Origin of the sequence: Blautia sp. HCN-1074, from assembly GCF_037890165.1 — a bacterium.
Lineage (GTDB): Bacteria > Bacillota > Clostridia > Lachnospirales > Lachnospiraceae > Blautia_A.
Map to the genome: position 1 here is coordinate 115344 of NZ_JBBKBP010000004.1, position 97967 is coordinate 213310.

Here is a 97967-nt window from a genome sequence, read left to right on the forward strand (position 1 = left end):
CTGATTACGAAGCACAATATAATTAAAATCATCCAGAATCTTCTTCTCGCCAAAGCTCTTGCTGATATGATGAAGCTCTATCGTCTTCTTACCCATACGTGTCTCAACAGAATCCAGCTCTACGTTCGCATCCCTCACAGGCGCCTTCCCATTCTTCAACGCTTCCAGACGCTCCAGACGCGCACGCTGCTTCGTACTTCTCGCACGACAACCCCTCTTCGCCCATTCCAGTTCCATGCGAAGGACACTCTGCCTCTTCCTCTCACTCGCAAGCTCCATCTCCTCGCGCTCCGCCTTCAGCTCCAGAAACTTCGAATAATTCGCCTCATACGCATAAAGATTCCCATGAGAAATCTCCAGAATCTTATTCGTAACCCTGTCAAGAAAATATCTGTCATGCGTAACCATGATCACAACGCCTTTAAAACCTCTCAGAAAATCCTCAAGCCAGGTAACCATCTCATTATCCAGATGGTTCGTCGGCTCATCCAGAAGAAGCACATCACAAGGATTCACCAAAGTCCTCGCCAAAGCCACCCTCTTCTTCTGCCCGCCAGACAAATGATCAATCTTCTCCTCATGATTCACAATCCCCAGCTTATTCAGCACATTCCTGGCCTCGCTCTCCGTACTCCAGTCCTTCTGCCATTTCCCCTCTGCCACATAATCCAGAATCGAAGCCCCCTCCGGAAACTGGGGCATCTGCGGCAGATACGTAATCCGCAGCCCATTCTGCGTAATAACCTGTCCCTCATCCGGCTCCTCCAGCCCACCGATAATCTTCAAAATCGTAGACTTCCCAGTACCATTGATCCCGATAATCCCAATCTTATCCCCCTGATGCACCCCATAAGAAACATCATCCAAAACCACCTTCTCGCCAAACACCTTAGAAACATGCTCTATATTCAAAATATTCATAAATCAAAACCTCTCTCATAATTTTCGTCCCCCTGACCCGGGAACAAATCTGTCTACCATTATACCATTTTTCTCCCTTTTCTAAAACCCCCCAGTTATCCAGAACATCTCCCTCCCAAAACAAACTATTTGTTACTGTTCACTCCGTTCACAGCAACACGCTTCGCGATGCACAGAATTTATGCTAATCGCATAAATTCGCGCGGTATGTCTCGGGTTTTCTGTGACCTTCGCTCACAAAAAACACCTCGCGGGATATTACCAGTGAACAGTAACAACTATTTTTCTGTGCGTCCCTTTTCAAAGATACAAAAAAACGCTCCCCTCCAGGCAAACCCGAAGGGGAGCATCCCAAACACTATTTATTTTCAAGAAGAGAGCGTTAGTTCATCTCAGTTCCATTTTCAACTGCATATTTCAGCCCCTGAACCGCAACCGCAATCGTAGCTTCCTCTACAGTTGCACTTCCAAGATCGCCCATATCCAGTGTCATAGTATCATCATCATTTACAGCAACGCCAAAAGTAAGTGACATTTCAGATATTTCATCAGTAATCGTTACCGTACCATTCTCTTCATCAAAAGTACCCTCACCGATAAAGCTTACATACTCATCATTGTCATTGATCACGATCACAGAGCAAAAAGTTCCGTCATCATTGTCACCATAAATAAAAGTTTCTCCTGCTTCTGTAACACCAGAATAGCATTCTGTCAGAGCATTTCCCATCTGCTGATAAATCTCGTTATAATCAGCTTCATCACCAGAAGCTTCATAAGGCTCCAGAGTTGCTGTCATCTCCAGGCTGTCCGGATCATAGAGTTCCAGAACATTCTCTTCTTCATTTGCCTGTAACAGATAAGTTACCATATTTTCATCATCATACGTGCCGTCATCATTTGCAAACTGCATTGCAAGAGCTGTGTATTCCCCGTCTGAAGCCAGACTGTAAACACCTAAAATATCCTGTTCCTCGTCCTTCCACTGACCAAAGAATGAATTATCTTTGTAGAATCCATAAATATCTCCTGCGCTGTCCTGCCAGATACCGATCAGTGCTTCTGATATATCAGCAACATCTCCGTCATCTGCAGTCTCTTCTTCTGCCGCATCATCCGCAGCCCACACCGGAACTACCATAGAACTTACCATCGCTGCTGTGCAAAGACCTGCCATTAATTTTCTCCAGTTTTTCATATTTCTTACCATTCCTTTCTTAAAATGTGTTTCGTTTCTTACTGAATTTCTATGAGCTTACTATAAAAAATTTTGATAACATTTTCAATATACATGGGATTAAACGACATTTTCTGTGAAATAATGCACATATCTCACAACAATTTGTATCTTTCATAACCACAATCTGTTTCATTCCAGTTACTGTTCACTGGTAATATCCCGCGAGGTGTTTTGTGTGAGCGAAGGTCACCTACAGAACCTGCCACTGGCAGCTTCTTACGGATGCTTGGCAACAGAAAACCCGAGACATACCGCGCGAATTTATGCGATTAGCATAAATTCTGTGCATCGCGAAGCGTGTTGCTGTGAACGGAGTGAACAGTAACCCATTCCAGACTATCAGTCATAAACTATATTTTTCCTTGAATATCTCCTGCAAATACGTTAAAATGGAAAGCATATTGCAGATAATTTTCTGGTTACACCAGAGTTTTATCTGATTCTGTTATCCGTGGAGGTGTTCCCTTGAACATTGCAATTCTTGACGATTCCAAGGAGGATCTTAAACAGATACGTTCTGTAATCTCTTCCTATTATAAATCACAAAATACAGACGCAGACATTCATCTATATTCCAGTGCAGAATCCTTTTTCCAGAAATATTCCCCCGGCATTTATGATCTGATCATCATGGATATTTATATGGGTAATATGACCGGTATGGACGCCGCAAAAAAATTACGTGAAGCAAAAGATTCTGCTGCTTTAATTTTCATTACAAGCAGTGATTCTTATGCGGTGGAAAGCTACGATGTCAATGCATCCTATTATCTTCTGAAACCATTTCAGCCGGAAAAACTGTGCAGGATTCTTTCTACCATACAGGTTAAACAATCACAGAATTCCAGATATATCGAACTGGTTTCTGACCGCACCCCTGTAAAGATTCCGGTCCGGAGTATTCTTTATGTAGATACATACCGAAATGCGATCCAGGTACATACAACTGACGCCGGAGTTATCCGCTCCTACATCACATTTCAGAAATTCGAAGAACTCCTTGCCGGCATGAAATGCTTTCTTTCCTGCTACAGAGGATGTATCGTAAACATGGATCATATCGAGCAGTCCACCGATGAAGGATTTATCATGGATAATCAGGAACTTGTCACTATACGCAAACGCGGTTCCAACGCAATAAAAAAAGCATATCTGGAGTATCTGTTTTCCTCAGATTCTGAGTAAACAGATACTCTGGTATGTCGACAAATTGATTTCTAAAACAATCCGACTTGTTGATACACAAAGATATGCCTGTATCCTATATTTCTTCCATTGCTTTCAACGGTATAAAAATATTAACTTTGAAAATCCCGTTTTCCGTACAAAAAACTGCATAGCCGCCTGCTTTCTGCACCACTTCCGTTACCGATGCCGTTCCAATTCCAAGACCTTCATGCTTGGTTGAATAAAATTCATTTTCTTTTCTCTGTATCTCATTTGAATACGGATTTGAAATCTCTATGAGAAGTTTCTTATTTCGTATCCTGGTAAAAATTTTTACATATGGTTTTACATCTGGCGGCAGAATTTTTACCGCCTCTACTGCATTCTCCAGAAGATTTCCATAAATCTTACATAAATCTGTATCAGAAATGCTGAGATTCTGTGGCAGCATCATATCATATTCAAACGAAATCCCTCGCTGTTTTAACTCTCCCGCATAAAAATGAATCACCGCATCCACTGCCATATTTCTGCAATAACAGATCACCGTCTCTTCCTTCGTCATGGCAGCCGAATATTCCCCAAGATAATCCATCATCTCCTGATACTTTTCCTGCTGGGCATAGGACATGATCACGCGCAGATGATGCCTCATATCATGCCTCATCTTGCTGATCTCATCCATCTTTTCTGTCAGTTCTTCATAATGCTGTTTTTGCATCTGAAGTTTCTGCTCCATCTGGCGGCTGTACGCTCCATATGTAAGCTGAAATCTGTAAGCATTTGCAAGTTCTATCCACAGAGTCAGTCCCACACTTAAAACCAGCACTGCCGCCCCTAATTCCGTAAACCAGCCGCCTATGACCGGCTCATATACTTTCCATATTCTGTCTGCTGCCAGCGAAGCCGCATAGACAATAATTCCTGTCAGTAAAATATTGCTGTATTTTCGCTGAATCTCTTTGATACTCTTAAAAATCAGGTACCCTGCTGTCAGCCATTTCATAACTTCTGTAACCGCTGATATAAAATACAAGCCTCTCGCCGACTGCACTTTACTGCAAAATAATTCCGTCAAAAATACCAGCACACCTACCGCCAGAAGAATGACCGCCAGAATTTCCGGCAGACGTCTCTCATCTTCCAGAATTTTCTGTTGCACAACCACAACACATGCAAACATCAAATAATAAAACAGCGCTTCCATTCCATAACATGGCTGCACCTTTACAGCCATAAACGCATGCAAAACAGGATAAGAGCTATACCCCAGCACGCAGATACACAGAAGACTAAAAAATCCAATTTCCGCTTTTCTGGTTCGGATAAACATATACAAAGCAAAAAGTAAAATACAGAAAGTAAACGCCATATAAACGGAATAAGTCATCACTGATAAGCCTCTGATCAGATTTACCTTAAACGGAGATCCCAGAATCGGAACAAACTGAATTCCCGAGGACACCGAATGTCTGTCTGTCACAGCGATCATAATCTCTGCTGTTCCTTTTCCTTCAAATGTGAATACTCTGTTCTGTATCTGTTCTTCATAATTTTCCGGATCCGGATTTCCAACCTGTCCCACCAGATTGCCGTCTATATACAGATTATAGGAAGAAAAAACCTCTGCCAGACCTATGGCATATCTCTTTTCCTTCTCCGGAAGCACAAGTGTCATCCGGTATGTCCCACTTCCGAAAGGAGATCTGTCTTTGTCGCCAAGATCCATTCCTCCGTATTCCCCGATTGAAATATAACGGCTGTAATACTTACCTTTATTCTCCTTTAATTCCTGCGGAGCCAGCAGTACATCCGGATAATATTCCCACTCTCTGGCCAGATAATGAACCGAATCATCATCCGGAACATAGAGAATTCCCTGGATTGGCTGATCTCCTTTTGCTGTATATTTATTATCAAAACGATAGAGCAAAAAGAATACTCCCATAGATACAGTTAACACTGTCACTATGAGCATCAATGAATATTTCCAGTTTTTCTTCATTGTGCACCCCCTTTGCTCCATTGCGCTGCGGGACAGTTTTTTATCCGCCCATGTGTTATTGAATTGTTATCTTTTTTACTTCCTGTGTTTTTTTCTCAGAATCAAAAATCCAGTCAGAAGCACCGCTCCTGCTATTATCAAACCCAGAGAATTTTTTACAGATTGTTTCAAATCTTTCCCTGTCAACAAACTTTCCCTGTGTTCTGATTCTTCTGATTCCTGAACTGCACCGGTATCATTCATGTCAGAAAGAATCTCTCCATCTTCCTGCATAATTTCGTCTGTTACTGCCACTTCTGTCTCAGAATCTTTCACCGAAAATCCCGTCTGATCTGCTCCTGCCTCTCCTTGATTTTCCTGGACGCTGTTTGATGACTGTCCATCTGTAATAAAATAATCTCCGGTTTTATCAAGTGTCACCTGGAGAACCTTCTGTTCCTCCTGATAGCTCTTTGCATACTGATTTCCCTGCGTATCTTCAATGACCACCGTTTCAGGTGACTGAATTCCTTTTAACACTGAGATTGGTATCTTCACTACAGTCCCCGGAATCTCCGTCACTTCCTCTCCTCTGACAAAAATCCTCAGAGAAAATGCCAACTCTGCTGTTTTTTCAATGCGAACCTGCACCTCATCATTTTCATTCACCTTCCATGCATTTACCGTTTCCGAAGAAACCGTGACAGAAATCCCCTGCTTTTCAAATTTTGCACTGCCATTCTGCTGTATCATCAAAAGTAATCTACGCCCGCTGACAGCAGTGATCACGTCTGTGCTCAGCTCTGTCACTGAATCGTTGGTCGTATCGGTTTCTGCTGTCACCTTCGTTCCTGATTCTTTATTGCCTGTATTCCTGTTATCCTGTCCATTACCAGCATTTGCAGAATTATAATTATAAGATCCATTTTCATAACCTGCTTCTTCTGATTCCTGATTCTGGGCATTGTCAGCTTCTGCCCCATCAGGAACAGGAGTTATTGTAAGTTTTATTTCCGGCGCTTTCTGCACAATATCCGGAAGATTCTTCTCATCTCTGTCCGAAAAATTTCTCTCATGCCAGTATTCATTTACAATAAATTCATCATTGTAGGAAAAAGAATAGATTCCGGTGCTGCCCTTTTCATGGACAACACAAATATCATAAGTATTTCCCTTCTTTAACACTTCCCGGCAGTAGAGCAGCACTCCCCGGGACGTGATCTCCACAAGTTCTTTATCTGCTTTCTGATAGCTTCCTTTGTTTTCACGAATATAAACCTGCATATTCTGAAGATCTGCTTTTGAAAATCCGTCCATTAACATAGGAAATTCAATCATATCTACCGCAGGCATACTGTAAGTGTCAATCTGTGGATTTCCTTTTTTCTGCACTGAAATATATGCACATGCCTCAGGAAGTGTCAGATCATCTGACAGCTCATACCCCTGAGGAATCACGAAAGTTCCCGTCAGTTTATATACCCCTGACTTTGAAGTATTTACCCGACTTACATCCCACGATGACTCCAGCATGATCTCCGGATTCTCTGCTGTATTTTCAAACTTTTGAGCTGTACTGACACGAAGTTTTATATCCTCTGTCAGTTCCTCCTTTATTTTTTTCAGATTTGCGCCCGTTTTTACAGCATACGCGGCACATCTGCTTAAGTATTTCTCATCGCTGGTATCGTAAGACCGAATACAATTTCCAGGTTTCTGGATATCTCCAATCTGGCTATATTGATAACTGTAAATATTCAGACTTCCATCTTTAAGATACCGAAAACGCAAAGTGCCAGTCTGCTTTTCACCATTGTCATATGTCACCAGTATAGAATATGTATTTCCGGCAGTCATACTCTGGTTGGAAACATACAAACCCTCCTCATCACAAAAAGCAAAGCCTTCTTCTGTCAGATTCAGCCACTGTCCGTTGTCTTTTTTCAGATATGCTTCCATAGAATCCGGATTTTCCTGCTGTATCCATGGGAAAATATATAAACCAGCGGCAGTCAGCCTGTAATAGGTATTGATGTCCGGTTTATCCTGATACTGGACAGAAACTGTTGTCTGTACCTGCGGACTCGAAATCCCACCCAGATCATATTCCTCCGGCAGTTTCAGCACACCTTTTATTGTATAAACGCCAGCCAGTTTCATATTTACAGAAGAAACATTCCAGACTACCGGAATATGCAATGTCTCCGTATCCGTATAAACCGTATAGGATACCTCTGCCAATTTCTCAACGATCTCATCACTGTCCTTATTCAATTCAACAGCCACTGCAGGGATATCCCTGGGCTCGATCACATCATGAACAGTAATCGCCTGTGCCCAAATCCCTGTCGGACTTTTTAACAGACAGAGCCCCAGCGCACAAAAAGCCAACACTGCTAATACAATTACACCTTTTTCTTTTTTTATTTTCTTCTCTGTTACCATAATAACGCCCTTTTCATTCACGCATAGCCAAAAAGAATCCCGCAAGCAGGATTCTCCGCCTGCGCTGGTTCTCTTTAACGATATAATTCTCTCCGCTGCAGTACAATCCAGCCCAGAGGCCTTTTCATATCACAGGAATATTATGGAGTATAATTTCCAATAATATAAAAACAGCAACTTATTTTTCATGTATATCTTCAGATTACCCTATCTGAGAACTTTTAGCAACAGATATAGGATAAATCGCATTTTTTCATGAAAAATGAGTTACTGTTTATATGTTTATTCTACTTTTTCTTTTTTTCCCGGGAATTTCATAAAATAATATACAATGAATAAGACCGCTGTAATACTCCATGAAACCGGATAGCTGAGCATGATCGTGTTAATTCCAGGATACATCTGTCCTGCTGTAAAGAGCCAGAGGATTCGCAGGGAACATACCCCGCCGCATGTAAGGATCATTGGCACCAGAACTTTTCCGGTTCCACGTAGTGCACCGGAAAGAATTCCAATGATTACATAAACAAAATAGGATGGCAGTAAAAAACGGCTCATATGCACACCATGAGTAATTACTGCACTGTCTGTCGTAAATAAGCGGTAAATCCATGGTGCACCTCCATACATCAGCAGGATCATCACTGCCGAACTTATCATACTCATGATCATACAGACTCTTACACTCTTTCGCATTCTGTGATATTTGCCTGCCCCGAAGTTCTGCCCTACAAAGGTAGTAATGGAAATCGCAAACGCATTAATCACCATCCAGAATATAGCATCGATTTTTCCCAGTGTTCCCCAGGCTGCCACTGTATCTGTTCCAAGATTATTTACAAATACCTGTATCACAATATTCGATATATTATACATTACAGATTCCAGCCCGGCCGGAATGCCGATGCAAAGTACCGATAACAGCATCCTCTTGTCAAACCGAATCCGGCTGATTTTCAGTGCATAGATTTCCCTGGTCTTTAATAACATTCCTGTTACGATCAGCGCACTGACCACCTGGGAAGTGACTGTCGCAACTGCCACTCCGACAATTCCCATGTGAAATGCCACAACGAAAAACAAGTCTAACACAATGTTTAAAATACATGTCACGATCAGAACATACAATGGTCTTTTGGAATCTCCCACCGCACGCAGGATCGAAGCTCCCATATTGTAGATCAGGTTGAAAATGATCCCGCCAAAATATATCTGAAGATAAATAGCAGAATCATCTACCACATCCGCCGGTGTCTTCATGAGTAACAACGCCGGTCTGGCAAAAAAGATTCCCACAATTGTAAGAATCACACCTGCTGCAAGCGAAAATGCAAACGCCGTATGTAATGCCTTGCTTAGACCCTTCTTATCTTTCGCCCCATAAAACTGGGAGATTACAACCGCAGCCCCCGAGGACAATCCAACAAAAAAGCCTACGATCAGATTGGCAATCTGACTGGCCGAACCACCTACTGCCGCAAGCGCCTGTTTACCTACAAATCTTCCCACAACGATCGTATCTGCCGTATTATAGATCTGCTGAAAAAACGTTCCAAATACAATAGGAAAGAAAAATAACAGCAGCTGTTTCCAGATCACACCTTCCGTGATCTGGTTTACCTTCCCCTTTTCATTCATTTCCTTTATTCCTCATCCATTTTATTTTATAGTCCCCACCCACTGCTTATTGTTCTTCGCAACCTCCGCAGGGGGCTTACCTGATTCAGTTAAAAACAATTTTTAATCCCTATTTGATACTACTGTGCCGACAAATTTTCACATACAAAAAAGCAGGCACCCCAGTAGATGGGACAACCTGCCATGCTTTGTAATCATTAAGAATTAGTCTTCAACTTTAATGATTTCCTTTTTGTTGTAGCTTCCGCAAGCTTTGCATACTCTGTGCGGCATCATCAGTTCGCCACATTTGCTGCATTTTACAAGGTTCGGAGCGCTCATTTTCCAGTTTGCTCTTCTCTTATCGCGTCTTGCTTTGGAAGATTTATTCTTCGGACAGATGGACATTATGTTACACCTCCTTAAATTTACTAAATATATCACTGATAGCTGCCATACGGGGATCCTTAGGTTCCTCGACGCATCCACAAGGACCGTCATTGAGGTTTTTCCCGCACTGGCTACAGATTCCTTTGCAGTCTTCTCTACATAAAACCTTCAAAGGCCAGCTCATCAGTACCTCAAGATAGACCAGCTGGTCCACATCCAGGTCCATACCTGTGAGATAAGAACTCTCGTCCAGATCATTCACACGGTCTTCATCCGTAAGCTTCATATCAAGTTTTCGCTCGATTTCTAAAGGAATCTCTGTTGAAACCTCCTCAAGACATCTGTCACAGGGAATACCTACGGTAATCTTACCTGTTCCTTTAATCTCAAGATTTCTGTCACCTGTATTCGTAATAGTAAGCTCTACCGGCTCTTTTGCAAGCACCGGAAAACTTCCTGACTGAAAGGTGATCGTATCCATTCCAAACTCCACTGTTTTCTGAATACGCATTCCCTCACTGGATGAAATATCTGATAAATGTATCTGCATACTTTTCTCCTATCCACACTTGTTTTATTATACATACCGTCTTTGCTTTTGTCAACGATAAATTAGAAAAATTTCACATTTTGTCAAGTAATATTCCTTTACGGGATATCTTCTTAAAAACACCGCAAGGTGCAAAGAAGGGTGCCCCTGACAGGATACACCCTTCTCTTCTATATAAATATAGTTTTATACGAACTATATTTCTCTCGTCCGGACACATTACAGGCACTTTATTGCCTGATCTGATTAAACCAGTGCTACAGTCTCTCTGCAGATTGCAAGCTCTTCGTTTGTAGGAATTACAGCAACTTTAACTTTGGAATCCGGTGTGGAAATTACGATTTCTTCTCCACGAACACCGTTAGCTTCTTTGTCAAGTGTAACTCCGAGGTATCCAAGATAGCTTACAACTTTCTCACGTACAGGAATAGCATTCTCACCGATACCTGCTGTAAATACGATCGCATCTACACCATTCATAGCTGCAACATATCCGCCAACGAATTTAGCGATACCATAGCAGAGAACGTCGATTGCGTTAGCTGCATCTTCGTTTCCGCTCTGAGCTGCATCGTTCAGGTCACGGAAGTCACTGGATAATCCGCCGGATAATCCAAGAAGACCAGATTTCTTATTAAGAACGTTCATCATACCTGCGATATCAAGGTTTTCTTTCTTAGCGATGAATTCCATGATAGCCGGGTCGATGTTACCGGAACGTGTTCCCATAACAACACCTTCAAGTGGAGTAAGACCCATTGTTGTGTCTACACACTCACCGTTTACAACAGCACTGATGGAAGAACCGTTTCCAAGGTGGCAGACGATAACTTTGGAGTTATCTTTGTCAAGACCAAGGAATTCAACAGCACGTTTGGAAACAAAGCTGTGAGATGTTCCGTGGAAACCATATCTTCTTACTTTGTAGTTCTTGTAATATTCGATCGGAAGACCATAGAGATATGCTTTTGCAGGCATTGTCTGATGGAAAGCTGTATCAAATACTGCTACCTGAGGTACACCCGGCATAAGTTCGGAGCATACACGAATGCCGATCAGGTTTGCAGGATTATGAAGTGGTGCAAGGTCATTGCATTCTTCTACTGCTGCGATTACTTCGTCTGTGATCACTACAGATTTGGCAAATTTCTCACCGCCATGTACAACACGATGTCCAACAGCGTTTACTTCTTTCAGGCTTCCGATTGCACCTGTTTTGTCATTTGTGAGGGCATCCAGTACCATCTGGATTGCTTCTTTATGTGTAGGCATTGCAGCTTCTGTGATTTCTTTGTCACAGCCTGTTTTCTGATATACTAATCTTCCGTCGATACCGATTCTCTCGCAGAGACCTTTTGCAAGAACTGCTTCTGAATCAGAGTTGATCAGCTGATATTTAAGGGATGAACTTCCACAGTTGATTACTAATACGTTCATTTTCATATTCTGCCGGCAACAAATTTCGAATACTGTCAATAATCCTGACACAAGTCTTCGAATATTTCTGTCAGCTTTTCCTTTCATATTATAATATTAATATTCTCATCATTTCCAGGGAAATATGAGTAATGATATCAAAGGCATCAGAATCAGAAATATCTCCTCCGATGCCTTTAACATTATGTAGTCGATAAAACAATTCTCAGTCCGCTTTACTGTCTGACTGAAATCTTATTTGTTGTCGTCAGCCTGGCACTGTACTGCTGTGATAGCTACTACACCAACGATATCGTCTGCAGAGCATCCGCGGGACAGGTCGTTTACAGGTTTAGCGATACCCTGTGTTACAGGTCCATAAGCTTCTGCTTTTGCAAGACGCTGTACAAGTTTGTATCCGATGTTACCTGCATCAAGGTCTGGGAATACAAGTACGTTAGCTTTACCTGCAACTTCGCTTCCAGGAGCTTTAGAAGCACCTACGCTTGGAACGATAGCTGCATCAAGCTGGAATTCTCCGTCAAGTGCAAGTTCCGGATTCTGCTCTTTTGCGATTCTTGTAGCTTCTACAACTTTGTCTACATCAGCATGTTTTGCACTGCCTTTCGTGGAGTGTGAAAGCATTGCAACGATTGGTTTCTCCTGAACAAGAAGTTCGAAGGATTCTGCAGAAGATGCTGCGATTGCTGCAAGCTCTTCTGAAGTCGGGTTCTGGTTCAGACCGGAATCAGCAAATACAAATGCGCCGTTTGCGCCGTATTCGCAGTTTGGAACTACCATTAAGAAGAATGCGGATACAAGTTTTGTACCTGGTTTTGTCTTCAGAATCTGAAGACATGGTCTTAATGTATCAGCTGTAGAGTGACATGCACCGGATACCATACCGTCTGCATCGCCCATTTTTACCATCATTACACCATAGTACAGATACTGGTTAAGAAGAATCTCTTTAGCCTGATCCGGTGTCATGCCTTTTTTCTGTCTTAATTCTACTAACTTGTCAATGTATCCCTGTGTTTTCTCTGATGTAGCAGGATCTACGATCTGTGCGCCGGAAATATCATATCCGTCTTCAGCTGCACTCTTTTTAACAGCTTCTTCGTTACCAACAAGGATAACCTTTGCAATTCCTTCTTTTAAAATTTTCTCTGTAGCTGCCAGAGTTCTCTTATCTTCTGTCTCCGGAAGTACGATTGTTTTTACGTTTGCTTTTGCTCTCTCTTTGAGTGTGTCAATAAATCCCATGATTAAAATGGCTCCTTTCATATAGCAGTTCTGATATCACAATGTCTGTGTACCAGATATCATTACCATTCACCGGATATATTCCGTGAACTGTAATCTGTTTTCTGCGCTGTTTTCATTATAACTCCTGAAGCCTTGTATTTCAAGCATCTGAATGGTAGAATATGACATAAAAAAGTTTTTTTTAAGATGCAATATGGTAAAAAAAGAGAACTCTACAGAATTTCAGAAAGGAGCATCTGTGTAAATTTATGAAAACAGCAGGAATTATTGCAGAATATAATCCTTTTCACAAAGGACATGAATATCAGATCCTGTATGCAAAGGAAAAGTTAAAGGCAGATTATGTTATCGTTGCCATGAGTGGAGATTACGTACAGCGCGGCACCCCTGCTCTCATCTCCAAACATGCGCGGGCGGAAATGGCTCTGCGGTGCGGTGCAGACCTTGTGCTCGAAATGCCGGTATCTGTCTCTACGGCAAGTGCGGAAGCCTTTGCAATGGGCGGTGTTTCCCTGTTGGACAGCCTTGGTGTTGTTGATATGCTATGTTTCGGAAGTGAGTCAGGGGAGATCAGCGCACTGAAAGAACTGGCTGAGATCCTTGTAGAAGAACCGGAAGAATATAAGAAGCTGCTGAAAAGCTTTTTAAGCGAGGGTCTGACTTTTCCCGCTGCCAGAAGCCAGGCGCTGACAGAATATTTTAAGAATCCACGCAACTTCAGCGGTGACGATTTTGACGGAGTCCTTACTCCTCTGTTAAATGAAGTGACACAGATTCTGAGCACTCCCAATAATATTCTGGGAATCGAATACTGTAAGGCACTTCTCCGCCTGAACAGCCGGATCCGCCCTGTCACCCTCCGCAGGGAAGGGATGGGGTATCATGAAACCACTGTCCCTGAAGGAGATTCAGCAAGCCCCTCCCCTGATTTACAGTCATCCACTGATTTTTTTGCATCTGCAACTGCTATACGCAGTCTTATTCAAGATTCGGGAAGCAGCCATCCAGAGGCAATCTCAGACATAAATAATCCAGGCAGAAATTCGGATAACAAAATTGTCAATATACTGTCATCCCAGATTCCGCCAGATGCTTTTTACGTTTTCAAAAAGGCGCTGGACTCCGGTGAATTTCTCACAGAAAATTCTCTGGACTCTATTCTTTCTTACTGCCTTATGAAGGAAAATGTAGAAAGCCTTTCTTCCTATATGGATGTTTCCGAGGATCTTGCACGAAGAATCATAAATCAGCAAAACCTTCTGACGTCCTTCTCCCAGTCTGTTGCTGTTTTAAAAACCAGAGAGCTTACTCAGACAAGGATACAGAGGGCATTGCTTCATATTATATTAAATATCCATACTGTGCCGACACAGATTCCCTTTGCCAGAGTTCTTGGTTTTTGCAGGGAAAGCAGTGAACTGCTAAGCCAGATCAAGCAGCACAGCCGAATTCCTCTTATCACAAAACTTTCCGATGTGCAGAAACTGCAGGATAAAGAAGCAGAACATATTTTAGCTGAAAACATCTTCTCCTCTAATTTATACGAAAAACTCCTGTGTCTGAAAAACGACAGGAAATTTTACCATGAAACTCAGAAGCAGATTATTATCATCTAAAACAAATTCAGAGGGTATACGGTCCAGATAAAGTTTCCAGACTGTATACCCTCTGGCTATATCATCTAATTTTCAACTATACAATCTATATCTGATATTCTCAGAGAAAGCATGGTAATATCATCAAACTGTGGCGAATCCCCCACAAATCCATCAATTTCTTTATGAACTGCCTGCAGCAGATCTTTACAGTCTTCATATGTAGCCGAATTTAAGCCCTCCAGCATCCGCTCTGTGCCAAATAACTCATTTTCTGCATTTGTAGCCTCTGCAACTCCATCTGTATATACAAAAATCATATCACCTGGTTCAAGTGTAATTTCATATTCTGTATATTTCATATCTTCCATGCCTGCCAGCACAAATCCATGTCTGTCTTTAAGCAATTCAAACTGTCCATTTTTTCTTCGGATAGCAGGATACTCATGTCCTGCATTTGCACAGATCATTTTTCCTGTTGAAATTTCAAGCAGACCAATCCATACTGTTACAAACATTCCTGCTTCATTATTTTCACACAGCTGATTATTTACTTTTTCCAGAATATATTTAGGAGACATCCCTGTCTGTGCCGCACTTTTTATTAATGTTTTTGAAATCATCATAAACAGCGCTGCCGGAACTCCTTTTCCAGATACATCTGCCATAACAATTGCCAGATGATTATTATCCACCAGAAAGAAATCATAAAAATCTCCACCAACTTCTTTTGCCGGAGTCATAGAAGCAAAAATATCGAACTCTTTTCTTTCCGGAAAAGCCGGAAAAATACATGGAAGCATATCTGCCTGAATTTTTGCTGCAACATCAAGTTCTGCTCCGATTCTTTCCTTTTCAGCGGTTACCTTTTGCAGATTATCCAGATATTCATCCAGTTTTTCCAACATATAATTAAATGAATTCCCCAATTCTTCTATTTCATCACCAGTATTGATAGAAATACTTTTTTTATGAAATTCACTGGAAAGTGTAATATCCTGTGTAAATTGCGCCAGTTTTCCCAATGGATTTGTGACCGCTTTCCGCACAAACAAAATATAAAAAACTATACCAACAGCTATGATACCGAAAGAAATACCAAACATCATATACAAAATACTGTTAAGATGCTGTCTTACCTGCTTCATATCCAGAATATACTGAATTTCAGCTATCGCCTTTCCGTTTTCATCCAGAATCGGGCACACTGCAGTATAATTGTATCCATAACTGTTATCTGTAACAAGAGGCATAGGTGGTGCCTCATTTTTTGAATAATAATCCCAGATCACATGATAATTTTGCAGATCATCATCTCCATTTGCCGCATCTGTATACAGAATGTCTGATGCATAAGGAATCTGATTCTCAGGAAGATCCCCCATGCTTTCCACACAGGTATCAATATAAAATGTTACACTGTCTTCATCCGGAACAACAAGTGATAAATAAGTAACTTCATTATCTTCCTTTAATTTATTCATCAACTCGTACATTTCACGATAAGTTTCTGTCTGGTCACCATCTGCTGCAATAATAGTTTTTACGTCTTCTTCCGAAAGCATTTCAGCAATGGTTTTACTCCCGATCAGTACACGTTCTGCATAGGCATTTTCATAATATTTTTTTGAACTGGTGTAACTGAACAGTGAAATTGAAAGAGTAAGCACTACCCCAAGAGTTACTAATGATATCACAAATTTGGGCAACAGCTTTATCTTCATTGCATCTCCTCCTTTAGCTCTTTTATGTATATCTCTGCTGAACAGGTACATCGTCCCTTACAGACAGGACATATTAATTTTTCATTTTCATACCACATATTTTTTACAGTCAGTAAATGTTCAAATTTAAATTTACGCAAATTACTTTCCATAGGAATTTCATCATATTTTTTCCAGAAGGCTCCCAGCATATAATCTGCTTTTAATATTTTCTGCGAATACTCTATAGCAAAAGAAAACAAAATTTCTGATAAGCCCTTATTCCTCATTTTCGGTTCGATTCCTATAGAGCGGAAATTAACAAGCGTATTTTTTTCAGAGCCCATCAGATTTTTTAATACTGCCTGATCTATTTTCAGAAAATCTGCCATTTCATTCTGACTTGTTTTTTGAAAATATACGTAACCACAGAGCATGTTTTCCTGATTTTTTAAAAGAAAAATAAAGCTGTCAGGATTTACTGCCGCATCTCTTATCTCACTTTCGGAATAAAGTTTTTCTCCTACACATTGATCACACATTCTGACAACTGCCGAAATATCCGTTATTCCCATTTTTTCAATTCTGATATTTTTTTCTTTATTCTCCTGTACAAATGTCATATACTTCTCTCCCAGCTATCTGCAACATGTAAAAATCATGACTCCGCATGCAACGTAAACAGACTTTTCTACAAATTCTTTTCGAAATATTGCATAATGCTGTTTTACTTTCCTTTTAATTCCAAAATAATCAGAATCTTCCGGTTCTGTTTCACAAAGATATGCATAATCCAATGGAAGATATGAAAAAAATGTATCAAAAATAAGTTCCTTTTTTTCTTTCTCCTTTTCTTTGGCATTCACACATTTACTATGAACTACAATCTTATGATATCCGCTTTTTTTCAGGTATCTTTTTATCTTCTCTCCAGAGTGCCGATTGCCGGAAAGCGGATCTCTCTGGCATATATCAAGAAAAAGTTTCATCCTTTTTTGTTCATCCGGAACCATTGTGCTAAAGCGGTCTTCTGCATCAATAATCATCATCGTTCCATTTTTTTTCAGATATTTTTTTAATCGGCATAACAGTTTCTCAGGTTCTTTTAAATGCATTAAGACAAATGAAATATTAATTACATCATATCCTGTTATTTTTTTCTCTTTCATATCTTTCTTCAAGACCATTTCCAGTCCACTGTCTTCTAAATCTGCCTGATAAAATACAAATTTTTCTCCTTTATATCTGGTATTTGCGAATGCAACCAGTTCTTTATGGTATTCTATACCTGTTACACTTTCGATTTCTTTTCTATCGAATCGCTCTACTGTTTTCATACCATTATTGCAACCAATATCAAGGACAGCCTGCCCTCTTTTCTTTCGGAATATATGATTATAAACCGGTCCTTCATATTCTTCCAGCAACTGATTCTGATTCTTTAAACGTTTTATTTCATCATCCAGCACATATACATCTTTTATCTGATCCATCATTTTTTCCTTATTATTTTGTCCTTCGCACTCTGCCGAACTGTCTTAAATGCATTATTTACGAGGATTGCTATAGTTATTTATAAAATTCCCATGAAATATATTTCGTAACTGTTCCGTTCCTTCACAGTTACGAGATCGTAGACTACTGAATAGTTAATATATTTCATAATTCATAAAATCAGGTAGAGATAATTGAAAATCAGTTTTCTCTGATAATCGCAGTATTTTGTTTTTTTCTGAATCATCTTCAAGACTGCATGATCAATTTCATCTCCATCCGATTCAAACGGATTATAATCTGCCACATCATCTCGGATACGCATGATATATTCTCCCTGATCATCTACCAGTCGTATTGCAATCGAACATTCCTTTTTTTCTTTATCTACCGCAAATTTAATGATATTCAATATTACTTCTTCTACTACAAAATTAATCATAAATGCCTGTTTAAAATCAATTTCCCATTCCTCACTGATTTTTTCAAGATCCGATGAAATTTCCGCAATACTGTCTTTATTAATTACATAAGCTTTTTCATAAGAGCGCAAAACTGTAGAACAGTCTTTTTTCAGCATTTCTTCTGTGTTAGACCTGATATGGACATACAATAAAAAAAGAATACCTGTTCCTTCACAGCATAAATATGTAATTCCCAATCCATTTGTGCCGAAACGGGGAATAAAAATATTTCCCAAAATCAGCATCATCATAAAATTTCTCAAAACAGACATAATACCTGCCGGTTTTGCTCTGGAAAGACTTTGCCAGAAAGAAGTCATCACTGCATTAATTCCTGTGAGTGTAATACTTAATGCGAAAATCCGAAAGCCTTTTGCAAACAACTGTATCTGCCCGGAATCTGTGACTCCAAATAATTGAATAATCTGCGAAGCAAATATCATATACAGACCGGATATCGCTATGCCTGCACACATAACCACTTTTAACGCTGTATAAACCACTTTCATAATACTGTCAACATCTTTTTCTCCCTTAAAAATAGTAACCACGGGAGTAAGCGCAGATGAGGCATCATCTGAAACAGCATATGCAAATGTAGACATCGTATAAAGAATACTGTAAAACGCCACCAGCGAAACTCCATCGCTTTGTTTCACAAGCAGCCTGTTAAATACACTTATTACAACTGCCTGAAAAAGAAAAGCAGAACCTGTCCCAAATCCATTTTTAACAAACTCAATCAAAATATCTTTCTCAGGAACTGCCAGGCCCAAATGAAGAAGTGTATGCTTTCTCATAAAATGTGTCAGCAAAACCAGAACACCGCAAAAAGTAGCAATGCACAATGCAAGCGATGCACCCTTAATGCCAAAATTCATAATTCCCATGAACAGAATATCCAAAACAATGTTGAGCACAATCAGAACAACCGATGCCGCTGCTGCCGTCTTCGGATCTCCATCACTGCGCACTGAATAAGAAAGAATATAATAAAAAATAAATGCACCTGCGCATAAGAAAACTATAAAAATATAAGACTCTGCCAGATTTATGATCGTATCTGTAGCTCCAATTGCATATAAAAGTTTTCTGCCACCCAAAATTCCTGTCACCATACACACGACTGTTTCCACCAGACCTGCCGTAAGCTGTATATGAAATAATTTATTTGCTTCTTCGGTTTCAGATTTTCCAAGAGCCTGTCCGATCAGAACGTTAGCCCCAACAGCCGTTGTCACTGACAGTAAAGCAAAAAGCAAAAAAACAGGAGTTGCTATATTGGTCACTGCCAGGCCATCACTCCCTATATAATTTCCTATTAAAACAGCATCCACAAGTGTAGATACAGCAGTTCCCAAAGCAGAAAATATTCCCCATATCAAAAACATTCTGTATGCATTTACAGCAAATTTCTTCTCCACAGCAATTCTCCTTTTTATTTTTTAGTGCTCCTGATTTCCATCACTTGCATACATTTTAATAATTATACCTTGCATACCTGCATTTTGTCCAGCGATTCCGGAGATGGCAGCTCTCTTTTCTTAACAATAACTATCCTTAATATTTGTTACTGTTCACTCCGTTCACAGTAACTTTGCCAAAATTCATTCCAGATTGCCTGCGGCAATGGAATTTTGGCTTGTATGTCTCGGGATTTTGGCATATTCATGCCAAAACACCTCGCGGGATAGTGGTATGTGAACAGTAACTAATATTTTTCTTTTCATCTTTTTACTTCTTGTCAAGCGGATATTCGCAATCCGCTTTGCCACTTGCTCATAACCGAACAGGAGACTAATCATTAGTTGATTAGCCTCCTGCTCGATTGATATCATTATTTCTCACCAGAAAGAAGAATGCGGTCATTATCCAGCATCTTTCCGGCACCCGTCTTAAATTTCTCCAGAAGTCCTTCTACCGTCAGGCCCTTCTTCTCTTCTTCGTGAATATCCAGCACAATATTTCCGGAATCCATCATCAGGATACGGTTTCCAAGATCCAGCGCAGACTGCATATTGTGAGTGATCATCAGACAAGTCAGCTGATGTTCCTCCACGATTCTCTTCGTAAGATTCAATACTTTCTCTGCTGTTCCCGGATCAAGGGCTGCTGTATGCTCATCCAGTAACAACAATTTCGGTGGATTCATAGTTGCCATCAAAAGTGTCAGCGCCTGTCTCTGTCCACCGGAGAGAAGTCCTACCGGCTGAGTCATACGCTTCTCAAGTCCGATATCCAGAAGTTTCAGTTCTTCATGGAATCGCTCTTTCTCCTGCCTGGACACATGGGAAAGCCATCCGCCTTTTCCTGCCGCAAGCGCCAGATTCTCTTCTATCGTCATTCCCGGCGCTGTTCCTCTCATCGGATCCTGATACAGACGTCCGATCGTTTTTGCACGCACATGCTGTGGCATAAAAGTAATATCCTGTCCATCCAGCATGATCACTCCGGAATCTGTAAGGAAATCTCCGCAGATTGCATTAAAAAGCGTTGATTTTCCTGCTCCGTTAGAACCGATGATCGTTGCAAAATCACCTTTTTCCAGTTCAAGTGAAAGATCTTTGATTGCCTGTTTTTCATTTACCGTACCCGGATTAAAAGTCTTGGAAATATGTTCAATCTTCAGCATAAATCACTGTACTCCCTTCCTGTGAGTCATTCTTCTCTTAATCTGCGGCCACTGTTTCTTCAGATACGGACCTGAAATAGCCAGCACAACAATCACAGAAGATACCAGTTTCAGCATAAATGCCGGCATATTAAATCTCAGCGCGACGGTATATACCAGGCGGAAGATAAATGAACCAAGCACCATACCGACCGCTCTTACAAAGATACCGCCTCTGCCAAGAATCGTGCCACCAATCAGCAGGGAGGCAAGTGCGATTGTAACCATTCCCTGCCCAATATTAATGTCTACAGATTTCTGTGACTGAGACAGAAGACATCCGGAAAGTGCTGTAAATGAGTTTGCCACACAAAGGCCTACGATTGTAGTAAATACCGGGTTAATAGAGGAAGATTTAACCATATCTGCATTATTTCCGGTTGCCCTGATTGCCAGACCAAGTCTTGTTCTAAGGAAAAATACAAGAAAGACAACCACTATGGCTACTGCGATAAAAGCAACTACAATATCTCCTCTCCCTTTCAGTGGTGTATTTTTCAGCGCCTCTTTCATCATGGAAAACACAGTATCTGTTCTGTTCATATTGATCAGAGAAGAACCTCCCATCACTGCAATATTCACAGAATACAAACCTGTATTTACGATAATTCCGGCCAGAAGACTGTCAACGCCAAGTTTCGTCTGAAGTATAGCCGTCACAAATCCCGAGCACACGCCTGCAGCCATAGCTGCAAAAATTGATAAAAAAGGATGTCCGCTGACTGCCACTGCCGCTCCAACAGCTGCTCCCAGAGTAAAGCAGCCATCAGTGGAAAGGTCACAGACATTCAGCATAGAATAACTGAGAAACAAAGCAAGAACTGTCAGTGAACAGATCAGACCAAGTTTCAGTGCGGTCTCTCCAAGAGAGAGTATAGTCGCAATAGTCACGATAATTTCCTCCTACTCCTCTACTTCATCAAAGCTCTCTGCTGTAACGATTTCATTTACCTGTGTGCACAGTGGCTCGAAATCTTTCTTGATTGTTTCTAAATCAAGTCCAAGTCCCTTGCAGGTTTCTGTGTTAATAGTTGCTGTACCATTATCAAATGTCTCTACAGGAGTTGTTGCAGGATCTGCATCGTTCATAAGGATATCTGCGATCATATCTGCTGTCTTCTGCCCAAGGTTTGCGTAATCAACACCATATCCGACAAATGCGCCATTTAATGCAAAAGAATCAGCTCCTGTGTACTGCGGGATACCTGCATCAATGAATTTCTCATAGATAGAAAGCTCTGCTGTCATAATTGTATTGTCGGTCGGGGTAAATACCGCATCCACACCATCTGCTACCAGTGCATCAGCCGCGAGCTGTACTTCATCTGTTGTAGTACCGGTACGCTCTACATATTCGATTCCTTCTTTATCCAGATAATCCTTTGCTTCCTGAATTGCTGTTGTAGAAGAATCCTGTCCGATATCATACAAAAGACCGATTTTCTTTACATCAGGGTTTACTGCCTGAATCAGTTTCATAATTGATGCTGTATCCAGATAATCACTTGTACCTGTGATATTTGCCCCAGGGGCATCTAAATCTTCTACAAGTCCACTGCCTACCGGATCAGATACTGCGGAGAATACAACCGGTGTATCTGTTCCTTCTGTTGCGGACTGCATACGCATTGCTACCGGTGTCGCAACACCTACCATTAAATCTACATTATCAGCCTGAAAATCAGAAATGATCTGTTCCATGACGTTGGCATCTGCATTGCAGTTATCATAGGATACATCAAAAGTAACATCTTTGTCCTCGCCGATTTCTTTCAGACGGGACTGGATATTATCTACAATCTGATTTAAGGAAGCGTCATCTACATAGTTGCAGATACCGATTTTGAAATCCTGTGCCATAACCGGTGATGCCATCATCATAGTTGCCATTGCTGTTGCTGCGATTGCTAATACTCTTTTTTTCATAGTCTTTTTCCTCTCTCTACATCTTATTTAGCAGTTCATTTTTGGCTGCCATAGTCTCAGGGATATTTGCCACCCCCTTGTTACTGTCTGTGAGAAAGAACTCCCCGGATTCCTTTTCCCGGATGTGTCAATTACTCTGAAGAACCACTCAGATCAAAAAGAATTCCTGCCCTGTCATTTTTTATCTGTCGGGCTTTTATATATAATAGCAGAAATTTTAATAAGGTTTCTTTATATATAAAAAATCCGCCACAAGCTATCTCCTGCTTGAGACGGTAATAAGAATCTTATTATCGCGGTACCACTCAAATTGACGAATCGTCCACTTTCTCATGTACAAACATACACTCCTGATTTATAACGGGTTCGGTTCCCGTCGGTGCCTACTCTCACGCTTATTAAGATTTCGGACCGCCCTCGAAAGGCCATTCAACAATCAGTTTCATACGGCTTCCCACCAATGACCGCTCTCTGGAATGATTCTTAATTGCTTACTCTTCTTTCTCATCGGTTTTGATGTGTTTACTTTACCACGCTAACGTGCATATGTCAAGAGGTTTATTTTTTTCTTTTCCTTTTTTCATTAAGGGACGCGGGGAATATAAAAAGATTTCGGGCTTAGTTTCGGAACCATGCAATTCTAAGGCATTCGGGAAGCTGCGTTATTAACTTTGTAACATAGCTACTGGCTATCAATAATAGCTTGTGGTAATATATCAGATAGAAAATAGGTGTCAATACGCTAATAAACAGCGATAAATTTTATACAGAAATGAGGAATGTTATATGTCAACTACTAAAATGGTTTTTCACGGAAGTGATATCGAAAAAATATGCGAGATTTACCACCTCAAACAGGAAAATATTGTAAAATTCGGAGCTAATGTAAATCCACTTGGACTTTCTGAGAATGTGAAAAAACAGCTCGCCAGCCACCTGGACATCCTGTCTTCTTACCCGGACAGAGACTACACCTCTCTTCGCAATACAATCTCAGACTACTGCAACGTCCCTGCCAATTTCATCCTTCCCGGAAACGGATCCAGCGAGCTGATCGCACTTCTGATCCAGGAAAGAAATCCGAAACACACCCTGATCCTCGGACCTACCTACTCTGAATACTCCAGAGAACTTTCCTTCTCCGGAAGCACTCAGGAATACTACCACCTTCGCGAAGAGGATAACTTTATTCTGGATATAGATGACCTCTGCCAGACTCTGGATGGCAAATATGACTTTCTCATCATCTGCAACCCAAACAACCCAACCTCTTCCGCCATTTCTACAGAAGATTTACGAAAACTCCTCGCATTCTGCTCCGAGAAAAACATCTTCGTAATGATCGACGAAACCTACGTAGAATTCGCCCCCGACATCCAGGCAATCACTGCTGTAACCCTCACCAGAGAATTCACTAACCTCATGGTACTTCGCGGCGTATCCAAATTCTACGCCGCCCCGGGAATGCGTCTCGGCTACGGAATCACCGGAAACCTCGAATTCCTCAAAAAAATGAAAGAGAAACAAGTCCCATGGTCCCTCAACAGCCTCGGAGCCCTCGCCGGTGAACTCATGCTCAAAGACCAGGAATACATCAGCCAGACCCGGACTCTGATCCTCTCCGAACGTGACCGCCTCCTTCACGCCCTGAGCCAGATTCCAACATACAAAACCTACCCAGCCTACGCAAACTTCATCCTCCTGAAAATCCAGAAACCAGGCCTGACCTCTTACGACGTCTTCGACGCCTGCATCCGCCAGAACCTCATGATCCGCGACTGTTCCTCTTTCGAATGCCTCGACGGAGAATACATCCGCTTCTGCATCATGATCCCCGAAGACAACGCCAAACTCCTCCATATATTAAAATCATTATAAATCATCCAATATTGCCCCACCCACACCAACAACCAGCGTGGCAGAAAATACTTTGTCTGCCACGCGTCCCTCCTGATAAAAAAAGAAAGGCCAGACCCCCCCCTCTCCCGAAGTTCCTGGCCATTCCTCTTTCTGACAATATTAATTTTTAAAACTATGAATCGGCGCCGGAATTCTTCCCCCACGCTGCACAAACGCATCACAAGAAAACTGATTCACCGGCATAATCGGCGCATAACCCAACAATCCGCCAAACTCAACAACCTCGCCAACTTCCTTACCAATAACCGGAATCAGACGCACAGCCGTAGTCTTCTGATTAATCATACCAATCGCAGACTCATCCGCAATAATACCCGCAATCGTAGAAGCCTTCGTATCTCCCGGAATTGCGATCATATCAAGACCTACAGAACATACACAAGTCATCGCTTCCAGCTTCTCAATCGTCAGCGCACCTGCATTAACCGCATCAATCATACCCTGATCCTCACTGACCGGAATAAATGCGCCACTCAGACCACCAACTGCTGTGGAAGCCATAACGCCGCCCTTCTTAACCTGGTCATTTAACAACGCAAGAGCAGCTGTTGTTCCCGGTGCACCTGCATGCTCAAGACCAATCTCCTCCAGAATCTCAGCAACACTGTCGCCAATCGCCGGAGTCGGAGCAAGAGACAGATCCACGATTCCAAATTTCACACCCAGACGTCTGGAAGCCTCCTGTGCAACCAGCTGTCCCACACGTGTAACCTTAAACGCAGTACGCTTGATCATCTCACAAAGAGTTTCAAAATCCTTACCTCTTACCTGTTCCAGAGCTGTCTTTACAACGCCAGGTCCGCTGACACCCACATTAATAATGGTATCTGCCTCTGTCACACCATGGAACGCACCTGCCATAAACGGGTTATCATCCGGTGCATTACAGAATACAACCAGTTTCGCACATCCAAGAGAATCCTGCTCTTTCGTAGCCTGAGCTGTCTCCAGAACAATCTCTCCCATCAGCTTGACAGCATCCATATTGATACCGGTACGTGTAGAACCTACATTCACAGAACTGCACACACGCTCCGTCTTTGCGAGTGCCTGAGGAATAGATTCGATCAGAAGCTTCTCTGCCGGAGTCATTCCCTTGCTTACCAGTGCAGAATATCCACCGATAAAGTTTACGCCAACTGTCTTGGCAGCTTTATCCAGAGTCTCTGCGATCGTAACAAAATCTTCTTTTGTCTTACATGCAGCTCCGCCTACCAATGCGATCGGAGTTACAGAAATTCTTTTATTCACGATCGGAATTCCATATTCACTGGAAATTGCCTCACCTGTAGATACCAGATCCCTTGCGCAGGTTGTGATCTTGTCGTAAATCTTTTTATTTAATGTTTCAAGGTCACTGTCAATGCAGTCAAGAAGACTGATACCCATTGTAATGGTACGCACATCCAGGTTTTCCTGTTCGATCATTTTATTCGTTTCATTTACTTCAAAAATATTGATCATGTCTAATTTCTCCCTTGTATGTTTTTTCAGCGTTTTGAATCAAGTAAAATTCGCAATCCGCTTCGCTACTTGCCTTCCTCTATTAGATTCTGTGCATTACATTGAAGATGTCTTCATGCTGGCAGCGGATTACTACGCCGATCTGATCTCCAAGGGCTTCCAGTTCTTTTGCAAGAACCCCGTTATCTTTCTCACATTTGCTGGCATCAGTTACCATCATCATGTTGAAGTATCCCTGTACGATGGTCTGGGAGATATCAAGAATGTTTACATTGTTGTCTGCAAGATATGTACAAACTTTTGCAATAATTCCTACGGTGTCGTTTCCTACTACTGTGATGATTGTCTTTTTCATAAGTTCTTTGTCCTTTCTACACTGTAATTGCTTCTGATATGCAATCCCTTTTCGCCACCTGAATCTTAAAATCACGGGACTTATAAGGGTTGTCACCTAAGGTTACCTCTGAACAGACGGTTTCATATGCCAGTTCTTCATAATTGTTTTCCCTGCTTAAATGCCCAAGGAATATGGCTTTCATATTGTCATGCAATAACCTGCACAAAAGTCTTCCCGCATTTTCATTGGAAAGATGGCCTCTGTCTCCCAGAATTCTCTGTTTCAGATAATAAGGATACTTTCCAACCTGAAGCATGCGGATATCATGATTTGCCTCCAGAAGAAGCGCGTCAAGATTCTGCAGATTACTGATTATGTATTCATTATATTTTCCAAGGTCTGTAGCAATTCCCACAGAATGTTCTCCACATTCCACGCGATACCCGACCGGCTGTGCTGCATCATGCGGAATCGTAAAGGGATTTACTGTCAGATCTTTTATTTCAAAAGGTTCATCCTCATAAATTTCATGAAAAATCCCTTCCGGCATTTTTCCAAGATTCATCCGGGATAAAGCATCCACAGTTCCGCCGGTCGCATAGATCGGAATCTGATGTTTCCTTGCAATCACGCCCAGACCTTTGATATGGTCGGAATGTTCATGTGTAATCAAAATACCATCAATATCTTTTCCTGTCAATTCCAAAGAATTTAATCCTTGCTCCACCCGCTTTCCGCTGATGCCTACATCCACCAGAAGATGGGTATTGTCAGAGCCAACATAAATACAGTTTCCACTGCTTCCGCTGGCAATGCTACAAATTCTCATATTTCCTGATTCCTTCCTCAATCTGCTGCCTGGTCTGTGCAAAATTGCCATTATTTACAACAACATAATCTGCATTTTCCCGAAAAAAGCTCTCCGGAGCCTGACTCGCAATGATACTGGCTGATTTCTCTCTGGTATAACCACGATTCTCCATCAGCCGCTGAATACGGATTTCTTCATCCGTATGGATATACCATATGGTATCACAAAATTCCTGATAATGATCCTCCAAAAGAAGTGCAGCCTCCACCACACATACCTTCTGTCCCTGCTGTTTTTTTATCTCCAGCTGCTCTTTGATATACTGCTTCACAGCCGGATGAATGATCTGATTTAACTTCTCCAACAGTTCGGGATGTGAAAATACTACATCCGAAATCTGCCTGCGGTCAATAGTTTTATCATTTTTTATTACTTGTTTTCCAAATAATGCAATCACAGGTTCATAGCAGACCTGCCCCGGCTCCATCACCAGATGGCCGATCTCATCCGCTTTCATCACATATGCCTGATATTTTTCTTCGAGAAAATCAAGCACTGTACTCTTTCCGGCACCCACTCCGCCGGTAATTCCTATTGTAATCATTTCTGCCTCTTATCTATTCTCACATCTGCTGCTGAAAGTCAAACAGATATTTGCAAACCGTTTTTACTTCGCCTCGTACCAATTATTTCCCTGATGCATATCTACTTCCAGTTCTACTGCAAGCTTCGCCGCACCTTTCATCTCTTCTTCCAGAATCGCAGATACCTGCGGAATTTCCGCTTTATAAGTCTCTATCAGAAGCTCATCATGCACCTGAAGCACCAGACGGGACTTCAGATGTTCTTCCTTTAATCGTCTGTATACGCGGTTCATTGCAATCTTGATGATATCCGCCGCAGTTCCCTGAATCGGAGAGTTCATCGCAACCCTCTCGCCAAAAGATCTCTGCATAAAATTGCTGGATTTCAGTTCCGGAATCGGCCTGCGCCTGCCAAACATGGTCGTCACATACCCTTTTTCCTTTCCTTCTTCCACCAGCCCGTCAAGAAATCCCTTAATCTTTGGATAGGATTTAAAATATCTCTCAATATATTCTGCAGCTTCTTTTCTAGTAATACTTAAGTCCTGACTCAGTCCGAATGAACTGATTCCATAAACGATCCCAAAGTTTACCGCTTTTGCATTTCTTCGCTGCAGATCCGTCACCTCATCAAACGGTACATGGAATACTTCTGATGCCGTATGTCTGTGGATATCCTGTGCCTCCCGGTATGCCTGAATCAGCTTTTCATCCCCGGACATATGTGCCAGAACACGAAGCTCGATCTGTGAATAATCCGCATCCAGAAATACGTATCCTTCTTCTGGCACGAAAACTTTTCGAATCAGTCGTCCCAGTTCCATTCTTATCGGAATATTCTGCAGGTTTGGCTCCGTACTGCTGATTCTTCCTGTAGCCGTGATTGTCTGATTAAAGGTAGAATGAATCCTGCCATCCTCTGCAATCACATTTGCCAGACCATCCGCATAAGTTGATTTCAGTTTTGTAAGCTGACGGTATTCCAGGATATCCTTTACAATCGGGTATTCCGGTGCAAGCTTCTCCAGAATATCTGCCGCTGTAGAATAGCCCGTCTTTGTTTTCTTTCCACCTTTAAGACCAAGCTTTTCAAAAAGAATCACGCCCATCTGTTTCGGTGAATTGATATTAAACTCTTCCCCTGCCTGCTGCCAGATCAGTTTCTCCAGCTCCTCAATGCGGACATTCAGTTTCTCCCCGTAGCTTTTGAGTTCTTCTCCTTTTACGCTGATTCCCCACTTCTCCATGGAATCCAGAGTAAAGATCAGAGGAAGCTCAATCTGTGTATATACATTCCACATACCAGTCTCTCTCAGCGTCTCACACATCGGCATCTGGCAGGCAAACGCCGTATATGCCATATAGCAGGCCCAGAAGGTAAGTCCCTCTACGCTTTCTTCCCATGCTTTCTCTGCCGTTTTCTTTCCAAGAAGTTCTTCTCTTGTCGGCAGAATTCGTCCATTCAGGTATTCCTTCGCCATATCATCATACGTGTAGGATGATTTTAACGGATTTAACAGATATGCTGCCACGCCTGCATCAAACACTGCTGACGGATCATCAAATGTCACATGTTTCAATATCGCTTTTATATCTAGCGCGCAGACTACATGACGCTCTGTACCGGCGTCAGTGTTGTTTGCCGCCGCACTGTCTTTCATATTACTTTTTACATTATGCTCAGATGCTTTCTTAAAAAGTGTTTCCAGCTTTCCGCAAAGATACGCCTCTGTAACCATTCCCTCTACCGGAATATAATAAATCTCTTCTTCGCTCAGTGCAATTCCTGCACCGTACACATGGCCATTTTCACTTATAAGAGAGACACCGGTTCTGGAACCTGCTTCTGCTTTTTCAAACAATGCTTCGCATCCCGACAGATCTGCGCAGGTAAAAAACTCCTGTTCCAGTGCATCTTCCTGCACTGCCTCAGAATCAAAACGGCTCAGCAGATTCTTAAATTCCAGCTGTCGGCACAGAATAAACGCTTCTTTCGTATAAAGATTTCCCAGTTTCGCCTTCTCATAGGAGAAATCGATCGGACTGTCTGTACAGATCGTTGCCAGTGCCTTGCTCATCTGTGCCATATCATAGTGCTCTCTCATGGATTCTCTGGCTCTGTTTGGTTTCAGTTCCTCCAGATGCTCATGAGCATTTTCAATGCTTCCGTATTCCACTATGATCTTCGTGGCAGTCTTTTCACCCACGCCCGGAATTCCCGGGATATTATCAGCGCTGTCACCCATCAGTGCTTTTAACTCTATGATCTGTGGAGGTGTCACCTGATATTTCTCAATTACCTGCTGCGCATGATAATCCTCTATCGTAGTTTTCCCTCTTACTGTCTTGGGCAGGCGGATCATGATCTTATCCGTCGCAAGCTGAAGCAAATCCCTGTCCCCGGAAAGGATTGTCGCGTCCATCCCCTCTGCCTCGCTCTTCTTTGCCAGAGTTCCCAGAATATCATCTGCCTCATATCCTTCTTTTGTCACAATGTTAACGCCCATTGCCGTAAGGACTTCCTTGATCAACGGCACCTGTTCTCTCAGTTCCTCAGGCATCGGCTTACGCGTTCCCTTATATGCCTCAAACATCTTGTGACGGAAAGTCGGCGCCTTCAGGTCAAATGCCACCGTCAGATACTGGGGCTTTTCCTCCTCAATCGTACGAAAAAGAATATTCAGGAATCCATATACTGCTCCTGTATGTTTTCCCTCTGAATTTGTAAGATCCGGCAGGCCATAAAAAGCTCTGTTCAGAATGCTGTGCCCGTCAATCAGTAATATTTTCTCACTCATAAAATCCTCCAGTATCTCATATGATATGAATTGTTTCCATCATTACATAAACCAATATTGCCGCAAGTGCAGCGATCAGAAGACAAATCCCCGCCCCGACCAAAAACCAGCTTAATTTCTTCTTGCGGATATATCTTCTGGATTTCCGGATGTCCTGCTCAAGCAGCCCTTTAAAATCCAGAACAGAATTACTGCTGTTATCGTCAAGCTGCTGCGTCACCTCATGGACAATAAAATATGTTTCCAGTTCATCATAGCAGGATGAACAATCCTGTACATGGTCAAGAAATTCCTCCAGCTCATTTACCGGGAGCTTATGCTCAATATAGCTGCTCACCATTCCCTCTGCTGTCTGGCAATCCATACCTGTTCCCTTCTTTCTCTTGCAGTGTTACTATCTGTGCTGTACCCGGCAGCATGCTTTGCGATGCATAAATCTGTACTGCACGTCTCGTGCTCACTATTACGAATTATAACCGAACCGGCGTTAATTGGCAAGAAAAAGCGCAAGAGAGCAACAGAAGCCTTTATTGCCCCTGCTACTCTCTTTTGTAAAAACTGCATCTGTATTTAATCTTTAGTTTTCAGTATTCTCACTGTTCTCTTCTGATTTTGTCTGAGATTTTTCCAGAACAACTGCTTTCGGAGTTTCCAGAGGAGCATTCAGAATCTTCATAAATTCCTCACCTGTGATTGTCTCATGTTCATAGAGATATTTGGCAAGTTCATGAAGTTTACCGATATTGTCCTGAAGAATCTTCAATGCTTTCTGATGTTCTGTTCTTACAAGTTCTACAACCTTCTTATCCAGAAGTGTCTGTGTCTCAAAAGAACAGCTTAAGCTGGAGTCTCCGCCCAGGTACTGGTTGGTCACGTTCTCCATGGCTACCATGTCGAAGTCTTCACTCATACCATATCTGGAGATCATCGCTCTCGCAAGCTTGGTTGCCTGCTCAATATCATTGGATGCTCCGGTTGTAATTGAATGGAAAATCAATTCCTCTGCGGCACGTCCACCTGTAAAGGTTGCAATCTTATTTGCAAGCTCTTCCTTCGTCATCAGATAATGATCCCCATCATCTACCTGCATGGTATAACCCAGGGCTCCTGATGTACGCGGAATAATCGTAATCTTATGAACCGGCGCAGATTCTGTCTGCTTTGCAGCAACCAGCGCATGTCCGATCTCATGGTAAGCAACGATCAGTTTTTCCTTATTGGAAAGAACTCTGTTCTTCTTCTGATATCCGGCGATAACTACCTCAATGCTCTCTTCAAAGTCAGCCTGTGTGGCAAATTTTCTGCCATCACGTACGGCGCGAAGAGCAGCCTCATTGACAATATTTGCAAGTTCAGCACCGGAAGCTCCTGCAGCTGCTTTCGCAATATCGTCAAAACGTACAGAATCCGCGATCTTAATCTTCTTTGCATGAACTTTAAGGATTTCTTCACGTCCTTTTAAATCAGGAAGCTCAACAGGAATACGTCTGTCAAAACGTCCCGGACGGAGAAGTGCAGGGTCAAGGGAATCCGGTCTGTTCGTTGCAGCCAGGATTACAACACCCTTGGAACCGTCAAAACCATCCATCTCTGTAAGCAGCTGGTTCAGAGTCTGCTCACGTTCATCATTGCCGCCTGTAAATCCGGCACCATCACGTTTCTTACCAATTGTATCAATCTCATCGATAAATACGATACATGGAGCTTTCTCATTTGCCTGTTTGAAGAGGTCACGCACTTTGGCAGCACCCATACCAACAAACATTTCTACGAATTCAGAACCGGAAATAGAGAAGAACGGAACTTCTGCTTCGCCGGCTACTGCCTTCGCAAGAAGTGTCTTACCTGTTCCAGGAGGGCCTACAAGAAGCGCTCCTTTCGGCATGGATGCACCGATTTCTCTGTATTTCTGAGGATTGTGAAGATAGTCTACGATCTCAGTCAGAAGATCTTTCGCTTCATCCTCTCCTGCTACATCTGAAAATTTAATTCCTGTAGATGATTTCACATATACTTTGGCATTACTTTTACCAAATGACATTGCTCCGCCAGGGCCACCACCCATAGAGCTCATCATCTTCTTACTGAGCCATCTTCCAAGAAGGATAAAGATAGCAATCGGCAAGATATATCCTGCCAGCAGACTGATCCAGATAGATGTCTGCTGAGGTGCTGCCGCATCAAATTTCACATTTGCATCATGTAAACGGTCTACAAGGTCAGGATCATTTACCTTAACGGTTCTGAAATAACCCTCCTGATTATCGCTGACATCTGCTACATAATAAATATAATCATCCTGAATCTCTACTGTCTTGACATAACCCTTCTCTACTCCTGTCAGGAAGACACTGTACTCTGTTGTCTGTACCTTTCGTCCCTCAATCGCAGGAAGTAACAGCACATTCAGAAGAATGATAATAATTGCCGCAATGATATAATATACATAAAGCGGTTTTCTGCCTGGTTTTTTATTATCAAGGTTCATCGGCTTTTCCTCCATTCGTTATTGTTATGATGTACCATATCACTTATTTCTTCATTTTTCAAGAAAGGTCGGTTAAATTTCATAAACATTTTAGAAATATCCTGATTTTTTTATCATTATTCTTTCACTATTTGAATTTTTTATCTTAATCAGTAAGTTCTTATCTCTTCTTGCCTTTTCTATATTTTTGCAACCCCAAAATGCCAAAAAATTTTCCAAAAAATCCAAAAACTCTCTTGCCATCTGATTGAAATCGTGTTATTATATTAAACGTTCAAACGCCGGCATGTCGGAATGGCAGACGAGGCAGACTCAAAATCTGTTGTGGGCAACCACGTGTGGGTTCAAGTCCCACTGCCGGCAGTTAAAAAACTGGATTTCTGAGAATCCAGTTTTTTTTATGCCAATATAGGTAAAATCATATCTTTCTCTTGTTTCTGTAAATATACCGGATTCAAGCAACCTCCGCAGGGGACTTACTTGATTTGGTTAAGCATTTGTCTCTGCCCGTCCTTATATTTGCTTTTTATTACACTATTATAGCCAAAAGCTGCAGCTTTGTACATAGCTGCTGCTTCGGATAAAATGTTTAAGATTTTATAAATTTTGTCTTCGGATATACGCTGCTTGCCTTGATCATTTTCTGATATTTAGTAAATAACTTCTTTGGAAGTTTCATCGTGACTGTTTTATTAACAGCGAGGCCTTTCTTTCCAACGTATTCAAGTGCTGTGCTGTTGATCTTAACTGTTTTAACAGCCGGGCACTGATAAAAGGCTTTGGTGTCAATGCGTTTCACGCTTGCGGGAAGTGTGAAATTTTTCAGTTTTGCACATTCTGCAAATGCATTACTTCCGATTTTGGTTACTTTTGTACCAAATCTTATGGTCCTGAGATTTGGACATTGATAGAAAGCCTGTTTTTCAATGGTAGTTACATTATTTCCGAAAATGACGTCTGTAATCTCTTTGTCCGCACTGAATGCACTCTGATCAATCGTCGTTACTTTGTAGGTCTTATCATTGATCGCAACGGTGGACGGAATCTGCACGACATTAAGTGCTGCGCCAAGTCCTGTCACGCTTACTTCTTTTTCATTTAAAATTTTATATCCGAGTCCGCCTATCAGATAGTTGTAGCTTTTTCCCTGATCTGTTAATGGTGCTGCGTTGAACTGGTATCTTACTGGCTGGATAATGTCATTTTTTACCCATGCGTTTTCAATATATTCTTCCCTCTGGAAAAATACATACATATTATATGCGCGTTCTACTTTTGTATAAATTCCTTTTGCAGAACCGATTTCCCATTTTCTGTTGATATTACTTTCCTGAGGTTTAATGGACAAACTCCAGTATAGTGGTATCCATCTGACATCTCCGTTGACAGGATTCATATTCTGTGTACCGGCTCCGATCACATTAAATTTGTAATATGTATTTGGGTAAAAGACGAGTGGTTTCTCAAATCCTTCTACAATACTGTCGTTCGCGCTTACGCTCTTCGTTTCCTCTGTATCGTTTGTCGCATCCTCTCCGGCAGACCACAAATAGTCATAATTATCATCAAAATATTCTTCTCTTTCTGTATCCGTTCCATCTGAAAATTCTGCTGCATTTACTGTAGTAAATGCTCCTGCTGTCAGTACACCTGCCAGGATAATAGCTGCTAGTTTCTTCATCAGGTACTCCTCCTTTTCATACATACTTAGATTACATTTTTCATTTTACTTTCTTTTCCAGCAAATGTCCACTTAGATTTTCTGCGAACTTTGTCGTATTTACCGTTACTGTTCACACGCCACTATCCCGCGAGGTGTTTTGGCATGAGAATGCCAAAATCCCGAGACATACCGCGCGAATTTATGCGAATAGCATAAATTAAGTTTGCGAAGCAAACGATACTCCTTGGGCTTTGCACAAGGAGGTTCATATTTCCTGCATCGCGAAGCGTGTTACTGAGAACGGAGTGAACAGTAACGTATTTACCTATATCTCATCCCTCATATGCCATTCCTGGTCTGCTTCTTTTATGTCTGGTATATTTTTAAATACTTCGCAGTCCTGGTCACATCCATCTTTTATGCATGGACAGACCATCTTTACTTTCTTAAAATGGCCGGGAACTCCCTCATACTGCACAGTCCATAAACCATTATAATGTAACTGCTTACACATTCCTGCTTCATATTCATATTTAATCATAAATTTTTCTTCTCTTTTCCTGCTATTTAAAGGTTACTGTTCACTCCGTGCCCAGTAACCTTTAAAGCTCAAACTTTTTCTATCCAGATGCAAAACGAAAGGCACTGACCATTTTTTCTTACAGATCAGCACCTTTCACTTTATACGCCTTAATTATACGTCTTACTTTATATTATTTGATTTGTACTTCTTCAGTTGAAATAAATATCCGGATTTATTTCATATCTTCCAGAAGTTTCTCATAAATCGGGAAGCAGTCAAATGTTGCAAAGTAATCCTTCGGTGTCTCAGCACGACGAATCATCTCGAATCTTCCATCCTCATGAAGAAGAATCTCAGAAGATTTCAGTTTACCATTATAGTTGTATCCCATTGCAAAACCATGAGCACCTGTGTCATGGATTACAAGCAGATCTCCCATGTCAACCTTCGGCAGGTAACGGTCGATTGCAAATTTATCATTGTTCTCGCAAAGAGAACCTGTTACATCATACATGTGGTCACATGGCTGATCTTCTTTTCCCATAACAGTAATATGATGATAAGCTCCATACATTGCAGGACGCATAAGGTTTACGGCACACGCATCAACACCGATATACTCTTTGTGAGTATGTTTCTCATGGATTGCCTTTGTTACCAGGCAGCCATAAGGTCCCATCATGAAACGTCCCATCTCTGTATAGATTGCGACGTCACCCATTCCGGCCGGAACGAGAACTTCTTCGTATACTTTACGAACGCCTTCACCAATCTCTCTGATATCGTTTGGAGTCTGATCTGGTTTGTAAGCGATTCCGACACCACCGGAAAGGTTGATGAACTTCACATGAGCGCCTGTCTCTTTCTGAAGCTTCACAGCCAGTTCAAACATCTCTTTTGCTAACATCGGATAATACTCATTTGTCACTGTGTTACTTGCAAGGAATGCATGGATACCGAATTCCTCAGCACCTTTTTCTTTCAGAATCTTGAATGCCTCAAAGATCTGCTCAGTAGTCATACCATATTTCGCGTCTCCAGGATTATCCATGATATCGTTGCTGATCTTGAATACTCCGCCCGGATTGTAACGACAGCTGATCACTTTCGGAATATATCCTACCGCTTTCTCTACGCTCTCGATATGTGTGATATCATCAAGGTTGATGATTCCACCGATCTCATTTGCATATTTAAACTCTTCTTCCGGTGTATCATTTGAAGAGAACATGATGTCTCCTTCTTTGCATCCGATTGCTTTGGACATCATCAGCTCTGTCATGGAAGAACAGTCACATCCACATCCATACTCCTGAAGAATTTTGATCAGAAATGGGTTTGGAGTTGCTTTTACAGCGAAGAACTCTTTGAAACCTTTGTTCCATGCAAATGCTTCTTTTACTGCTTTTGCGTTGTCACGAATACCTTTTTCATCATAAAGATGGAAAGGGGTTGGAAACTGTGCTGTGATTTCCTGGAGTTTATCCAGGGTGACAAATGGTACTTTTTTCATAATAATCTTCTCTCCTCTTACTTCTTGTGTATATGTGTATATAAGTGATCCTGACAGTACTCATAATTTCCATTACATTTAGAACAGAAACGGAATTCCAGATTTGGATCATCTTTCTCTGTACGTCCACAGACTGCACATTTATGCTTCGTCACTCCCTGTGTATTACCAGGGAAAGGAACAGTCTTACTTTCTCCCATCGCTCTCTTAAACTGATTTCTCCGGTGGATTTCCTTCGGATTATATCGGTTAAGATTTCTTGTTCCCAGGAAGAAAATAATAAAGTTCAGTAAGGATGCAACGATTGGCAGAGCCATAAACCATGCTCCGTTCATAACATAGCTTACAACGTTCCATCCAACAATCAGGACATAAAAAAGTGCCATCCATTTCATTTTTATAGGAATCACAAAATATAACAAGATCTTCATCTCCGGATATGTCATCGCATATGCCAAAAAAACGGATAAACTAATATAATAAGTTGTAAATGGCTGACCATTTAAAACATCCGAAACTCCTCCTGTAATAAAATACAATATAAATGCCGAAATTACAGTAAATAGTATTCCCGATAAAATATATAATGTAAATTTAAAAGAGCCCCATGTATGTTCCAAAGAACTACTTACAGGATAATAGAAGCACACAATTACTATAATAAATAAAAATAAATTCGTTGTTGTTGGCGGATAAATTACCCACGTTATCAATCTCCATATCTGTCCATGTAAAATTTGAGTCACATTCAAAGTAAGCATAGACAACAATTCTGGATTCAAAAACATCAGCGCATATCCCAGCACATAACTTACAATAATATATATCGTAAGATTCTCAATCCCGCGATTTCCAAATTTGCGTTCCAGTTTGTCAATAAATTTCATAAGTCTCCTTTACTAAATGAAGCGAAGCTCTCCTTCGCTTTACTCTGTCCATGACCAGTCTGCCGCTTAAGCCAAACCAATCATGTGTTACCGACACCTTTATTCTCAGTGGCAATAAAGTTTCTACAGTATACAGTAAAATCAGAAAAACTTCTTCTTGGAAAGAAATGCCCCTGCAATGATGCTCACCACAACAGAAAGGATGATAATAAGTAAAAATCCCCATGGTGTCTTGGAAAGCGGCATTCCCGCTGCACTTACGTTCATTCCATAGGCACTGAAAACAATAGTCGGTATACTCATAACGATTGTAATCAAAGCCAGTGCTTTCATAACGATGTTCAGATTATTTGAGATTACAGAAGCAAAGGTTCCCATCATACTGCTTAGAATCCCGCTGTAAATGTTCGCCATCTCAATCGCCTGCTTATTCTCAACGATAACATCCTCCAGAAGTTCTGTATCCTCCGGATATTTCTTGATACTCTCCACTTTCAGGAGTTTCTCAAGCACCATTTCATTTGATTTTAGAGAGGTTGTAAAATATACCAGTGATTTCTCCAGTTCCAGAAGTTCCATTAACTCCTGATTTCTCGTAGACAGATGAAGTTTCTCCTCGATCTGCTCGCTCTTCTTATCTATAATACGCAGATATCTCAGATACATACTGGCATTACGGTACAAAATCTGCAGGATAAATCTTGTCTTCATATAAGTAAAGAAATTTCTGACCCTGCCTTCCATAAATCTGGTAAGCACCTGTGTATCTTCCAGACATATAGTAAAAATCATCTTCTGCGTTACTATAATACCAAGAGGGATGGTCACATACCAGTCCTTCTCATTACGCTCTTCAATAGTAGGTACATCTGCAAGGATAAGGGTGTAATTGTCCTCCACTTCAATACGGGAACGTTCCTCCTCATCCAAAGGCGCGCGCAAATCGTCTACCTCTATCCCAAACTGCTCGGAAATTTCAAAAATCTCTGTTGCTGTAGGATTCGTCAGTGCAATCCAGCATCCCTCCTGTGATTCCTGTATTTCATGGATTGAGCCATCGATTGTCTTAAAAATCCTTACCACGATCCACACTTCCCTTCTTCTCTCGATTTCCCCTCATCATATAAGCTGCTCCTCATCCTGTATACGGCAGCCTATATAAACTCTCTGTTTTGTACAAAGATTCAACATCCATTATAATTTGAACATGAATTTTTGTCAATTCCAATGCTTTCGGTTTACAAAACTTTTACACTTCGCTATAATAAAGTCATATGTGTACTTCAAACATGTACACACTATATAAAAAGTGATAGCAAGAAAGGACTTAAAACATATGAGCCAGTCATCATTTGGAAATAAATTCAAGGTAACTACCTGGGGAGAATCACATGGAAAAGCCCTCGGCGCTGTTGTAGACGGATGCCCTGCCGGACTGTCCCTCTGTGAAGAGGATATCCAGGTCTTCCTCGACAGAAGAAAGCCAGGACAGAGTAAGTACACCACTGCCCGCAAAGAGGGAGACCTCGTAGAGATCCTCTCCGGCGTTTTCGAGGGCAAAACAACCGGTACTCCTATCTCTTTGATGGTAAGAAACACAGACCAGCGTTCCAGAGATTATGGTAATATCGCTTACTCCTACCGTCCGGGACACGCTGACTATACTTTCGATCAGAAATACGGATTCCGCGATTACAGAGGTGGCGGTCGTTCTTCCGGACGTGAAACTATCGGAAGAGTCGCAGCAGGTGCTATCGCTTCCAAAATTTTATGCGAACTTGGCATCTCCATCTGCACCTACACCAAATCCATCGGACCTGTAGAAATCACAACATTTGATAAAGAAGAGATAAATAACAACGCATTCTATATGCCGGATGCCCTGGCAGCTGCCAAAGCAGGTGAATATCTGGAAGAATGTATGAAAAATCAGGACAGCGCCGGCGGTGTGATCGAATGCCGCATCAGCGGTACTCCTGCCGGACTCGGCGACCCTGTCTTTGACAAACTCAATGCCGTACTTGCACATGCTTTAATGTCTATCGGAGCTGTCAAAGCCGTAGAAGTCGGTGATGGCATTGCCGTAACCTCCCTGAAAGGCTCTACTGATAATGATGGTTTCACAGTCAAAGATGGAGAAATCGTCAAAACTTCCAACCATGCCGGTGGCATCATGGGCGGTATCAGCGACGGAAGCGAAATCATTCTCCGTGTTCACATTAAACCAACTCCGTCCATCAGCCAGCCACAGCAGACTGTCACCAAAGACAAAGAGCCACTTTCCATGGAAATCCACGGTCGCCACGATCCCGTTATTGTTCCAAGAGCCGTTGTTGTCGTAGAATCCATGGCTGCAATCACACTTGCAGACGCACTCTTCGCCAACATGAGTTCACAGATGGATAAAGTGCGCGACTTTTACCTGTAAATATTGGCAGCTGTTCAATAAGCAGCCATCCCTCAAAATGTTCAAACATAAAATTACAGAGCATATAAAATCCCCTGCGTTAATTACTTATCACCTTTTGTAATTAATGCAGGGGATTTTTCATACTCTAAGTCAATCGGATATTCGCAATCCGCTTTCGCTACTTGCTCATAAGTTCTATTTATTCTTCCGGTACCGGCCAGATACGGATACTGTTCGGTTCTGAAACTTTTAAAGGTTTTCCGTTCATTACAATAATATTCTTCTCATAATCCACTGTAAAAATAGTAATAGTATTACTTACATGATTTATAGCAGCCAGATGCTTATCATCCGGGAAGAGTACCAGGTCTTTCGGATACTCACCACTAATCGGAAGTGTAAACTTTCTGGTAAGCAGTCCTGTCTCTTCATCTCTCTCAAACATAGATACGGTATCCTCACCTGCTGTTGTGCAGAACAGATGCTTTCCATCATTTGCAAGGGACAGACCTGATGCAGCATTATGTGTATCGTGAGAATCCTTCTTTATACTTGTCTCAATACTCTGAATCAGTTCAAACTCCGGTGACTTACCGCTTCCATCATATTTATAAGTCTTGATCTCATTTGTAAGTTCAAAAAGAATATAAGCAAACTTGCCATCATCACTGAAACGGATGATACGCGGACCACTCTCTCTCGGACATCTTAAGATATCCACCAGTTCAAGCTTATCACGCATTTTATTGATACGATAAATCTTCACCTGATCAATTCCGTTATCAACTGCGCACAGATATTTATTATCCGGTGTCGGACGCACACAGTTTACATGCGGACGGAAGTTACGCTCTGCAACACTTCCAAGTCCCTTATGAAATACACCATCCATCAGGCTTCCAAGTCTTCCGTCCTTATGAGTATGTACAACGGTCACCTTACCGTCATGGTATCCGGCAACATAAAGATATCTGCCATCCACATCAGTGGAAAGGAAACATCCTCTCATTCCATCAATATTCACACTGTTGATACGTGACAGATCACCATTCTTATCACGTTCAAACACTGCAACACCCTCATCCTCGATAGAATAGAGATACTTGCCATTCTTTGAAACAGCCGTGTGGGATGCGTTACTTACTTCAACACTGCTGCGCTCTGTAAGAGTACCATTCTCCACATCAACATCATATACATGAATCCCCTGTCTGGAAGAGCCATGTGTATAAGAACCCACATAAGCTACATATTTTTTCTCACTCATAATGTTCGTCCTCCTGCTGTCCTTCTAATACATCAAAAATCAGTCAACTATTCACGATGTACTCATCTATTGCCCGTTACTCTGGCCGGCACTGCCATATGATGTCGATATTATAGCACATTTTGCCAATACTCACAAGACAACCCACCCCATTTTTATGTATTTTTCCAAATCCAAAGAAAAAAGGCCGTCATCTCCCCTTCGAAAGATAGCAGCCATTTAATCCCATTATTTAAAATAATTCTTAACCGCTTCCAGCGTCTTATCAATAATCTCATCTGTATGAGCCGTAGAAAGGAACATAGCCTCAAACTGAGACGGTGCCAGATGAATCCCCTGTGCCAGCATTCCCTTGAAATATTCAGAAAACGCCTTCGTATCCGCACTCTTCGCAGAAGTATAATCCACAACCTCCTGCTCAGTAAAGAACAGACTACCCAGAGAAGAAACATGGTTCACATGATAAGGAAGATCTTTCTCTGCCAGGATCTTCTCCATACCGCTGTAAAGTCTCTCACCCTTCTTTTCCAGTTCCTTATAAACTTCCTGATGCTCATAGAGATATTTCAGCTGAGTCAGTCCCGCAGCCATGGCGATCGGATTACCACTTAAAGTACCGGCCTGGTAAACCTTACCAACAGGAGAAACCAGTTCCATGATTTCTCTTCTTCCACCATAAGCGCCAACAGGCATACCTGCTCCGATGATCTTACCATAAGTAACCAGATCCGGTGTCACCCCGAAATACTCTGCCGCTCCGCCAAAAGCCAGACGGAAACCAGTGATAACTTCATCAAAGATCAGAAGTGCGCCATACTCATCACAGAGCTTTCTCAGTCCCTCCAGGAAACCTTTCTTCGGAGGAACCACACCCATGTTAGCGCCAACAGCCTCAACAATAACAGCTGCTGTCTGGCCATCAGCCTGTTCCATCAGTGCACGAACGCTGTCCAGATCATTATAAACTGCTGTCATGGTATCCTCTGTGCAACCTTTCGGTACACCTGCGCTGTCAGGAACACCACTTGTCATCACACCTGAACCTGCACTTACCAGCATTGCGTCACTATGTCCATGATAACATCCTGCAAATTTGATGATCTTATTCTTTCCCGTAAAGCCTCTCGCAACACGAACAGCACTCATAACAGCTTCTGTTCCGGAGTTAACCATACGTACCATGTCCACATGCGGAATATGATCACAGATAAATTCTGCCATCTCCACTTCAATAGCAGTCGCACATCCAAAGCTTAAGCCCTTCTCGCAGGCCTTCAGCACACTTTCCTTTACTGCCGGAAAGTTATGTCCAAGGATCATCGGTCCCCAGGAATCAATATAGTCCACATATTCATTGCCTTCTACATCATAAATATAGCAGCCATCTGCGCGGTCAATAAATCTTGGTGCCATACCGATTGCACCGTAGGCACGAACCGGGCTGTTTACTCCTCCCGGAATCACCTTCACCGCTCTGTCAAATAATTCTTCTGAAGTTCCCATTAGCCGATTCTCCCTTCATCCATACACTTGGCAAGTTCTTTTGCATAATAAGTCAGATAAATCTGCGCACCTGCACGATAAGCACTTACAGCCATCTCGCACATGATACGTTCCTCATCGATCCAGTCCATCTTTGCAGCGGCTTTTACCATTGCATATTCACCACTTACACTGTACGCTGCAACCGGCACGTTCACTGCCTTGGATACTTCTGAAACCATATCCAGATAAGACATTGCAGGTTTTACCATAATGATATCTGCGCCTTCTTCTACGTCAGTCAGAGCCTCTTTCATTCCCTCTCTTCTGTTGTGGAAATCCATCTGATAGCTCTTTCTGTCACCAAAGGATGGGGCTGATCCTGCTGCATCACGAAATGGTCCGTAGAAAGCAGACGCATATTTTACTGCATAAGACATGATCGGTGCTTCATAATGTCCGTTTGCATCAAGAGCTTCGCGGATTGCGCGAACACGTCCGTCCATCATGTCAGACGGTGCTATCATGTCTGCACCGGCCTCTATATGAGAAACGGCAGTCTTGGCAAGTAATTCCAATGTTGCATCATTGTCTACATCATGACCGCAGAGTACTCCGCAGTGACCATGGGAAGTATACTCGCACATACATACATCAGTGATATAGTACATATCCGGGAACTGTTTTTTTGCTTCTCTTAAAGCTTTCTGTACGATTCCGTTCGGATCATATGCACCGCTTCCCACTTCATCTTTGTGATCTGGAATTCCAAACAGCATAACACTGTTTACACCAGCCTTCTGCAAGCGTTCCAGTTCAAAAGGAAGACGGTCTATGCTGTAACGGAACTGTCCTTCCATAGATGGAATTTCTTCTTCAATTCCTGTTCCTTCTTTTACAAACAACGGATAGATAAGGGAAGACTTGTCCATTCTTGTTTCTCTTACCATTTTTCTTAAGTTTTCACTGCCTCTTAATCTTCTTGGTCTCTGAATTAAATCCATGTCTTTTTGCTCCTTTTTACATCTAAATCCATAAATTGGAATTTCTACTTATCAGCAAATTTCCAGTTTCATTTGCTCTACTAATTCAATCAGACTCTCAATCGTCGCCTTTTCAGCCATTCGGGTCTGCATGCCATATGCATCTGCCGCAGCTTTCGTCTGTTTTCCGATACATGCAGCTTTTACTTTTGTATAATCAAGACCAGGAGTGCCTTCCACAAAACCTTTTACGGTAGAAGCACTGGTAAATACCACACAGTCCACACTTCCGGTCTCAAATTCTTTCTTCTCATCGATCAGTCTGCTCTTCTCATAGCGGGTCGTATAAGTAGCAATATCATCTACTTTTGCGCCGGTTTCTTCCAGCAGACTGGTCAGTTTCTTATTTCCGGCTTCTGCCCTTGGAATCAGAATATTCTCATTCCCCTGCAGTTCCTTCGCAAGTTCTGCTCCAAGCGTATCCCCATCGTATACGCTCGGCACAAAGTCCGCCATCAGATGGTGTTCTTTAAGCTTTTTCTTCGTTCCTTCACCGATCACTGCGATCTTCGCCTGACCAATACTTCGCACATCCACCTCTTTTTTATCCATCTCATCAAAAAAGATTTCCACACCGGCCGGACTTGTGAAGATGATCCACTGATACGTCTGGATTTTCTCAAATGTCTCGTATAATCTGCTGTTATCTTCTACCGGTACTGTACAGATTGACGGCAGTTCCAGCACCTCCGCGCCCCTTTTGCGAAGAAGATCAGCGGTCTTTGAGATATGCTGTCTTGGTCTTGTCACCAGGACTTTCCAGCCTGCCAGCGGAAGTTTCTCATACCAGGCAAATTTATCTGCCAGAGAGCATACCTTTCCGACAACAATAATCGCAGGTGTCTCAATTCCCTGTCTGTCCACTTCTGCTTTCAGAGTACCGACTGTAGCTACCACACGTTTCTGTCCTGCCGTAGTTCCTTTCTGAAGGACTGCTGCCGGCATATCCGGATCCATACCCCCTGCAAGAAGTCCGCTGCAGATATCTTCCAGTGCGGCAATTCCCATCAGGAAAACCAGCGTTCCTTTTGTCTGTGTCAGCGCCTTAAAATCAATATCATACTCCTGTCCTGCACGTTTATGTCCTGTAATGATATGCAGGGAAGAGCAGAAATCTCTGTGCGTCACAGGAATTCCGTTATACGCCGGAACAGAAATCGGAGAAGTCACTCCCGGTACAATCTCATACGGGATTCCATTCTCAGAAAGAAGTTCCAGTTCCTCACCGCCTCTGCCAAAAAGGAATGGATCTCCACCTTTAAGTCTTACTACTTTATTTCCTTTTTGAGCCTCTTCCAGAAGGACTTTATTGATATCCTCCTGCACCATGGTGTGATGGCTTGCTCTTTTTCCCACGTTGATCAGTCTTGCGTGCTCCGGAATTCTTGCCAGAACGCCTTCGCCAACCAGACTGTCATATACTACCACATCTGCCTGCTGCAAAACCGCTTCGCCCTTTAATGTAAAAAGGCCGATATCTCCCGGTCCTGCACCAACCAGCCAAACTTTGCCAGATGTCATTTGTTTTCTCCTTATTATCACCTGATATACCAAGCTATTTTATATCAGTTATTTACTTTCGCAATCAAACTTCAACTGTTTTGCAAGAGCAATTCCCAGTTCAGTGCCTTTCCCTGCAGAACCTTTTATCTGCCCTGTAAGCCACTTTCCTGTCGCTTCGCTATAATATAATCCACGGATAAAGATCTCATCTCCACTTACCTCTGCAAACGCGGCTACCGGTGAAGAACATCCTCCGTCCAGATATTTTACATAGGCACGCTCTGCACTTCCTGCCATCCATGCATTTCTGTCGCAATATCCTTTCAGATAAGAATAGTCCTGATCCTTTCGTCCCTGCACCGCCAGAATTCCCTGTCCGGCTGCCGGGATCATTTCATCCGGTGTAAAATATCGGTTGATTCTTGCCTCCAGGCCCAGACGTTTCAACCCCGCCGCAGCCAGAATCAGTCCGGAATACTCTCCCTCATCCAGCTTGCGCAGTCTTGTCTGTAGATTTCCGCGAATACTCTTTACTTCCATCTCCGGATATAATTTCTTTAACTGAAGAGTTCTTCTTAAACTGGAACATCCCAGCGGTTTCTCAGGATTCAGTTCTGTGACACCCTCCGGAAGTACCAGCACATCCCTTGGATCTTCTCTCTTTGAAAAAGCCAGCAGCGGAAGTTCCTCAGGTACTTCCATCGGCATATCCTTCAGGCTGTGCACAGAAAGATTACTTCTGCCATCCATCAGTGCTCTGTCCAGTTCTTTTACAAACAATCCCTTGCCGCCTACTTTATCCAGGGTACGGTCAAGAATAATATCTCCTGTCGTTTTCATAGTCAGAATATCCACCGTTATCTCAGGACTGTTATTCTCTTCTATGTAACTTTTTACCATTTCACTCTGTAAAACTGCAAGTTTACTCTCTCTGCTTCCAATGATCACCTTCGTCATCATTCTCCTCCTCATCTTCCCGCGCGACTTTCTCCAATGCATCCTGGATTTCTTCCCTTATCCTGCGCGCTTTCTTATGGTCAAGACCGCTGGCCGTAATTCCGACCACCAGTCCTTCCTGCATATAGATTCCCGGAAAATAAAAATCACACTGCTCTCTGTCACTGGCTACATTTACATAAATCCCTTCCTGTCGGCAGATTCTATGTATCTCATCATTCAGTTTTCTGTCATTTGTGGCAGCGATCACCATATATGCCATCGCAAAATCAGATCGCTTCACCGGACGTGTGAGCAGTTCCACATAGCCAGCTTTACTAAGTTCCATCATCTCCATGGTAACCTTCGGTGCAATGACTCTGATATTTCTGGTAAATGACAGCAGTGTTTTTACCCTGCGGGTTGCGATATTTCCGCCTCCCACCACCACGATATTCTTATCCGATAAATCTATAAACATTGGAAAATAAGGCTTATTCTTCATATATTTTCTCCAGTCCTGCAACACACTCCAGAAAAGCTTCCTGATTCAGACTGTCCCGTAAGCCAAAAATCAGCTTATTTACTACTTTTCCGGCGGCGGTATCTACTGCCTGCACCAGGTTCTGTCTGTCATCCTCTTCCATTGGTGTTTTCTTCAATATCTTCGCAATTCTGAGATTCAGGTCATTTACTGCCTCTTCTTTGATCTCCTGAATTCTCGGAATCAGGTCTCTTCCATCCAGCCATTGGAAAAACTCATCCATCTGTTCTCTTACAATTGCACCTGCCGCCTCCAGATTCTCCTGAAGTTCTGCCGGAATCTCTTCAATACGGAAACTATCCATATCGTAAAGTGTGATTCCCTGAATCTTTCCAATAGATGGCTCAATATCTCTTGGAACTGCCAGATCGATCAGAATCAGTTCATCTTTCATCTGAAGATTCTGAAACAGTTCTTCTCTTAATGTAAAATTCGGGCTCGCAGTCGCACTTACCACCAGATCACACTGCGGCACATATTTCATTCTCTCTCCGTAATTAATACGTTTGCAGCCCAGCGGAATATTTACCACACCGCTTCTGTACTGGCGAATTGTTACTGTCACATCAGCACCCGCTTCTCTCAAAGCCTGTGCAGCTACTTTTCCCATCTCTCCGTTTCCAATAACCATGCAGGTCTTGTCCTTAAGAGAATACCCCTTCTGGGCCAGGAATCCGATTGCCTGATGGATTACTGACGGGTTTCCATGGGAAAAGGGAACTTCTGTCTTGATTCTCTTTCCTGCTGTAACGGCCATTCTGAACAGAACTTCCAAAACCCCGTCTGCCGCAAAATTCTCTCTTGCCAGATTCAATGCATCCTTTACCTGTGTAAGGATCTGATCCTCCCCGATAATCTGGGATTTCAGTCCGCTTGTAAGATAAAAAAGATGTTCGACTGCCTCTTTGTCTTTTCGTTCCACAAAATATTCTCTATAAGAATCTTCTGTGATTCCTTTTAACTGACAGAGACAGTCGTAAAGACAGACTTCCTCGTCATCATCCACACTTGCCCAGACTTCCAGGCGGTTACAGGTTGAAAGGATCACACATCCGTAAATTCCTTTGTGGTTCTTTATTTTTTCCATGGCTTCACCGGCATTTTTCTTTGTAAATGCGAAATGCGCACGTATATCTACCGGTGCCATATTATGATCTATTCCAATCATGGAAATACTCATAATTTCTACTTCTCCTTCGTATCTCCTATTTTCGTCCAAAAATATCATAAACATTTCCTGCGAAGATGTCAATTACAAACACACGAAAAGCGCCCGAAATGAGCACTTATGGTTACTGTTCACTCCGTTCTCAGTAACACGCTTCGCGATGCACAGAATTTATTCTAATCTCATAAATTCGCGCGGTATGTCTCGGGATTTTGGCATTTTCATGCCAAAACACCTCGCGGGATAGTGGCGTGTGAACAGTAACCATTTATGCTATACGCTCATTCGGACGTTTTTTGCTTTGCTACCTGATATCTGTATACAGGATGCTCCTGCAATATCTCACGGTGAATATTTTCTTACTCTTAACGGAATTCCATTCTGCGCAGCCAAAATCTTACTCTGCGCTACCTTTTCCTCCCCGATCACGTCTACAACTGTAAATCGTACATCGTCGATGTACTGTTTGCAATCTCTTGCAATTTTCAGCATGGCGTCAAAGGGCTTCTCTCCGTATGCCGGTCGGACCACCTCATTGTAAGAAGCTGCATCCGGCATGTTAAGACTGATAGATAACTTCCTTTGCCGTGGAACGGTTATGAAAGATATAAGTGGTCATCAGCGTGGTAAGAGCCGCCATTACAGCTGTTGCCGTAATTTTCTTTACTGTACTTGCAGTCTGTACATTCTGTTTTGTTGTTGTTACTTCTGACATAATAACTCCTCCTCGTTATGTCTTTTTAACTGTGTTTTATGAATTTTCTGTCAATCAGGCTGATAAAAATATCCACCTGGTATTCATCCCCAAAAACAGCTACAGCATTTTTAAGTATTTTTCAAAACAGACACCGTCATTTCTGTCGGTTCCTTCCAGTACCGCATCATGAATGGCTCCGGCAAGGAATGCGATTGCTTTCTGCACACATTCCTTCATGGAAATTCCTTTTACCATTCCTGCGCTGAGCACGGATGCAAACAGGTCTCCGGTTCCGGAATAGCTTCCGCCTTCTTTTATGGAAAAATACCAGTCTGCTTCATTTTCCTCTATTACCAGATTACCCATTTTCACACTGCCATCACCGCACACTACATCCACTCCGGTGATAACAATCGATTTTAATCCAAAACGGTCTGCCAGCTCTCTGCCGGATTTCTCTGTTTCTTTCAGCTGCTGTGTCTCGTCCATCTGAGAAAAAAGTTCCATTTTCTCTTTCATGCCCTGTTCTCCGTACAAAAGCAACAGTGCTTCTGTAAGATTCGGAGTAATTACTGTCGCATGCTGAACCAGAATCCTCATCTTCTCGCAAAGTTCTTCGGAATATGTCCTGTAAATATTTCCTCCATCGCCCATTACAGGATCTATCAGGATATGTGTCTCATCCGTACAGAACATATCTGTAAATTTTAAAATCACATCTACCTGTCTGGCATCTGCCAGAAACCCTGTATATACACCATCCGGTTTAAAACCCATTTTCTTCCATTCGTCCATGATCAGTTGCATCCGGTCTGTATAATCATCCCAGAAATAAGAACCGTATCCGGTCTGGTTGCTCAGAACTGCTGTAGGCAATGGACAGGCCTGCACTCCCATAGCAGAAATCACCGGTATTGCCGCTGTCAGGGAACATTTTCCCATTCCGGACAGATCATGAATGACTGCAATCTTCTTCAATTTATCAGTACCTCTTGCTTTCTTAATAAGTCTGTCATCAGCCTGAAACATCTGAATTCTTATTCTTCCAGATGTGATTTTCATTCTAACCTTATTAATATAGCATTGGATTCTATATCTGGATATATCCAGTTTTGTATTTTTTTTAGAGGTCAGTTTTATGTCAGATATAATATAAAATAAACTCAAATCCATCGGATATCTGTGATTCACTTCAATTACCTGTCCATAACAGGTAACCGGGTTAATATCCTCTGTTATTATCGATCATATAAAGTAATGCATTACAGATACATGCCGCGATATTGCTTCCGCCTTTCCTTCCTCTTGCCACAATATACGGAACGTCTGCCTGCATGATCAGTTCCTTTGACTGTACCACATTTACAAAACCTACCGGCACGCCAATAATGAGTTCCGGATTCAGTTTGCCATCCTCGATCAGTTCATAAAGACGTACCAGTGCTGTCGGGGCGTTTCCAATAGCAAAGATCAGTTTCTTTCCCATCGCTGCTGCTTTATCCATGCTGGCAGTTGCCCTTGTTGTTCCATTGGCTTTTGCTGTCGCTGCCACATCTTCATCCGAAATAAAGCAGAATACCTCTCCACCATAACGGGAAAGAACTCTTTTATTGATTCCGGATTCCGCCATATGTGTGTCTGTCACAATGCAGGCTCCCTCTTTAATCGCCGCGATAGCTTTCTGTACTGCATCCTCAGAAAAGCAAAGATTCTTTGCATAATCAAAGTCTGCACTTGTATGAATGCATCTCTTTACGATCAGTTCCGTTCCGGGAATCAATTCTGTATCTCCCAGCTCCTCTGTAATGATCTCAAAGCTACGCTTCTCTATATCCATCGGTTTTACATTTTCCAGCTCTACTTTCATTTTATACCTCCAAAATCTGCTCGAGCAGATAATATCATCCGCTTTCGCTTCATAACTGCAGAACGTCTTTTATATTACACTCCCTGCTCCAGAATCTCATAAATCTTCTTCATATCCAGATGCTTCCGAAGTTCAGAAGCCAGAATGTCATACTGTGTCTCTTTAAATGCCGCAAAATCAACTCCTGTCATCTCAGATACATCAAGTCCTTTCTTTTCTCCGAGCGCGCGGACAACAGCCTCCGCAACATCTTCTTTGTCAAAAACTCCATGTACATAAGTTCCACAGACATTTTTACAATATGCACCATCTTCCTTCCGGCTGCCTGATACGTGATCCTCAATCGACACACAATGACCTGCGTTTTCTTTCAGAACAGTCTCTCCCATATGAATCTCATAGCCTTCCAGTTCCGCGCCGGAAAGAGCAGCAAGATCTCCGTTCAGATTCAGGAACTTTCCGGATACTCTGGTTCGTGTCTTATTCTCTGCAAATATGGTATCCATAGGCAGAAGTCCCATTCCTTTGATCGTTCCGCCCGCTTCTACATGGTGAGGGTCGCTTAAAGTTTCTCCGAGCATCTGATAGCCGCCACAGATTCCGAAAATAATCTTTCCTCTTGCTGCTTCTTTGAGTACTGCCGCTTCCAGTCCATTTGCGCGCATCCAGAGAAGGTCTTCCATGGTATTCTTCGTTCCCGGCAGAATGATCATATCCGGATTCTTTAATTCACTTACATGCTGTACATAACGAAGAGAAACCCCCGGAATACTTTCAAATGGGTTAAAATCTGTGAAATTAGAAATTCTCGGCACCCGGATAACTGCAATATCAATCAGATCCACTTCCGTTTTTCTGTCAAATCGCTCCGTCAGACTGTCCTCATCCTCCACCTGAATATTGAGATAAGGCGCCACACCAACTACCGGGATATGACTTCTCTCCTCCAGCATTTGTACGCCCGGATCAAGGATTGTCTTGTCTCCGCGGAATTTGTTGATGATCAGTCCTTTAACCATCTGGCGCTCATCCTCTTCCAGAAGCTCCACTGTACCGATCAGCTGGGCAAAAACACCGCCTCTGTCGATATCTCCGACCAGAAGTACCGGAGCTTTCGCCATCTTTGCCATTCCCATGTTTACGATATCTTCTGTTTTCAGATTGATCTCTGCAGGGCTTCCTGCTCCTTCGATCACGATAATATCGTTCTCTGCTGCCAGCGCATTATATGCTTTCATGATATCCGGCACCAGTTTTTTCTTATATTTGAAATAGTCTCTGGCGCTCATGGTTCCAAGGACTTCTCCATTTACGATCACCTGAGAACCAACGTCATTGGTAGGTTTTAACAGAATCGGATTCATCAACACTGAAGGCTTGATTCCTGCGGCTTCCGCCTGCATAACCTGTGCTCTTCCCATTTCCAGCCCCTCTTCTGTAATAAAGGAATTCAGAGCCATATTCTGTGATTTAAAAGGTGCTACCCTGTATCCGTCCTGCTTAAAGATCCTGCACAGACCGGCTGCCAGTAAGCTTTTTCCTGCATTGGACATTGTCCCCTGCACCATAATCGCTTTTGCCATTTCTTTGTCCCCTCTTTTCTTTTGCTGTATTTCTTATTTTCTATATTTTCATAATTATCTATAAATAATGTCAGGGATAAAAAATCTTTTGATTCCGACTTAATACCACCGATTATAATGGTTTATCCCACTAGTTCTGTCAACACCCGCACCAGCTTTTCATTCTGTTCATGAAGTTTCACTGCCACGCGGTAATATCCTTTCTGTAGCCCCGGATAGTTGCTGCAGTCACGAATCAGAATTCCTTTTGGCACACATTTCTCAAATAAATCTTCCGGTCCACGAAAGAATATATAATTTGCCTCTGACGGATATACCTTCAGGCCAAGCTTTGTCATTTCTTCCTTCAGCCACGCAGATTCCTGAAAAATGATCTTTCTTCCTTTTTCTACGTATTCCGTTTCTTTCAGCGCCGCCAGTCCTGCCTGCTGTGCCATGGTAGATACATTCCAGGGCTGTGTCACTGCCTCCATCCGTTCCAGAACTTTTCTGTCAGAACAGAATCCATATCCAAGGCGCACACCCGGAATCGCATAACGTTTGGTAAATGCCTTAAGCAAAAAAAGATTCGGGTGCTCTGCAAGTTTTCCCTTTAATGTATGTCTGTCCGGATCTTTTACAAAATCCAGGAAGCATTCGTCCACGACCATAAAGATACCAAGTTCTGAACAACTTGCAAGAATCTTCTCCGGTAATTCCTGCGGCATTGTGATTCCTGTAGGATTATTTGGATTACACAGAAAAATAATATCTGGTTTTTCTGTTTTAAGAAGCTGCAGATAATTTTCCTCTACACAAAAATCTGACGTTTCTTCCAGATAATATCTTGTAATCTCACATCCCACGCTCACCAGTGCCTGCTCATATTCTGCAAAGGTCGGTGCCAGAAGAAGTGCTTTTTTCGGATTTTTTGCTCTGCAGAGAGAAAAAATAAGGTCTGCGGCTCCATTGCCGCAGATCAGATACTCTTTTTGCGTCTGCTCATAAACTGCGATTGCTTCTTTTAATGGTCCGCAGCCTACCCTTGGATAATCACTGAGACCATCCACGCTGTCTATGATTGCCTTTTTCACACTCTGCGGTGTCCCAAGAGGATTACAGTTTGCTGAAAAATCCAGGCAATGATCATATTTATATACATCACCGCCATGTATGTGTTTTGTCATCTGTTCTCTCCCGTCTCATAATGTATGTCTGTATCGCAGTCAAACGGATAAAATCATCCGCTTCCGCTACGTGGCTCTACATCGAATAACTGCTTCGCAGTTTATTCGGTTAAAACAGCCACATTCTGACTGCCACACTAATCAGCATAAATACTATTACACCCAAAATCGCAGTAGCATAAAGCAGATGATTGGACCGTCTGATATCTTCTACTTCTATCGGCCGGATTGCATCTCCAATCGTCGGTTTCTCATAAAGCTTTCCAAAATAATATGCATTTCCGGCAAGCTGTACATCCAGTGCTCCTGCCATCGCAGCTTCTGTCTGTGCAGAATTCGGGCTTGCGTGATTTCTTCTGTCACGACGGTAAATCTTTGCCGCATTTTTCACATCCATTTTTACAAACGCTGACGCAGCTACCATAAGCCATCCTGAGATTCTTGCCGGAATGTAGTTTGCCACATCATCCAGTTTTGCAGCACAACGGCCGAAATAAAGGTACTTGTCGTTTTTGTATCCCAGCATGGAGTCCATCGTGTTGATTCCTTTATATAAAAACATCAGCCAGACTCCGCCGATTGCCATATAAAACATCGGAGCTATAATTCCATCAGAAGAATTCTCTGCCACAGTTTCCACTGCCGCCTTTGTCACTCCCTCTTCTGTGAGAGACTGTGTATCTCTGCCGACAATCATAGATACTGCATAGCGTGCCTCATCCAGAGTTCCGTTTTTCAGTCTGTCATATACTTTCATGCTCTCTGTTTTCAGAGATTTCGTTGCCAGAAGCTGATAGCACCAGAATGTTTCCAGTGCCAGTCCTGCCCAGGCAGAAATTCCATAAAGAAAATGTAAAATCAGAAACGGGATTCCGCCACTGAACAGACAGACCAGGATTACTTCTACGGTACCTGCCACAAGTTCTCCCTTATCCGTTTTCGGAAAAATTTTCCGAAGTATCTTTTCCAGAAGCGCTATAAGATTTCCAATCACGCACACCGGATGATACAGCCATCTTGGATCTCCTATGATAAGATCAAGGATAAAACCTGCGGCCAGGGCATATATACTGTAATATAACATAATAAATAAGACTCCTTGTTACATACTTTATCTCAATCAGACATAATGTTGTGCTGTATGATATTCCAGACACTTTAACAGAAACGCTCTGGGAATGTTCGGATTGCCATAATAGTACAGATGCGGATATCCTGCCAGAAGATTTTCCTCACTGTGTACACAGTCCCATCCTCGTTTACTGAGAGGTTTTGACGCATGAAAATCTGTACCACAGTTCTCAGAATCAAAATAGTGAAACTCATGAGCCGGAATCTCCCCTATTTCTTCTGCCGCCTGTCCAAATACCGGTTGTCTGGCATTCAGTGTGATATACCCAAACCTCGTCAGTTTCGGAGTTCTGTAACACTTTCCCGGAATCACTCCACAGGTTTTACGGCTGATTCCTTCCATATCCTCCATCTGTTCATGAAGATACATAAAGCCGCCACACTCTGCCATGCAAGGCATCCCTTGTTTAATCGCCCGAACAATCTCCTCTTTCATGGATTCATTTTGTTCCAATGCCTCTCCGTTTAATTCCGGATAGCCTCCATAAAGCAGCAGCCCATCTAAATCTGACGGCAGATGTGCATCATGAACCGGTGAAAAATAAACTAGCTCTGCTCCCATTTCCTGCAATAGCCGGAAGTTATCTTCATAGAAGAAACAGAATGCTTCATCCCTGGCTACTCCAATCTTCAGTTTCTGTGGCAAATGAAAATCAAAGGCAGGATTTTTCTGATCCAGAGATTCCGGCACATTCAGATCCGGTGCTTTTTCTGCAAGCGCAAGGATTCTGTCTATTTCCAATGTCTCTTCCAGCACGCCTGCCAGTTTCTTCAGACGACCTTTCAGATCTTTGATCTCTTCCGGAAGTACCAATCCCAGATGACGGCTCTCAATCACGCAGTCCTCTACTTTCGGTACATAGCCAAGAACTTCCACACCCAACTGTTCTTCTGCCAACTTCTTCATCCTTGGATAAAGCATCGGAGACATCTGATTAAAAATCACACCTTTGATATGGCTGTTCTCTTTATATTCCATAAAGCCTTTAATATAAGCAGCCAGAGAAATACTCATTCCCCTGCTGTTCACAATAAGAATCACAGGTGTATCTGTCGTATCTGCCAGATCATAGGCACTTGCTTTCGTGGAAATACCTCCCACTCCATCATAAAATCCCATGACACCTTCCATCACTGCGATATCGCAGTCCGCAGCATTTCGCCCAAGAAGATATCTGGTAACATCAGAATCTGTAAAAAAAGTATCAAGATTTCTTGATTTCGTTCCGATGACTCTGGAATGAAACATAGGATCTATGTAGTCCGGTCCACACTTAAAAGATGCCACCTTCATTTTTCTGTTTACCAGCGCCTGCAAAAGTCCGCAGGTAATCAGTGTCTTTCCACTGCCACTGGCTCCTGCTGCCAGAAGTATTCTTGGAATTTTCATCCTGTTTCTCCTCTATTTCTTCTGCAATGTAATAATATAAATTGGATTTTCGCCCATCATCATATGGTAACGTCCAATCGCCTTTGAACGTGCCGCACCAAGCTGAACAATCTCATTCTCCTCAAATCCAAATTCTTTCGCTGTCTCAAGTGCTTCAGACACTGTCTCCAGAGTAATGCAATTGATCACAATACGAACCTGGGGGTTCTTTTCGATCAGAAGCTTCACGATTTCTTTCAGATTTCCGGAGGAGCCTCCAATAAACGCATGTGTAGGTACCGGAAGTTCTGTCAGTGCCTCCGGTGCAAGTCCTTCGACGATCTCCAGATTATCCGCTACAAATTTCGCCTTGTTCAGACGAATCAGTTCCACTGCATCCTCTTTCTTCTCTATCGCCCAGACTTTACCCTGATGAGCGCGAAGTGCCATCTCTATAGATAAAGAACCTGTTCCCGCTCCGACATCATAGCAGATGGAATCCTGTGCCAGACAAAGCTTTGAAAGTGATACAGTACGCACTTCCTCCTTCGTCATAGGCGCTTTGCCCCTGATAAATTCTTCATCTTTTATTCCATGAGTCTCCGGTCGTGTTATCGCATTCTCGTTGACCGCACAGACCACTGAGAGCGGATCACCCACATACTCTGTCAGTTCACTGGCCGGTTTTACAAAAATCTTCTCATTATCATAAGAAAGATTTTCTCCCACATAAAGAAGAACATCTCCCATGTCATATCCTGTCAGCTTTCTGGCAAGAACCGCCACTCCGTCTGAAGTTCCAAGAATCGCAAATACCTTTTTCTCATGGCGGATATGCGATATGAGATTACAGCCTCTTCCATGAGCACTGACAATCTTCGCATCATCCCAGGATAAGCCAATCTTTGACATAAAATATACTACAGAAGAAATTCCACACTGAACTTCTATCTTTGATTCTGCCATAACATCCAGCAGTTTTTTTGCTCCACTGTAGAATCCTACATCCCCGGAAAGAACAATCACAATGTTATCATACTCAGGGTGTTTCCCGATATAGTCTTTAATCTCCTGGCTTCTGTACTCCACGAATACGTCCTGTCCCGGACGCTTCACAGAATCCACCATTCTTTTCGCTCCGATCAGAAGATCTGCCTGATCCAGACTGTTCTTTCCCTGTACTGTCAACGTCTGAGAACTTCCCATGCCAATTCCAAGAAGCGTAATATGCGGCTGATGCGTCAGGCTGAAATGTTCCATAAGGAATCTCTTGCATTCTTTTACAGACATTCCATCTTCTTTCAACGGGCGCCCGATGATCACAGGAATCGCGTCACATTCCAGCGCCGCATCTATCTTATCCTGAAAACCGCCCGCTTTTCCGGTATCCTTTGTCACCAGATATTTACAATGGTACTGTCTTAACATCGCTGCATTTAATTCTCTGGAAAAAGGTCCCTGCATTCCGATCAGATGTTTTCCCTCAAAGCCCAGTCCGGCACATGCCTGCATGACGTTCGGCAGGGAAAGGACTCTGGCATAGAGACGTTCCTTATAATCTTTCATTCCCGTAAAACCAGCCAGTTCCTTACTTCCTGTTGTCAGCAATACATTTCCCTGTGTCCGGTCCAGGTACTCAGCTGCCGCCTGCACACTCTCCACATAGACAGCTTTCTCTTCATGTCCGCCCATTTCCCGCAGAACTCTATAGTAAAGTGTCTGTGTTTTCTCACAGGCTGTCCGGATATTTATGGTAACCTCAGCTGCATAAGGGTGCGTCGCATCCAGCACCATCTCCGGCTCCTCTCTGGCAAAAATCTGCTCCATGGCAGTTTCATCCAGTCTTCCTGTCTGCACAGTGAGATATTCATTTTCCATAAGAGATTTGCTGCCGTATTCTGTCGCGACAAATCCCATCGTCTGTACCTGATGTGCTGCCAGAAAACGGCAGACCTCATATCCTTCTGTTGTTCCTGCAAAAACAAGGACTTTATACATTCTTATATCCCCTTGGTGTAACCATCTTATGGTTGATTTCCTTTGTCTGCGAATTTCCGATAAATACAGTTGTAAACATATCTACCTGTGTATCTCTCAGTTCTTTTAATGTCATTACATTGGCTGTTTCGCCTTCTCTTGCGATATTAGAAACAGTTCCACAGATCGTATCCGGTGACTTATATTTCATCATCAGGTCGCATGCTTTCTGCAGATAATCATGGCGTTTCTTACTGGATGGATTATAAAGACATACGACAAAATCTGCCTGAGCTGCAGCCAGAAGTCTTGCTTCGATCTTTTCCCATGGAGTAAGAAGGTCGCTTAAGCTGATAAGACAGAAATCATGGATCAGAGGTGCACCAAGAACTGCCGCTCCGCCTGTAGCTGCTGTCACACCCGGAATAATCTCCAGTTCTGTTTCCGGATAATTAACGCCGACCTCATACATCAGTCCTGCCATACCATAAACTCCGGCATCACCGCTGCAGATCATAGAAACCGTCTTGCCTTTCTTCGCTTCTTCAAAAGCAAGAACGCAGCGGTCAACCTCTTTCTTCATTGGTGTAGTCATAAATTCTTTTCCAGGGAAGTATTCCTTTACCAGATCAACATATACAGTGTATCCGATGATCGCATCACTTTCATTCATTGCGCGGATTGCCTTTCCTGTCATCTGGTCATAAGCTCCCGGTCCGATTCCGATTACATATATTTTACTCAAAATGTATCCTCCATTCTCTGGCTGCCACTGCTGTGGTCACACCGTTTTCTCCTTTTTTCTTGTGAATCAGTCTGCCATTACCGCTGGCAAAAACTGCACTTCTCTCACAGACATTATCTACACCTGTGATTTTCTTTACAAACGGTGAGGGCGTAAATTCTCCCGGCACCTGTTTTAATTCATCTTCTGTATAAGTGACAAAAGGAATCTGCCAGTCTTTTGACAACGTTTTGATTCCCTGTTCTTCTTTCTTCAGGTCAATGCTGGCGATCTGTTCAAATGCTTCTTTAAAAAATTCGCCTGTATCGAGCACTTTCTGTGCCGCCTCTGCGATTCCTTCGGCATCTTTGCCCTTACGGCATCCCATTCCCAGTGTCAGATTCCCGGGAACGATCTGTGTCGTAGATGCAAAAGGCTGGCAGGATGTATGTACTGTGACAGCGGCTCCACAGTCTATCCCTGAATCATCCAACTTTCCAACAATTGATTCTGCATTTTCAGATATCATTTTTTTGCTTTCTGGTGATTCCGTAGTATCTGACTGCATGCCTTCCATATTTCTAACCGGGATTCCCCGTTCGTCACACATAATCAGTCCTTCCGGCAGTCTGCCATCTACAGGAAATTCACTGTAAAATCCCACTTTTTTTCCTGCCAGAAGCGCTGCTGAAACTTCTTTTGCCGCTTTCATATTGAAAATGCTACAATCATTTTTCTTTGCAAAGACATCTACCGCAAAGCGATGATGCAGGTCCGTGGCGGTCGTTACCACCGGTACTGCGTTTAATATTTCTGCCGTTTTCAGCGCCAGTTCATTAGCGCCGCCCAAATGCCCTGACAGCAGTGAAATCACGAACTTCCCGCATTCATCCACCACAAGCACCGCCGGATCTGATTTCTTTGACACTACATAAGAAGCAATACTGCGGACTGCAATTCCACTTGCGCCAATGAAAATCAACGCATCTGAATCAGGAAATTTCTCCCCTGCCCATGCAGAAGTACTGATCTGTATGGAGTCCGGCAGGTATTTACTTTTTTTGTCAAGGGTTGCCGTTATGCCGGCAGATTTCAGTCCCCTGCATAATTTCTCACCTGTTTCCTGTCCGGTCAGGCTGAAACAGATCATTGCAATCTTCATTTTATCCTCCTATCGAAGGTTCTTTTCTCATTTTGTAGCCTCGCGGAACTCTGTCGTAAATCCCGGATCGTACAGTTTGGAACGATCGTAATGTGCTGCTGCCACACTGTCACCAATGATCATCAATGCGGTTTTTGTGATATTGTTATCTGCTGCTGTTTTTGCCAGCGTTCCTACTGTGCAGACAAAAGTCTTCTGATCCGGCCAGGTGGCTTTGTATACGATAGCTGCCGGTGTATCTGCTGTATAACCGCCTTCAATCAGACGTCTGCTCAGTTCTTCCAGCATTCCTGTACTTAAGAATACAACCATTGTTGCCTGATGAGCTGCGAATGATTGAATGCTCTCTTTGGACGGAACCGGAGTTCTGCCTTCCATACGGGTGATGATTACGCTCTGGGAAATATCCGGAAGTGTATATTCCAGATTCAGGGCGCTTGCCGCACCACAGAATGCACTGACACCCGGGCAGTAATCATACGCGATATTCTTCTCATCCAGAATATCCATCTGCTCACGGATCGCGCCGTAAATACAAGGGTCGCCTGTGTGGAGACGGACGGTTATCTTTCCTTCTGCTTCTGCTTTCTCAATTACATGAATGACCTCTTCCAGTGTCATCTTGGCACTGTTATGGATCGTGCAGATGTCCTTTGTATATTCAAGAAGCTGTGGATTTACCAGTGATCCTGCATAGATCACCACATCTGCTTCTTCCAGATACTGTTTTCCTCTTACTGTAATTAAATCCGGTGCTCCCGGGCCTGCTCCTACGAAATGTACCATGTTTTATATCCTCCTTTTATCTATCGTTTTTGTTCTATATTATGTATCAGACAATAACTGTCATTTTTATAATTATAAATCATAACTTAGTTAAACAGCTATGATTATCTATTTCTCCATATTTTTTGCTTACCTGATTGATTATCTATTTATCTTTGATTTTCTCATTCTGTATATTAATCTGTTCAATCAGTTTGGCAGCATCTGCCGTCTGTCCCAGATATCCGCAGGTGTTAGAAAAAACTACTGCTCCAAGCAGAATCTGTTCATAGGATCTGTGATTCAGATAAAACTGGATTCTGTCCAGAACCTCTTTCATCGTTCCCTGTGTCATCTGGTATCTGTTCAAAATATCCAGTGCCTCATCTGTGGTAGATGCGTTCAGAATCTCTTTTGCACATTCCAGTGGTGCTCCTGCGCGGATTGCATTAGACGCCAGAACTTCCATTCTTGCATCTGCGCTGTGTGAATGTGTATTCATAATTCCAGCTGCTACTTTTACAAACTTCCCGATATGCGCAATGAAAAGGATTCCTTTCACGCCCATGTCGATTGCCATATCTATCGTTTCTCCTACATAGTTGCTACACTTGATGTTCTTCTCATATGGGAGATCCATGTGTTCTCTCAGATAATCTGCACCGTAATTTCCCGGTGTTACCAGAAGATATTCTTCTCCCTGGGAAAAGTGCTGTTTCATTTCCACCCGGATGCTCTGGACAAGGGCTGCCTCGCTCATAGGCTCTACGATACCGGATGTTCCAAGAATTGAGATTCCCCCGACGATTCCCAGTCTGGGATTGAACGTTTTCTTTCCGATTTCCACACCTTCCGGAACAGAAATGATAATCTTTAGGCCACCCTCGTAGTCATATTTTTCTGCTATTTCTGTGGCTGCCCGGAGGATCATGGATTTTGGTACCGGATTGATTGCGGCTTCTCCGATTTTCTGGGAAAGTCCGGCTTTTGTTACTCTTCCGACACCAATTCCGCCGTCAAGAGTAATTCCCTGCTCTTTTGTTTTCTCTACGGTCGCATAGACCAGTATTCCGTTTGTGGTGTCTGGGTCATCTCCGGCATCTTTCCGGATTGCGCAGGTTACTTTATCTGTTTCTATCTGAATGTCTTTCAGTTCCAGTGTGAGCAGAATTCCTTTGGGAGTCATCAGTGTAACGGTTTCCTGTAATTTGCCTCCAAGGAGTATTTCTGTGGCGCCTTTGCAGGCTGCTGCTGCGCAGGAACCTGTTGTGTAGCCGAATCTCATTTTTTTGTTTCCGCGGATTACGTAGTAGTCTTCCAGTCCGTTTTTCATGGGTGCTCCTTTGTCTTTTGCTGCCGGCGTATGAGATATAACAGTTCAATAAAATACTGCATTATTTTGCTGATTTATTATAGTTACATAAAAGGAGGGATTTTTGTGTGCAACAAAATCCCTCCTGAAAGTTCCTAGAAAATATTCTCTGGTTGCCGCAGATTGTATTTCAACTGAAAAAGCAGACAGTATCTGGCTGTTACAGTAACGGACTTGCGCAGGGATTTCACCTGACTTCCTGTGGTGCTTTTCTGGGGTTATTTTTCGACAATCATTATATAATTTTGAGGGGGAAAAGTCAATGTATTTGACGGGCATTAAAGGATTAAAGGATACCCATTAAGGGACGCTCAGAAAAAGTTCTTGTGTGGGGTGCGGTTTCGGAGACTAAGATATTCTAAGCTCTCAGAAATCTGCTAAAGGCATGAGAAGAAAAGTCTGGATTACTCGCTGGCGCTCAGACAGACGACTTTTCTTCTCATAACGCAGATTTTTGAGAGCTAAGAATATCTAAGACTCCTGCAAATGCACCCCACACAAGAACTTTTTCTGAGCTGGTGATTGGAAATGAGCAAATCGTCTATTGTAATGTATTTATTTTATGGGTAATATTCCTTACGGCCAGCAGGTAGTTTATACTACTTTGTGGTTTAGCCATTTGCGGCTGTGGAAGCGGAGGGAGAATACGATTCCGCGGACAGTCCAGTCGGTGAACATTCCAATCCATACGGCCATTGGGCCGAAGCCTCTGAAGCGGATGAGATATACGCAGAGGCAGAATCGGAAGGCCCACATGGTGATGCAGGAGGTGAGCATGGAGAATTTTACGTCACCGGCGGCTCTGAGGCCGTAGGCAGGGACGAAGGCCATTACCCATACGATTGGTTTGATGATTGTGATCCAGGTTACCATGTGGAAGCACATCTGAGCGCTTTGGGATTCCATTCCACCTAGTTTTGTTATCGGAATGGTCAGGGCGAATACCAGGAGGCAGCTTGCGATGATGATGATTTCCGCAATGATACTGAGTTTTTTTATGTAGTAAATGGCTTCGTCTTTTCTACCGGCTCCGAGGCATTGGCCTACTACGGTCATCAGACCGATTCCTACGCCGATGGCTGCGATTCCGTTTAGGTTTTCGAGGATGTTTGTCATTGCCTGGGCTGCGATGGCTACGGTTCCCAGGGTGGATACTGAGGATTGGATTGACAGTTTTCCGAGCTGGAACATGCTGTTTTCTACACCGGATGGGATTCCCAGTGAGAGGATTCTGCCGATCATTTTTCCGTCGGGACGGATCTGGTAATAGTTTTTTACTACGATTGGCTGTCTGTCAAGTCTGAGCTGCCAGAGTACAACTACTGCGCAGAAGATTCTGGAGGCTAAGGTTGCAATGGCGGCACCGGCTACGCCCATATGGAATACCCAGATCAGGACTGCGTTTCCACCGATGTTGATTACGTTTGATATGACGGAGACAGTCATCGGGCCTCTGGTGTTTCCCTGTGAACGGAATATAGAGGCACCGGCATCATAGAGCGCAATAAACGGGAAGGATAGCGCTGTATAGAAGAAGTATGTTCTGGATGCTGTCATAACGTCTGCTTCTACTTTTCCGAATATGAATTGTAAAAGAGGTATTCGGAATATCAGGCATAGTGTAGTTACCGCTACAGATATGGCTGTGATGATGAATAGTACCTGTCTGGCGGATTTGTTTGCCATTTCGTGATTTTTCTGTCCTATATATTGTGAACAGATGATTGCTCCGCCTGCTGCCAGTGCTGAGAATGCCTGGATTACCAGTACATTGATGGAATCTACCAATGATACGGCGGATATTGCTGCGGAGCCTACATTGCTGACCATCATGGTGTCAACGGTTCCCATTAAGGAGTTTAACACCTGTTCAAAGATGACTGGTATCAGCAGACTTCGAAGCATTTGATTCGTAAAAATGTGTTGCTGTTCTTTTGTATTTTCTTTCATCTTTCCCCACCCATTTTAGAGTGTATTTGAAAAAGGCTTTCTGCAAGATGTGCGTGCAGATTGCGGGAATGATTTTTCAAACACGCTCTAGTTTCTTTTTCTGATTATACGCTTAATTTTTTGTGATGCAAGAGAGTGGGCTGTGTTTTTTCTCATATTTTTGTATAAAATTCTGTTGTTTTTCTTGTTATGGGCTGTAAAATCTGATACATTAGAGCCACATATAAGTTATAGATTCAGAAAGGTAAATAAAATACACCAGTCATGCAAAGAGTTATTGAATATATTATTTCTGAAAATACAAGTCCGGTTACGATTCTGGACTTTCTTAAAAGAGAGGGATTTTCCCGGCATATATTAAGTTCTATGAAGAATGCTTCTGATACGATCATCCTAAACGGCGAACGTGGTTTCGGGCGGTCTGTGTTGAAGCCGCAGGATCATCTGGTAATCACTGTGCCTGAGACGGAATCAGGAGAGAATATTATCAGGACGAAGATGGAATTAAAGATTCTTTATGAAGATGAAGATATTCTTGTGATAAATAAACCTGCTGATATGCCGGTACATCCTTCTGCCGGAAATTATGAAAATACGTTGGCTAATGGGATTGCCTGGTATTTTTATGAAAAAGGAGAAGATTTTGTTTACCGATGTATTAATCGGCTTGACCGTGATACAACCGGTGCTTTGATTCTTGCAAAGAACCCTCTGAGTGCCGCTATTCTGTCTGTGCAGATGAGAAATCGTCAGATCTGCAGAACGTATCTGGCGCTCGTAGACGGAGTGCTTCCAGAATCAGGCAATGTCGATGCCCCTATTGCACGAATGGATGGATCGGTTATCACACGTGAAGTAAATTTTCAGAATGGAGAATCTGCTGTTACACATTATGAACGTCTGGCAGTTGGCAAAGACTATTCTCTTGCAGAACTTCATCTGGAGACAGGGCGCACGCATCAGATCCGGGTGCATATGAAATATATCGGTCATCCTCTTCCCGGAGATTTTTTGTATAATCCGGATTATCGTTGGATAAAACGGCAGCCGCTTCACTCCTATCAGCTGGAATTTACTCATCCAGTCACTAAAAAAGCGATGCTTTTCACAGCACCTGTTCCGGCTGATTTCGTTTCTGCCTTTTGGTCAAACTAAAACCATTCTGTGGGCAAAAAAATAGTTCATCAGCATTAATTATCTGATGAACTATTTTTATATTCCCGGAGAATTATTTATTTTTTTCGTAAATGATCAGAAGTCCTTTCAGCAGAAGTTCTTCATCCAGAATGATTTTTCTCTTACAGTGAGGAATGATTTTCTTTGCCAGACCACCTGTTGCTACTACTGTGGTTTTCTCGCCAAGTTCTTCTTCGATTCTGTCAATGATTCCGTCAAGAGCGGCTGCATTGCTGTAGAGAACTCCGCTCTTCATACATTCGATCGTATTTTTTCCGATTACATGTCGCGGGGCATCAATGCTGATTCCGCTGAGCTGAGAAGCTCTTGCGGTAAGGGCATCCAGTGAAACTCCCACTCCAGGAAGGATCATTCCACCTACATACTGCTTTCTGCTATTAACAACGGAAGCTGTAGTTGCAGTTCCCATATCAATGAGGATCAAAGGCACCGGGTAATTAGCAATTCCTGCCACTGCATCTGCCACCTGGTCTGCACCAAGCTGTCCCGGATTATCCATCATGATATTCAATCCTGTCTTTACACCAGGTCCAAGAACGATCGCATCTTTCTTAAGTATCTTCTCCGCAGCCAACTTCGCAATATTTGTAATCTGTGGCACTACCGAAGAAATGATGCAGCCTTCAATATCTGTTTTCCTGATATGATAAATATCAAGAACATTCTTAAGATCTACCGCATATTCCAGTTCTGTCTTCGTACGATTGGTTGAAAGTCGCTCTATAAAATATGTCTTTTTATCATCAATGCATCCAACTACAATATTTGTATTTCCGATGTCAATTGCTAAAATCATACTTATTTATCTCCAATTATCTTTCTAATGCTACTTTTCCGTTTTCACTGTCTGCTGCTTTCTGCGCCGGAATCAGGTGTGCTTTTGAAAGGGCAGCTCCTACAGCTCCTGTGATCACTGTTGAGGACACCATTTCACATACTGCATTGATTCCAACCATCATACAACATCCGATGATGATATTTCTTCCACCCATCAGTCCCTGTACATACTCTGTATTTCCAAACAGACCTACCAGAGCAGTCATAAAGAATAAGGTATTGAGGAATGCGGAAAAGAATCCAGTCACTGCGCATGATACATATACATTTGTCTTCTTACGCATAGCCTTGTAAATATAGCCAAGGCAGATTCCGTCAAGAAGACGTGGCACAAATCTCTGGATAAATGCCAGAACCGGATTGATGCTAAATAACATAGCTCCCATTGCACTTGTACCGCCAAGTCCGATACACTGTCCAAAACTTGTCAGTCCGAAGATCGCACCTGCGATTGCTCCGCCTGTCGGTCCGAGCACGACTGCACTGATTGCAACAGGGATCACGTTAAACGAAATCGCCAGTGGTCCGATGTTTAAGTATCCCAGTGGTGTGTAGGCCATCAGCAGAAGTACTGCTGCCATTAAGCCTAGCATAGTGAGCTGTGTCGTTGTGAATTTCTTTGTTTTCATTTTTTCCTCCTTGTTACCGTTCCGTTTCCGGATACAATACGGTGATGGAAAGCAGATTGGTATTTTCCCTGACGGGATTTCTGCTTTTCTGATATAAAGTTATTTTTTGCAGACTGGCAAAATCCTCTCCTGCATTTGCCTCATAAAAGCAAAATCGGAAAATCACTGCTACCATCTGCTTTCTTACTGCTTCCTGCCTAAAATGAGGTCAGCGTAAGAATTTTATCCAGGATTTTAAGGGCTGCGTCCTCCTTACTCATAAGTGGGAGTGATACTTCCTCATCCTGTGTAATCAGAGTCAGCACATTCGTATCTCCCTGAAATCCGGCGCCTTCTACTTTTACATTGTTGGCAGCTACCATATCCAGGTTCTTCTTTGTGAGCTTGGCTCTGGAATTACCGATCACATTCTGCGTCTCCATAGAGAAACCGCAAAGGAACTGTCCGTCACGTTTGTGTTCTCCCAGAAACTTCAGGATATCATCTGTTCTCTCTAATTCTATGGACATCTGTCCGTCACTCTTCTTGACCTTCTCGTCACTGACTTTCGCCGGACGGTAATCTGCAACTGCTGCCGCCTTGATGATGATATCCTGCTCATCGCTGACAGAAGTCACTGCTTCATACATATCCTTTGCAGTCACAACAGGCACTACTTTTACAAACATCGGAGGTTCGATTGCAGTACGTCCGCTGACAAGCGTGACATCTGCTCCGCGAAGCATCGCAGCTTTTGCAATAGCATAGCCCATTTTTCCGGAAGAATGATTCGTAATATATCGCACAGGATCGATTGATTCCTGCGTAGGACCTGCAGTTACAAGGATTTTCTTTCCTTTCAGATCTTTTTCACAGGCGGCTTCTCTCTCAATATATGCAAGTAATGTCTCAGGCTCCGGCATCTTGCCCGCACCTGTGTCACCACACGCCAGATAACCGCTTGCAGGAGTAATCACTTCATAACCATAATGCTCCAGAATCTTAAGGTTATCCTGAACTACAGGATTCTCAAACATATTTGTATTCATGGCAGGGGAAATGAATTTCTTGCATTTGCATGCCATGATCGTGGTAGTAAGCATATCATCTGCAATTCCATGAGCCAGTTTGCCAATCACATTGGCGCTTGCCGGTGCGATCATTACGACATCTGCTTTCTTTGCGATAGATACATGCTCTACCTGGAACTGGAAATTCCGGTCAAAGGTATCTACCAGGCATTTATTGCCTGTGAGAGTCTCAAAAGTGATCGGATTGATAAAGTTCGTCGCATTTTTTGTCATAAGTACATGAACATCTGCGCGGCGTTTCTTTAAGGTGCTTGCAAGATATGCAATCTTATATGCAGCAATGCTGCCCGTCACTCCTAATAATACTGTTTTTCCTTCCAGTGTCATTTTCTCTCTCCCTCTTTCTCCGGATCATTACTGACTGTTGTTTTCCTACATTCAGTAATTATTTCTGTTTTCTAACACAATTCTCCTTATTATAGACTAATTGTTATCAAAAATGCAATACAGGATTTGTTTTCTTTGCAAAACAATCTTTCCTGGTTACTGTTCACTCCGTGCCCAGTAACTTTTGCCACAGGTAATCCAGAATAAATTTAGATAAGCGCTTGTTTAATCTTTCCATGTAAATTATAATAAAATTTACGAAAGGAATTTTTATCATGCCGAAACAAAAACCGAATTTAAATACTATTTACATATCCGAACGATTACACGAAAGTCTGAAACCAATTTCCCACTGCACACTGACAACAGTAATCGCCCCTATGGGATACGGTAAAACAACAGCCATAAACTGGTATCTTGCAGAACGCACAAAGAGAGAAGAACTATGTGTCATCCGTATTAACGTCTACTCTGACAATCTTGCTATATTCTGGAAAAGCGTTCAGGACGCATTTACCCGTGAGGGCTTTCGCTTTCTTCGCGAATATCCTTGCCCATCCGACGCTGCCGGAGGCAGCCTTTCAGCAGATGATCTTTGTCATGAACTGAATGTCAAAAAATCCTTCTATATTTTTATTGATGATTTTCATCTGTTAAGCGATGATCGTGTTTCTAATTTTATCTGCCTCCGAGATCATCTGTCTGAGCGGACGGCTCCATCAGATCGGTACGAAACCTGAAATGGATGAATGTATGCCCCACTATTATACGATCACAGACGGACACGGGCAGGGAGCTGAAAAGATCATGTGGGCTGAAGCAGCTTTGATGCAGGGACAGTTCTCTGATACACTCATTGCACTGGAAACAGCCTATTCACAGATTGAAAGAAACGGGCAGGAGAACATGGCTTTATGCTGCGTTTTCCTGGCACAGCAGCTTTTTCTTTGCACTGATATAAAACTGCACTACACTTTCGAGCAACGCTATAACGCATTACTCGGACATCACAATGCCGTTCCACGTCCCATGATGCTCTCTTCGCTGACGGACCGTGAACACGAAATCGTCATGTTGTTGCAGCAGCGCTTAAGTAATCGTGAAATCGGAGAAAAACTTTTTCTTTCTGAAGGCAGTGTGAAACAATATATCAATCAGATTTATTCCAAACTTCATATCGGAGGCGATACCCGCACAAAACGAAAACAATTATTAGAATTGCTTTCATCCAACAATTAATTTATTTGTTACATTTCATGGAGGTACATATGAAAAACTATCAGATTACACAGTGGTGTGCTAATTTTATCAGACAGCAGGTAACTGAGGGCGATTTCTGTATAGACGCCACTATGGGAAATGGCAACGATACACTTTTATTATCTCAATTATGCAAAACGACAGGGAAAGTGCTGGCTTTCGATATCCAGAAACAGGCACTGGCTGCCACCAGAGAAAAGCTGGTCGCTGAGCATGCTCCTCAAAATTACACCCTTCTTTTGGAATCCCATGCAAATATGTCTAAGTATGCCGAGGCAGATAGTATAAGCTGCATTGTTTTCAATTTCGGCTATCTTCCGGGCGGCGATCATTCCCTCGCGACCAGAGGCGAGACCAGTATTCAGGCTTTAACACAGGCTTTATCTCTGCTGAAAAAGGGAGGCATGATCTCTCTTTGTATTTACAGCGGCGGTGATTCTGGCTTTGATGAACGAAATCAGATTCTTTCCTGGCTGAAAGAATTGGATCCGCATAAATATCTGGTAATAAAAAGTGAATATTATAACCGGCCAAATAATCCTCCGATCCCTGTACTTATCATAAAAAATTGACAGCACAAAAAGACACCGGAAAAGAATATCGTAAAAATCTTTTCCAGTGTCTTTTGTAATCTAAGTATTTTTTTAATCTGTTCTTTCTCCGATTTTTCTTATCTGACCAGAGAATTGAGAATTCATTCTGTTTAGTCTGTGATTTTGATTGTCTCAATCACCGGCTGTTCATCTGCCGGAATCGTTCCGTTGTTGTCTGTTGGTTTAGCGTCCTCGCAGATCTTATCTACAATGTCCATTCCTTCTGTTACATGTCCAAATCCTGCATAATCACCGTCCAGGAATGTGCTGTCTGTCTGAACGATAAAGAACTGTGAGCTTCCACTGTCCGGATCACTTGCTCTCGCCATGGAAATAGTTCCTCTTGTATGAGAAATATCGTTATCTACTCCATTGTTGCTGAACTCACCCTTAATGTTCTCGTCAGATCCGCCTGTTCCATCTCCATTCGGATCGCCGCCCTGGATCATAAATCCATCCATGATGCGGTGGAATGTCAGTCCGTCATAGAAACCTTCCTGTGCAAGCTTCACAAAATTTGTTACAGTAATCGGCGCTGTATCTGCATCCAGTTCCACATCAATCGTGCCATAATCTTTTACTTCGATTTCTGCATGATGAGTTCCTGTAAGTTCTTTGGAAGTATCCAGAAGTACACCTGTGTTGCTGTCTTTCCCATCTTCTGTATCACTATCAGTGTTATCTATATCCGAAGATTCGCTGTCTTCTTCATCAGATCCGTCAGTAAATCCTGCCTTCTCTGCCTCTTCTTCACTTACTGTATCTTCACTGTCAGAAGAAGTGGAATCTGTCTTGGTTTCTGTCTGATTGGAAGTTTCTTCCTTTGTTGTTTCTTCTGTCTTTGTTGGTTCCTCTGTTTTATCGCCGCTGCCACATCCTGCCAGTAAACTTGCTGACATGGCTGTAACGCAAAGTGCTGCCAGTAATTTTCTCTTCATTATTCTCTACCTCCAAAATTATTCCGTTTCAAGGCTTTTATATCATTTATTACCATCCTCAAAACACAATCTTATCTGATTATAACCTATCCTGAAAAAAAAACAACTCTTTTCACAAAATGTTCAGATTGTCTGGTTTACTTTCTGACATTTGCCTGTTAAAATATACCTGAAATACAGTAATATATAATGATATCCGGGTCAAAAAAGCTGTTCAGACCTATACAATAAAGCTTTTGAATTTTGGGTCCTGATACCATATATATTCATCTGCTAAAAGCACGAGTAATTATTCTTATTTGAAAGTGAGGAATCCGAAATGGAAAAAATTACAAGTTTTACCATTGACCATATCAAACTTCAGCCGGGTGTCTATGTTTCCCGCAAGGATCCGGTTGGAAACAGTGTGATCACCACGTTTGATATCCGTATGACCTCTCCGAATGAAGAGCCGGTCATGAACACTGCAGAGCTTCACACAATTGAGCATCTGGCAGCTACTTTTCTCAGAAATCATAAGGAATTCGGTCCTAAAATGATCTACTGGGGACCAATGGGATGCCGTACCGGAAACTATCTTCTTTTAGCCGGAGATTATGAATCAAAGGATATCGTTCCGCTTATGATCGAAACTTTTGAGTTTATCCGTGATTTCGAGGGCGACGTCCCGGGAGCATCTGCCAAAGACTGCGGAAACTATCTGGATATGAATCTGCCAATGGCCAAATATCTGGCCAAGAAATTCCTGGATGAAGTTCTCTATGACATCAAACCTGACAGACTTGTTTATCCACAGTAAGTAAGAACATATAAGTTACCAAGTGACTGTCTCTCAGCCATACTCTTTGCGTTGTATGTCTCAATATCAGGCGGATATTCGTAATTGATGCAATAGCTTACTTATATTTGACTAAAACAAAATGCAGAAGCTATCGAGTTATTATCACTCACCGCTTCTGCATTTATTTTTTTATTCACACAATAAATCTAATATCTCTAATTCATGGATAGTTAGTCAATCGGATATTCGCAATCCGCTTTCGCTACTTGCTCATAACCAAATAACTGCTTCGCAGTTTATCAGAAGGGGCTTGTACCCCTTCTGATACAAGCAAGTCCCCACCCACTGCTTATTGCTCTTCGCAATTGAAGCAGGGGACTTACTTGATTTGGTTAAACTCCCTAGTATTCTGCACTTTCATCATAGGAAGTATCATCGTAAGATGTATCTTCAGCTGCACCTGTATCTGCTGTTGCGGCTGCCGCATCTGCTGCAGGAGCTGTCGTTGTCACAAAATCTCCGCTGGCATAGCATGTCTGTCCGTTGTAGTCCACACGGATCCAGCCATTCTCACATACACCTGTACTGTTCAGCTGAGTTCCGGATGCCACGCTTGCAATCAATTCTGCATCCGCGCTTGCGTCAGAACGAAGGTTCAGTTCTGCAGATGCATAATATGTACCGGTCTTTACTTCTACCTTCACACCACTGGCTGTCTGCTCTGCTGAAGGAGTAGGTGTTGCCTCCGGTGTCGGTGTCGCTTCCGCTACTTCAGGAGTAGGTGTTACCTCCGGTGTTGGTGTTACTTTAACGATCATAACACTGGAATCAATAGTAGGGTCAAATCCGCATCCCTGAACGGCAAATGCAAGTCCCAGTACCAGAACCAGCCAAAGTGATTTTTTCATAAGTAGAATCCTCCTTTATCAAACACGACTGCTATCCTTTCGTGTTTTCTTTGTCCGCTCACATGCGGGCAATAACCTTTGAGTATTAATATACACGATTCTCACGCAATATGCAAGTTAAACGTTACTGGTTACTGTTCACATACCTCAAAAAGGACTTCCACTTCTCCCCCGCAGATCATTCCCAGGTTTGCACCGCCCTGATTGGACAGATTATACTTTCTGATTTCTCCGTGCTTCGCTTCCGGTGCATATTTAAGAGCCTGAAATTCCACATTTCCTCCGCCAATGCTTCCATGCAATCTGCCTTCTTTGTCCAGGAACATTTTACTTCCTGTTCCTCTTGGTGAAGAGCCACTCTTGGAAATGATCGTGATCATAACTCCGCTTTCCTTTTCCCGGACAGCTTTTTCTACTGTTTCATCAATATAGGAAACATTGTATTTATTTTTTTCCTGTACGATCTCAGCAGTGATACTTACCGCAATTTCTGCCGGCATGTGCCCTCCGATTGGAAGTCCGATCGGTGCATGGATCGTATTGAGCTGTTCTTTGCTAAAGCCCTCTCCAAGCAGTTTTTCCATAGTCAGTTTTACTTTATTTCTGCTTCCGATCATGCCCAGATAGGTATATGGACGTCTTAAAATCTGCCTTGCGCTGGCACTGTCTCCCAGATGGCCTCTTGTTACTATCACATAGTAAGCATTTTCATATTCCGGAATTTTATCGGGAATCTCGTCATAACTTCCCGTTATCAGACGGTCTGCATCCGGAAATCTCTCCGGAGTCACAAAATCTTTTCTATCGTCCATAACTGTCACATGAAATCCCAGCATTTTTCCGATTTTTGCCACAGGCTGAGACACATGTCCTCCACCAAGAATAATAAGCTGAGGATTTTTTACATAAATTTCTACAAAAAAATCATTCTCTTTGATATGAACGACTTTTGTATCCTGACACGCAGCCAGCTCTGCCTCATATTCTTTCCAGAAATCTTCTGCCTTACTGTCAAAGGCTACGCAACTTCCTTCTTTTATCAGGCATTTCTCTCCTTTATGGCTGCCATTCAAAAACATCGCTGTTTTAACTTTTCCTGTTTCTTCCAATATCTGATAAATTTTCTTGTACATAGTCTCTCCTGTCTCAATCCCCTCTTTCTGTTTTTCATTGTGATTTTTTCAAAAATATATTATAATTGACGGAAAAGGGGGAAATATCATGAAAAAAAGCAAATTTCTACACAGCCTGCCGTTCAAATTACTTGTCGGCGTGGCTCTCGGCATTTGTATCGGACTCCTGCTGAATATCTCAGATGAATCCGCCATCACAACTGCCATATTGAATCTGGTTGTGACGCTGAAATATATCTTTGGTCAGCTGATCAATTTCTGTGTTCCACTAATCATTATAGGATTTATCGCGCCATCCATCACCAAACTTGGAAACAATGCTTCCAGAATGTTAGGAGTTGCAGTCTGTATTGCTTATGCTTCCTCACTGGGAGCCGCTTTATTCTCTGCGCTGTCCGGATATGTGCTGATTCCACACTTATCCATCAGTTCCACTGCTGATCACCTGAAGACTCTGCCTGACGTGATCTTTGAACTTTCTATTCCGCAGATCATGCCTGTTATGAGTGCACTTGTATTATCGGTTATGCTTGGACTTGCAGCTACCTGGACAAAAGCCAGCCTGGTTTCATCCTTTCTGGATGAGTTTCAGAAAATCGTGCTTTCTATTGTAGCCAGAATTATCATACCGATTCTTCCTTACTTTATCGGACTGACTTTCTGCTCTCTCGCATATGAAGGAACTATTACCAGACAGCTTCCTGTCTTTCTTAAGGTAATCGTAATTGTTTTGATAGGGCATTTTATCTGGATGGCTCTTCTGTATGTACTTGCAGGCATTTACTCCAAAGAAAATCCTATGGAAGTCGTAAAGCACTATGGACCGGCATATCTTACCGCCGTAGGAACCATGTCCTCTGCTGCCACACTTGCAGTTGCTCTCCAGTGTGCGCGTAAAGCAAAACCTTTAAGAAAAGACATGGTTGATTTTGGTATTCCGTTATTTGCCAACATTCATCTCTGTGGATCTGTTCTCACAGAAGTCTTCTTCTGTATGACGATTTCTAAAATCCTTTATGGCGCAGTACCTGCACCGGGAACTATTGTTCTTTTCTGTGTTCTGCTTGGTATTTTTGCCATCGGAGCTCCCGGTGTACCTGGCGGAACCGTTATGGCGTCTCTGGGAATCATTACCGGCATTCTGAAATTCGGAGATTCCGGCACTGCTCTGATGCTGACTATCTTTGCTTTGCAGGACAGTTTCGGAACTGCATGTAACGTAACAGGCGATGGCGCTCTGACTTTAATCCTTACCGGATATGCGAAACGTCATAATATTAAAGAACAGCATATCAGTGTTGATCTTTAACAGTATGAATTATAACGAACGCCCAACGCATCCTAGTCATAGTCATAGGATATTCACAATTGAAGCAGGGGACTTCCTTGATTTGGTTAAAAATGCATTCTGCAAAATATAATTGATTTACAAAACCATCATATGTATGCTTCTGTTTTAAACAGACATACACATGATGGTTGTTTATATCACAGGAATTTAATCACTACAGAGAATCTTTCAGGCACCAGACTGAATTCTTTCTTTATTTATAATTATGAGCGAGTTATGGGCGAATCACCTTGTCTGCACCTGTCATACGCTCAGCAATCGTATACATGTCTGTAACCTTACCAACCATCAGCTTATCCATCAGTCCGTAATGTTTCAGGCAGGTACCACAAGTCAGAATTTCTACTCCCTCTTCTTCCATCTTTTTCAGATCTTCAATACTCTCAGAACCTTCTGTCGTAAGTTTAGCTCCTCCATTATAGAAGAGAATTGTATCCAGATGTGTATCCATCTGAGAAAGCGCATAGATAAATCCCTTGATCAGAATCTTACCAAGTTCATCATCACCATTCCCCATAACATTAGATGAGATTACAGCTACTGTCACTTTTTTATGTGGTGTCTCGCATACGAATTCTTCTTCATTTACATCTCCACCCGCCTGCTCTGTCTGAACAGTCATTTTTACCTGGTATTTCTTATCCTCCAACTTCTCTGACACAAATGTGCATCCTGTTTTATTTGCAAGTCTGCTCAGATTGTTTACTGCAGTTTCATTATCAACCAGAATCTCAATTTCATCACCGATTGCTGCCTTGTCAATTACTTTCTTTGTCATTACTACCGGGATTGGACACTGCTTTCCCATTGCGTCTACTTCATGTCTCATTTTGGGTCACCTCTTAATTATTTATTCTTTCAACATACAGCCTTGCCAGAACGCAATTTTATATGTTCAAATTCATTATTCGTAACTGTTCAGTACCTTCACAGTTACGAGTCAAAATCCATTAAAAATCGCCTTTGGCGATGGGATTTTGACTTGTATGTCTCGGGATTTTGGCATGTTCATGCCAAAACACCTCGCGGGATAGTAGACTGCTGAATAGTTACCATTATTCTATATCTTTCCACTCCATCACAGCAACTTCTTACCACGTTTAATATATTTACCGGCTTTCTCCACGAGCACCTTTCCATTCTGTACCACATGCGCGCCTCTTAAGTAAACGCTGTCAACATCCCCATGAAGTTTAAATCCCTCATATGGATTGTTATCTGTATTATAAAGATGTGTCTTAGCAGAAATCACGTTTTCTTTCTCCGGGTCAAATACAACAATATCTGCATCACTGCCTTCACGTATCACACCCTTCTTCGGATAAACGCCATAAAGCTTTGCCGCATTTTCACTTAACAAACGGCACATCTGTTCCTGTGTGATTTTGCCGGTACGAACGCCATATGTATAGAGTAAAGTTCCTCTTGTCTGCACTCCGGGAAGCCCTCCCGGAATCTTTGTGAAATCATCTTTGCCTAGCGCTTTCTGCTCCATGGTAAAACTGCACTGGTCTGTGGCAACCGTCTGGATATCACCGTTTGCCAGCGCTTTCCAGAGACAGTCCTGATCTGTTTTCTTACGGATTGGAGGTGCGCACACATACTTCGCACCCTCAAAATCTGGTTTGGAATATACACTGTCATCCAGAAGCAAATACTGCGGACAGGTTTCTGCATATACCTTCTGTCCATTCATTCTGGCACGCATCACCTCTTCAAAAGCTTTCCTGTTCGTCAAATGAACCACCATAACCGGTGCATCTGCTGCATCTGCAATCACCAGAAGGCGGTGAACTGCCTCCGCTTCCATGATGTCCGGACGTACCAGGGGATGATTCTCAGGTCCAAATCGCCCTTCTTTCTTCGCCTCCGCGATTAACGCATCAATCGCTCCTGCATTTTCACAGTGTACTCCCGCAAAACATCCGTATTCATTTAATTTCTTAATAATTTTATAAAGATCACCGTCATCTACGATCATCGCCGGATATGTCATATAAAGCTTAAAGCTGGTGATTCCTTCATTGATCATATCCTGAATTTCTTTCTCCGTTTCTTCATTCCATTCTACAACAGACATATGGAACGAATAATCGCAGGAACATTTTCCATCCGCTTTCTTATGCCATTTTTCAAGACCTTCTTTAAGAGTATGTCCGCCTTTGTCCTGAGATGCATAATCAATCACCAGAGTCGTTCCGCCTGCAATCGCAGCTTTTGTACCTGTCTCAAAATCATCCGCAGTTACTGTACCTGCCACTTCCAGGTCAAAATGTGTATGTCCATCAATAAATCCCGGGAAGAGTAATTTCCCACTGACATCAACAACCCGGGCATCCTCTGACTCCAGATTCTGTCCTACCTTTACGATTTTCTCTCCATCTATCAGAACATCTTCCCTGACAGACATATCCCCCGATACTACCGTACCATTTTTCAATAAAGTTTTCACTTTTTTGCCACCCCTTTCTTTTTTTGTATTTAAGAATTACTGTTACTGCCTGTAATGAACAGCAACTATTTATGTGTAAAATATACCACCATTTAAATGACACTTCAATCTTTTCAGAGAATATTCACAAATTCTTTTAGGTATTCATATTTATTTTTTTAACACTCTTTTTATTTTTATTTTTTTATGTTAAAATATAGAAAACGTGCAGTTTTCGTACATCTTGCTGTTCATTCTGTCTCTGCTTTTGGCAATCCAACACATGAACAGTAACAAAAAATCATTTCATTTAGGAGGGAATTAAATGGGACGACTTACTGTATTAAAACAAATCGCCGCTGATATCGCATCTCAGTTCGGGCCTGACTGTGAAGTAGTAATCCATGACCTGAAGACTTCAGAACCAGAGCATTCTATCGTGTATATTGTAAACGGGCATGTTACAAACAGAGATATCGGAGACGGACCATCCAGCGCGGTTTTTGATGCGATCCGTAATCAGGAGAAAGGAAAAGCCCCGGAAGACCATACCGGTTATTTGATGAAAACTTCCGACGGCAAGATTCTTAAATGCAGCACCTCCTACATCCATGACGATGACGGCACTCTTCACTATGTTTTCGGAATCAATTATGATATCACCAAACTTACCATGATCGAGTCCGCACTTCATTCTCTTGTCACTCCTGAAGACAAAGAAGAAAAGCCGAAAGAAATCACTCACAACGTTAATGATCTTCTTGACCATCTGATTGAAGAGTCTGTTGCACTTGTCGGTAAACCTGTAGCTCTGATGAATAAGGAAGATAAAGTTACTGCTATTCAATTCTTAAATGATGCAGGTGCATTCCTTATCACCAAATCCGGAGATAAAGTTGCAAATTACTTTGGCATCTCCAAATATACGTTATACAGTTATATTGATGTAAACAAATAGAAAAACTCCCTGGAATACTGTTTTTGCAGTATCTCAGGGAGTTTTTTTCTATATATCCAGGAACCAGAGGATAATTTATAATATCATGGCAGGAAATCATTTTTTCTTTTTGGCGCGAATGGTAACTATATGGTATAAATGGTAAGCAAATTAGGGGATAAGGGGTTGTGTTTGATTTGGGAATCTTTTATACTGAACATATATTATGATATTCCATATAATAATATTCCGGCTGATAGGGAATTTTCTGTCAGGCATTGGCAATGCACCTGATTTTCGTCGGAGTTACAGATGAATGGAGGTGCTGTTATGCTGGTGCAGGTTTTATCTGCTATTCACAATATAACTATCATGCTTTTCGGGATTTTTTGTTCCGCTTTTTTTCTTGGGGTGAAACCCAGACGCAAAAATATCCTGACTTTATTTCTGCTGTTTTGCGGACAGGGATCGTTATATATTATTGATTTTCTGATATTCGGGGAAACACTTGCCAATCAGTCTTATCCTTTGATCGTACATTTTCCTTTGATCTTATTCCTGACTTTTTATTACAAGTATCCTTTAATCTCTTCCGCAGTTTCCGTTTTCTCCGCATACCTATGCTGTCAGGTGAGTAACTGGATGGGATTATTCGCTCTACAAATAACAGAAGCCCAATGGTGTTATTATACTGCAAGAATCCTGACTACACTTGCCACATTTATCCTTCTGTACAAATATGTATTCCGCTCCACCCGGACACTCTTTTCCAAAGAGCCAAGAGAACTTTGCATCATAGGTTTTCTGCCTTTTGTTTATTATATTTTTGATTATGCCTCTACCAAATTTTCCAGTCTGCTTTATTCCGGAAATAAGGCAGTAGTTGAATTTATGGGATTTGCTTTCTGTAACGCTTATCTCGCATTTCTCATAATCTACTTCCGGGAATATGAAAACAAACAGGAATTAAAACAATACAGCACGCTTCGTGAAATTCAGGTTCAGTCCATGCAAAAAGAAATCGAACAGGTAAAAATAAGCAGCCAGAAACTTGCGATCCTTCGACATGATATGCGCCATCATCTGAATATCATTCTGACTCAGCTACAAAATGGACATTCAGAAAAAGTACAGGAATATATCAAAGAAATCAGCTCTGCATACGATGATACGATTATTTCCAACTATTCCAGAAATGAAATGTTAAATTCCGTAATCTCTATTTATCATTCTCGTTTCACAGATAAGGGCTTCTCTCTTGAATGTAATATTTCCACATCAAAAGAACTTCCCTGTTCTGACATTGCAGTCTGTACGATCCTGTCAAACGCACTGGAGAATGCCATGCATGCTCTGGAACAGATGAACATTGTTTCAAAGCGGGCCAGACTTATTGTTTCTCAGAAAAAAGAACATCTGCTGATCCAGCTCGAAAATCCTGTAGAGAAAATTCCGGAGTTTGTTGATGGTGTTCCTGTTTCCAACAGAGATGGACATGGAATCGGAGTAAAAAGCATCATTTATTACGTTGAGCAGTTACATGGACAATGTCATTTTTCTGTCTCTGAACATTGCTTTGTTCTGAGAATTATCATCTGATGTTTTGGTATACAGATTTTAGCAATTCCGGAAAAATACCGGAGTTGCTATAAAATGGTTTTACATAATCTTATAGAAAGGTCTTATAATTTATGAAAATAGCAATCTGTGATGATGAACTATCTTCCATTCAGGAAATACGCTCTCTTCTGACGCACTGGGCGGTCAGACACGATCTGTCTTTTACCTTGTATCAATATTCCAATGGAGACGATCTGCTTCTTGCTTTGAAACATACTTCTATGGATCTGATCATTCTGGATATTATCATGCCGTTACTAAATGGGCTGGATACAGCCAGAGAGCTTAGAAGTGAGGGTATTACTGTTCCACTTATCTTTCTAACCTCATCGAGGGATTTCGCTTTGGAATCTTATGAAGTAAAAGCTTTAAATTACCTGCTTAAACCAATAGACAGCCGGAAGCTCTTCTCTGTCCTGGATGATTTTCTGAAGAATTTTGAAAGCTCTGCCGAAACTTTTACTGCACATACCGCAAACGGTTTCTGTAAAATAGCACTCAATGATGTAGATTATCTGGAAGCACAGAATAAATGGGTGCTGGTATATCTCTCTGACGGAAAAGTCCAAAAACTACGTGAACAGTTTTCGAAATGCGAAGGGATCTTTACCCCTGAAAAGGGGTTCTTTAAGTGTCACCGCAGTTATATTGTAAACCTTTCACGCATCCGGCAGTTCACAAGAACACAGATTACTACTGCATTTTCTTCCTCTGTCCCAATTTCCAGGAACAGCTACGCCGCATTTAAGGATGCATATTTTGCATTTATGTTTGACTCAGGAACAAATTTCACAACTCTTGATTAATTTGATTAGTTCTTTACTTTTCCATCTCATGCGCCTGTTTATAAATTTCACAGGCAGCATGATTTACACATCTGTCATGTGCACAGTCCATAAATGTTAATGTTCTTTTGCCTCCTTCTACAGTATACTCGCAGCAAACCGTCTGCGCCCCATTACACGTTCTACAAAATCCCGAAATAAATTCTTCTTCAATTTCCATAATTCTTCTCCTATCTCATATAATAATGTTAAGGTAAAAAGATCTTTTCTCCCTGACTTGATGTCTATGTCAAATTTTCTCTTATCTCGTTAAAATTGTAGCAATATTCACAATTTTTCCATTTAATTTCGTATTTTTATTGCATTTTATTACAAACAGATTTATAATCAGTATAACATAAAAATATGCGGAAATGCCAAAATATAATGAAAAAGAGGGAAAATGTTATGAACAAAGAACTATATGACGAAGCGGTGCGCTCTAACACTCTTTCAAAGAATCTGATTGCTGAATTAATGGAGAGCATGAACTACAGCAGTATTTCATTTATCAACTGGACTGTAGAAGTATTGAAGATTATCAAAACACGACTGGAACGTGGAGATAAGATTACAGATGAAGTGTCTAAAATTACTTACGATATGAAATCTTTCCGTAAATTCGTAGAGACTAATTTCTCTTCCTATATTACAAGCCAGGTTTTCGATGCCCCTGACAAAGCCGAGAAAGTATATTTTTCTCTTGAAGCATCCGAAGACGGACATACTTACAATATGGTCATGACAAGTTCTTCAAAGAATAAAACATATAAGTGGATCTCCAGTCTCAGCGAGCGCTTCTCATTAGTTGAAATGATTGCTACCGGAATTGTATACCTGAAAGATAATAAAACAAATACATATCAGCCATTTATTTCCAAAAACGGTAAATACTGCAGATATGATGTAGAAAAGGGACAGATCATAGAATTATAACCTTAAGTCTATTGCCGATGAATATTTACAATTGAATCAAAGGACAAATAAATGCTTCTGACAAACTTAAGAATATCATTAATAACAAAATTTATTAAAAAAATCCCCCGCTTAATGGCGAGGGATTTTAATTTAATCATATTCAGATTAGTTGTTGATGAGTTTGTCTTCACCATTCCAGCTGTAAAGTTTACGGATTTCTTCGCCAACTTTTTCAGACTGATGCTCGGAAGCTTTCTTTCTCATAGCTTTGAAGTGAACCTGTGCACCTGCATCAGACATATCAAGTAAGAAGTCTTTTGCAAATGTACCATCCTGGATATCAGAAAGAATTTTCTTCATAGCTTTCTTTGTATCTTCTGTGATGATCTTAGGTCCTGTGATGTAATCGCCATATTCAGCAGTGTTGGAGATAGAATATCTCATTCCTGCGAATCCTGACTGATAGATCAGGTCTACGATCAGTTTCATTTCATGAATACATTCAAAGTATGCATTTCTTGGATCATAACCAGCTTCAACAAGTGTTTCGAAACCTGCCTGCATAAGTGCGCAAACACCACCGCAAAGTACAGCCTGCTCACCGAAGAGGTCTGTCTCTGTCTCTACACGGAATGTAGTTTCAAGAAGACCAGCTCTTGCTCCGCCGATTCCAAGACCATATGCCAGTGCAAGATCCTGAGCTTTTCCTGTATAATCCTGCTCTACAGCGATAAGACAAGGTGTTCCTTTTCCAGCCTGATACTCACTTCTTACTGTGTGACCAGGTGCTTTAGGAGCGATCATAGTAACATCAACATTCTTTGGTGGTTTAATGCATCCGAAGTGAATGTTGAAACCATGAGCGAACATCAGCATATTACCTTCCTCAAGATTTGGCTCAATGGATTCTTTGTAAAGCTTAGCCTGTAATTCATCGTTGATAAGAATCATGATAATATCAGCCTGTTTAGCTGCTTCTGCTGCTGTATATACCTTAAAGCCCTGCTCTTCAGCTCTCTTCCAGGATTTGCTGCCTTCGTACAGACCGATAATGACATCACATCCGGATTCCTTTAAGTTCAGAGCATGTGCATGTCCCTGGCTTCCGTATCCAATAATTGCAATTTTCTTACCATCCAGTAAGCTTAAATTACAATCTTCCTGATAAAAAATCTTGTTAGCCATTTTATTTTCCTCCTGCTAATCGTAAAAAAAATTTATCGTTAAGGGATCTAGGCCCCTAGCAAACTTAACAAAATATATTCTGTTCCCTGAGATATGTAAATATGTAAATATTTAAATAACACTCTCTCATTCACTCTTACAGATAAGTAACATCCTCCGAACCTCTTGACAGTCCGGTCATTCCGGTACGTGCAAGTTCAAGAATTTCATAATCTCCCATCAGTTCAAGGAATGCTTCCAGTTTCTTGTAATTGCCTGTCATCTCCAGAATCATGGAATCCACACTTACGTCTGCAACCTTTGCATGGAAAACATCCGCAATGGAAATAAGACTCTGTCTCTGCTCCGGCTTCGCTGCCACTTTAATCATCAGTAATTCATGGCATACACTGTTATCCGGTTCAAGAATCTTGATTTCTCTTACATCTACAAGCTTGGCAAGCTGATTCGTAATCTGTTCCAGGATCAGTTCATCCCCGCTGCACACAACGGTAATTCTGGAAAAGCGTTCGTCCGCTGTCACACCTCCGGTAATGCTGTCGATGTTGTAGCCTCTGCGGCTGAATAGTCCAGATACTCTGGTTGTTACACCTGCTGTGTTATCTACTAACAGGGATAATACTCTCTTCTGCATGTTCCACCTGCTTCCATCGTGCATCCTTTCAGCACGTTAATATAATAAATAGCTCGTATGGTTATCATTATATCAATAATCATAATTTTGTCAATAAATTTTTCACACAAAAACAAATGTCTTTCTATGACAGCTTTTGTAGATTTTTTCGTTACCGGGCAAGAAGCGAACAGTAACATTTTTTCTGTCTATATCAGATACTTGTCCCTGAGTTCTTCCACCATCTTTGGTTTCAGATAAAATACCTCCTGGAAAAACTTTTCCATAGAGCCATATTTCAGCTTTATCATTTCAAATACGATTCTGAGATATTCCTCTTTTACTTCATAAAAGGTCTGCAGTTTTCTCTGCATATTTTCATCTGCTTCCGGCCAGGTCTGCAGAAGTCTCTGCATATATAGGAAATCCTTTGCCAGATACCGGTTCGTGCGCAGATAATCTTCATAGATGATCCGGTCCTCAACGCCAAGCAGGCTCAGAAGAAATGCCGTTCCGAGTCCGGTGCGATCTTTTCCTGTCTCACAGTGCCAGAGAACGGCTCCTGTCTCCTGCTGGAAAAGAATATCTATAAACCTGGCATATTGTTTCAACACCAGCTGATCTTCGCACAAATTTCTGTACTGTGTCCGCATATACATTTCTACATCATCCGGCATTTTATCCAGCCAGTCCAGAAGTTCTTCTTTGTTGCTGATCTTCTGTATAGCTTCATCTACGACTGGCACATGATAGTACTCCACATCTGCCATGATCGTATCCGGTCTGCACTTACGTTCCACTGAAGAGCGCAGGTCAATAATTATTTTCAGATTATATTCTTCCACCAGTCTGGTCTTGTCTGCGTTGGACAGATGGTATAACTCCCCGCTTCTTAAAAGCCGTCTTGGCAGAATATGTCTGCCATCCGCAGTCGCAATCGCACCAAGATCCCTGGTATTCGAAAGGCTCTGAAGAAGGATTCTTCCTCCCTTTGGAAATCCGGACGCCATATCCGGGTTTAAGATTCTAAGAATTCGGATGCACTCATAGATTTCCTTCTCTGTCATATCAAATTTGTATCTTTTCTTACGTCTGGTAACGATTACAAGATAATTCACACTCAGCTGCCTGTCATCGCCCTCATCTGAGCCCTCTTTTCTCATATAAGCCCATACGATGTCTTTGCATGGAAGGCTGTTTATCATCATGTGTCTGGTAAAAACCAGAAATCCATCTTCAATTCGTATTTTTCCGTACTTCATGTTCCACCACTCCACTATCTACGGTTTTATTGTTTTTTCATAACAATCTCTTTTTTAGGATAGCATAGAAATCCTGATTTGACAATTCCTGTCAATCGTTTATAATCTAGTTATTCTTCTGAAAGGATACATAATTATGGAAAATCTTGTTTTCTGTCTTAACGCCACGATTCCCATCTTTCTGACATTGATGCTGGGACTTTTTTTCAGGCGGATCGGGCTTTTTGATGACATTTTTGTCAGCCGGTTAAACAAATTTGTATTTAATGCCGCATTGCCCGCTCTCTTGTTTCTGGACATTGCGAAATCTGATTTCTACAGTGTCTGGAATACAAAGTTCGTATTATTCTGTTTCTTTGTAACCCTGATCAGCATCGGAATCTCCACAGGACTTTCTTATCTGCTGAAGCCGCGCAACATTCAGGGTGAATTTATCCAGGCATCTTACCGAAGCAGTGCAGCGATCCTTGGTATTGCCATTATCCAGAATCTCTACGGAAACGCCGGAATGGCTCCGCTTATGATCATCGGAAGCGTGCCTCTTTACAATATCATGGCCGTCACAACACTTTCGCTCTTCGCTCCCGGCGGTGGAAAGCTTGATACGGCAAAACTTATCAAAACTCTAAAAGGAATCGCCACAAATCCTATCATCCTCGGAATTCTGACCGGTATGATATGGTCATTACTGCATTTCCCGATGCCGGCGATTCTCGAAACTTCCGTAAATAATCTCGGAAAAACAGCTACTCCTCTTGGACTGATGGCCATGGGCGGCGCATTGAAATTCGGCAAGGCATTTGCAAGACCAAAACCGCTGATTGCCTGTACTTTCTTAAAGCTGGCAGGATATGAGGCAGTATTTCTTCCGATTGCCGTGATGCTTGGCTTTTCCCATGATATGCTGGTAGCGATCATTATCATGCTGGGTTCTGCCACAACTGTAAGCTGCTATATCATGGCAAAGAACATGAATTACGATGGAGATTTTACCTCCGGTGTCGTTATGACTACCACTCTGTTCAGTTCGTTTACCATGACAATCTGGCTTTATATATGCAGAAGCCTGGGACTTATTTAATCCCAGGCTTCTTTTTTTATTGCTTTTATATTTTTCAGTACTCTTTTTCATTCGCTGCCTCTATCAGACAATATCCGGAATGATTTTTATCCGGCTTATATAAGTCCCAGATATTCAAGACCATTCCGGATTCCGTAATGGAACATATCCTGCGTGATATAATCTGCCAGTGCTTTTATCTTCTCTGAACCATTTCCCATCGCAACTTTCACAGCTGCGTATTCAAACATCGCCAGATCATTATTGCTGTCTCCGAATATGATCGTATCTTCCCATGGGATATCAAAGAGTTTACAGACTGCGGCAATTCCCACTGCTTTGTTAAATCCTTTCGGAACCAGTTCAATCGTCGTTCCTGCGATTCCGGAATTGCTCTCATGACGGATAATGTCATAATATTCGCCAAGCTCCCTGCACGCAGCTTCTGCATCGCAGCCCTTCACCATCTTGGCACTGATCTTATTGATCTTCATACAGTCTTCATTTCCTCTGATTGGTCTCCATTTTGATCCGAGGGACTCTGTGATTAAGTCACAATACCAATTGATATCTGTATTATACTCATCTTTGTCATAATACATGAAATCTGCGCCTTCCATCACAGGAACCAGACCGTATTTACGAAGAATTTCCACAGACAGTTTCGCAACTTCCGGCGTCATTTCTTTATTAAACAGGCGCTTTCCATCTTTTTCTATGGTTGCTCCGCAAGCACTGATCATTCCTGTAAAGGGAAGTTCTTCCAGATACCAGGATACAAAAGCTCTGCTTCTTCCTGTACAAAGCCAGGCTTCATGGCCGTTTTCTCTTAGCTTTTTCAGTGCTTCTTTAGTGCTGGCAGGAACTCCCTTTTCCATATCACAGAGAGTTCCGTCTGCGTCAAAAAATACTGCTTTTTTCTCTGTACTTCTGCTCATGTGCTGTTCTCCTCTATTTATGCAAACAGTACTGCTGCTGCCTTTGCAAGGCTCTCGGTATCCTTTGCACCTGTAGTCTCATATACAGAATGCATGGCAAGCTGGGCAAGGCCGATATCTACTGTTTTCATCGGCACCTGTGTATTGGAAATATTTCCAAGCGTTGAACCGCCTGCCATATCGGAACGGTTTACAAATGTCTGATACGGCACTTCTGCTCTGTCACAGATGTCTTTAAAGATTGCGGCAGAAACACCATCTGTACAGTATTTCTGATTTGCATTATATTTGATCACAATTCCGCCATTTAATACCGGGCGGTTTACCGGATCTGTTTTGTCCGTATGATTTGGATGAAGTGCGTGAGCATTGTCCGCTGAAACCATAAAGCTGTCTGCAAGAGTCATCAGATATTCCTCCTGCGTTCTGCCAAGTCCCATATTAATCCTCATCAACGTATCCTTCAGGAAAGTAGACGCAGCCCCCTGTTTCGTAGTGCTGCCCACTTCCTCATTATCCAGCACGCAATGCACCGCAATACTTTCCTTGCGCTCTCCACGCAGAAATCCCTCCAGAGATGCAAATGCACACTGAATATCATCCAGTCTCGGCGCAGAGATAAATTCCTCATTCGCACCCCAGACCGTTCCCGGAGTCCTGTCATATAAAAAGAGATCATGACCAAGAATATCCTCTTCTGCCACATCTGCCTCTGCAGCCATAAGCTTCATAAAACTGCCTTTACCATCATAATCACTGTAAAGAGGCAGCATATCTTTCTGTACATTGTATTTATAGCCGTCATTCACCTCACGATTCATATGAATCGCAAGATTCGGAATAACCAGAAGATCCTTATCCACAGCAACAAGTTTCTCCTGAATCTCTCCGTTTTTGCGCACGATCAGACGACCTGCCACGGACAACGGTCTGTCAAACCATGGAGCAAGAAGCATGCCACCGTAGCGCTCTACGTTCAGCTTGATATATGCTTTCTCCACTTCCATCTCAGGATTCTCTTTGATCTTTAATGCCGGAGAATCACTGTGACTCGCCATAATGTGAAATTTCCATGCCGGTTTCTTTGGAATGCTGAAAGCTATGACAGCAGAGTGATTTCTGGTTACAAAATAGTTTCCGCCAGCTTTCAAATCCCAGTGTTTCTCTTCTTTTAATTCCTTAAAGCCTTCCTTCTGCAGTCTCTGGCTCATTTCTTCGACTGCCTGAAACGCGGTCGGACTCTTCTGGATAAATTTTAAAAGTTTTTTTGCTGTTTTTTTGTACATGCTATCAGTCCTTGATAATCAGCGCCATAAATACAAGGTCTGTATTTCCTGTATTGGCAAGACCATGACCATGATTGTCTGGTGTGAAAGTGATATCTCCGGCTTTTACCGGGCGGTATTTACCATTGTCGTTATATTCACCCTGGCCCTGGATAATATAATAAGTTTCACTTTCACCATGATGTTCATGATATCCAAGTGAACATCCCGGCTCAAGAGTCACCTGTGCATAAAGGCCGCATTTGCCGTTTAACTGCTCTGCGTCAAGGATTTCTTTGATAATTACGTGACCATTTCCACCTGCCATATGTTCTTCGCGTCTGATTTTCATTGTGTTGTCCTCCTGTATAACATTTTTATTTAACTTCTTTTCTAATAACAGTTTCTATCATATCACTGTTTCGGTGAAATAGCAAAATAAAGTATTAGAACCAGCCCGGGACGGGATGTTGTTTTTGTGCGCATTTGAAGGTTCATTGTAGTTCTTAGTATTTGGGAAGACGCGTTATTCAGAAATTGCTCACGTGTCTGAGCGAAGCGAGTTTGAGCAATTTCTGAATGGTTTTAGCGGCTTTCCAAATGCTTAGAAATACAATGGTTCTGAAACTAAGCACAAAAACAACATCCCGTCCCGGGCGTCCCTTACCAAATTATTCTATTTATAAGTTTTTAATTCTCTCAATTGCCTCTAAAGTATTCTCATGTGTTCCAAACGCAGTAAGTCTGAAGAAACCTTCCCCATGAGCACCAAATCCGGAACCCGGAGTTCCTACGATATTAGCTTTTTCAAGAAGATAGTCAAAGAACTCCCAGGAAGTCATCTTATCCGGTGTTTTCAGCCAGATATACGGAGCATTTACACCACCGGATACGGAATAGCCTGCTGATGCCAGACCTTCGTAGATGGCTTTGGCGTTACTCATGTAGTAACCTACCTGTTCTTTCAGCTGTGCTTTTCCTTCCGGAGAGTATACAGCCTCTCCTGCACGCTGTACGATGTATGGAGCACCGTTGAATTTTGTGCCATGGCGTCTTGCCCAGAGACTGTGAAGATCTACGCCGTCACGAACCAGATCCTTTGGTACAACTGTAAAGCCGAGGCGGACACCTGTAAAACCTGCATTTTTGGAGAAGCTGCGCAGTTCGATGGCGCAGGTTCTTGCTCCTTCACACTCATAGATGCTGTGCGGTACATTTTCTTCGGAAATGTATGCTTCATATGCTGCATCATAGATAATGACGGAGCCATTTTTATTTGCATAATCTACCCATTCCTGAAGCTGCGGTTTGGTGATGGCACCACCGGTTGGGTTGTTCGGGAAGCAAAGGTAGATAAGATCCGGTACTTCTTCAGGGAATTCCGGAAGGAAGCCGTTGGCTTCTGTACATGGCATATAGATTACGTTATCAAAGTTACCACGTTCTTTGTTGTATTCTCCTGTACGGCCTGCCATTACGTTTGTATCTACATATACAGGATATACAGGGTCGCACACTGCAATCTTGTTATCCAGTCCGAAGATTTCCTGGATATTTCCGGAATCGCTCTTTGCACCGTCAGAGACAAAGATTTCGTCTGCTTCAATGTCGCATCCTCTGTCTTTGTAGTCATTCTTTGCAATGGCAGATCTTAAGAATTCATAACCAAGATCTGGTGCATAGCCATGAAAAGTAGCTGCATCACCCATTTCATCTACAGATTTATGAAGTGCCTCAATGATTGCCGGAGCCAGAGGCTGAGTTACGTCACCGATTCCCAGTGAGATCACGTTTGCCTGTGAGTTGGCTTCTTTATATGCTTTTACTTTTTTTGCAATTGTGGAAAACAGATAGCTTCCCGGTAATTTCAGATAGTTGTGGTTTACTGTTACCATTTTGATTTCCTCCCTGGCATGTTTCGCAGTTTTTATATACCTGTCTACAGCAGGCTGCTGCTTTGCCTTTCCATTTCTGTTTGTGTCTTTTCTTCAAATATGTTTTATTCGAGTTTTATTATACTTAATTATTTAGCAATGTAAAGCCCCAAAGTATTTTCTGAGCATAATTTTTAATATTAACATTACTGTTCACTGCTAATATCCCGCGAGGTGTTTTTTGTGAGCGAAGGTCACAGAAAACCCGAGACATACTGCGCGAATTTATGCGATTAGCATAAATTCTGTGCATCGCGAAGCGTGTTGCTGTGAACAGAGTGAACAATAACATTTTTTACCCCGGGCATAATGTCCGGGGTGATTTATTTTATTTACGCTTCTCTACTTCTTTCATAAGTGTCTCGCGCGCACTTGCAGGATTTGCCTTGCCTTTCATCTCTTTCATGATCTGGCCTACAAAGAAGCCCATAACTTTATCTTTACCTCCCAGAAGTTCTGAAAGTGGTCCTGGGTTAGCATCCAGGATCCTGTTGATGGTTTCTTCCAGAAGTCCTGTGTCTTCTACAATCTTCAGACCATGTTCCTCAATGTAGGCTACAGGATCAATGTCTTCCGCAAAGACTTTCTCAAAAACTTTCTTGGCATTCTGGGGGCTGACTTCGGATTTTTCTACCATTACCAGAAGATCTGCAAGATGTTTCGGTGAGAAAGATACCTGTTCCGGATCCATAGCTTTATCTTTCATCAGGCGGAGTACCTCACCCATAAACCAGTTTGCTGTTTTCTTGGCATTTCCGTAAATAGCTGCTGTTTCTTCGAAAAGTCCTGCCAGATGACGGGATTCTGTAAGGATTCCTGCGTCATAAGCCGGAAGTCCGTATTCTTCCTGATAGCGGGCCTGTTTTGCTTCGCGAAGCTCCGGCTGCTCTGCCTTGATTTTTTCGATCCATGCATCAGAAATATGAATCGGAGGCAGATCAGGGTCAGGGAAATATCTGTAGTCTTTGGCATCTTCTTTAGAACGCATGGCATAGGAATATTCTTTGTTGTCATCCCAGCGGCGTGTTTCCTGTGTAACTGCCTTGCCTTCTTCGATCAGTTCAATCTGACGTTCTCTTTCGCCTTCGATTGCTCTGGCAATGGCTTTGAAAGAGTTCAGATTCTTCATCTCTGTTCTGGTTCCGAATTCTTCTGCTCCTACTTCACGGACAGAAAGGTTAACGTCTGCACGCATGGAACCTTCCTGAAGCTTACAGTCTGATACACCCAGATATTGCATCATACAGCGGAGTTTTTCAAGATAGGCGATTACTTCCTCTGAGCTTCTCATATCCGGCTCAGATACGATCTCAATCAGCGGTACACCGCTTCGATTATAGTCTACCAAAGAGCAGTCTTCCCATTCATCATGGATCAGTTTACCTGCATCCTCTTCCATATGCATTTCATGAATGCGGATTTTCTTTTTCCCTGCAGAGGTTTCAATCTCTACCCAGCCATCATGGCAGATTGGCAGGTACAGCTGAGAGATCTGATAGTTCTGCGGGTTATCCGGGTAGAAATAGTTTTTACGGTCAAATTTGCAGTACTGATTAATCTGGCAATTAGCTGCAAGCCCTGCTTTCAGGGCAAATTCTACTACTTTCTTATTCAGTACAGGAAGGGAACCCGGCATACCTGTGCAGACCGGGCATGTATGTGTATTGGGTGCTCCTCCGAATTCTGTGGAGCAGCCGCAGAAAATTTTTGTTTTTGTGGCGAGTTCTACATGGACCTCAAGTCCAATGACTGTTTCGTACTGTTTCATTATCTGATGCCTCCTTCTCCTGGTACGGCAAAGGAGCCGCGGCTGGTTTCATAAGCGTGTGCTGCACGCAGAATTTTCTTCTCCATGAAGCAGTCTCCGATCATCTGGATACCGATTGGAAGACCTTTGCTGTCTTTTCCACATGGGACTGTGACTCCCGGAAGGCCGCAGAGGTTAACTGCTACTGTGTAAATATCTCCAAGGTACATGGCAAGAGGGTCTTTTAAGCTCTCTCCGATTTTCGGTGCCGTAAATGGAGATGCAGGTGCAAGAAGTACATCATATTTACTGAATGCCTCGTTAAATTCTTTTTTGATCAGTGCTTTAGTACGGAGCGCTTTCAGATAATATGCATCATAATAACCGGAGCTTAACACGAAAGAACCAAGCATGATACGACGTTTTACTTCCTCTCCGAAAGCTTCTGTTCTTGTCTTTTTGTACATATCGTGGAGACCGTCATATTCTGCGGCACGATAACCATACTTTACGCCATCGAAACGTTCCAGGTTGGAACTTGCCTCTGCACTGGCGATAATATAATAGGCAGGAATCATATATTCCATAGTCTTGATGGAAAAGAATTCTACTTCTGCGCCCATCTCTTTAAGAGTATCAAGTACGCCCATAAAGGATGCTTTTACTTCCGGATCAAGTCCTTCTGCAAGATATTCTTCCGGAACACCAAATTTCATACCTTTGACATCTCCTGTCAGTTCTTTGGAGAACTGCAGGTCTTCTCTTTTCATGGATGTGCTGTCTTTTTCATCATGTCCTGCAATAATTTCCAGAAGGGCTGCGCAGTCAGCTACATCTTTGCCAACCGGACCAATCTGATCCAGAGAGGATGCGTAAGCTACCAAACCGTAACGGGATACCGTTCCATATGTTGGCTTGATTCCGGTCACGCCACAGTAAGAACTTGGCTGCCGGATAGAACCACCAGTATCAGAGCCGAGTGCCAGGTAAGTTTCTCCTGCTGCCACTGCTGCACAGGATCCACCGGAAGATCCGCCCGGTACATGTTCTAAATTCCATGGGTTTCTGGTAATGCCATAAGCAGAAGTTTCTGTGGTACTTCCCATGGCAAATTCATCCATATTTGTTTTTCCGATAATGACCAGTCCGGCTCTTTCCAGACGGTCAATAACTTCTGCATTATACTGCGGCACAAAATTCTCGAGAATCTTTGATGCACAGGTAGTTTTCTTTCCATTAATACAGATATTATCTTTAATCGCAATCGGTACACCTGCAAGAGGACTGGTATAAGTACCGTCCTCAATGCCTTTTTGTACTTCTTCTGCACGTTTATATGCTTCTTCTCTATATGTGTCAAGATAAGCGTGTACTTCTGAATCCTGTTTCTCAATCTGTTCAAAAACAGTTTTTACTCCATCCAGGACGCTGACCTGACGCTGTTTTATTTTTTCCCCAAGCTGCAGGGCTGTTAATTTCTCCAACTCCATTGTCCTGTCTCCTATCCTATGGTTTTCGGAACCTGATACTGTCCTTCTTTTGCTTTCGGTGCATTTGCCAGCATTGCTTCTTTGTTGTCTCCATTTGTGACAACATCCTCACGAAATACATTTTCGTCCTGGAAAATATGGGACATAGGCTCTACTTCCGATGTATCCAGTTCATCCAGTTTCTCTACATAATCAAGCATTTTCTGCATTTGGGCTTTTGCTTTTTCCTTTTCTTCTTCTGAGAGGGAAAGCTTGGCCAGGATGCAGACATTTTCCATTGTTTCATCATCTATGATCTTTGCCATGATTTTCTCCTTATATATGCTGTCTATAGCATTCTATATTGCTTTTATTTCTTTCTTCCCGGAATCAATCTGCCGCTTCCGGTCAATATATAGACAGCTTTCCAAATTTCTGACTCATTTACGGCTCCAGTCGGTTCATATCTCGCGGGAAGAGGCAGGTTTCACGAACATTCTCTTCGCCGATAAGCTGCATGGTCAGACGTTCCAGACCGATTCCCAGACCACCGTGAGGCGGCATGCCATGTTTAAAGGTATCCAGATACTGTTCCATACCTTCCTGTGTCATACCTCTGTCTTCAATCTTCTGTACCAGCATGTTGTAATCATGGATACGCTGTCCGCCTGTTGTAATCTCAAGGCCTTTGAATAACAGGTCAAAGCTTAAGGTAAATCTTGCGTCTTCCGGATCATCCATTGCATAGAATGGACGTTTCTTTGACGGATAATGTGTGACAAATACGAAATCTGAGCCATATTCTTCTTTGAAATACTGTCCGATCAATGCTTCTTCTTCCGGCTCCAGGTCAAATGGGTTTCTGATCTTACGGTTGTATTTCTGTGACACCAGTTCTTTGGCTACGTCAAAACGGACTGCCGGGATTTTGGACACGTCCGGGATTTCAAGCTTCAGGATCTGTACTTCTTTTGCATATTCTGTTTTCAGAAGGTTCATGGCATACTGCAGGAATCCTGTTTCCATTGCCATAATTTCTTCGAAGCTGTCAATATATCCCATCTCGAAGTCCAGACTGGTATATTCGTTTAAGTGACGTTTGGTGTTATGTTTCTCAGCACGGAATACAGGACCTGTCTCAAATACTCTGTCAAATACGCCAACCATCATCTGTTTGTAGAACTGTGGGCTCTGCGCAAGTACTGCAGGTTTGTGGAAGTAGCTGAATTTGAAAAGGTTTGCTCCACCCTCTGCTCCTCTGGCTCCGATCTTCGGAGTATGGATTTCTGTGAATCCCTGTCCGTAGAGATAATCACGGAATGCTTTTGTCAATGCTTCCTGGATTTTAAATTTGGAACGCTCCTGAATGTTTCTCAGGGAAATCGGTCTGTAGTTTAATTTTGCTTCCAGAGAAGTGTTCAGCTTCCATTTGTCGATTGCCATTGGAAGGGGCTCTGCAGGTGTTGATAAGATATCAATATGACGGATACGAAGTTCTCTTCCGTGGGGTGCTCTCTCTTCTTCATGCAGGATTCCCTTCACCCTGATCGTCATTGCTTCCTTCAATTCATGAATGGAAACATTTGCCATTTCATTTTCATAGACTGTCTGGAATAAACCTTCCCTTTTTCTAAGAATGATAAATGCCACATCACCCATATTACGGATGCTGTGAACAGCGCCTTCGATTACGGCTTCCTGGTTCAGGAGATTATTACCTACGAGTTCCTCCCAGGTATTGATTTCTTTTTTCCATGTTCCATCCATAAATTCCATTTCCTCATCCTCCATTTCTTCATTTCTGAAAACCTTTGTGATATCTCTATGAGTTTCATGTTCAAAAGTCTTTTCGTGCAGGCACGAACGACTTTCTGACCTTGAACCCCGGAATATCAAAAAGGCGTAATCAGAAAATCCGGAGACACTTATCCCCTGGACTCTCTGATTACGCCTTTGTAATCATTCTTCCCGTTATTATCTATTTTATGTTTGTTTATATTCTTTCTATATATAATATGATGTTAGGGCCAAAATGTATTTTGCCTCTAACTTGATATGAACAAAAAAATATTTTTTATATTACCACATATTCTGTCAAAATAATATCGTCATTTTTTACAAAATTTTCCTTATTATTTTCGGATATTTTATTTAGAACGTGTTTGAAAAATCAGATTTCATCATACATCAGCATAAGCAACATCTGTGCGGTTTCTACCATGTTGGTTCCTGAATCCATGCTGCATTTCTGGATGTGTCGATATGCTTCCTCTTCTGTCATCTGGTTTTTTTCCATCAGAAGGCGTTTGGCATTCGAGATATAATTCTGTTCTTTTTCTGATCTGGGCTTTGGTTTCTTCTTTTCTTTTTTTATCCGGCGTTCCAGGTGATAGAGCATGTCATTGACCGTATCTATCAGTACGCTTGCTTTCATCGGCATCTGGACAGTGCTGACAGAATTCGGTGCTTCATCTATAATACGCTGAGAAGCCAGAAGCAGCATTTCAAAATACTGTGGCAGGTCATCGAGAGCGTCTTTATAATAGGCATCTGTCAACTTATACCCACATATCAGGACACCACTGTCAAGCTCTGAGATACTGGCCAGCGCATTAGAGACAGAGCTGCAGACAGAGGCTACTGTGAGCCCATGTCTGTTAAGTATTGTGCGGATTTTCTTTGCGTCTTCGATTTTCGGTAACGCAATCACAATGCTGCTGCTCATAACTCTGCCTCTCCTCTTTCTGTTACAGCCTGAGTCCCCACCCACTGCTTATTGCTTTTCGCAACCTCCGCAGGGGACTTGCTTGATTTTGATCAAGCGGATATTCGCAATCTCCACAGGGGACTTACTTGATTCGGTTAAATTCTGTATAAGTATTCCTCGATTTCCCAAGCTGAAATTTCTCTTGTATAACGCAGCCATTCTTTTTTCTTGGCTGCTGCGTATTCTTTACAAAATTCTGTTCCAAGTACTTCTTTGATCCAGTCACTCTGTTCAAAGTAATCAATTGCTTCGTTTAAATTTCCCGGAAGATTCTCAATCTTCATTGTTTTCTGGTCTGTTTCAGATAGCTCTCTGCTGGAGGACTTGGTCGGATAAATCTTCTTATGGATTCCATCCAGTCCTGCTGCCAGACATACTGCAAATACCAGATACGGATTTGCTGCTGCATCCGGACTTCTCAGCTCGATCCTTGTTTCCATACCTCTGGATCCCGGAATTCTTACCAGGGAATTCTGGTTATTCTTTGTCCATGTCAGTTCTGTCGGTGCTTCATATCCGGGAACCAGACGTTTATAGGAATTTACAATAGGATTGGTGATCAGTGCCATCTCTTTGCTGTGAGCCAGAAGACCACCTACAAAGTAATAAGCTTCTTCACTTAATTCCTGGGGATTTCCCGGATTGACGAATACATTTCTTCCATCTTTAAATAAGAAGAAATGAATGTGCATTCCAGAGCCGTTTACTTCTGCCCGCGGTTTCGGCATAAAAGTCGCATGAAGGCCATGACGCTTGGCAATAGTACGGACTGTCATTTTGAATGACATAACCCTATCTGCAATAGTACGCACTTCACCGTATTTAAAATCTACTTCATGCTGGGCAGGTGCAGTTTCATGGTGGGAGGATTCCACCTCAATTCCCATGTCTTCCAGATTTAATACAATATCACGTCTTGCGTTTTCACCTAGATCCACAGGACTGACATCCAGATATCCTGCCTTCTCATGTGTTACAGTGGTCGGAACTCCGTTATCATCTGTATGAAAAAGGAAAAATTCACATTCCGGATCTACCAGACAGGTATATCCCTCCTTCTTTGCCTCCCGGGCAGTTTTCTTCAGAATATATCTCGGACTTCTCTCATGAGGGGTTCCGTCCGGACAATAGATGTCGCATAACAGTCTGGCAACTTTTCCCTGCTGTGGTCTCCACGGAAGGATTGCAAAAGTGTCAAGATCCGGTCTTAAATACATATCCGGTTCAGACTCTCCTGCGATTCCTGCTATAAAGGAACCATCTACGATACATCGGTTATCCAGTGCACGGGGAAGTTCCCGGGCAGTTATGGCGATGTTTTTCAGCGTTCCGAACATATCTGTGAACTGGAGACGGATAAATTCCACGTCTTCCTCCTCAGCCATCTGTAATATTTCTTCTCTGGTATAATTCCCCATTTTCACTCACTCCTTGTCAGCATAATTTCTGCTGTTTTTGCATTCTTAATAATTCTTCGATACAGTTTTGTCCTGTCTGGAAATTTTATAGATTCTTTTGATATAATGATATAAAAAATGGCGCACTTTCTACAGTTACTTTTCTATAGAAAGAACGCCTTTGTTCATGTAGGCAATTATAACAATGTACCTGTTCTTTGTCAACTGCTTATTTTTTCATCGGCTCTTTCCATGTTACTGTGCATTCCGCTCTCAATAACATGCTTTGCTGCTTACATATAATTGCTATTTTGAGAATACCGCATCATTCCTCGAAAGAAGATATACGCAATACTGATTCCCTCGGTTCATGGATTTCTACCCCTTCTTCTAATGCAGCTTCAAGCCATGCTTTTTTTTCATCCAGGGCATTTGAAATTGCACTTTCTACTATTTCCCTTACCATTTCTACATATACTTTCTTTATCGGCTCATGTTTTGGTATTGTAATAGGCATACATCCAGACTTTTTAAATGTATAATGACTGCTTCCACTTCTCGGAACATTCATAAATAAATTTTTTCGTTTGTCATAAGCTCCTCCCACTGCCTTTAGGGAT

At 42.2% G+C, this 97967-nt stretch carries 88 protein-coding genes, 1 tRNA gene, 2 pseudogenes and 1 other annotated feature (1 of these 92 only partly in view); of the genes and pseudogenes, 16 read left to right on the forward strand and 75 right to left on the reverse strand.

Going from position 1 to position 97967, the window contains the following annotated elements:
* Together WKT11_RS05515 and WKT11_RS05520 are read right to left on the reverse strand one after the other, a co-directional pair.
* A protein-coding gene (locus WKT11_RS05515) for an ABC-F family ATP-binding cassette domain-containing protein (RefSeq protein ID WP_340283113.1) crosses the window boundary here: on the reverse strand, positions 1-921 show its 5' portion. 897 nt of this gene lie to the left of the window's left edge; the window shows 921 of its 1818 coding nt (coding positions 1-921); its start codon is at positions 919-921; its stop codon lies beyond the left edge, outside the window.
* Positions 922-1303: 382 nt separating this feature from the next.
* Entirely contained in the window at positions 1304-2119 is an 816-nt protein-coding gene (locus WKT11_RS05520; protein ID WP_118630142.1) for a hypothetical protein, read from the reverse strand.
* A 507-nt stretch (positions 2120-2626) separates the two neighbouring features.
* Between WKT11_RS05520 and WKT11_RS05525 the strand changes: the two genes are divergently transcribed.
* Positions 2627-3346, forward strand: a complete 720-nt coding sequence (locus WKT11_RS05525; protein WP_117843889.1) for a LytR/AlgR family response regulator transcription factor — start codon at positions 2627-2629, stop codon at positions 3344-3346.
* 76 nt (positions 3347-3422) lie between these two features.
* Here WKT11_RS05525 and WKT11_RS05530 read toward each other — a convergent pair whose 3' ends face one another.
* The 7 genes from WKT11_RS05530 to pta all read right to left on the reverse strand — a co-directional run bounded on the left by WKT11_RS05530 (position 3423) and on the right by pta (position 12996).
* Positions 3423-5333: a sensor histidine kinase gene (locus tag WKT11_RS05530; RefSeq protein ID WP_340283117.1), complete on the reverse strand. Its 1911-nt coding sequence runs from the start codon at positions 5331-5333 to the stop codon at positions 3423-3425.
* 75 nt (positions 5334-5408) lie between these two features.
* A complete protein-coding gene (locus tag WKT11_RS05535) occupies positions 5409-7802 on the reverse strand; it encodes a hypothetical protein (RefSeq protein WP_340283119.1) in 2394 nt (797 codons plus the stop codon).
* Between the two features lie 237 nt (positions 7803-8039).
* A complete protein-coding gene (locus WKT11_RS05540; protein WP_117674742.1) occupies positions 8040-9395 on the reverse strand; it encodes an MATE family efflux transporter in 1356 nt (451 codons plus the stop codon).
* Between the two features lie 204 nt (positions 9396-9599).
* Positions 9600-9782, reverse strand: coding sequence for a 50S ribosomal protein L32 (rpmF, locus tag WKT11_RS05545; protein ID WP_008704709.1), 183 nt, complete (start codon positions 9780-9782; stop codon positions 9600-9602).
* 4 nt (positions 9783-9786) lie between these two features.
* Complete coding sequence (locus WKT11_RS05550) at positions 9787-10314, reverse strand: YceD family protein (protein ID WP_117674741.1); 528 nt, start codon at positions 10312-10314, stop codon at positions 9787-9789.
* 246 nt (positions 10315-10560) lie between these two features.
* Complete coding sequence (locus WKT11_RS05555) at positions 10561-11751, reverse strand: acetate/propionate family kinase (protein ID WP_117674845.1); 1191 nt, start codon at positions 11749-11751, stop codon at positions 10561-10563.
* Between the two features lie 234 nt (positions 11752-11985).
* Complete coding sequence (gene pta, locus WKT11_RS05560; protein WP_117674740.1) at positions 11986-12996, reverse strand: phosphate acetyltransferase; 1011 nt, start codon at positions 12994-12996, stop codon at positions 11986-11988.
* Between the two features lie 251 nt (positions 12997-13247).
* On the opposite strand from pta, the gene WKT11_RS05565 reads away from it, so the two are divergent.
* Positions 13248-14615, forward strand: coding sequence for a tRNA(Met) cytidine acetate ligase (locus WKT11_RS05565; protein WP_117674739.1), 1368 nt, complete (start codon positions 13248-13250; stop codon positions 14613-14615).
* A gap of 65 nt (positions 14616-14680) precedes the next feature.
* Here the strand turns inward: WKT11_RS05565 and WKT11_RS05570 are convergent, their stop codons facing one another.
* From WKT11_RS05570 to WKT11_RS05600, 7 genes are all read right to left on the reverse strand, one after another.
* Positions 14681-16318 (reverse strand): SpoIIE family protein phosphatase, encoded by a 1638-nt coding sequence (locus WKT11_RS05570; protein ID WP_181977657.1) that lies wholly within the window; start codon positions 16316-16318, stop codon positions 14681-14683.
* Positions 16315-16920 (reverse strand): hypothetical protein, encoded by a 606-nt coding sequence (locus WKT11_RS05575; protein ID WP_117674737.1) that lies wholly within the window; start codon positions 16918-16920, stop codon positions 16315-16317. The genes WKT11_RS05570 and WKT11_RS05575 overlap by 4 nt, the downstream gene beginning before the upstream one ends.
* Positions 16921-16935: 15 nt before the next feature.
* Positions 16936-17793: a class I SAM-dependent methyltransferase gene (locus WKT11_RS05580; RefSeq protein WP_117674736.1), complete on the reverse strand. Its 858-nt coding sequence runs from the start codon at positions 17791-17793 to the stop codon at positions 16936-16938.
* 170 nt (positions 17794-17963) lie between these two features.
* The gene (locus WKT11_RS05585; RefSeq protein WP_117674735.1) at positions 17964-19679 is read right to left on the reverse strand and encodes an MATE family efflux transporter; all 1716 of its coding nucleotides are present in this window, start codon (positions 19677-19679) and stop codon (positions 17964-17966) included.
* Positions 19680-20092: 413 nt separating this feature from the next.
* A complete protein-coding gene (locus tag WKT11_RS05590) occupies positions 20093-20887 on the reverse strand; it encodes an ABC transporter ATP-binding protein (protein WP_117674733.1) in 795 nt (264 codons plus the stop codon).
* Between the two features lie 3 nt (positions 20888-20890).
* Positions 20891-21817: an ABC transporter permease gene (locus tag WKT11_RS05595; RefSeq protein WP_242986717.1), complete on the reverse strand. Its 927-nt coding sequence runs from the start codon at positions 21815-21817 to the stop codon at positions 20891-20893.
* Between the two features lie 12 nt (positions 21818-21829).
* The gene (locus WKT11_RS05600) at positions 21830-22852 is read right to left on the reverse strand and encodes an ABC transporter substrate-binding protein (RefSeq protein WP_117674732.1); all 1023 of its coding nucleotides are present in this window, start codon (positions 22850-22852) and stop codon (positions 21830-21832) included.
* Positions 22853-23117: 265 nt separating this feature from the next.
* Positions 23118-23369 (reverse strand) — a binding site (T-box leader).
* Between the two features lie 269 nt (positions 23370-23638).
* Between WKT11_RS05600 and WKT11_RS05605 the strand changes: the two genes are divergently transcribed.
* A complete protein-coding gene (locus WKT11_RS05605) occupies positions 23639-24730 on the forward strand; it encodes a pyridoxal phosphate-dependent aminotransferase (protein WP_117674731.1) in 1092 nt (363 codons plus the stop codon).
* 141 nt (positions 24731-24871) lie between these two features.
* Here WKT11_RS05605 and WKT11_RS05610 read toward each other — a convergent pair whose 3' ends face one another.
* The 8 genes from WKT11_RS05610 to WKT11_RS05645 all read right to left on the reverse strand — a co-directional run bounded on the left by WKT11_RS05610 (position 24872) and on the right by WKT11_RS05645 (position 33497).
* Positions 24872-26236, reverse strand: coding sequence for a PFL family protein (locus WKT11_RS05610; protein ID WP_117674730.1), 1365 nt, complete (start codon positions 26234-26236; stop codon positions 24872-24874).
* Between the two features lie 82 nt (positions 26237-26318).
* A complete protein-coding gene (locus WKT11_RS05615) occupies positions 26319-26591 on the reverse strand; it encodes an ACT domain-containing protein (RefSeq protein WP_117674729.1) in 273 nt (90 codons plus the stop codon).
* 16 nt (positions 26592-26607) lie between these two features.
* Positions 26608-27402: an MBL fold metallo-hydrolase gene (locus tag WKT11_RS05620; RefSeq protein WP_117674728.1), complete on the reverse strand. Its 795-nt coding sequence runs from the start codon at positions 27400-27402 to the stop codon at positions 26608-26610.
* On the reverse strand, positions 27389-27988 hold the full coding sequence (gene coaE / locus WKT11_RS05625; RefSeq protein ID WP_117674727.1) for a dephospho-CoA kinase: 600 nt from the start codon (positions 27986-27988) through the stop codon (positions 27389-27391). The genes WKT11_RS05620 and coaE overlap by 14 nt, the downstream gene beginning before the upstream one ends.
* 63 nt (positions 27989-28051) lie before the next feature.
* Positions 28052-30766 (reverse strand): DNA polymerase I, encoded by a 2715-nt coding sequence (gene polA, locus WKT11_RS05630; RefSeq protein ID WP_117674726.1) that lies wholly within the window; start codon positions 30764-30766, stop codon positions 28052-28054.
* A gap of 16 nt (positions 30767-30782) precedes the next feature.
* Positions 30783-31130, reverse strand: a complete 348-nt coding sequence (locus WKT11_RS05635) for an anti-sigma factor family protein (RefSeq protein ID WP_117674725.1) — start codon at positions 31128-31130, stop codon at positions 30783-30785.
* Positions 31131-31343: 213 nt separating this feature from the next.
* On the reverse strand, positions 31344-33254 hold the full coding sequence (gene ftsH / locus WKT11_RS05640) for an ATP-dependent zinc metalloprotease FtsH (protein ID WP_117674724.1): 1911 nt from the start codon (positions 33252-33254) through the stop codon (positions 31344-31346).
* Between the two features lie 90 nt (positions 33255-33344).
* Positions 33345-33497 (reverse strand): hypothetical protein, encoded by a 153-nt coding sequence (locus tag WKT11_RS05645; RefSeq protein WP_182474238.1) that lies wholly within the window; start codon positions 33495-33497, stop codon positions 33345-33347.
* Positions 33498-33534: 37 nt separating this feature from the next.
* Here WKT11_RS05645 and WKT11_RS05650 point away from each other — a divergent pair.
* Positions 33535-33617 (forward strand) — tRNA-Leu (locus tag WKT11_RS05650).
* A 226-nt stretch (positions 33618-33843) separates the two neighbouring features.
* Here WKT11_RS05650 and WKT11_RS05655 read toward each other — a convergent pair.
* The 5 genes from WKT11_RS05655 to WKT11_RS05675 all read right to left on the reverse strand — a co-directional run bounded on the left by WKT11_RS05655 (position 33844) and on the right by WKT11_RS05675 (position 38923).
* On the reverse strand, positions 33844-34935 hold the full coding sequence (locus tag WKT11_RS05655) for a leucine-rich repeat domain-containing protein (RefSeq protein WP_181977656.1): 1092 nt from the start codon (positions 34933-34935) through the stop codon (positions 33844-33846).
* Positions 34936-35242: 307 nt separating this feature from the next.
* Positions 35243-35458, reverse strand: coding sequence for a hypothetical protein (locus tag WKT11_RS05660; RefSeq protein WP_117674722.1), 216 nt, complete (start codon positions 35456-35458; stop codon positions 35243-35245).
* A 214-nt stretch (positions 35459-35672) separates the two neighbouring features.
* Complete coding sequence (locus WKT11_RS05665; RefSeq protein ID WP_117674721.1) at positions 35673-36953, reverse strand: diaminopimelate decarboxylase; 1281 nt, start codon at positions 36951-36953, stop codon at positions 35673-35675.
* A gap of 17 nt (positions 36954-36970) precedes the next feature.
* A complete protein-coding gene (locus WKT11_RS05670) occupies positions 36971-37840 on the reverse strand; it encodes a hypothetical protein (RefSeq protein ID WP_117674720.1) in 870 nt (289 codons plus the stop codon).
* 141 nt (positions 37841-37981) lie between these two features.
* Complete coding sequence (locus WKT11_RS05675; RefSeq protein WP_117674719.1) at positions 37982-38923, reverse strand: magnesium transporter CorA family protein; 942 nt, start codon at positions 38921-38923, stop codon at positions 37982-37984.
* A 253-nt stretch (positions 38924-39176) separates the two neighbouring features.
* Between WKT11_RS05675 and aroC the strand changes: the two genes are divergently transcribed.
* Positions 39177-40268, forward strand: coding sequence for a chorismate synthase (aroC, locus tag WKT11_RS05680; RefSeq protein WP_117674718.1), 1092 nt, complete (start codon positions 39177-39179; stop codon positions 40266-40268).
* 181 nt (positions 40269-40449) lie between these two features.
* Here the strand turns inward: aroC and WKT11_RS05685 are convergent, their stop codons facing one another.
* From WKT11_RS05685 to WKT11_RS05785, 21 genes are all read right to left on the reverse strand, one after another.
* Positions 40450-41517, reverse strand: coding sequence for a lactonase family protein (locus WKT11_RS05685; RefSeq protein ID WP_117674717.1), 1068 nt, complete (start codon positions 41515-41517; stop codon positions 40450-40452).
* 228 nt (positions 41518-41745) lie between these two features.
* Positions 41746-43020, reverse strand: a complete 1275-nt coding sequence (hemL, locus tag WKT11_RS05690; protein ID WP_117674716.1) for a glutamate-1-semialdehyde 2,1-aminomutase — start codon at positions 43018-43020, stop codon at positions 41746-41748.
* A complete protein-coding gene (gene hemB / locus WKT11_RS05695) occupies positions 43020-44003 on the reverse strand; it encodes a porphobilinogen synthase (RefSeq protein WP_340283142.1) in 984 nt (327 codons plus the stop codon). The genes hemL and hemB overlap by 1 nt, the downstream gene beginning before the upstream one ends.
* 51 nt (positions 44004-44054) lie before the next feature.
* On the reverse strand, positions 44055-45563 hold the full coding sequence (gene cobA / locus WKT11_RS05700) for a uroporphyrinogen-III C-methyltransferase (protein ID WP_117674714.1): 1509 nt from the start codon (positions 45561-45563) through the stop codon (positions 44055-44057).
* Positions 45564-45611: 48 nt separating this feature from the next.
* Positions 45612-46502: a hydroxymethylbilane synthase gene (gene hemC, locus WKT11_RS05705; protein WP_117674713.1), complete on the reverse strand. Its 891-nt coding sequence runs from the start codon at positions 46500-46502 to the stop codon at positions 45612-45614.
* Positions 46468-46986: a precorrin-2 dehydrogenase/sirohydrochlorin ferrochelatase family protein gene (locus tag WKT11_RS05710; protein ID WP_117674712.1), complete on the reverse strand. Its 519-nt coding sequence runs from the start codon at positions 46984-46986 to the stop codon at positions 46468-46470. The genes hemC and WKT11_RS05710 overlap by 35 nt, the downstream gene beginning before the upstream one ends.
* Positions 46976-48205, reverse strand: a complete 1230-nt coding sequence (hemA, locus tag WKT11_RS05715; protein WP_117674711.1) for a glutamyl-tRNA reductase — start codon at positions 48203-48205, stop codon at positions 46976-46978. The genes WKT11_RS05710 and hemA overlap by 11 nt, the downstream gene beginning before the upstream one ends.
* A 330-nt stretch (positions 48206-48535) precedes the next feature.
* Complete coding sequence (locus WKT11_RS05720) at positions 48536-48751, reverse strand: hypothetical protein (protein WP_242986716.1); 216 nt, start codon at positions 48749-48751, stop codon at positions 48536-48538.
* A gap of 1 nt (position 48752) precedes the next feature.
* Positions 48753-48908, reverse strand: a complete 156-nt coding sequence (locus tag WKT11_RS05725) for a hypothetical protein (protein ID WP_242986714.1) — start codon at positions 48906-48908, stop codon at positions 48753-48755.
* A gap of 99 nt (positions 48909-49007) precedes the next feature.
* Complete coding sequence (locus WKT11_RS05730; RefSeq protein ID WP_340283146.1) at positions 49008-49952, reverse strand: pyridoxamine kinase; 945 nt, start codon at positions 49950-49952, stop codon at positions 49008-49010.
* A 160-nt stretch (positions 49953-50112) separates the two neighbouring features.
* Positions 50113-50757 (reverse strand): precorrin-8X methylmutase, encoded by a 645-nt coding sequence (locus WKT11_RS05735; protein ID WP_117674710.1) that lies wholly within the window; start codon positions 50755-50757, stop codon positions 50113-50115.
* Between the two features lie 74 nt (positions 50758-50831).
* On the reverse strand, positions 50832-52340 hold the full coding sequence (locus WKT11_RS05740; RefSeq protein WP_117674709.1) for a cobyric acid synthase: 1509 nt from the start codon (positions 52338-52340) through the stop codon (positions 50832-50834).
* Between the two features lie 122 nt (positions 52341-52462).
* Positions 52463-53506, reverse strand: coding sequence for a pyridoxal phosphate-dependent aminotransferase (locus WKT11_RS05745; RefSeq protein WP_118247422.1), 1044 nt, complete (start codon positions 53504-53506; stop codon positions 52463-52465).
* Between the two features lie 109 nt (positions 53507-53615).
* Positions 53616-54590: an adenosylcobinamide-phosphate synthase CbiB gene (gene cbiB, locus WKT11_RS05750; RefSeq protein ID WP_118247423.1), complete on the reverse strand. Its 975-nt coding sequence runs from the start codon at positions 54588-54590 to the stop codon at positions 53616-53618.
* Between the two features lie 36 nt (positions 54591-54626).
* On the reverse strand, positions 54627-56027 hold the full coding sequence (locus WKT11_RS05755; protein WP_118247424.1) for a cobyrinate a,c-diamide synthase: 1401 nt from the start codon (positions 56025-56027) through the stop codon (positions 54627-54629).
* Positions 56028-56039: 12 nt separating this feature from the next.
* Entirely contained in the window at positions 56040-58004 is a 1965-nt protein-coding gene (gene cobK / locus WKT11_RS05760) for a precorrin-6A reductase (protein ID WP_118247425.1), read from the reverse strand.
* On the reverse strand, positions 57997-58728 hold the full coding sequence (cobJ, locus tag WKT11_RS05765; RefSeq protein WP_117674704.1) for a precorrin-3B C(17)-methyltransferase: 732 nt from the start codon (positions 58726-58728) through the stop codon (positions 57997-57999). Before cobJ ends, cobK begins: the two co-directional genes overlap by 8 nt.
* The gene (locus tag WKT11_RS05770; protein WP_118247426.1) at positions 58721-59869 is read right to left on the reverse strand and encodes a cobalt-precorrin 5A hydrolase; all 1149 of its coding nucleotides are present in this window, start codon (positions 59867-59869) and stop codon (positions 58721-58723) included. Before WKT11_RS05770 ends, cobJ begins: the two co-directional genes overlap by 8 nt.
* A gap of 27 nt (positions 59870-59896) precedes the next feature.
* A complete protein-coding gene (cobM, locus tag WKT11_RS05775; RefSeq protein WP_118247427.1) occupies positions 59897-60655 on the reverse strand; it encodes a precorrin-4 C(11)-methyltransferase in 759 nt (252 codons plus the stop codon).
* A gap of 145 nt (positions 60656-60800) precedes the next feature.
* Positions 60801-61967, reverse strand: a complete 1167-nt coding sequence (gene cbiD / locus WKT11_RS05780) for a cobalt-precorrin-5B (C(1))-methyltransferase CbiD (protein ID WP_118247428.1) — start codon at positions 61965-61967, stop codon at positions 60801-60803.
* A 633-nt stretch (positions 61968-62600) separates the two neighbouring features.
* Complete coding sequence (locus tag WKT11_RS05785; protein WP_340283155.1) at positions 62601-63956, reverse strand: MATE family efflux transporter; 1356 nt, start codon at positions 63954-63956, stop codon at positions 62601-62603.
* Between the two features lie 264 nt (positions 63957-64220).
* Between WKT11_RS05785 and WKT11_RS05790 the strand changes: the two genes are divergently transcribed.
* Positions 64221-65111 (forward strand): RluA family pseudouridine synthase, encoded by an 891-nt coding sequence (locus tag WKT11_RS05790; protein ID WP_118247430.1) that lies wholly within the window; start codon positions 64221-64223, stop codon positions 65109-65111.
* Positions 65112-65184: 73 nt separating this feature from the next.
* On the opposite strand, the gene WKT11_RS05795 is transcribed toward WKT11_RS05790, so the two are convergent.
* From WKT11_RS05795 to coaBC, 4 genes are read right to left on the reverse strand one after another with little or no spacing between them, the layout of a single operon-like run.
* Positions 65185-65949: a type III pantothenate kinase gene (locus tag WKT11_RS05795; protein WP_117674698.1), complete on the reverse strand. Its 765-nt coding sequence runs from the start codon at positions 65947-65949 to the stop codon at positions 65185-65187.
* A gap of 16 nt (positions 65950-65965) precedes the next feature.
* On the reverse strand, positions 65966-66619 hold the full coding sequence (locus WKT11_RS05800) for an ECF transporter S component (RefSeq protein WP_117674697.1): 654 nt from the start codon (positions 66617-66619) through the stop codon (positions 65966-65968).
* Between the two features lie 13 nt (positions 66620-66632).
* Positions 66633-66794: a hypothetical protein gene (locus WKT11_RS05805; RefSeq protein WP_178761995.1), complete on the reverse strand. Its 162-nt coding sequence runs from the start codon at positions 66792-66794 to the stop codon at positions 66633-66635.
* 22 nt (positions 66795-66816) lie between these two features.
* Complete coding sequence (gene coaBC / locus WKT11_RS05810) at positions 66817-68016, reverse strand: bifunctional phosphopantothenoylcysteine decarboxylase/phosphopantothenate--cysteine ligase CoaBC (protein WP_118247431.1); 1200 nt, start codon at positions 68014-68016, stop codon at positions 66817-66819.
* Positions 68017-68291: 275 nt separating this feature from the next.
* On the opposite strand from coaBC, the gene WKT11_RS05815 reads away from it, so the two are divergent.
* Genes WKT11_RS05815 through WKT11_RS05825 form a run of 3 tightly spaced genes read left to right on the forward strand, consistent with a single transcriptional unit; the run spans position 68292 to position 69848 of the window.
* On the forward strand, positions 68292-68756 hold the full coding sequence (locus tag WKT11_RS05815; protein WP_243098446.1) for an AAA family ATPase: 465 nt from the start codon (positions 68292-68294) through the stop codon (positions 68754-68756).
* Position 68757: 1 nt separating this feature from the next.
* A complete protein-coding gene (locus tag WKT11_RS05820) occupies positions 68758-69255 on the forward strand; it encodes a response regulator transcription factor (RefSeq protein WP_340283163.1) in 498 nt (165 codons plus the stop codon).
* Between the two features lie 29 nt (positions 69256-69284).
* On the forward strand, positions 69285-69848 hold the full coding sequence (locus WKT11_RS05825) for a tRNA (mnm(5)s(2)U34)-methyltransferase (RefSeq protein ID WP_118247432.1): 564 nt from the start codon (positions 69285-69287) through the stop codon (positions 69846-69848).
* A gap of 131 nt (positions 69849-69979) precedes the next feature.
* Here the strand turns inward: WKT11_RS05825 and WKT11_RS05830 are convergent, their stop codons facing one another.
* Positions 69980-70807 (reverse strand): peptidylprolyl isomerase, encoded by an 828-nt coding sequence (locus WKT11_RS05830; RefSeq protein ID WP_182437087.1) that lies wholly within the window; start codon positions 70805-70807, stop codon positions 69980-69982.
* 319 nt (positions 70808-71126) lie between these two features.
* Here WKT11_RS05830 and WKT11_RS05835 point away from each other — a divergent pair, with 319 nt between their 5' ends.
* Entirely contained in the window at positions 71127-71606 is a 480-nt protein-coding gene (locus tag WKT11_RS05835) for an S-ribosylhomocysteine lyase (RefSeq protein ID WP_118247433.1), read from the forward strand.
* A 383-nt stretch (positions 71607-71989) separates the two neighbouring features.
* Here WKT11_RS05835 and WKT11_RS05840 read toward each other — a convergent pair whose 3' ends face one another.
* Both WKT11_RS05840 and WKT11_RS05845 read right to left on the reverse strand, forming a co-directional pair.
* Positions 71990-72496 carry an SH3 domain-containing protein gene (locus WKT11_RS05840; protein WP_117674693.1) on the reverse strand — a complete coding sequence of 169 codons (507 nt, stop codon included), beginning with the start codon at positions 72494-72496 and terminating at the stop codon, positions 71990-71992.
* Positions 72497-72627: 131 nt separating this feature from the next.
* A complete protein-coding gene (locus WKT11_RS05845) occupies positions 72628-73629 on the reverse strand; it encodes an XdhC family protein (RefSeq protein ID WP_117674692.1) in 1002 nt (333 codons plus the stop codon).
* A gap of 88 nt (positions 73630-73717) precedes the next feature.
* Here WKT11_RS05845 and WKT11_RS05850 point away from each other — a divergent pair, with 88 nt between their 5' ends.
* Entirely contained in the window at positions 73718-74938 is a 1221-nt protein-coding gene (locus tag WKT11_RS05850) for a dicarboxylate/amino acid:cation symporter (protein WP_118247435.1), read from the forward strand.
* 256 nt (positions 74939-75194) lie between these two features.
* On the opposite strand, the gene yedF is transcribed toward WKT11_RS05850, so the two are convergent.
* Together yedF and hydA are read right to left on the reverse strand one after the other, a co-directional pair.
* Complete coding sequence (yedF, locus tag WKT11_RS05855) at positions 75195-75809, reverse strand: sulfurtransferase-like selenium metabolism protein YedF (protein ID WP_118247436.1); 615 nt, start codon at positions 75807-75809, stop codon at positions 75195-75197.
* A 249-nt stretch (positions 75810-76058) separates the two neighbouring features.
* The gene (gene hydA / locus WKT11_RS05860) at positions 76059-77432 is read right to left on the reverse strand and encodes a dihydropyrimidinase (protein ID WP_117674689.1); all 1374 of its coding nucleotides are present in this window, start codon (positions 77430-77432) and stop codon (positions 76059-76061) included.
* 304 nt (positions 77433-77736) lie between these two features.
* Here hydA and WKT11_RS05865 point away from each other — a divergent pair, with 304 nt between their 5' ends.
* The 3 genes from WKT11_RS05865 (at position 77737) to WKT11_RS05875 (ending at position 80774) form a co-directional block, all read left to right on the forward strand.
* Entirely contained in the window at positions 77737-78369 is a 633-nt protein-coding gene (locus WKT11_RS05865; protein ID WP_117674688.1) for a helix-turn-helix transcriptional regulator, read from the forward strand.
* Positions 78370-78990: 621 nt separating this feature from the next.
* Complete coding sequence (locus WKT11_RS05870) at positions 78991-79947, forward strand: sensor histidine kinase (protein WP_243009654.1); 957 nt, start codon at positions 78991-78993, stop codon at positions 79945-79947.
* A 92-nt stretch (positions 79948-80039) separates the two neighbouring features.
* Complete coding sequence (locus tag WKT11_RS05875; RefSeq protein WP_118247438.1) at positions 80040-80774, forward strand: LytR/AlgR family response regulator transcription factor; 735 nt, start codon at positions 80040-80042, stop codon at positions 80772-80774.
* Between the two features lie 13 nt (positions 80775-80787).
* Here WKT11_RS05875 and WKT11_RS05880 read toward each other — a convergent pair whose 3' ends face one another.
* On the reverse strand, positions 80788-80973 hold the full coding sequence (locus WKT11_RS05880; protein ID WP_117674685.1) for a hypothetical protein: 186 nt from the start codon (positions 80971-80973) through the stop codon (positions 80788-80790).
* 227 nt (positions 80974-81200) lie between these two features.
* On the opposite strand from WKT11_RS05880, the gene WKT11_RS05885 reads away from it, so the two are divergent.
* Positions 81201-81728, forward strand: a complete 528-nt coding sequence (locus WKT11_RS05885; protein WP_117674684.1) for a hypothetical protein — start codon at positions 81201-81203, stop codon at positions 81726-81728.
* Positions 81729-81875: 147 nt separating this feature from the next.
* Here the strand turns inward: WKT11_RS05885 and ilvC are convergent, their stop codons facing one another.
* The 3 genes from ilvC to WKT11_RS05900 all read right to left on the reverse strand — a co-directional run bounded on the left by ilvC (position 81876) and on the right by WKT11_RS05900 (position 84770).
* Positions 81876-82895 carry a ketol-acid reductoisomerase gene (gene ilvC, locus WKT11_RS05890; RefSeq protein ID WP_055153673.1) on the reverse strand — a complete coding sequence of 340 codons (1020 nt, stop codon included), beginning with the start codon at positions 82893-82895 and terminating at the stop codon, positions 81876-81878.
* 136 nt (positions 82896-83031) lie between these two features.
* Positions 83032-83529, reverse strand: coding sequence for an acetolactate synthase small subunit (gene ilvN / locus WKT11_RS05895; protein WP_117674683.1), 498 nt, complete (start codon positions 83527-83529; stop codon positions 83032-83034).
* Positions 83530-83717: 188 nt separating this feature from the next.
* Positions 83718-84770, reverse strand: coding sequence for a tyrosine-protein phosphatase (locus WKT11_RS05900; protein ID WP_178760864.1), 1053 nt, complete (start codon positions 84768-84770; stop codon positions 83718-83720).
* 136 nt (positions 84771-84906) lie between these two features.
* Between WKT11_RS05900 and WKT11_RS05905 the strand changes: the two genes are divergently transcribed.
* On the forward strand, positions 84907-85851 hold the full coding sequence (locus WKT11_RS05905) for an AEC family transporter (RefSeq protein ID WP_117674682.1): 945 nt from the start codon (positions 84907-84909) through the stop codon (positions 85849-85851).
* Between the two features lie 95 nt (positions 85852-85946).
* On the opposite strand, the gene WKT11_RS05910 is transcribed toward WKT11_RS05905, so the two are convergent.
* From WKT11_RS05910 to WKT11_RS19965, 12 genes and pseudogenes are all read right to left on the reverse strand, one after another.
* On the reverse strand, positions 85947-86768 hold the full coding sequence (locus WKT11_RS05910; protein WP_117674681.1) for a Cof-type HAD-IIB family hydrolase: 822 nt from the start codon (positions 86766-86768) through the stop codon (positions 85947-85949).
* A 17-nt stretch (positions 86769-86785) separates the two neighbouring features.
* Positions 86786-88054, reverse strand: a complete 1269-nt coding sequence (locus tag WKT11_RS05915) for a M18 family aminopeptidase (protein WP_117674680.1) — start codon at positions 88052-88054, stop codon at positions 86786-86788.
* A 4-nt stretch (positions 88055-88058) separates the two neighbouring features.
* On the reverse strand, positions 88059-88385 hold the full coding sequence (locus WKT11_RS05920) for a cupin domain-containing protein (RefSeq protein WP_117674679.1): 327 nt from the start codon (positions 88383-88385) through the stop codon (positions 88059-88061).
* 328 nt (positions 88386-88713) lie between these two features.
* Positions 88714-89928 (reverse strand): LL-diaminopimelate aminotransferase, encoded by a 1215-nt coding sequence (locus WKT11_RS05925; RefSeq protein WP_117674678.1) that lies wholly within the window; start codon positions 89926-89928, stop codon positions 88714-88716.
* Between the two features lie 367 nt (positions 89929-90295).
* Positions 90296-91738, reverse strand: coding sequence for an Asp-tRNA(Asn)/Glu-tRNA(Gln) amidotransferase subunit GatB (gene gatB, locus WKT11_RS05930; RefSeq protein ID WP_278277946.1), 1443 nt, complete (start codon positions 91736-91738; stop codon positions 90296-90298).
* Positions 91735-93204: an Asp-tRNA(Asn)/Glu-tRNA(Gln) amidotransferase subunit GatA gene (gatA, locus tag WKT11_RS05935; protein WP_117674676.1), complete on the reverse strand. Its 1470-nt coding sequence runs from the start codon at positions 93202-93204 to the stop codon at positions 91735-91737. The genes gatB and gatA overlap by 4 nt, the downstream gene beginning before the upstream one ends.
* A gap of 11 nt (positions 93205-93215) precedes the next feature.
* Positions 93216-93509 (reverse strand): Asp-tRNA(Asn)/Glu-tRNA(Gln) amidotransferase subunit GatC, encoded by a 294-nt coding sequence (gene gatC / locus WKT11_RS05940; protein WP_019161228.1) that lies wholly within the window; start codon positions 93507-93509, stop codon positions 93216-93218.
* Positions 93510-93627: 118 nt separating this feature from the next.
* Complete coding sequence (gene aspS / locus WKT11_RS05945) at positions 93628-94959, reverse strand: aspartate--tRNA(Asn) ligase (protein ID WP_117674675.1); 1332 nt, start codon at positions 94957-94959, stop codon at positions 93628-93630.
* A 394-nt stretch (positions 94960-95353) separates the two neighbouring features.
* On the reverse strand, positions 95354-95908 hold the full coding sequence (locus WKT11_RS05950) for an ANTAR domain-containing response regulator (protein ID WP_055153468.1): 555 nt from the start codon (positions 95906-95908) through the stop codon (positions 95354-95356).
* Positions 95909-96045: 137 nt separating this feature from the next.
* On the reverse strand, positions 96046-97368 hold the full coding sequence (locus tag WKT11_RS05955; RefSeq protein WP_117674674.1) for a glutamine synthetase family protein: 1323 nt from the start codon (positions 97366-97368) through the stop codon (positions 96046-96048).
* A 285-nt stretch (positions 97369-97653) separates the two neighbouring features.
* Positions 97654-97804 (reverse strand): annotated as a pseudogene (locus WKT11_RS05960) (toxin-antitoxin system HicB family antitoxin); the annotation flags it as partial.
* Positions 97778-97967: pseudogene (locus tag WKT11_RS19965) on the reverse strand (hypothetical protein); the annotation flags it as partial. The pseudogenes WKT11_RS19965 and WKT11_RS05960, both read right to left, overlap by 27 nt.

Bases quoted from the DNA above. Each gene is read 5' to 3' on its own strand.
- WKT11_RS05530 (WP_340283117.1), bottom strand. From the start codon at position 5,333: ATGAAGAAAAACTGGAAATATTCATTGATGCTCATAGTGACAGTGTTA.
- WKT11_RS05925 (WP_117674678.1), bottom strand. From the start codon at position 89,928: ATGGTAACAGTAAACCACAACTATCTGAAATTACCGGGAAGCTATCTG.
- WKT11_RS05670 (WP_117674720.1), bottom strand. From the start codon at position 37,840: ATGAAATTTATTGACAAACTGGAACGCAAATTTGGAAATCGCGGGATT.
- WKT11_RS05805 (WP_178761995.1), bottom strand. From the start codon at position 66,794: ATGGTAGCAGTGATTTTCCGATTTTGCTTTTATGAGGCAAATGCAGGA.
- WKT11_RS05710 (WP_117674712.1), bottom strand. From the start codon at position 46,986: ATGAAGAATAAGCCTTATTTTCCAATGTTTATAGATTTATCGGATAAG.
- WKT11_RS05655 (WP_181977656.1), bottom strand. From the start codon at position 34,935: ATGAAGAAACTAGCAGCTATTATCCTGGCAGGTGTACTGACAGCAGGA.
- cobK (WP_118247425.1), bottom strand. From the start codon at position 58,004: ATGTATAAAGTCCTTGTTTTTGCAGGAACAACAGAAGGATATGAGGTC.
- WKT11_RS05580 (WP_117674736.1), bottom strand. From the start codon at position 17,793: ATGATGGATCAGATAAAAGATGTATATGTGCTGGATGATGAAATAAAA.
- WKT11_RS05875 (WP_118247438.1), top strand. From the start codon at position 80,040: ATGAAAATAGCAATCTGTGATGATGAACTATCTTCCATTCAGGAAATA.
- WKT11_RS05800 (WP_117674697.1), bottom strand. From the start codon at position 66,619: ATGAAAACAAAGAAATTCACAACGACACAGCTCACTATGCTAGGCTTA.
- WKT11_RS05665 (WP_117674721.1), bottom strand. From the start codon at position 36,953: ATGAAAAAAGTACCATTTGTCACCCTGGATAAACTCCAGGAAATCACA.
- WKT11_RS05605 (WP_117674731.1), top strand. From the start codon at position 23,639: ATGTCAACTACTAAAATGGTTTTTCACGGAAGTGATATCGAAAAAATA.
- WKT11_RS05840 (WP_117674693.1), bottom strand. From the start codon at position 72,496: ATGAAAAAATCACTTTGGCTGGTTCTGGTACTGGGACTTGCATTTGCC.
- WKT11_RS05785 (WP_340283155.1), bottom strand. From the start codon at position 63,956: ATGAAAGAAAATACAAAAGAACAGCAACACATTTTTACGAATCAAATG.
- WKT11_RS05920 (WP_117674679.1), bottom strand. From the start codon at position 88,385: ATGAAAATCAGACGCGAAGAACATATGGCAGGTGGAAATGGTCACGTA.
- WKT11_RS05540 (WP_117674742.1), bottom strand. From the start codon at position 9,395: ATGAATGAAAAGGGGAAGGTAAACCAGATCACGGAAGGTGTGATCTGG.
- WKT11_RS05610 (WP_117674730.1), bottom strand. From the start codon at position 26,236: ATGATCAATATTTTTGAAGTAAATGAAACGAATAAAATGATCGAACAG.
- WKT11_RS05910 (WP_117674681.1), bottom strand. From the start codon at position 86,768: ATGAGCAGAAGTACAGAGAAAAAAGCAGTATTTTTTGACGCAGACGGA.
- yedF (WP_118247436.1), bottom strand. From the start codon at position 75,809: ATGAGACATGAAGTAGACGCAATGGGAAAGCAGTGTCCAATCCCGGTA.
- WKT11_RS05570 (WP_181977657.1), bottom strand. From the start codon at position 16,318: ATGAAGATAAAGCTGTTGCCCAAATTTGTGATATCATTAGTAACTCTT.
- WKT11_RS05720 (WP_242986716.1), bottom strand. From the start codon at position 48,751: ATGCCGGATGCAGCTTCTTACAATGAGGTGGTCCGACCGGCATACGGA.
- WKT11_RS05885 (WP_117674684.1), top strand. From the start codon at position 81,201: ATGAACAAAGAACTATATGACGAAGCGGTGCGCTCTAACACTCTTTCA.
- ftsH (WP_117674724.1), bottom strand. From the start codon at position 33,254: ATGAACCTTGATAATAAAAAACCAGGCAGAAAACCGCTTTATGTATAT.
- WKT11_RS05735 (WP_117674710.1), bottom strand. From the start codon at position 50,757: ATGAAAGTAGAGCTGGAAAATGTAAAACCGATGGATATAGAGAAGCGT.
- WKT11_RS05725 (WP_242986714.1), bottom strand. From the start codon at position 48,908: ATGTCAGAAGTAACAACAACAAAACAGAATGTACAGACTGCAAGTACA.
- pta (WP_117674740.1), bottom strand. From the start codon at position 12,996: ATGGGATTTATTGACACACTCAAAGAGAGAGCAAAAGCAAACGTAAAA.
- WKT11_RS05740 (WP_117674709.1), bottom strand. From the start codon at position 52,340: ATGGCAAAAGCGATTATGGTGCAGGGGACAATGTCCAATGCAGGAAAA.
- WKT11_RS05645 (WP_182474238.1), bottom strand. From the start codon at position 33,497: ATGGCAAGAGAGTTTTTGGATTTTTTGGAAAATTTTTTGGCATTTTGG.
- hemL (WP_117674716.1), bottom strand. From the start codon at position 43,020: ATGGGAACTTCAGAAGAATTATTTGACAGAGCGGTGAAGGTGATTCCG.
- WKT11_RS05870 (WP_243009654.1), top strand. From the start codon at position 78,991: ATGGGATTATTCGCTCTACAAATAACAGAAGCCCAATGGTGTTATTAT.
- WKT11_RS05915 (WP_117674680.1), bottom strand. From the start codon at position 88,054: ATGTACAAAAAAACAGCAAAAAAACTTTTAAAATTTATCCAGAAGAGT.
- WKT11_RS05600 (WP_117674732.1), bottom strand. From the start codon at position 22,852: ATGAAAAAAAGAGTATTAGCAATCGCAGCAACAGCAATGGCAACTATG.
- WKT11_RS05615 (WP_117674729.1), bottom strand. From the start codon at position 26,591: ATGAAAAAGACAATCATCACAGTAGTAGGAAACGACACCGTAGGAATT.
- WKT11_RS05815 (WP_243098446.1), top strand. From the start codon at position 68,292: ATGCCGAAACAAAAACCGAATTTAAATACTATTTACATATCCGAACGA.
- WKT11_RS05900 (WP_178760864.1), bottom strand. From the start codon at position 84,770: ATGAAGTACGGAAAAATACGAATTGAAGATGGATTTCTGGTTTTTACC.
- WKT11_RS05905 (WP_117674682.1), top strand. From the start codon at position 84,907: ATGGAAAATCTTGTTTTCTGTCTTAACGCCACGATTCCCATCTTTCTG.
- WKT11_RS05880 (WP_117674685.1), bottom strand. From the start codon at position 80,973: ATGGAAATTGAAGAAGAATTTATTTCGGGATTTTGTAGAACGTGTAAT.
- WKT11_RS05590 (WP_117674733.1), bottom strand. From the start codon at position 20,887: ATGCTGAAGATTGAACATATTTCCAAGACTTTTAATCCGGGTACGGTA.
- coaE (WP_117674727.1), bottom strand. From the start codon at position 27,988: ATGATTACAATAGGAATTACCGGCGGAGTGGGTGCCGGAAAGAGTACA.
- gatC (WP_019161228.1), bottom strand. From the start codon at position 93,509: ATGGCAAAGATCATAGATGATGAAACAATGGAAAATGTCTGCATCCTG.
- WKT11_RS05845 (WP_117674692.1), bottom strand. From the start codon at position 73,629: ATGTACAAGAAAATTTATCAGATATTGGAAGAAACAGGAAAAGTTAAA.
- WKT11_RS05795 (WP_117674698.1), bottom strand. From the start codon at position 65,949: ATGATTTTAGCAATTGACATCGGAAATACAAATATTGTAGTTGGATGC.
- WKT11_RS05820 (WP_340283163.1), top strand. From the start codon at position 68,758: ATGGATGAATGTATGCCCCACTATTATACGATCACAGACGGACACGGG.
- WKT11_RS05660 (WP_117674722.1), bottom strand. From the start codon at position 35,458: ATGATTAAATATGAATATGAAGCAGGAATGTGTAAGCAGTTACATTAT.
- polA (WP_117674726.1), bottom strand. From the start codon at position 30,766: ATGAGTGAGAAAATATTACTGATTGACGGGCACAGCATTCTGAACAGA.
- hemB (WP_340283142.1), bottom strand. From the start codon at position 44,003: ATGGATTTAATTCAGAGACCAAGAAGATTAAGAGGCAGTGAAAACTTA.
- cbiB (WP_118247423.1), bottom strand. From the start codon at position 54,590: ATGTTATATTACAGTATATATGCCCTGGCCGCAGGTTTTATCCTTGAT.
- WKT11_RS05825 (WP_118247432.1), top strand. From the start codon at position 69,285: ATGAAAAACTATCAGATTACACAGTGGTGTGCTAATTTTATCAGACAG.
- gatA (WP_117674676.1), bottom strand. From the start codon at position 93,204: ATGGAGTTGGAGAAATTAACAGCCCTGCAGCTTGGGGAAAAAATAAAA.
- WKT11_RS05790 (WP_118247430.1), top strand. From the start codon at position 64,221: ATGCAAAGAGTTATTGAATATATTATTTCTGAAAATACAAGTCCGGTT.
- WKT11_RS05685 (WP_117674717.1), bottom strand. From the start codon at position 41,517: ATGAGTGAGAAAAAATATGTAGCTTATGTGGGTTCTTATACACATGGC.
- WKT11_RS05565 (WP_117674739.1), top strand. From the start codon at position 13,248: ATGAAAACAGCAGGAATTATTGCAGAATATAATCCTTTTCACAAAGGA.
- WKT11_RS05770 (WP_118247426.1), bottom strand. From the start codon at position 59,869: ATGAAGATTGCAATGATCTGTTTCAGCCTGACCGGACAGGAAACAGGT.
- aroC (WP_117674718.1), top strand. From the start codon at position 39,177: ATGAGCCAGTCATCATTTGGAAATAAATTCAAGGTAACTACCTGGGGA.
- ilvC (WP_055153673.1), bottom strand. From the start codon at position 82,895: ATGGCTAACAAGATTTTTTATCAGGAAGATTGTAATTTAAGCTTACTG.
- hemA (WP_117674711.1), bottom strand. From the start codon at position 48,205: ATGAGTATTTCCATGATTGGAATAGATCATAATATGGCACCGGTAGAT.
- WKT11_RS05955 (WP_117674674.1), bottom strand. From the start codon at position 97,368: ATGGGGAATTATACCAGAGAAGAAATATTACAGATGGCTGAGGAGGAA.
- WKT11_RS05850 (WP_118247435.1), top strand. From the start codon at position 73,718: ATGAAAAAAAGCAAATTTCTACACAGCCTGCCGTTCAAATTACTTGTC.
- WKT11_RS05555 (WP_117674845.1), bottom strand. From the start codon at position 11,751: ATGAACGTATTAGTAATCAACTGTGGAAGTTCATCCCTTAAATATCAG.
- rpmF (WP_008704709.1), bottom strand. From the start codon at position 9,782: ATGTCCATCTGTCCGAAGAATAAATCTTCCAAAGCAAGACGCGATAAG.
- WKT11_RS05550 (WP_117674741.1), bottom strand. From the start codon at position 10,314: ATGCAGATACATTTATCAGATATTTCATCCAGTGAGGGAATGCGTATT.
- WKT11_RS05520 (WP_118630142.1), bottom strand. From the start codon at position 2,119: ATGAAAAACTGGAGAAAATTAATGGCAGGTCTTTGCACAGCAGCGATG.
- WKT11_RS05575 (WP_117674737.1), bottom strand. From the start codon at position 16,920: ATGACATTTGTACAGGAGAATAAAGAAAAAAATATCAGAATTGAAAAA.
- WKT11_RS05745 (WP_118247422.1), bottom strand. From the start codon at position 53,506: ATGACAAAACACATACATGGCGGTGATGTATATAAATATGATCATTGC.
- WKT11_RS05635 (WP_117674725.1), bottom strand. From the start codon at position 31,130: ATGGATTGCCAGACAGCAGAGGGAATGGTGAGCAGCTATATTGAGCAT.
- hemC (WP_117674713.1), bottom strand. From the start codon at position 46,502: ATGACGAAGGTGATCATTGGAAGCAGAGAGAGTAAACTTGCAGTTTTA.
- aspS (WP_117674675.1), bottom strand. From the start codon at position 94,959: ATGGAATTTATGGATGGAACATGGAAAAAAGAAATCAATACCTGGGAG.
- WKT11_RS05755 (WP_118247424.1), bottom strand. From the start codon at position 56,027: ATGAAAATTCCAAGAATACTTCTGGCAGCAGGAGCCAGTGGCAGTGGA.
- ilvN (WP_117674683.1), bottom strand. From the start codon at position 83,529: ATGCAGAAGAGAGTATTATCCCTGTTAGTAGATAACACAGCAGGTGTA.
- WKT11_RS05865 (WP_117674688.1), top strand. From the start codon at position 77,737: ATGGGACGACTTACTGTATTAAAACAAATCGCCGCTGATATCGCATCT.
- coaBC (WP_118247431.1), bottom strand. From the start codon at position 68,016: ATGACACTGGAAGGAAAAACAGTATTATTAGGAGTGACGGGCAGCATT.
- WKT11_RS05830 (WP_182437087.1), bottom strand. From the start codon at position 70,807: ATGAAGAGAAAATTACTGGCAGCACTTTGCGTTACAGCCATGTCAGCA.
- cobM (WP_118247427.1), bottom strand. From the start codon at position 60,655: ATGGTACATTTCGTAGGAGCAGGCCCGGGAGCACCGGATTTAATTACA.
- cobA (WP_117674714.1), bottom strand. From the start codon at position 45,563: ATGACATCTGGCAAAGTTTGGCTGGTTGGTGCAGGACCGGGAGATATC.
- WKT11_RS05950 (WP_055153468.1), bottom strand. From the start codon at position 95,908: ATGAGCAGCAGCATTGTGATTGCGTTACCGAAAATCGAAGACGCAAAG.
- WKT11_RS05730 (WP_340283146.1), bottom strand. From the start codon at position 49,952: ATGAAAATCACATCTGGAAGAATAAGAATTCAGATGTTTCAGGCTGAT.
- cbiD (WP_118247428.1), bottom strand. From the start codon at position 61,967: ATGAAAAACGGACTGGAAGACTACTACGTAATCCGCGGAAACAAAAAA.
- WKT11_RS05835 (WP_118247433.1), top strand. From the start codon at position 71,127: ATGGAAAAAATTACAAGTTTTACCATTGACCATATCAAACTTCAGCCG.
- WKT11_RS05620 (WP_117674728.1), bottom strand. From the start codon at position 27,402: ATGAGAATTTGTAGCATTGCCAGCGGAAGCAGTGGAAACTGTATTTAT.